Genomic DNA, 115,343 nt, shown 5'->3' on the forward strand with positions numbered 1-115,343 from the left:
GCTTTGCCACAGATACCATCGAAGGCTTCAACGCCTCCATGGACAAGCTCAAGCTGGTCGGTACAGTGATCGATAACTGGGCGGTTTCGACCTATGATAACGATACCGTCCTCAGCTACAACGTTACTGGCGAGCACAAGGGTGAGAAGATCATTCTCTCCGGCGTTCACCTGACCGGCAGCGATTGGTTCACGGCGTAATTTCTCTCGAAGAGAATTTCATCGGTTACCGTTTAAATGGATCATGGCCCGGACATATCCGGGCCATGATTTTTTACATATGCGGCGGTTCGGAAATTATGCCGGCTGTCGCAATCTTGCAAAATCAGGCGGCCTCGGCCTGGTTGCCCATTTTTCGCGCCGCGATGATGACGAGCACACCTGCCAGCGCAAGGCAGAAGGCAAGGAAGAACATCGGCGCAATCGTGCTGCCGGTCTGGTCCTTGATCCACGGCACCACATTCTGCGCCACGAAACCACCGAGATTGCCGACGGAATTGATGGCGGCGATGCCGGCAGCGGCACCAGCTCCCTTGAGGAAGCGGCCGGGCAGGCTCCAGAACACCGGCTGGCCGGCAAAAATGCCCGCAGCGGCGATGCAAAGGAAGGCGAACTGCAATACCGGATCGCTGAGCAGCGCCGACATCAGCAGGCAAAACGCGCCGACGAAGGCAGGGCCGACGATATAAGGCGTTTTGTTTTTTGCCTTGTCAGCCGCCAGGGGCACGACGAAGAGAGCGACGGCCACGATCACCCAGGGGATGATGTTGATGAAGCCGTTGGCGGTGTTGGAAACGCCGAAGCTCTTTACGATCGTCGGCAGCCAGTAGCTGAGACCATAGGCCGCCAGCGGAAAGCCGACATAGCAAAGCGCCATGAACAGCACGCGCGGATTGATCAGCGCCTTGAAGCCGTCCTCCGCATGCTCTTCCATGCCCTTGTTTTCTTCGGCCAGGCGGTTCTTCAACCAGTCCTTCTCGGCCTGCGTCAGGAACTTCGCCTTTTCCGGCGTATCGTCCAGATAGAAGAAGGTAACGATACCGGCGATCACGGCGGGAATACCCGTCGCCAGGAACACCCATTCCCAGCCGGCATAACCGAGGAAACCATCGAGATCGAGCAGCATGCCGCCAAGCGGTGCGCCGATGGCATTGGCAAGCGCACTGAAGATCATGAACAGGCCGATCATGCGGCCGCGATAATCGCGCGGGAACCACAGCGTCATCAGGAACAGCACGCCCGGGAAGAAACCGGCCTCGCAAAGCCCGAGCAGGAAGCGCAGGATGTAGAACATCGTCGCATTCTGCGTGTAGGCAAGCGCGATGGTGACGGCACCCCAGGACACCAGAATGCGGGCGAACCATTTGCTGGCGCCGAAACGGTTGAGAAACAGATTGCTCGGAACCTCAAAGAGGAAATAGCCGATGAAGAACAGCGAAGCGCCAAGTCCATAGGCATATTCGCTGAGGCTCAGCGCATCGACCATCTGCAGCTTGGCATAGCTGACATTCTGCCGGTCGATATAGGCGATGAGATAGAGAAGGCCAAGAAACGGCATCAGCCGCCAGGTGATCTTCGAGATTAGGGATTTTTCCGATACCATGTGCTTTTCCCTCCCTTCGATTGCTCGTCGAAATGCAAATGATAAGGGGACCCATCTATATGTGCGACGCAAAATACGCAAGTTGCATTGCATCATAACCAATACCGAAAGGGCTGCGAAACGGGCCCTGATTGCATGATGCGGCGCACATCAAAGCCGCCGGGCACCGTTTTACGGTCTGCGTGCATTCATATTGCCGCCAAACCGGCAATCTGCTATGAAGACCGCCATGGGATCTAAATTCGGATGTCTCGCGCAGAATGTTTATGTGCTGCAGGACCACAAGCGTCTGCCGGCACGGTTTTTTGCGCGCATTTCCGGGGCGCTCAATAGCCGACTTAGGCTCGCCTGACAGCACCCGCTGTCCACCGCCTTACTGAACCCTGATTTTACCTTTCCATGACAAGGCATAGAGCCATGAGCGCACCCCGCACCTTATACGACAAGATCTGGGACGACCACGTCGTCAATCGTGACCCGGACGGAACCTGTCTTCTCTATATCGACCGTCACCTGGTCCATGAGGTGACGAGCCCGCAGGCCTTTGAAGGCCTGCGCATCGCCGGCCGTCCGGTCCATTCGCCCACCCGCACGCTTGCCGTCGTCGATCATAACGTGCCAACCACAGCCGACCGACTGGAAGGCATCAAGAACGAGGAAAGCCGTATCCAGGTGGAAGCGCTTGCGCAGAACGCCAAGGATTTCGGTGTCGAATATTATTCCGAGCGCGACAAGCGCCAGGGCATCGTCCACATCGTTGGCCCGGAACAGGGCTTTACCCTGCCGGGCATGACGATTGTTTGCGGCGACAGCCACACCTCCACCCATGGTGCTTTCGGCGCGCTGGCGCACGGCATCGGTACGTCGGAAGTGGAGCATGTGCTGGCGACCCAGACGCTGATCCAGAAAAAGGCCAAGAACATGCTGGTGCGTGTCGATGGCAAGGTTCCGGAAGGCGTCACCGCCAAGGACATCATCCTCGCCATTATCGGTGAGATCGGCACAGCGGGCGGCACCGGCCATGTGATTGAATTTGCCGGTGAGGCAATCCGCTCGCTCTCCATGGAAGGCCGCATGACGGTTTGCAACATGACCATCGAGGGTGGCGCCCGTGCAGGTCTGATCGCGCCTGATGAGACCACCTTCGACTACATCAAAGATAAGCCGCGCGCGCCAAAGGGCGAGACGTTGGAACAGGCCATCGGCTACTGGAAAACGCTGAAATCCGATGAAGGCGCCCATTACGACAAGATCGTGGTGCTGGACGCCGCCAACCTGCCGCCGATCGTCTCCTGGGGCTCATCGCCTGAGGACGTGACGTCCGTCGAGGGCATCGTTCCCAATCCAGATGATATCGAGGAAGAAAACAAGCGTACTTCCAAGTGGCGTGCGCTGGATTACATGGGCTTGAAACCCGGTACGCGCATCACCGATATCGCCATCGACCGCGTCTTCATCGGCTCCTGCACCAATGGCCGTATCGAGGATTTGCGCGCAGCGGCAAAGATCGTCGACGGCCGCAAGGTCGCGCCCACCGTCTCGGCCATGATCGTGCCCGGCTCCGGTCTCGTGAAGGAACAGGCGGAAAAGGAAGGTCTGGACAAGATTTTCCTCGAAGCCGGTTTCGAATGGCGCGAACCGGGCTGCTCCATGTGCCTTGCCATGAATGACGACCGCCTGAAGCCCGGCGAACGTTGCGCCTCCACCTCGAACCGCAACTTCGAGGGCCGCCAAGGCTACAAGAGCCGCACCCACCTCGTCTCCCCCGCCATGGCAGCGGCGGCAGCCATCGCCGGTCATTTCGTCGATGTGCGCGAGTGGCGGTAATTATCGATAACGTCTGAAACAAAAAACCCCGGATCACAATCCGGGGTTTTTTGTTAGCATCTCATTCCGCAATGATCTTCACCCGCTGGCCGGGTTGAAGCGTCGCGGTGGCGCTCATCGCATTCATCATGCGGAACATGTCGAGCTTGCGGTCGGTCCCCATCATCCGTGCGGCAATCGTTGCCACGGTTTCGCCGGGCTTGACCGTCACCACACGCACGCGCAGAGGTTTTAACGATGCAATCTCCTGCGGCGTCATCTTGCGGAAACTCGTGCGCAACACGTTGGCGATGGAATCGAGCTGCGTGTTACCCTTCGGCACGGCCGTCAGGAAGCGGAATATCTGCTGACCGACACGGATGACGGTAACGTCAAAGTCCCATTTGTCCGCCGTCGCCCGGGCTGTCGCGGCCTCCAGACCGTTGATCTGCGTTTCCTTCACGGTTTCCGGCATCAGGCCGGCAACCCAGCCGCTGGTCAGGTAATTGGCAAGAGTGGTCTGTTTCGGATCGGCCACGCCGTCGAAACGGATCGCCACATCGCCCGGCCCCGTCGCAAGAACGGCCTCCACCTTGTTGTCGATGACGAAACCTTCCGGCACGTCGAAACGGATACCGAGCGTTCCGTGCAGGAAGGTCTGGCCCCGGACATAGCCCTCCTGCGGGCTGTCGCCGTAAAGCAGGCCGTCTATTCCATCCAGAAACCAGTCGCGCCCACGATCCCCGACCTGACCGTCCTGGCCGAAGGCGCGGGCATGCCGGCGTGCAAGCTCGATGCGCTGCGGCGTGTTGGGGTGGCTGGAAAGAAAGTCGAGGCTCTGGTCGTTTTCGGGATCAGCCGAGGAGAAACGCGCATAGGCCGCCATCGAATCCAGAAACCGCGGCGATGCGAAGGGGTCGTAGCCGGCCTCACCCAACATGCGCACGCCAATCACGTCCGCCTGCAATTCCTGCTGACGCGAAAAAGCCGCAAGCCGCAGCTTGCCGCGAGCAAGCGCCTGCTTGCCGGCGAGATCGCTCGACAGAACCTCGGCGACCACGCGGCTTGCAATCACCTCCGCCTCTTCCCGACGCTGGCGCTCGATGCCGTGGTTTGCGGTAACGTGGCCCATCTCATGCGAAAGCACGGCGGCCACTTCCGAGGCATCGTTTGCGAGAGCCAGAAGCCCGCGCGTCACGTAAAGATACCCACCCGGCAGCGCAAAGGCGTTGATAGCAGGCGAGTTGAGGATGGTGATGCGATAGGATTGCTGCGGATTTTCCGAAACGGCCGTCAGCGCGCCGGCGATGCGGGCGACAAGCCGCTCCGTCTTGGCATCACGATATTCGCCACCATAACTCGCCACGATACGCGGATGTTCGCGCGCGCCCATCTGCGCACGGGGATCATTCTTCTGCACCTCTTCCACAGTCTGCGGATTGTCCGAAGGCCGCAAGGTGGACTGGTAGGCCGGGCTGAAGAGAGACTGACACGATGACAGGAATACGGCAGACGCCGTCAGCACGGAACACACGGCAGCCATCCTGCCCGAACGGCGAAGGCCTGAACGGGAGAAAAGCCTCCACTGCGCAGTCATGCTATTTCTCATTCTCTATGCCTGCCCATAACGTTCCTGATCATCCGTTAATTGCAGACCAGAATAACAGATTCGCCCCAGCGAGCCATGAATGTCGAAACGGTAAAAACGATCCATCAAGTCCGGAATATTCCTGAAGAACGCAATAATTCTCGTCTTTTCTCGGGCAACGACTTGAAACTGGCAAGTGCAAATTAACGCCATTGAAGTTATCTAAAGCGATTGCCAGCGGCACGCGTCGAAAATAAGGCGATCAGCCGTTCAGAAAACTGTCGACCGCCTTCACATTTTGTGTGGCGAAGAAATCTGCGGTCGCGCCACTATAGACGACCCGGCCGCGATCAAGAAAAACCACCCGCTGCGCCAGCTTTTTTATGTCGTCTGGATGGTGCGTGACAATAATCACCGTATTTTTTGTTTCGGCATGCAAGTCGAGAAGCAGGGAGGTCATGCCCGCCCGCAGCCCCGGATCGAGCGCCGCGAAAGGCTCGTCCAGCAGCATGACCGGTTTTTTCCGAACCAGCGCACGCGCCAGCGCCGCCCTTTGCCTTTCTCCGCCGGAAAGCGTGCCCGGCAAACGTTTGTCAAAACCCGCAAGACCAACGCGTGTGAGCGCCATGTCGATCCTCTGCCTGTCTTCCGCCCGCAGCTTCAGCCCGGGGCTGATGCCGAGCGCGACATTGGTGAAGATATCGAGATGGGCGAAAAGATTATTATCCTGGAAGATCGAGGAGACCGGTCGCTCGGAAGGATCGAGCGCCTTCATGTCCCGCCCGCCGATCAGGACGCGCCCGGAATCGGGCAATTCAAAACCGGCGATGAGATTGAGGAGCGTCGACTTGCCAGAACCGGATGCACCGACGACGGCAGTCATCTGGCCTTGCGGGAATATACAATCGAGATCGAAATCCTGCGTTCCGAGCTGCAGTCTAACCTTGTCCAGCCCCACGGCAAATTCATCGCCCGTCATATACTCGCCCTTGCTGATTGGGATTGCCGTGAAACGCCGCCCGCGGCAAGCAGCAGGCAGACGACGCCAAGGATGAACGCGTATCCGGCGGCATCGTTGGTGCGGTAGCTGCCCATATTGCTATAGACCAGCCATGGCAAGGTGACGAAATTTTCCGATCCGAACAGGGCGACCGCCCCAAGATCACCAAGCGACAGCGCCATGGCGAAGGAAAACGCCATAACCAAAGGCCGCCAGAGTACCGGCAGATCAGCGAATCGCAGCCGTGTCAGGCCCTGAAGCCCGAGACTGGCGGAGAGCCGGCCGGTGCGCAGAAAATGGCTGGTAAAGGCTGGCTCCAATACCCGCATGGCAAGCGGCAGCGCCATCAGCATATTGATGATCGCCACGAGAACCGGCGCATAAAAGCTGACATCACCGAGAGGCCGCAACAACAGAAACCATCCGCTTCCGAGCACAACAGGCGGCACCAGCAGCACAAGCGAAGACCCAGCGCCGAGCGTGGCCGACAGAAAGCGCAGGGGCTGAGCCACATGCCGTCTTGAACCCACGGCTTGGCGCGCATTGATGATTGCAAAGCAGCAGAGCACAACGAGAGTTGCGGAGAGTGCGGCGATGGCTAGGCTGGTGGCGGCCGCCCGCAGAAAAATCGGCGCCGACAGAAGGCGCGGCAGATCGGCGCTCAAGCCTGAGACGGTTATGGCCACAAGCGGCAGGCCAATCAGCAGAACCGCAAGAATGATTGCCGCCCCATCCCAAAGACGCGCACCAATCCCTTTGCCATCGAAGCGGCGAAGGGGCCGCCCAAGCGAGGCGATCTCTGCCTCGGGCGATGGCAAAAAGGCAAGAAGGCCGAGCAGAACTGCCGTGATTGCAATCTGCAAAACCGAAAGCGCGATTGCCCGTTGCGGATCGAAATCAAACCGCAGCGCCTGGTAGATTGCGACCTCAAGTGTCGTCGCCGCCGGTCCACCTCCCAGCAGAAGCACTAGCGTGAAGCTGGTGGCGCACAGCATGAAGACAAGCCCGGCAATACCGGGAACAAGCCGCGAGACGGCCGGCCACTCGATGAAGCGGAAAACCGAAACCGGCCCCATGCCAAGACTTGCCGCCATCCGCCAATATTCGCCCGGAATCCGCTCCAGCCCGGCCAGCATCAGCCGCACTGCAAGCGGCAGATTGAAAAACACATGGGCGATGAGAATCCCGGAAAGGCCGTAAATACTGAAGGGCTGCTCCGCACCGGCAAAAACAAGGGCAGTATTCAAAACACCCTGCCTGCCCCAGATCGTGATGATGCCGAAGGCGCCGACGATCACCGGCAGCCCCATCGGCACAGCCATCAACCTGATAATCCAAATCCGCCCCGGAAAATGCTGTCTGCGGGAGAGCGCAAGCGCCACCGGCAGGCCGAGAACAATGGAAAGAACAGTGGACAACGTTGCCTGATAGAGCGTGAAGCGCAGGATGCGCAGCGTGTAGGCATCCACGATTCCGGCGGCGGATGTGCCGGCATCGAAAGACAGGAGTGCTGAGACAGCAAGCGCCATGAACAGGAAAACGGCGGCAAACGCCGCCGTTCCGCCAATGATCGACCATCTGTAGTCGCGACGCAGCATCATGCGCGGGCGTGCCTCTTGCTCAGTTCATGCTCATGGCCGCAAGCCATTCGTCGATCCAGGCCTTGCGGTTCTTCGCCACCTCTTCCGGGTCCATCTGGAAGGTCTTCTGCGGCACGACGAGTTTGGAAAATGCCTCGGGCAGGGGCCTGGACGTTGCCGCGACCGGCATCATCCAGTTGTTTTCCGGAATGGCATCCTGAAATCCTGATGTGAGCGTGAAAGCGAGGAACTGCTTCGCCAGTTCCTTGTGCGGCGCGTTTTTGAGAAGGGCGGAAACCTCGATCTGGATGTAGTGCCCCTCGGAAAAAGCCGCGGCCTGATAGCGATCCGTCTTTTCCGAGACCATGTGATAGGCAGGCGACGTGGTGTAGGAGAGCACCATCGGCACCTCACCCTTGGTGAAAAGGCCATAGGATTCCGACCAGCCCGGCGTGACGGTGAGAATGCGCTTCCGGAGCTTCGCCCAGGCTTCCGGTGCCTTGTCGCCGTAAACGGACTTCACCCAGAGCAGCAGGCCAAGCCCCGGCGTGGAGGTGCGCGGGTCCTGAATGGCGATTTTCTGTGAAGGATCGCCTTCCACCAGATCCTTCAGGCTCGTCGGCGGATTTTTTATCGTCTGCGTGTCATAGACAACGGCGAAATGACCGTAGTCGTAAGGGACGAAAATGTCGTCCTTGTAACCGCCCGGCACCTTGGCCGCCGATGCATCGATACCGCTGATATCGAAGAGGCCGGTCTGTTTCGCTTCCGCGACCAGATTGGTGTCGAGACCAACCACGACATCCGCCTTCGACGCCGCCCCTTCAAGCTTCAGGCGGTTGAGCAGCGCCACGCCATCCGCCACACCGACGAAATTGACCGTGCAATTGCACACTTTCTCGAAGGCCTCTTTCACCTTGGGGCCGGGACCCCATTCGGAAACGAAGCTTTCATAGGTGTAGACGGTCAGTTCCTGTCTGTCCTGAGCAGTGGCAAGACCGGGCAGAAACAACGAAACGGCAACGAGGGAATTCAGGAAAAGACGACGGCGCACGGGTATCTCCTCAAAAAACGAAAAGGGAAATAGCCGCTTGCCTTAAGCCGTCTAATCCCTCCGCCGGTATGAACCGGATCAGGTTCTTCGGGTTGGCAAGCCTCTCAGCCTTTTGCACGCAAGCACAAAAGACACCCCGTTAGATCAAGATGATGATGTAGTCCCGCTGTCTCTGATTGGCAAGATGGCTGCCGTCAGGCCTGCTGCACCATGTGCACCAGTTCCCAGACATGGCCGTCGGGATCCTGAAAACTACCGGCATACATGAAACCGTGATCCTGAACCGGTTTCCAGCTGCTGCCACCCGAGGCGAGCGCCGTTTCGATCATCCGGTCGATTTCCTCACGGCTTCCCGCTGTGAGACAGGTCAGGACCTCGGTGCTGCGTGTGGCGTCGGCGATATCGCCATTGATGAAATCGCGAAAACGCTCCTCCTGAAGAAGCATCACGAAGATGTTCTCCTCAACGATCATGCAGAGCGTGCGGTCATCCGAATATTCCTGATTGAAGGTGAAACCGAGAGCCGTGAAGAAGCTTCTCGATGTCTCGATATTCTTGACCGGCAGATTGACGAAGATCATGCGCATTTTCTGAACTCCTCCGAATCCGCACAGGAAACGGCAATTCCGCCTCCCTGTCAAAGGCGGCTGAGACCTTAGTCAAGAAATCGCGACCCACTCACCCTTCAATTTCCTCGCGCAGCATCTCCAGCTCCAGCCATTCCTCTTCCATGGCTTCGAGCTTTTCGCGCAGCTTCGTCATTTCCTGCGCCAGCGTATTGAAGGTAGCCGGGTCCTTGGTGAACAGATTGGGGTCGGCCATGCGCTGCTCACGCTTGGCGATTTCGCCCTGCGCCTTCTCCATTTCCTTTGGAAGGTTTTCGAGCGCAAATTTTTGCTTGAAGGAAAGCTTGCCCTTGGCCTTTGAGGGGTCCTGCGACGCGGAGGCGGAAGGGGCGGTCTTTGCCTTTTCCTGCTTCTCCGCCTTGCGCTTTTCTTCCGCAGCACCCTTGCGTTGCGCCATCATGTCCGAATAGCCGCCGGCATATTCGATCCAGCGTCCATCCGGCTGGTCCGGATTGGCGGGCGCGATTGTGGAGGTGACGGTACGGTCGAGGAAATCGCGGTCGTGGCTGACGAGAATGACCGTGCCGGAAAAGCCCGCAACGATTTCCTGCAACAGATCGAGCGTTTCGATATCGAGATCGTTGGTCGGCTCGTCAAGGATCAGCAGGTTGGTAGGCCGCGCCAGAATGCGCGCAAGAATAAGACGGGCGCGCTCACCACCGGAGAGGTTGCGGATGGGCGTGCGGGCCTGTTCCGGCTGGAACAGGAAGTCCTTCATGTAACCCGTCACATGTTTCAACTCGCCATTGACCAGCAAATTGTCGCCGCGACCGTCGGTGAGGTAATGAGCGAGCGTATCGTTTGGATTGAGATCTTCACGCTTCTGGTCAAGTGTCGCGATTTCCAGATTGGTGCCGAGCTTTACCGTGCCGCTATCGGGCTGAAGCTGGCCGGTCAGCATCTTCAAAAGCGTTGTCTTGCCGGCACCGTTCGGCCCGACGAGACCGATGCAATCACCGCGATGCACCCGCAGCGAAAACGGCGCGATGATCACGCGCTCGCCGTAAGACTTGGTGATTGCGTCTGCCTCGATGACCAGTTTGCCGGATTCCCGCACCTCCGCAGCCGTCGCCTGCACGCTGCCCTGCGGTCCCTTGTGGCCGCGATAGTCCGCACGCATTGCCTGAAGCTCGCCCACACGGCGCATGTTGCGCTTGCGTCTCGCGGTCACGCCGTAACGCATCCAGTGTTCTTCACGCTCGATGGCCTTGCCGAGCTTGTGCTGCTCCAGCTCTTCCTCTTCCAGCACCTTGTCGCGCCATTCCTCGAAATGCGCAAAACCGCGATTGAGACGACGGGACTGGCCGCGATCCAGCCACACGGTCGAGGTCGAAACCTTCTCCAGAAAACGCCTGTCGTGCGAGATCAGCACCAGCGCGCTACGCGTCTGCTGCAACTCGCCTTCAAGCCATTCGATGGTGGGCAAGTCCAGATGGTTGGTCGGCTCGTCCAGCATCAGAATATCGGGTTCAGGCGCCATGACGCGGGCAAGGGCCGCACGCCGCGCTTCGCCGCCGGACAGGCTATCCGGATGTTCCTGTCCCGTCAGGCCCAGATGCTCGAGAATATAGGTAACGCGATAGGGATCGTCGCCAGGTCCCAGCCCCGCCTCGGCATAGGCCTGCACGGTGTCGTAACCGGCAAAATCCGGCGCCTGTTCCAGATAACGGATGGTGGCGGAGGGGTGACGGAAAACCTCGCCCGACTGCGCCTCGACCAGACCGGCGGCGATCTTCATCAGGGTCGACTTGCCCGAACCGTTGCGTCCGACAAGGCAGATGCGGTCGCCCGGCTCCACCTGAAGATTGGCGCCGTCGAGCAGCGGGGTCACGCCGAAGGTCAGCTTGATGTCATCGAGTTTCAAAATTGGGGGTGCCAAGGCGTCAGGCTCCGGTCAGATCATAAGGGCGGGCGAGCACGATGGCTTTTCCGCTTTTCAGCGAGAAATGCACAGGGCCGCCATTCGCGACATTGGAAATAGTGCGGGAAGAGCCGAAAGCAAGCGGGAAATCCTTGAGAGGATAACGCACATTGCCGATATCAAGCCCCACAAGGTCGGTAAACCCGGCAACGGAAAACAGCGTACCGGGTGGCAGATCAAGGTCGAACGACCCCGCCAGCAGCGGGCGGGCCTCCTCTTCGCCGGAGGTCAGCGTAACGTTGAGACCACGCTCAGTCAGCGCCACCGCGTAAAGAAGGTGCTGAAGTGCGTGGTCGCTTCTCGCTCCACCAAGCGCACCGGCAAGCACCAGAGAACGCGCGCCGCGGGCAAGGGCCTCCGAGACCGCAATTTCGCCATCGGTCACAGCCTTTGCAGCGGGATAGGGCTGTCGCACCACATCGGGCCAGGCGTCCAGCAGGTCCTTGTCGGTGGAATCGAAATCCCCCACCCAGAGCTCGGGTGTGAGCCCAAGCGGTGCGGCATGGCGCATGCCGCCATCGGCCGCAATCACACGGCTACCCTCAACCGCCGCTTTCAGGCGGTCGGTAACGGTGACATCGCCGCCAAGCAGAATGGTGAAGCGTTCTCTATCCATGCCCTGCCTTATCGCACCTCAGTCAAAAATGGAAAGGCAGAAACCCGATGAAATCAGCCGATATTGATTTTCGTCGGCTTCGGGATTATGAAACGCCTCAGTGGTGATTTGCCGACCGGCTTGCAGCCACTTTAAAGAAGTCGCTAAAGGGTCGAGGAAAAGGCTAATTTCCTGGGACCGGCTGCGATTTCGTTGCCGGTTTTTTTGTTTTCGCAACGTTCTTTACGTCATCCGAAAAGAGAGTTCGACATGCCGATCAAGATTCCCGATACGCTTCCCGCCTTCGACACCCTCGTTCATGAGGGCGTGCGGGTCATGACAGAAACGGCGGCCATCCGGCAGGATATCCGCCCGCTCCAGATCGGGCTCCTCAATCTCATGCCGAACAAGATCAAGACGGAAGTGCAGATGGCGCGCCTCGTCGGCGCATCGCCGCTGCAGGTGGAGTTTTCGCTGATACGCATTGGCGGCCATCGTGCCAAGAATACGCCGGAAGAGCACCTTCTGTCCTTCTACGAGACATGGGAGGAAGTGCGCCACCGCAAGTTCGACGGTTTCATCATCACCGGCGCGCCCATCGAGATGCTTGACTATGAAGACGTGACCTACTGGAACGAGATGCAAAAGATTTTCGACTGGACGCAAACCAACGTCCATTCGACGCTGAACGTCTGCTGGGGCGCGATGGCCGCCATCTACCATTTCCATGGTGTGCCGAAATACGAACTGAAGGAAAAGGCTTTCGGTGTCTATCGTCACCGCAATCTCTGCCCCTCATCGATATATCTCAACGGTTTTTCCGACGACTTTCAGGTTCCGGTCTCACGCTGGACGGAAGTGCGCCGCGCCGACATCGAAAAACACCCGGAGCTCGAAATCCTGATGGAGTCAGAGGAAATGGGCGTATGTCTGGTGCATGAAAAAGAGGGCAACCGGCTCTATATGTTCAACCACGTCGAATATGATTCAACCTCGCTTTCGGATGAATATTTCCGCGACGTGAACTCGGGCGTTCCAATCAAGCTGCCGCATGATTATTTTCCGCACAATGATCCGGAGCTTGCCCCGCTCAACCGCTGGCGCAGCCATGCCCATCTGTTTTTCGGCAACTGGATCAACGAGATATATCAGACGACGCCTTATGATCTCGAAGCGATCGGTAAACTAGCGGCGTAAATTGCGGGATTGCGAATTGCCGGAAAATGACGCAACGTCCGCCGGCAATTCAAAAATATCGGGAGAATGACGCAATGAGCGACGCGGCGGCACGGGAGAATTTCGGTTTCACGGCAACCGGCGAAAAGGTTGAGCGCGTCACCATCTCGAAGGGCGGGCTGACGGCCAAGGTTATCACCTGGGGCGCCGTCATTCAGGACCTGCGCCTCGATGGGCACCAGCCGCCGCTCGTTCTCGGCTTCGATACATTCGAAGACTACAAATATTCATCCTATTTCGGCGCCACACCCGGCCGCAACGCCAACCGTATCGGTGACGGAAAATTCTCGATCGACGGGCACGAATACCAGCTGGAACTGAACGAAAAAGGCGTCAGCCACCTGCACGGCGGCAGCGACGGCATGGGCAAACGTAACTGGATGCTGATGGAACACGGCGAAAGCCATGCGGTTCTGCAGATCATCGATCCCGACGGCCGCGCCGGTTATCCCGGCAATTGCACGGTGACCGCGACCTATACGATCCGCGACGGCGGCGTGCTTTCGGTGATCTATGAAACGGTGACCGACCAACCGACCATCGCCAATATCTGCCAGCATTCCTATTTCAACCTCGACGGTGCTGATACCGCACTTGGACATGAGATCAGCATCGCCGCTGACTTTTATCTGCCAACCAACGACAAACAGATCCCGACAGGCGAAATCCGCTCTGTCGAAGGCACCGTCTTCGACCTGCGCCACCCGACGCCGATGCGGCGAACGGAGGATGGCGAGCAGGTGCTCTACGACCATAATTTCTGCCTTTCGCCCGAGCGCCGCGCCAAGCGCAAGGTTGCCCGCGCCTATTCGCCCGCCTCCGACATTGCCCTTGAGGTTCACACCACCGAGCCCGGTGTGCAATTCTATTCAGCCTTCAAGCTCAATGTTCCCGTTCCGGGCCTCGATGGCCGCCATTATGGCCCCTTTGCCGGTTTTTGTCTGGAAACGCAGATATGGCCGGATGCCGTCAATCATCCCGATTTCCCATACGCGGTCCTGCGTCCCGGCGAGACCCTGCGTCAGGAAACCGACTATATTTTCAAGAAGGGTTGAGGCGGCGCGCTGGGCTCAGTCCAGCACACACCCGACATAGCCGCCCGATGCCCGGGCACGCCGTTCGATAAGGCCGGCAAGCCGTTGCAAACCACGCCCCGGCTTGCTGGCAACGCGATCGATGGGATTGGGCAGGGAAACGGCAAGCAGTGCCGCCTGGCGGGAGCTGAGCTTTGCCGCCGGTACCTTGAAATGGTGCTGTGCTGCGGCCTCGATGCCGTAAATGCCGGGTCCCCATTCGGCAACGTTGAGATAAATCTCCATCATCCGTTTTTTGGACCAGACGAAATCGGCAGCAATCGCCAGCGGCAACTCCAGTCCCTTGCGCAAGAACGAGCGGCCGTTCCAGAGGAACAGGTTCTTGGCCGTCTGCATGGGAATGGTGCTGGCGCCACGGGTGGAGGCCCCCTCGAGCGCATTGTTGACAACGGACTGCATCTGGTTCCAGTCAACGCCGCCGTGGAAACAGAATTGCCCGTCCTCGGACATCATCACGGATTGCACAAGGCGCGGCGAAATATCCTCGAGCGGCACCCAGCGCCGGTCATAACCCTGCAGTGTCACCAGATCGGCAAGCATCAGCGTCGAGACCGGCCGCATGAAAGGCAGGGCATAAACCGGGATCAGCAGATAGGGCAGGATCAGCAACGCCAGCAAGGTCATGATGATACGCTTTGCCAACGTGCGAAAATCCACCTTCGGACTGCTCCGGTCTTCCGCCAGCACGGCGTAATCTGCGTCGCTTTCAGGCGTACTGCTCAATATTCGTCAAAGCCCCGCACCAATCGAAGCCTTTCATATTCCATTGCCGCCTTCAAGGCGAGTCCGGTCAAACAGTTGACCTCAGGAATCACGAAAAGGTTGCCTGGTCCCGCGCGCCATGCCAAAGAGCGCGGCATGGACGCTCAGATGACGAATTTCGAAACGAAGCTGCGCGATAACGCGGCACAGACCGAATCCCTGCTTGGTCGCCTGCTTTCCGCAGAGGCGCGTGCGGATGAGATTACGCGCCCGCAAAACCTGCTCGACGCCATGCGTCATGGTGTGCTGAACGGCGGCAAACGCCTGCGGCCCTTCCTGGTCATAGAAAGTACGGCCTTGCTCGGCGGAAATGCCGAAGCAGCCCATCATGTCGGTGCCGCGCTGGAATGCCTGCATTGTTACTCGCTGGTGCACGACGATCTGCCAGCGATGGATGACGACGACCTGCGCCGCGGCCAGCCGACAGTGCACCGCAAATTCGACGAGGCAACCGCCATTCTCGCAGGCGACAGCCTGCTGACCCTCGCCTTCGACATTGTCGCATCGGACGAAAATCCTCTTCAGGCAGACCGCAAGGCGGCTCTCGTTCTCTCCCTTGCCCGCGCCGCAGGCATCGGCGGCATGGCGGGCGGTCAGGCGCTCGATCTGGCTGCGGAAAAGAACGCACCTGATGAGACCGGCATTATTACATTGCAGGCTATGAAAACCGGTGCGCTGCTGCGCTTCGCCTGTGAAGCAGGCGCGATCATTGCCGGCAGCGATGTTTCCGAGAGGCAAAGACTGCGCCTCTTCGGTGAAAAGATCGGCCTTGCCTTCCAGCTTGCCGACGATCTCCTGGACCTGACGGCCGATGCCGCCACCATGGGCAAGGCAACCGGCAAGGATGCCGCACGCGGCAAGGGAACGCTGGTGGCACTACGCGGTGAAGACTGGGCGCGCGGCAAGCTTCAGGAACAGGTGGCGGAAGCCTCCGAACTTCTGGCCCCCTACGGCGAAAAGGCCGCGATACTCATCGCGGCCGCCAGATTCATCGCCGAACGGAAAAGCTGAGCCGGTTTCCCGGCTCACCGTTTTTCAGCCAATCAGCCCTTGAGCGGCGAAATCAGCACTTCGACGCGACGGTTCTGGGCGCGGCCATCCGGCGTTGCGTTCGAAGCGATCGGCTGCGAGGGGCCGAAGCCGAGTGTCGAAATACGGCGCTGGTCGACGCCGCGTGCGCCGAGATAGTTTGCAACAGACGCCGCACGACGCTCGGAAAGCGCCTGGTTGTGCTGCTGGCTGCCGGTGGAGTCGGTATGGCCGTTGATGTCGATGAGCGTGCGGTTGAACTTGTTCAGCACGATGCCGACGGAATCCAGCGTCTGATAGAACGGCGGGATGACCTGATCCTGATCCGTCGCGAAGGTGATGTTCGACGGCATGTTGAGAACGATGCTGTCGCCACGGCGGCTAACGGAAACGCCCGTACCCTGAAGCTGGGCGCGAAGCTCAGCCTCCTGGCCATCCATATAGTTGCCAATTGCGCCACCGGCGAGTGCACCGATGCCGGCGCCGATGAGGGCTGCGTTACGGCGACCGACCGGCGAACCGCCGACAGCCAGACCACCGAGAGCACCAACGACAGCGCCGATACCAGCGCCGCCCGCCGTGTTCGACATCTTCTGCTCACCCGTATAGGGATCGGTGGTGGTGCAGGCGGAAAGATAGGTCCCGCAAAGGGCAACGATCGCGATTTTTTTGATCATGTGTTTTGATGCTCCGAAGGGTTCAGGCGGTATGACAGTGGAATTTCGGCATTTTCACGGTAGTTTTACTCCGCCGCATCTTTCCGGCCAAAACGCTTTTCGATGTAATCGATCACAAGCGCTTCAAAATCCGCGGCGATGTTGGGACCGCGCAGGGTGAGCGCCTTCTCGCCATCGATGAAGATCGGTGCGGCGGGGCTTTCGCCGGTTCCGGGCAGTGAAATGCCGATATCGGCATGTTTGCTTTCGCCGGGGCCATTAACGATGCAGCCCATGACGGCAACATTGAGTGCTTCCACACCGGGATATTTTTCACGCCAGATCGGCATGTTCTTGCGAATGTCATTCTGGATATTCTGGGCAAGTTCCTGAAAGACGGTAGAGGTGGTGCGCCCGCAGCCGGGACATGCCGCGACAACTGGAATGAACTGTCGGAAACCCATGACCTGCAGCAATTCCTGCGCCACCTGCACCTCGCGGGTGCGGTCGCCGTTCGGCTCCGGTGTCAGCGACACGCGGATCGTGTCGCCAATACCGTGCTGCAGCACATAACCCATGGCGGCAGACGAGGCGACGATGCCCTTGGAACCCATGCCCGCTTCGGTAAGACCGAGATGCAGTGCGTGGTTGGAGCGTTCCGACAGCATCGAATAAACGGCGATCAGGTCCTGTACCTGGCTGACCTTGGCAGACAGGATGATGCGGTTGCGCGGCAGGCCGATTTCTTCGGCAAGCTCTGCGGAAATCAGTGCCGACTGGACGATGGCTTCGCGGGTGACCTGACGGGCAGAGAGCGGAAAACCCTGCTCCTTGTTCTTGTCCATCAGCGTCGTCAGCAATTCCTGATCGAGCGACCCCCAGTTCACGCCGATGCGAACCGGCTTGTCATAACGGATCGCCATTTCGACGATTTCGCCGAACTGCTTGTCCTTCTTGTCTTTGAAGCCGACATTGCCGGGATTGATGCGGTATTTCGCCAGTGCTTCCGCACAGGCCGGATGATCGGCCAGAAGCTTGTGGCCGATATAGTGGAAATCGCCAATCAGCGGCACGTCCATGCCAAGGCGCAGCAGCCGCTCGCGGATTTTCGGCACAGCGGCAGCACTCTCATCGCGATCGACGGTGATGCGCACCATTTCAGAACCGGCCTGGAAAAGTGCCGCCACCTGCTGCACGGTGGCGTCGATATCCGCCGTGTCGGTATTGGTCATGGATTGTACGACGACAGGCGCACCGCCACCCACGATGACGCCCCCTACGTCGACGGCAACGGATGCACGGCGGGGCTTTGGATCGTAATCGGCGTGTGACGTCATGGCGGTCTCTGGAGCTTGCGGCAAGGTCTGGCAATTGAGGTGAAACAAGGGGGCCTTGTTGTCAACACCCAACGCATAAGAGCTTCTACTTTACCGCAATCATGGCAAAATTCGAGACGCCTATTCCTTGCCCGCACCATCCGCATGCCGGGCGAGCCGCGAAAGCAGCAAAACCACCACATGCAACAACGGCAGAGCGAGAAATACGCTGGCAAGGCCGGTATGTTCGGCAATGAAGCCGATAGCCGAGGGTGCTACCAGAATCCCGGAATAACCCATGGTGGTGACGACCGACAGGCCGATGCCGGGTGCCAGTCCCGGCATGTTCCCCGCCGCCGAAAAGGCGATCGGCACCATGTTGGAAATACCGATGCCGGCAATCGCGAAGCCGATGATCACGAACGTGGAATTTCCCGCAAGACCCGCAATCAGCAGACCCGCAATCGACATGACCGAGCAGAACCGCAGGGTGTTGACTGCGCCGAACCGGTCGCGCACCAGATCGCCGGCAAAACGCATGGCCGCCATGGTCATGGAAAAGGCCGCGAAAGCGAAACCGGACTGGGACACGGAAGCGCCGAGTTCATTGCGCAGATAAAGGGCACCCCAATCGAGGATCGCGCCTTCCGGAATCATCGAAAACAGCGCCATCAGACCGATAATCCACGGCAAGGGCGTCAGCGGCAAGCCACCTTTCGGACGCTCCTCCTCGGCATGCGGGCGATCCGCAAGAACGCGCGGCCACGCGACGACGAGCAAGACAAGGGCGATGAACGTCAACGCGATCGCATGCCCCTGCACGCCAATGGCCGTGATGAGATATCCGCCAAGACCGGCGCCGATCAGGCCGCCCAGGCTCCAGAAAGCATGGCACGACGACATGATGGCGCGGCGCATGTCACGCTCGACCGCCACCGCATTGGCGTTCATGGCGACATCCATCGCCCCCGTCAGCCCGCCGAACAGGAAAACCGCAATCACACCTGCCCAGATCGTGTCTGCCCAGGAGATGAAAAGCAGTGTCGGCAAGAAAATAGCCGCACTCGCAAGGCTAACCGTTCGCGATCCGAAACGGGCGATCTGGGAACCGGCGATCGGCATGAAAACCAGCGAGCCGACGCCGAAAACCAGAATGATCAGGCCAAGCGCACTTTCACTGAGGGATAAGCGCGCCGCAAATTCCGGTATTTTGGGCGCCCACGATCCCATCATGAAACCGTTCATCAAAAACAGCAGGGATACACCGAGCCTGTGCCGCGTCAGATAGGACGAGCGCTTGACCGTCGGCGAAAATGTCGTGGGGCCGTTCATCGGTAATATCCTTCAGACTTGACCGTGAGAGAGTTGGACGGCGTCATCGTCGCCGAAATGAACTTGTACGCCTTTAGCCGACAGCGCCTCGACCAATGTGCGGTCGGCGTCATGTTCCAGCACCAGGGAAAGAGGCGGAGAAAAGTCGTGCACGTGAAACGCCGCCTTGTGGCCCAGCTTTTCCGTGGTGATGGCGGCAACAATCCGCTGGCTGGCGCTGCAGGCAAGCCGCTTGAACACGGCATCCTCGAAAATATCCGCCGACAGGCCGGTCTCAGCCGCAACACCGCAAACGCCGAGAATACACAGCTCGGGCCGCATCAGCTCAAGTTGTCGCAACGCCATGGCGTCGATGGCCGCACCGACGGCCGGATCAACCTTTCCGCCGATCATGATCAAATCGATATCGGCCCGCCCCGTGAGTTCAGCGGCAATAGCAGGCGTATTCGTTACCACCGTCAATTTGAGACCGGCGGGGATAACCCTTGCAATGGCCAGATTGGTGGAGCCGGCATCGATGAAGACGACCATGCCCGGCTCAAGAAGCGGCATTGCTGCGCGCGCCAACGAAGCCTTGCGATCGGCATCCTCGGCGATCCGTGTCTTCAGCGGCACCGTCTTGCTATCGGAAAGCAACGCCCCGCCATAAACGCGCAGACACTCCCCACGCGCCGCCATATCCCGCAGATCCCGGCGGACCGTATCTTCCGAAACGCCGAAATTTTGGGCCAGATCCTGCGCAAGCACTCGGCCGCTTTGCCGCAGCTGTGCAAGGATGAGCGCCTGCCGCTCGCTGACAAAATGATCGCTCATCGGGACTCATGCATAAACGGGAACAAACGTGCACGAACATGCATATTTGAGTTTTAGCGAAGGTGCAACAGCAAAACGCCCGCCGGGAGGGCGGGCGTTTATAACGAAAGACAAAATATCGCGGCTAGCGATGCCGTATGAGCATCATTCCGCGTAGGCGATCAGCAGATCCTTTGCGTCGATCTGGTCACCCGGGCGCACGAGAACCTCGGCGACCTTGCCATCGCGTTCGGCGTGAAGCGCGGTTTCCATCTTCATGGCCTCGATGGACAAGAGCACGTCGCCGGCCTTGATCTCCTGACCCTGATTGATGAAGACGCGGCTGATGACACCCGGCATCGGCGCACCAATATGTGTGCCATTGCCGAGTTCCGCCTTGCGACGCACCGCAGAGCCGGAGGCGCCATGAGCGCGATCCGGCACCTTGATGCGGCGCGGCTGTCCGTTGATCTCGAAGAACACCGTCACCATGCCCTTATCGTCAGTGCCGGAAGAGGCCTGATTGACGATGACCAGCGTTTTGCCGCGCTCGATATCGGCAAACAGCTCTTCACCGTCCTCCATGCCGTAGAAATACGCATGGGTGGGAAGCACGGAAACCGGACCGTAAGTCTCGGAGGTCAGCGCGAAATCGGTGAACACCTTCGGATACATCAGATAGGATGCGAATTCGAAGTCGTTCACGGAACGCTCGAGTTTGGTCTCGATCGCCTTTCTTTCCGCATCGAGATCGGCATCCGGCAGCAATGAGCCGGGACGAACCGTATAGGGCGCGTCACCCTTCAGCGCCTTTTTCTGCAAGGCTTCCGGCCAGCCGCCCGGCGACTGCCCAAGATCGCCCTTCAGCATCGAAACCACCGAGTCCGGGAAGGACACTTCGCGATCAGGATTTTCCACGTCGGCGACCGTTAGATCCTGGCTCACCATCATCAGCGCCATATCGCCGACAACCTTGGAGGACGGCGTGACCTTGACGATATCGCCGAACATCCGGTTGGCGTCGGCATAGGCCTGCGCGACCTCGTGCCAGCGGCTCTCAAGACCGAGCGAGCGCGCCTGCTCCTTGAGATTGGTGAATTGCCCACCGGGCATTTCATGCAGATAGACTTCCGAGGCAGGGCCCTTCAGATCGCTTTCGAAAGCCGCATACTGGTTGCGCGCCGACTCCCAGTAGAACGAGATGCGGCGGATCCATTCGGTATCGAGGCCGGTATCGCGTTCCGATCCGGCCAGCGCTTCCACGATGGAACCGAGGCAGGGCTGGGACGTGTTGCCCGAAAGCGCATCCATGGCAGCATCCACCGCATCCACGCCCGCATCGACGGCGGCAAGCACGGTCGCAGCCGCAATGCCGGATGTGTCATGCGTGTGGAAATGGATAGGCAGGCTGGTCGCCTCCCTCAGCGCCTTGAACAGCACCTTGGCAGCGGCAGGCTTCAGAAGTCCCGCCATATCCTTGACGGCGATGATGTGCGCGCCTGCACGCTCCAGCTCGGCGGCGAGGTTGGTATAATATTTCAGGTCGTATTTTGGACGCGCCGAATTGAGGATATCGCCCGTGTAGCAGATGGCCGCTTCGCAGAGCTTGTTCTCTTCGGCGATCGCATCCATCGATACGCGCATATTCTCCACCCAGTTCAGGCAGTCGAACACGCGGAACAGGTCGATACCGCCCTTTGCAGCCTGACGGACGAAATATTTAACGACATTGTCGGGATAGTTCTTGTACCCGACGCCGTTCGCACCGCGCAGCAGCATTTGCAGCAGCAGGTTCGGCGCACCCTCGCGGATCAGCGCCAGGCGCTCCCACGGGTCTTCCGTCAGGAAGCGCATGGAAACGTCGAAAGTGGCGCCGCCCCAGCACTCCAGAGACAGAAGCTGTGGCAAGGCCTTGGCATAGACGCTTGCGACGCCGGCAATGTCATGGGTACGCATGCGCGTGGCCAGCAGCGACTGATGGCCGTCACGCATCGTCGTGTCCGTTACCAGCACCCGCTTTTCGTTGCGCATCCAGTCGGCAAAGCCCTTCGGCCCCAGCCGGTCGAGCAATTGCTTGGTGCCATCAGGCGTCGGCGCATCGATGTAGGGAACCACCGGCTGTGCCGCATTTGCCGGCGGCTTGACGCGGCCCTTGGTTTCCGGATGCCCGTTCACCGTCACATCGGCAAGATAGGTGAGCAGCTTCGTAGCGCGGTCCTGACGCTTGACCTGTGCAAATAGCTCCGGCGTCGAATCGATGAAGCGGGTCGTATAGGTGTTGTTGCGGAAACTCGCGTGGCCAATGATAGCCTCGAGGAAGGTCAGGTTGGTCGCAACACCGCGAATTCGGAATTCGCGCAGCGCGCGGTCCATGCGGCTGATCGCTTCATCCGGCTGCGGCGCCCAGGCCGTTACCTTCACCAAAAGCGGATCGTAATAACGGGTGATGATCGCCCCCGAATAGGACGTCCCGCCATCCAGACGAATACCGAACCCGGAAGCCGAGCGGTACGCCGTTATACGGCCGTAGTCGGGAATGAAATTGTGCTCCGGGTCTTCCGTGGTGATACGGCACTGCAGCGCATGGCCGTTGAGGCGGATATCTTCCTGTTTCGGCACACCCGATTCCGGCGTGCCGATGGCGGCCCCTTCCAGAATATGGATTTGCGCCTTGACGATATCGATGCCGGTCACGACTTCGGTAACGGTATGCTCCACCTGAATGCGCGGATTGACCTCGATAAAGTAGAATTTGCCGGTATCGACATCCATCAGATATTCGACCGTGCCGGCGCCGATATAATTGGTCGCAGCCGCGATCTTCAAGGAATAGGCGGCCAGTTCCTGACGCTGCGCTTCGCTGAGATAGGGTGCCGGCGCGCGCTCGACCACTTTTTGATTGCGGCGCTGGATCGAACAATCGCGCTCGAACAGATGCACGACATTGCCGTGGGTATCACCGAGAACCTGGCTCTCGACGTGGCGGGCGCGCTCGAGCAGCTTTTCGAGATAGACCTCGTCCTTGCCGAAAGCGGCCTTCGCCTCGCGCTTGGCCTCGGTGACCTCGCGTGCCAGATCCTCCTTTTTGCGGATGGCGCGCATGCCGCGACCGCCGCCGCCCCAGGAGGCCTTCAGCATCACGGGATAACCGATCTCTTCGGCCAGCCGCTCCACCTCGGCCATATCGTCCGGCAGCGGCTTGGTTGCCGGAACAACGGGAACACTGACCGAGATCGCCAGATTGCGGGCGGCAACCTTGTTGCCGAGCTGGCGCATCGTATCTGCCGTCGGTCCGATGAAGGTGATGCCAGCCTTGTTACAGGCCTCAACGAATTCGGGGCTTTCGGACAAAAGGCCGTAACCGGGATGGATCGCGTCCGCGCCGGAAAGTCGGGCCACGCGGATGACCTCCTCAATCGAAAGATAGCTCTCGATCGGTCCCATATCCTTGGCGAGATGCGGACCCCTGCCGACCTGATAACTTTCATCCGCCTTGAAGCGGTGCAAAGACAGCTTGTCCTCTTCCGCCCAAATGGCGACGGTTTTTATCCCCAGCTCGTTCGCTGCCCGGAAAACTCGGATCGCAATTTCGGATCGGTTGGCAACAAGTATTTTCGATATTTTCAAGACGGTCTCCCCACACGCCAAAACAGAATTTCTGCTGCACTGCGGAATTAAGCAGCAAAACCCGGTCTTGAAAAGGGTAATTCGGGAGAGAAGCGTACTGTCGTAACTAGCTCAGCAAGCCGTTGCGAAAGGCGAGTGCTACAGTGTGCTGCCTGTTCTTGGCGCTGAACCGGCGCTGGATTCCATTGATATACCAGTCGACCGTATGGTTGGAGATCGATAGCTGGCGTCCAATTTCCGTTGAGGTCATGCCATCAGCCATCAGCGTCAGCACTTCCATTTCCCGCCTTGTAAGTTCAAGAGCGGAAACATTCGGCGCGTTGTTGAGGTTATGGACCTGACCTGAAAGATCGAGCAGACGCCAGAACACCGCGCGCGTGGCCGCATCCAGCAGCTCAACGTGCAACGAGGGCAATTGCCGGTCCTCGCCGCCAAGGAACACCGCGCCGATGAATCCCGCGCGCCCGTGCACCGGAAAGGCATACCCACCCTGCAGACCGTAACGGCCGGCATCGTGAAAAAACACATTCGCCCTTTTTCGATGCATCGCGCGGGGCAGGCCCTCAAGCGCCTCTTTCCACTGAAACGGCTTGTGCACCATGCCGATCACCTTACGGACGGGATCGACGAGATTATATTTCTTGGCGCGGTAGACCTCGATCCACCCTTCCGGGAGATGTTGTGCGAGAATCTGGCCGGTGGAAGCGAGCTCCCCGGTCATCCGCCGGCTGACGAGGAAATATTCGAAACCATATTCGCGAATAAGCGTTACAAATTCGGAGCGAACACGATCAGCGTTTCCCGCCTGGTAGCACGCAGAGATAAAGTGAAGAATATCATGCATAAAGACACATGCCCGGAGCTTGGCTGGAAGGGATGACATGAAGGACAAGGTCCCGCGAGGACGTCATGTTACTCGGGCGCCGGTCGGTTCAGACTGAACATATCGTCGTTAGCAATCCCTGAAACGAATATGCAAAATCTTGTGACGGCATCCCATAGAAACATCGGGTTCAGTTTTTTTTCGGTTCGCACGCGTGCTCGGTTTGTTAAGCCGCCATTCAGACTGAAAGAGCGATAATTACACAAATTTCGCCGTCTCATGCAACCTTGCTAAAACAGCATTGTATTGAGACCGAACAATCAACCGCTCGAAACAGACGCTGGACTGGATTGAAAATTTGACCTTGTTTCAGGTTTACACACGCGCCCTGCGCTATCTGACCGTACATAAATGGCGGGTGTTGATCGTTGTCATCGCCAACATCATTCTTGCAGCGATCACCATTGCCGAACCCGTGCTGTTTGGACGGATCATCGACGCCATCTCTTCCGGCTCCGATGTCACGTCCATCCTCATCCTGTGGGCGGGTTTCGGCGTCTTCAACACCGTGGCTTATGTCGCTGTTGCCCGCGAGGCCGACCGGCTGGCCCATGGCCGCCGCGCGACCCTGCTGACGGAAGCCTTCGGGCGGATCATCTCCATGCCGCTCTCCTGGCACCATCTGCGCGGCACTTCGAACGCGCTGCATACGCTTCTGCGCGCCAGTGAGACGCTGTTCGGCCTGTGGCTCGAATTCATGCGCACGCATCTGGCGACTTTCGTCGCGCTCGTGCTGCTTATTCCGACAGCCATGGCCATGGACCTGCGCCTCAGCTTCGTCCTGATCGGTCTTGGCATCGTCTACTGGTTCATCGGCAAGTGGGTGATGGGCCGCACCAAGGACGGCCAGGCTTCGGTCGAGGAGCATTATCACAGCGTTTTTGCCCATGTCAGCGATTCCATCAGCAACGTGTCCGTCCTGCACAGCTACAACCGCATCGAAGCTGAAACGAAGGCGCTGAAATCCTTCACCGAAAAACTGCTGAGCGCCCAATATCCGGTGCTCGACTGGTGGGCTTTCGCAAGTGCCTTGAACCGCACCGCCTCCACCGTTTCGATGATGATCATCCTCGTCATCGGCACCGTGCTGGTGAAGAACGGCGAATTGCGCGTCGGTGACGTCATTGCCTTCATCGGTTTCGCCAATCTTCTTATCGGCCGTCTCGATCAGATGCGTCAGTTCGTGACCCAGATTTTCGAGGCGCGCGCAAAGCTCGAGGATTTCTTCGTGCTGGAGGATTCCGTCAAGGAAAGGGAAGAACCGGGCGACGCCCGCGAATTGTCCAATGTCTCCGGCACCGTGGAGTTCCGCAACGTCAATTTCGGTTTCGCCAACACCAAGCAGGGCGTCCACGACATCTCGTTTACGGCCAAGGCCGGCCAGACGATTGCCATCGTCGGACCGACGGGCGCGGGCAAGACCACGCTCATCAATCTTCTGCAGCGTGTCTATGATCCGGATTCAGGCCAGATTCTGATCGATGGAACCGACATCTCGACGGTGACGAAGAACTCGCTCAGAAACTCCATCGCCACGGTGTTCCAGGATGCCGGCCTTCTGAACCGCTCCATCCGCGAAAACATCCGCCTTGGTCGCGAATCTGCAACCGACGCGGAGGTCGTGGAAGCAGCAGCAGCTGCTGCTGCGACGGATTTCATCGACAGCCGTATCACCGGCTACCTGACCCAGGTGGGTGAACGCGGCAACCGTCTGTCCGGTGGCGAGCGCCAGCGTATCGCCATTGCGCGTGCTATCCTGAAGAACGCTCCCATCCTGGTCCTTGACGAGGCAACCAGCGCGCTGGACGTGGAAACGGAAGCACGGGTTAAGGCCGCCGTGGACGCGCTGAGAATGAACCGCACGACCTTCATCATCGCCCACCGCCTTTCCACGGTTCGCGATGCCGATCAGGTGCTGTTCCTCGATCAGGGCCGTATCATTGAAAAGGGCACGTTCGACGAGCTCAGCCAGCGTGGCGGACGCTTCACCTCGCTGCTGCGCACCAGCGGCCTGCTGACGGAAGACGAGGGCCAGCCCCGGCCGAAAGCCATCGCCTCCTGACACTCTGGCTTACGGAATATAATAAGGGCGGGTACCGTGGTGTCCGCCCTTTTTCTTTGTCCGTTTTCCAAGGTCTGCAAAGCAGCGGACATTTGCCTTGAAAATGCAGGCAAGCGCCCGGGCCTTAGCCTGGCCATCAGCATTCAGCGATCCAACAGCGCAGAAACATGGCTCTGTAAAACTGCTCTGCCTACGTGCCACGTCGAGAGGAGCACGGCTTACATTCTCGGTGGCCCCCGCAAGAGCGTCGCGAGGCTGCGTCATTTCTCTCATTGAGATGATGCTGGAGATACCCGCCAGGACAAAGTCGTCACCGCGCCTCCGTACAGACAAACAATACCAGGGCAGCCACAATAAAAGTTCAGGCCCCTGCGTCGCCGCAGGAGCCTGGCTTTAAAAGCAAACGTAGAGCCGGTCGTCTCAGTCGAACGGTATCACCCGATCGTCAGCCGACAGGGGTTTGCCGTCGACGGACACGGAGACCTCCGCCGTGCCGGCCTTACGGCTGACGACGATGTCCTTTGCTTTTCCGTCCAGCGTGATCTTCATCGAGAAGCCGCTCCAGTCTTCCGGCAGCGAAGGCGCGATGTGAAGCTTGCCTTCGGTTCGGGTGATACCGAGAATGCCCTCGATCGCGGCGCGATAGAGCCAGCCGGCGGAACCCGTGTACCAGCTCCAGCCGCCGCGACCCGCATAAGCGCCCTCACCATAGACATCGGCGGTCACCACATAGGGTTCGACTCGATAGGTTTCGGACGATGCCGCGTCGAGCGCATGGTTGACCGGGTTGAGCAGCTTGAAGCAGTTCCACGCCTCCTGCGCACGCCCCTGCTTGGCAAGGGCAAGCACTACCCAGGTCGCCGCGTGGGTATATTGTCCGCCGTTTTCGCGCACACCCGGCGGATATCCCTTGATATAACCCGGATCATGCGGCGCCCGCGAGAATGGCGGGGTGAACAGACGGATGATACCGGCCTTTTCATCGACCAGATGCTCAATAACGGCGTCCATCGCCTGCCGTGACCGGCCTTCCTCACCCTCGCCGGAAAGAACGCTCCAGCTCTGGCCAAGTGAATCGATCTGGCATTCCTCGCTGGTGGCGGAACCGAGCGGCGTGCCGTCGTCGAAATAACCGCGACGGTAGTAGCTGCCGTCCCAACCCGCAGTTTCGAGAGCATTGCGAAGCTTTTCGCGATGCGCCGACCACCTGCCGACACGGTCTGCATCACCGCGCTTTTCGGCGATCGCGATGAAGTCGCGAAGCGCACCGGCCAGGAACCAGCCAAGCCAGACACTGGTGCCCTTGCCGCCGATGCCGACACGGTTCATGCCGTCGTTCCAGTCACCGCCGAGGATCAGCGGCAGACCGTTTTCGCCGGTGCGATGGATGGCGAGATCAAGCGCCAGCGCCGCGTGTTCGTAGAGGCTAGCGGATCTGTCGCTCGTCTCCGGCTGGAAGAAGGCATCGTGCTGCCCCGGCATCAATGCCGGTCCCTTGATGAAGGGGATGCTTTCATCAAGGATGGCCGCATCGCCCGTAGCCGAGACATACTGGTTGATCGCATAAGCGAGCCAGACCACGTCATCAGAGATCGTCGTGCGGACACCGGCACCGGTCAAAGGCAGCCACCAATGCTGGACGTCGCCTTCCGCAAACTGGCGGCCTGCCGCACGCAGGATCTGCTTGCGAGCGAGATCCGGCTGGTAGAGCAGGAATGCCAGCGTGTCCTGAAGCTGGTCACGGAAGCCGAAGGCGCCGCTCGACTGATAGAAGGCCGTGCGCGCCAGGATGCGGCACGCCAGCGCCTGATAGGGCAACCAGCTATTGACCATGTGGTTGAAGCCGGCATCGGGCGTGGTAACCTGCAACTGGCCGGTAAAGCCAGTCCAGAACGCCTTGCTGCCCTCCAGCACCGACTGGAAATCCGCCGCACGGACTTGCTCGACCAGCGTTGCCGCCTCCTCCGCATTGTCGGCATCGCCGAGAATGAAGGTCATATGCCGTTCTTCACCGGGCTTCAGGTGGATTTCCTGCATCAGTGCAGCACAGGGGTCGCCGTCCACCTCGGTGCTGCCACTGAGTGCCGCACCGGACACAATGCCCTGCGGAGCCTGTGCAGAACCGAAGCGGCCGATGAATTCACGGCGGCTGGTGGTAAAGCCGCTTGCCTCGCTGTCGAGCGTCAGGAAGGCAGTGCGGGTGCTATAGTCGATGCTGTAAGGGTTCGAAGCAAAAATCGCATTGCTGCTGGCATCGTGCCTGCTCAGGATGAACGGCGCAGATTTCTGGCCATTATTGCCCAGCACCCATTCCACATAAGCATAGACTTTCAGGCGGCGGCTTTTCGAACCCTTGTTGCGTACGATGAGCTGCGAGAACTTGACCGGCTTTTCACGGTCTACCGTCTGCGTCACCTCGACTTCAAGCTTATCCGTCTTGCCGGTCATTACGGAGTAACCGAGACCGTGACGGGTTTCGAACAGGGCTTCAGGATCACGCGACAGGGCAGCACAGGGCGTATAGAGCTTTCCTGTTTCCACATCGGCAACATAGAAGGCCTCGCCCGGCCGGTTAATGACCGGATCGTTGCTCCAGGGTGTCAGCTGATAGTCACGGGAATTGCGGCTCCAGGTGAAACCAGCGCCTTCCGCCGACACATGGAAGCCGAAACTTTCGTTCGAGATGACGTTGATCCAAGGATGCGGCGTGGATTGCCCACCATGCAGGCGCACGACATATTCCTCTCCGCTTTTGGCGAAACCACCAAAACCGTTCCAGAAATCGAGATCGCCCGCATCCTCGACAGCCTCAGCGACGGGGAACGCCGGCACCGGCAGGCGAGCCTGCGCGGCCTCAGTCGCGCCGTCAGGACCGCGATGCGCCGCAAAAAGCGACACGGCGCGGTTGATCTGGTCGACAATCTTGCCATTCCGCACATGCAGCACGACGCGGGAGGCCGCCAGAAGCGCACTCCAGGTCTCTTCGTCCATCAAGTCGCGGCGAACGGAGAACACATGCGGCCTACCACCATCAGCGGGATTGATGCGACGCTGCGCCTCGGAAATATGATCCAGCGCATGCTGCATATCCTGTGCGTAGGATGCGGCCCGTTCGTTGACGATGACGAGATCGAAGATCACACCGCGCGAACGCAGATATTCGTGGGCGCTGAGCGCCTCACGGGCAATATCCATGTCCATATCGTCGTTGATACGCAGGCTGAAGATCGGGAAATCGCCCGAAATTGCAAGCGGCCAAAGCGCCCGCTGCGAAGCGAGACCCGTTTTCAGCGTTTCCGAATCCGCGCGCAGATGCATGTCCGGATAGGTCAGATAACGGCCGAGATGCTGGAAAGCGGCGGCCTGCTGAGAAGTGACACCCACATGGCGCATCTGCACCTGCGTGCGCGTCCATGCATGCACGAGTTCATGGGCAAATGCGTCCGGATGGCGATAACGGTCGATCGCCTTGTCGACTTCCTCGCGGCTCGGCGCGGCAATCGTCCAGAAAATCACGCTCACCTTCTTGCCCGCCGGTACGCGCACAGTTCGGCGCAACGACAGGATAGGATCGAGCGTAAAGCCGTCGGTGTTGGAAAGCGTGGCACCGGTATCGAATGCAGCCGCTTCACCGAGCGATCGGCCGCGGCCGATGAACTTGGCACGGTCCGTCTCGAACTCCGTCGGGCGCGATGGGCCGGCGTTATCCGCAGCAAGATGCGCGATGATCGTGCCGGGCTCGTTCGGGCTGCGGCGGTTACGCCAGGCGCGGATGACATCGCCGCGCCGGCCGATCTCCGTCTGCACGAACATGCGCGAGAACAGCGGATGGGCGTTGTCGTCGTCTTCCGACGCGATGACCGGCTCCATATAGGAGGTCACTTCAATGTAACGATCCTCGGAACCGACATTGAGCAGCGTGACGCGGCGGCCATCGGCATCGTGCTCGGTGGCGACGATGCATTCAACGACGCTCTGCAGATCGCCGACATTCTTGTGGAATTCGGCCTTGTCGTCGGTGAAGATCGTCTTGGTCTTTTCGCCTTCGATGACACGCGGCTCAGCCGTCGCACTCCACCATTGTCCATTGGTGGTATCGCGCAGGAAGATGAAGGTTCCCCAACGATCTTCGGTCGGATCGGCCTTCCAGCGGGAAATCGCCTGACCGTTCCATTTCGAATATCCCGCACCCGTTGAGGTGAGCATCGTCGAATAATGGCCGTTCGACAGGAAAACCACTTCGCGGTCGCGAACGGCCGGGTCGGCAATGGAGCGCACTTCCGCACGCAGCAGGTCGGCCTGTTCCTTGCCGGGGGTTTCCGGCTCGTATTTGGCGCTCATGACAGGCACTTCGCGCGGTGCCTTTTCCTGCAACAGGAGTTCGGCCGCCTCGATTACCGGGTCGGAATGGAAGAGTTCGCGCAACACGCCGTCAAAGGCGACGTTGGCGACAGCCGCGATCGACATGCCGTGGTGGTGGGCATAATAGTTGTAGACCACCGCGCAGACCTTGCCGTCAGGCACACGTGTCGGCGTGAAATCCACGGCATCATGGAAGCCGTACTGTCCAAGCGCGCCAAGCTTGCGCAGCTTGTCGAGGTTTTCCAGCGCACCGTCAGGATCGTACTGGCTGGCGAGGATCGACGCATAGGGCGCGATGACAGCATTCTGGCCGAGACCGCGCTTTAGGCCAAGCGTCGGCACGCCGAAGTTGGTGTACTGGTAGTTCATATTGTGATCGCGGGCGTTGAACGCCGCTTCGGAAATACCCCATGGCGTGCCGAGACGGCGGCCGTGGTTCATCTGTTCCTTGACGATCAGATTGTTGGTCTGGTTGAGAATGCCACCCTGACGCTCCTGCATGACGAGCGGAGGCATCAGATATTCGAACATCGAACCCGACCAGGAGACCAACGCGCCCTGCGCACCGATCGGCACGACCTGGCGGCCGAGACGGTACCAGTGCTCGGTCGGCAGATCGCCCTTGGCGATGGCAAACAGGCTGGTCAGGCGGCATTCGGACGCCAGAAGGTCGTAGCAGGCCTCGTCCAGTTCCTTGCTTTCGACGCGGTAGCCGATCGACAGAAGACGGCGATCCTTGCGATAAAGGAACGTGAAATCCATCGAGAAAGCGAGGTTGCGGCTGCGGTCGCGCAGCGATGCAAGACGCTGGCGCAGCGGTTCCATATTGGTCAGGTCGATGGCGCTGTCTGAAATATGCGCCTCGCAGCAATCCACGAGCAATTGTGCCCAGCGGGTCACTTCCGCGCTCTGCGCAGACTTCACTTCGTGATCGACATTGGTAGCGAGCTTCTGGATGTCGCGCGCGAGTACCGCAAGATTGATGACGCGGATCGATGCGAATTCATGCTCGCGCTTGACCGAGGCAAGAGCGTTCGAAAAACCAATGATGCGCTCTTCGAGGCGGCGATGCAGCGGACGCAGGTTCTTGCGGTCGTCAGGCAGCGCTTTCAGCGTTTCGCGCAGAATACCGGCGAGATCACCGATACCGTCGAGATTACCCTGAAGATGCGCGGAAGGCGCTTCCGCCCACTGGCGGCAGGCAGACGAAACCGCAATCAGGTGACCGGCGAGATTGCCGCTGTCCACCGCCGAAACGTAACGGGGCCCAAGCGTCTGCAGCGTGTCCGTATGGTACCAGTTGTAGAGATGGCCGCGATGTTTCTCCATCTTCTCGACGGTCTGGATCGTGTTCTCGATCCGCTCCAGCGTATCGGCAAAGCTGATCCAGCCAAACTGGCGCGCCGAAATGATGGAAAGCAGGTAAACGCCGATATTGGTAGGCGATGTACGCGAGGCAACGATCGGCTCCGGCGTTTCCTGGAAGTTGTCCGGCGGCAGGTGGTTTTCCTGCGGCGTCACGAAGGCTTCGTAATAACGCCATGTGCGACGCGCGATCTTGCGAAGCTCGAAAGAGACGTGTTCCGAAACGAACAGCCGGTCTTCGGTTTCCGCCGACTGGCTGACATACCAGGCAACGGCGGGAGACAGAACCCAGAGCAGTGTGAAGGGAATGCCGATCAGGAAGGCATTGTCACCGGGCAGCGCCGCAAACAACAGGCCGAGCATGGCCACAACAGGCGCATGCCACATCTGGCGGAAATAATAGGTGATGCCGCCCTGGGCGCTAGACTGCATGCTGGCGGCGGTGCGCCATTCCAGCATCAGCTTGTGGCTGACGAGCAGACGGTACAGCGAACGGACAATCGCATCCGTCATCATGCAGGCAGAATCGGCAATGAAGACGATACGCAGCGCAACCTGCGCATTGGTGGCGCGGATTTCCGACCAGATGGTGTGGAAATGCGCCTGCGGCACGATGTCAGTGGAGCGCGGCACGAGGCCGGAAAGCAACGAGAGCGTCGGAGCGACGAACAGCGAGAAGATCAGCAGGATCTGCCAGATCAGCGCACCGAGCGGGTCCATGAAATACCAGCCGAGGATCGAGGCGAAGAACCAGGCAATCGGCGTCAGCGAGCGGCGCAGGTTATCGACCATCTTCCACCGGCCGATCGCGGTAACACCACGCGCGCGGTCGAGAATATAGGGAAGCAGCTGCCAGTCGCCACGCGCCCAGCGATGCTGGCGCGAGACTTCCACCTCGTAGCGGGTCGGGAAATCCTCGACCAGTTCCACATCGGTCACCAGCGCGCAGCGCGCAAAGGATCCTTCGAGCAAATCATGGCTGAGGATGGAGTTTTCCTCGATCCGGCCCTTAAGCGCCGCCTCGAAGGCATCCACGTCGTAAAGACCCTTGCCGGTAAAGGTGCCTTCGGAGGTCAGGTCCTGATAAACGTCGGAAACGGTGAAGACGTAAGGGTCGATACCGCGATTGATCGAGAAGACACGCTGGAAGACGGAGGCATCCTTGCCCGTCGTCAGCGAAGGCGTAACGCGCGGCTGCAACAGGCCATAACCTTCAACCACACGTCCCGAGACCGGATCGATGACGGGGCGGTTGATCGGGTGATGCATCTTGCCGACGAGTTTGGTCACCGCATCGCGCATCAGGCGCGTATCGGCATCAAGCGTCATGACGTATTTGACATCGGCCGGCACGATATTGGCGCCACCGAGGAATGTCGTGTCCTTGTCGCCGCGCAGCAGCATGTTCAGTTCATGCAGCTTGCCACGCTTGCGCTCCCAGCCCATCCAGCAGCCTTCGGACGGGTTGTAGATGCGGCGGCGGTGCAGCAGGTAAAAACGCGTCTTGCCATCGAAGGCATAACGGCTGTTCAGCGCCGCCAGTTCGCGCTTGGCATATTCGAGAATCTCGAGATCGTCGCCGGATTGCTCATATTGGGCATCGCGCCAGTCGCTGACCAGCGCGAAATAAATCTCGCCATGCGGGTTGGCGAGATAATGCACCTCGATATTGCGCATCATCTCGTCGACGCTGTCGCGGCTGGTCAACATGCAGGGCACGGCAACAAGCGTGCGGGCATCCTGCGGAATACCGTTCTTGAACTCGTATCCAACCAACCGGAACGGCTTTACGAAGAAAGTGACGAGCGTGTTGAACAGACCGGTCGCGCCTTCCGAAGCAGGCAATGCAAACATCAAGAGGAATGCGGCCACCACATACCAGGGCATGCCCGCTTCGGCCAGGAACCAGCCGACGGCAAGCATGACGAGCGCGGTGATGAGAAACACTGGCGCCGCAATTGCGAGCCAGTTGAACTTGCGCATTGACCGGACGATATGCTGCGAGACCAGCGGTCGATAAGCCAGCACCTTTTCAAGCTCGAACCGGCGCTGGCCGACGAGTACGGAGCCGACATTGACGCGATGGTTTTCAGAAACCTCGGCAGGCTCGCCGGATCTCGCCATTTCCACGGCGGCACGCGCGACCTCTACCTCTGTCTTGGGAGAGCGACGCGCCAGAAGCTCGATCGTGTTGCGATAGGTGTTGCGCGAACCGAAATCGAGAATCTCGTAGTCGGTTTCCTCGCGCAGGACCTTATCGATATGGCTGACTTCCTCGAACCACACCGACCATTCGGTATCGTCGATTTCCCTGAGGCTCTTGACGATATTGCCCATCGTCACATTGCCTGAGGCCAGCCGGTTGTGTTCCGACATCATGACATTTTCAGCATCGGTGCCCGCAGCATGCAGGCGTTCTTCAAGCCAGGCTACCGCAAAACCCGAAGTCTGCGAGCCGTTTCTAAGGCGATAGAGGAACTGCGTCGCAAATGTCGGGTCATCGACCAGCGAATCGACCTGCTTGAGAAGTGCTGCGGAGGCTTCCGCATCGTTCAGGCGAATGATTTCGTCGACGACTTCATTCGCCTTCTGGCGCATGCGGCGCGAGCGTTCCACGCGAATGGAGATGCGGCGAAGATTTTCGATGAGGACGAAACGGATGATTGAGGGCAGCGCCCACAATTCGCCGATCTGCAGCGTCTTCGACGTCTGGTAGCCATCCACCAGCGCCGTCATGTTCTCGCGCGAAACCGTGCTGTGGGTATGGGCGACATAAAGCCAGCCGAGCGCCATGACCCGCGGGATCGTCACGCCGCCCACCGTCATTGTCGGCAGCTGGCGATAGAACTTGCGCGGAAAATCGCGGCGGACTTCCTGGATCGCCTCTTCGATGACGTAGTGGTTGTCGAGCAGCCATTCCGCCGCCGGCGTTATCGTCGCGCCATTTTCCGCGTCAACGGCCGTTGTGCGGTAGACACGCAGGATTTCCTTCTCGTTCTCACGGTGGCGCTCGAAGAAGTCGAACTCCATGAAGCCGGGAAGGGTATCGGCACCGTCGCGCGAAAGCGCGGCACCGGCATCATGCAGTTCCTCGACCGTCATATAGGACGCGCGGATCGAATCATTGTGATCGATCTGCTTCGTCTCGGAATCACGGGCGGCGGCGGTCGGGGTAATATGAAATGACATCGGCTCGTATTCTGAACTTTATGGAGAATTGTTCGACTTGACCGGCGTTTCGTCCGTGGCGGGAATACGCACGAAATCGGGCCACGCTATATTTATGACTTATCCTGAACCTTCGGTGAACCGGATCAGACGTTGTGTGCAACGCATCGTCAAACGGCGAATATCCGCAAGCACGGCGTTTTGCTGCGCGATCCCTCCAACCATGCAAAGCCGGGGATCGCTGCGGAGAATGGATTTTCGACGACAGGAAAATTTCGCCCTATGGCCCGGCAATGCCGTTCCAACCGGATTTCGCACCTTCCCCCACGGCGAAAATTGTTCGCGCAACGTCAGATAGTCCCCCTTTGACACCTGAAGGGCAACGCCAGGCCGAGAAGGCCTGCGCCACATCCGAAACGCTAATGCCCCAGGACGTCTATAGTTCCATGCCACCTGTCGCGATACGATGCAAGCGATGAATTTCAAGGCATTCCGGCTCCGGGAACGCCCCTTACATGCCCGCGTATATGCTGCTATGAAATTTGCAAAAAGCGCTGGAAAAAAGCGGCGTAACCAGGGACTTCGAAAATGACCAGACAGACCGCAAACATTGCCTCCTTCGCCAACCATATGCCGGATGTGGTGGCAATCCGCCGCCACCTGCACCAGCATCCCGAAATCGGTCTTTCCGAATTCCAGACCTCGGATTTCATTGCCGGGCAGCTGGTGGAAATGGGTTACGAAGTAACGCGCGGACTTGCCGGAACCGGTATCGTCGCCACACTCCGCAATGGCGACAGTACCCGCACGCTCGGCATTCGCGCCGATATCGATGCCCTGCCGATCCGTGAGGAAACCGGAGCGGAATATACAAGCGCCAATGATGGCGTCATGCATGCCTGCGGCCATGACGGACACACGGCCATGCTCCTGGGAGCCGCGAAGATCATCGCCGAACGCAGGAATTTCGATGGGACCCTGCATCTGATCTTCCAGCCGGCGGAGGAGAATTTCGGCGGCGCCCGCATCATGATCGAGGACGGACTGTTCGACCGCTTCCCATGCGATGCGGTTTTTGCCCTCCATAACGATCCCGGCGTGCCCTTCGGGCAATTCGTCCTGCGTGACGGCCCGATCCTTGCCGCCGTCGATGAATGCAGGATCACCGTCAACGGATATGGCGGCCACGGCGCCGAACCGCAGGATGCGGCCGACCCCATCGTTGCGGGCGCTAGTATCATCATGGCCTTGCAGACGGTGGTGTCCCGCAACATCCATCCGCAACTGTCGGCGGTCGTCACTGTTGGCGCATTCCATGCTGGTGTTGCGAGCAACGTCATTCCCGAGAAGGCGGAAATGCTGCTCACCATCCGTTCCTTCGACGCGGGTGTGCGCGACGAACTGGAAAAGCGCATCCGGGCGATAGCCGAAGGCCAGGCGGCCAGCTATGGCATGAGTGTCACGCTCGATTACGAGCGCGGATACAATGCGACCGTCAACCACAAGGCGGAAACGGACTATGTCGCCGGTCTCGCCCGTCGTTTTGCCGGGGCGGAAAAAGTGGTTGAAATGCAGCGCCCGTCCATGGGCGCGGAAGACTTCGCCTACATGCTTGAAAAACGGCCCGGCTGCTACTTCTTCCTCGGCACCGCGCGCACCGAAAACGACCCGCCGCTGCACCACCCGAAATTCGACTTCAACGACGATATCCTGCCAATCGGAACCGCTTTCTGGGTTGATCTGGCGGAGGATTATCTCAAGGCGTGAATGAATATAAAAAGGCCGGTCGGAGGAGCGACCGGCCTTTTTTTCTCAAGTTTCCTGATGAGAAAATCTGGGAGGATCAGGGAACGAGACCGAGTATGACCGCCGCGACAAAAGCCACGCATACGCCGACAAGAGCCGCGTGAACCGAATCTCTCCAGTTTCGCTGCGACTGGGGCTGCGAGACAAAGTCTTTTGCTTTTCCGGCCTTGGAATAAGACATTGTACAACTCCCTTCCTTGCTCGGCCCGTCAAAGCGGGCACTGCTTATTTCCCCTAAAGGATAGCTTTATTCCCCACTGTTTCAGTAGAGATAAAATTCCATAAGTTCGGCGCATTGGGAAAAATACGGATCGCGACTTGCCGCCGGACAAGCATCAATCTACCCATTGCGCAGGATCAACGTCGCAGACGGCATTTCCGTTCAAAATCATTGGCAGGCTCGGATAAGGACCATGACGGATATCGACGCCATCATCATAGGAGCCGGGGTGATCGGACTGGCGACGGCCCGCGAGCTGGCGATGCGTGGTCTTTCCGTCATCATCCTCGAAGGCGAAAAGGAATTCGGTTCCGCCACCTCTTCGCGCAACAGCGAGGTTATTCACGCCGGGCTTTACTATCCGGCGGGCAGCCTCAAGGCACGCCTTTGCGTTGAAGGCAGAGAGCGGCTTTATGCGTTCTGCCAGAGCCATGGCGTTTCGCACCGCCGCTGCGGTAAACTCATCGTGGCAGCGAACGCGGACGAGACGGCTCTGTTGGCGGCCCTCAAGGAAAAGGGTAACGCCAATGGCTGCGACGACCTCGAACTGATCGATGCCACGCAGGCGCTGTCGCTCGAGCCTGCGCTCACCTGCGTAGCGGCCCTGCTTTCACCTTCGACCGGCATCATTGATAGCCATGGTTATATGCTGGCACTGCTCGGCGACGCGCAAGACCATGGTGCAGCCCTCGCCCTGAATGCACCGTTCGAAAGGGCCGAAGCGGCCGGCAACGGTTTCCGGGTTTACGTGGGTGGGAAAGAGCCTCTCAGCCTGACATGCCGGATACTCGTCAATTCCGCCGGCCTTCTGGCACCGCTGGCGGCAAAACAGATCGAGCGATTGCCGAAGCACACGATCCCGGAGGCGCGTTTCGCCAAGGGCAGCTATTTTTCGCTGACCGGCAAGTCGCCTTTTTCACGGCTCATCTACCCCGCTCCGCACACCCACGGCCTTGGCGTGCACCTGACGCTGGATCTCGCCGGTCAGGCCCGTTTCGGGCCGGATGTGGAGTGGGTCGACACCATTGATTATGCCGTCGATCCCCGCCGCATGGAGGGTTTTGGCGACGCGATCCGCCGCTATTGGCCCGGCCTACCAGAACACGCGCTGATCCCGGCCTATTCGGGCATCAGGCCGAAGATTTCAGGACCCGACGAACCGGCCATGGATTTTCGCATCGACGGCTCGGAAACCCACGGCCTTGCCGGTCTCGTCAATCTTTTCGGCATCGAAAGCCCCGGCCTCACCGCCTCACTGGCGATAGCCAACGAGGTCGCGACGCGGCTCGAGGCCTGATCCCACCCTGATCTCAGCCGAAACGGGACAGTGCGCTCGCCATGATCTCCGGATCGACATTGCCGCCGGAGGCAACCGCAATCACCGTTTCGCTCTCCAGCTCGTTGCCATGAAACAGCGCCGCCGCCAAGGCCACCGCGCCGCCTGGCTCGACAACAACCTTCAGCCTGTTGAAGGCGAGAACCATGGCCCGCAGTGCTTCCTCTTCGGTCACGGCAATGCCTTTTCCGCAAAGCCCAACCATAATCGGGAAGGTGATGTTACCGGGCTGAGGCGTGACGATTGCATCGCAGATCGAACCGGAAGTCGTTGCATTCCGCTCGATCCTGCCCGCTGCAAGTGAGCGCGCCACATCGTCAAACCGCTCGGGTTCTGACGTCCTGACCTTGTAGTTCGGCGCTTTCGCCGCAAGGGCAAGGGAGATGCCGGATGTGAGGCCGCCGCCGCCGCAGGGCACGAGAACCTCGGCCGCATCGATACCGAGTTCCAAGCCCTGTTCGGCGATTTCCAGCCCGACAGTCCCCTGCCCTGCAATCACCAGCGGTTCGTCGTACGGCCTGATCAGGGTCAGTCCGCGCTCGCTCGACAGGCGATCGCCAATGGCGTCGCGATCGTCATTAGCCCGGTCATAGAGCACCACCTCAGCACCATAGTCGCGGGTATTGTCGATTTTGATCTTTGGCGCATCGGACGGCATGATGATGACGGCAGGCACGCCGTGCAGACGAGCAGCAAGCGCGACGCCCTGCGCATGGTTGCCCGAGGAAAAGGCGATCACGCCACGGGCGCGCACATCGGCTGGCAGGCCTGATACCGCCGACCAGCCACCGCGAAATTTGAAGGAACCCGTTCTTTGCAGGCACTCGGCCTTCACGAACAGCTTCCGCCCGGCAATCTCATCCAGAAAATGCGACGACAGAAGCGGTGTACGCACCGCATGTTCGCCGATGCGCTCGCGCGCTGCCTCGATCATCGAAATATCTGTCATGCCCTGCCCCTGTAATGCGGATGTTGGGTGTACATTAGGAGGTCGCAATCAATAGCGAAACCGCCTGGACAAGAAAAATCCCCGGTCTTGGCCGGGGATTTTTCGTCATGCTCTTGTCCGTGAAATGTCAATGGTTGTGCCGGGGCATCTTCTCGGCAATCCGGCGGAAATCCGCGGCCCCTTCCAGAACCGCACCATCCGAAAGCTGGGTCACCGATTGACGATAGATGCGCTGCCAGGGCGTGGCATCCGCAGGCACCGCAGGAATGCCATCGGCCTTTCGGGCAGCAAGCTCTGCATCCGGTACCAGTGCGTCGCACTTGCCTTGATTGAAGTCGATGCGGATCACATCACCGGTGCGAAGCCATGCCAGTCCTCCACCGGCGGCACTTTCTGGCGAGGCATTGAGGATCGACGGGCTGTCCGCGGTTCCCGATTGCCGGCCATCGCCGATTGTCGGCAGGCTGGTGATGCCTTTTTTCAACAGTGCGTCCGGCGGCTGCATGTTGACGACCTCAGCCGAACCCGGCCAGCCGAGCGGTCCGGCCCCGCGAATGACGAGAATGGTGCGCTCATCGATATCGAGAGACGGATCGTTGATACGGGCGTGATAATCTTCCGAACCATCGAAAACCACACTTTTGCCCTCGAAAATCCCCTCACGACCCGGCTCGCTCAGATAACGCTGCCGGAATTCAGCCGAGATCACGCTGGTCTTCATGATGGCGAAATCGAACAGATTGCCCTTGAGGACGAGGAAACCGGCCCGTTCCTTGAGCGGCTTATCGTAAGGAAGGATCACATCGCGGTCGGTCGATTCCCGCCCGTCCAGATTTTTCGCCATGGTTTTGCCGGTCACGGTCGGACAGCTCCCATCAAGCTTGCCTGCCTTCAGAAGCTCCCACATGATGGCGGGCGTACCGCCGGCACGGTGATATTTCTCACCCAGCCATTTGCCGGCGGGCTGGACATTGGCGAGGAGCGGAATGTCATAACCGTGAACCTGCCAGTCTTCCTCGCGAAGCTCGACGCCCGCATGTTTCGCCATCGCCGCCAGATGCGGCTGGGCATTGGTGGAGCCGCCGATTGCCGAATTGACGCGGATCGCGTTCAGGAAAGCCTCGCGCGTCATGATGTCGGAAGGCTTGATATTCTCGACAACCAGTTCGACGGCGCGGCGGCCGGTGCGATAGGCCATCTGGCCGCGTTCGCGGTAAGCGGCCGGGATTGCGCCGCAGCCGGTGAGCGACATGCCGAGCGCTTCCGCAATGGCATTCATGGTAGAGGCCGTGCCCATGGTGTTGCAGTGGCCGACCGACGGAGCGGATTCCAGCGCCGCCTGCAGGAATTCCTCGCGGGTGATTTCGCCGGCGCCGTATTTGCGGCGCATGCGCCAGATGACCGTGCCGGAACCAACCAGATCGCCGTCATGGTATCCGTCGAGCATTGGTCCGCCCGATAAGACGATGGCTGGAATATCAACCGTGCTTGCCGCCATCAGCGCCGAAGGCGTGGTCTTGTCGCAGCCCGTGGTCAACACGACGCCATCGAGCGGATAACCGTAAAGCACTTCCACCAGGCTGAGATAGGCAAGATTGCGGTCAAGCGCCGCTGTCGGTCGCTTGCAGTTTTCGAACATCGGATGGGTCGGAAACTCGATGGGGATGCCGCCCGCATCACGGATACCATCGCGCACCCGCTTGACCAGTTCGACATGGACGCGGTTGCAGGGCGTCAGGTCGCTGCCGCTCTGGGCAATGCCGATGACCGGCTTGCCGGAACGCAGCTCTTCCGGCGTCACGCCATAATTCATGAAGCGCTCCAGATAGAGCGCCGTCATGTCGAGATGGTCAGGGTTGTCGAACCAGTCCTGGGATCGCAGCCGCCGCACGGGTGTCTTGTCGTCGCTCATGAGACCGCCTCAGCCCTGTTCCCGGTTGTTGAGTTTTTCGAGGTAAAGCAGGATACCGCTATGGTCGATATCGGCTCCACCATCACTGACGAAATCATCGAACTCCCGCGTCACCTGCTGGGTCAAAGGCAACGTCAGAGACAAATCCTTCGCCGTCGCCAGCACCCCGTTCAGATCCTTGAGCTGGAACTTTGAGGGTCCGCCTGGCGCGAAATTGCGCTTCACCATGCGTTCGCCGTGCAATTCCAGTATCCGGCTTTCGGCAAAACCGCCACGTATGGCGTTGCGGAACCCTTCGCGGGATGCCCCGCCCGCTTCCACAAGCATCATCGCCTCGGCAACCGCGCCGATGGTGATGGCAACGATCTGCTGGTTGGCGAGTTTGCAAAGCTGGCCCGCACCGGAGGGGCCGACATAGGTGAGCCTGCCCATCGGCGCGAAGAAATCCGAAAGATCGGAGATCAGCGCCTCATCGCCACCGGCCATGATCGCGAGCGTACCCGCCGTTGCGCCCGGCACACCGCCGGAGACCGGCGCATCGACATGATGAATGCCCATTGCCCGCAGCCTGGAGGAGTGTTCGCGCGCAATAGGCGGCGCAATCGAGCTGCTGTCGATGACAACAGCGCCTTTTTCCAGCGCGTCGGCCACACCCGCCTCGAACAGCACCTCGCCCACGGCTTTGCCGTCGCTCAGCATGGTGATGACGATATCGGCACCCCTGGCGGCTTCGGCCGGCGATGCCGCGAGAACCGCGCCATCGGCTACCAGCGCCTCAGCCTTTTCGACGCTGCGGTTCCACACCGCAACCGAAAAGCCCGCGCCCAGCAGACGCCGCGCCATCGGCCCGCCCATCAGGCCTGTGCCGATAAAGGCAACCGACTGCTTCTTCTCCTCCCCGCCGACACTCATTTCAGTGAACCTCCCAGTTCGTCCTCGATATGAACCTGAATGATCTCTTCGAAGGAGCTTTCAGCCGTAAAGCCAAGTTCACGGGCGCGCTTTGCTTCGAAACCGGGCGCCCAGCCTTCGCACATGCGCATGATCATCTCGTTCGGCTCGCGGCGAATGAGGGCAACGGCCTTTTCGCCCGCAACCTTACGCAGCGCTTCGATCTGTTCGCCAACGGTGGCGCTGAGGCCAGGCATGGACAGGTTGCGGCGCGGACCGACCTTTTCCACGTCGATCGTCGCGCCATGAAGAAGGAAACCGACAGCGGAACGCGGCGAGGCGTGCCAGTGGCGAATGCTTTCCGGCACCGGCAGAACCGCTTCCTGACCAACCAGCGGCTCGCGCAGGATATTGGAGAAGAAGCCGGAAGCAGCCGCATTCGGCTTGCCGGGACGAATGCAGATGGTCGGCAGGCGAATGCCGATGCCGTCGAAGAAACCGCGACGGCTATAGTCGGAGAGCAGCAGCTCGCAGATCGCTTTCTGCGTGCCGTAGCTGGTCAGCGGCGTGGTGTGGAACTCATCCGGGATCGGATAGGGGAGTGGCGCACCGAAGACGGCGATCGACGAGGTGAAGACCACGCGTGGCTTGTACCCGTCCTTGCCGTTGGCAATGCGGATGGCGTCGAAGAGATAACGCGTGCCATCGAGATTGATGCGGTAACCCTTGTCGAAATCAAGTTCGGCTTCACCGGATACGATGGCAGCAAGATGAAAGATCACATCGGGGCGGGCTTCGACTAGCTTTTCGGCTTCGCCCGGCGCGGACAGATCGGCTGCGAGCGCATCAACCGCACCCGAGAAGCCGGCGGGCGCTTCCGGCTGAAAAACGTCGATAAGCGTGAATCTGTCAATCGACTTGCCGCCAAGCGATCCATCCTTGACGAGACGCTGCGTCAGCTTACGGCCAACCATGCCTGCAGCACCGATGATTGCGATATGCATATCTTCCTCCTCTTTGGCCCGGTCATTCTCCCGAGACCGAAAAAACATCATCGGCTCGTGAACCGATAAATTAGCTTGTAAGGTTGTCTGATAACCTTATATGGTTTGATTGAAAATAGTATTTTTTCACAAACCGGCAAAAGCAAGGGCGAAAGACCTTTGCCTGGATATTTTAGGGCGGATTGGACGGAGAGGGTGGAATGACGATCGTGAGCGAACACGATATCGAGGAATTGCGGTTCTCGCTAAAGAACAGGCTGGGCGAGGCATTGCTGCTGACATCGCAGGAAGACATGCTGCGCTATTGCCGCGACTGGCACGGCGACGTCACCAGTTCGGCGGTAGCCGTCATCCGCCCCCGCTCAACCAAGGAAGTCTCCGATACGGTTCGCGCCTGCGCCGAACTCGATCTCGCCATCATCCCTCAGGGCGGTAATACCGGACTGGTGCTCGGCGGCATTCCCGATGAGCCAAAGCGTCAGGTCGTGCTGAGCCTTGAGCGCATGAATGCCATCCGCACCATAGACAGCGACGATTTTTCGGCTGTCGTCGAAGCCGGCTGCATTCTGTCGGAATTCAAGGATGCAGTTCAGGACAAGGGAATGTTCTTTCCGCTGTCGCTCGGCGCGCAGGGCAGCTGCCGCATCGGCGGCAACGTCTCCACCAATGCTGGCGGCATCAACGTTCTGCGCTACGGCATGACCCGCGAACTGGTGCTGGGTCTCGAAGTGGTATTGCCTGATGGCACCATCTGGAATGGCCTGTCGACGCTGCGTAAGGACAATCGCGGCATTGACCTGAAGCAGCTTTTCATCGGCGCGGAAGGAACACTCGGCATCATCACGGCCGTGTCCGTAAAGCTCTACCCCAATCCAGAACATGTCGAGACGGCACTGCTCGGCCTCAATTCGCTGGATGACGCCATCAAGCTTTATCGCCGCGCCCGCCGCGAATGCTGCGACCTGATGTCCGCCTTCGAATTCATGCCGCCCGTCGCCTTCACGCTCGCTATCGAAGCAATCCCCGACCTTAAAATGCCGATCGCCGGAGATTATCCGGCCTATGTGCTGATGGAAATTTCCGGCTCGGGGCTAGTAGACACTGCCGACCTGATGGGACGGTTCCTCGAGGGCGTCATGGAAGACGGTCTGGTGCTGGACGGCGTCATCGCCTCCTCGCGAGCACAGGCGCAATCGCTGTGGCTCTTCCGCGAGGGCATGAACGAGGGTCAGGCGCTGCGCGGCAGCCATATGCGCACCGATATCTCCGTGCCGCTGTCCAAACTTGCGGCGTTCGTGGCCGAAGCAGAGGCTGAACTGGCGGAAAAACTGCCGGAATGCCTGGCGGTTTCCTATGGCCATGTCGGAGACGGTAACGTCCATCTCAACGTGCTGCCGCCAAACGGAGCAACGCCGCAGGAGCGCGAAGCCTTCATCTACAAATCGAAAACCCTCGTCAACGACGTCCTCGACCGTTACGTCGGCAGCATCAGCGCCGAGCATGGCATCGGCCGCCTGAAACGCTCCGATTTCGAAAGCCGGCTATCTGATGTGCAGCGCCGGATGATCACGGGTTTGAAAAATGCCTTTGACCCCGATTTGCGGATGAATCCCGGTTGCCAGATAACCCTGCAACCGGATAGCTAGTCGAGAAACAGCAAAGGCGGCGGAATACGCCGCCTCTGAAAACCCCGCTGATGGCGAAGGAGGAAGTCGCCTGCCGCGGGAAAAAACGGACCAATCGTTTCTGTGGAACGGGAGCAATCATGACGCTGGAGTTCAATCAGATACATCGCAACGATCATCTGCCCGGCCGGATCGCCGCGGAGATCGCCCGCGAGATCAATGATTCGAAACTCGGGCCGGGCGACAGGCTGCCGACGGAACATGTTCTGGCGAAAACCTTCGGCGTCAGCCGCTCGGTCATTCGTGAAGCGATCGCGCAATTGCGCAACGAAGGTTTTGTCGAAACACGGCAAGGCGTGGGCGCTTTCGTTACCGATCCCCGGCAGAGACTGTCCATTCGCATCGAGCGGTCCCGTCTGAACGATCCGGAAAATTTCCGCGATCTCTTCCAGCTTCGCATGCCGATGGAAATCGAGGCGGCGGGTCTGGCAGCACTCCACCGCAACCCGCAGCAGCTGGCGCGGCTGGCGGCGGCACTGGAAAAGATGCGAACGACCGACGACTGGTCGACGGAGGGCGTTGCGGCCGATCTCGACTTTCACCGTATTCTGGCGGAAGCGACGCAGAACGAATATTTCCTGATGTTCCTCGGCTTCATCGCAGAACGCATCAGCTCGGCTATCAACATCGCCTTCTCCCGTGCTATTTTCGGGGAAATCCTCGAGGTGACGATCGCCGAACATGTGGCAATCTTCGAAGCCGTCGAACGCGCCGATGCGACTGCGGCCAAGGATGCGATGCGCAAACATCTGCTCGGGGCAGCAAGCCGGGTCAATCTGGAACTGGATATCTTCTGAGCCGCAAACAGAAGCTTGAACAGCAAAGCTATAGGACAGGTTTCGCTGCTTTCCGGCAATCCAGAGGCGAAAGACGATAATTTTGTCTGTGGTGCCGCTAGACTCGCTGTAAAAGTCATACTAAGAAGAATGAGATTAGGTTGTCAGACATCCAGACAATATGACCGCAGGAGGCGGCTGTCGGAGGGCTGAAGGGGAGGATATATATGACCGGCTCAAGGTCCATCGACGCTACCGCTATTTTGCCTGAAGACTTTGAAAACGCCCTGCTCGTCGGCCGTGTATGGTCGAAAAGCGAAGGCGGCCCCTGCCCCGTTCTGCTCAAGGGCGGCGTGCTTTACGACCTCACCTCTCTTTCGCCGACCATGTCGGAACTTCTGGAAAAGACGGATCTGGTGGAGCTGCTTGCAGACACCGGCACATTCGTGGCGCTTGGCGCGCTCGATGCCTTTCTGGATGGCTCCGCTGGTGAACTTCTCGCCCCCAACGATATTCAGGCCGTCAAGGCTGCGGGCGTGACCTTCGCCGACAGCATGCTGGAACGCGTGATCGAGGAGCAGGCCAAGGGCGATCCACTTCGCGCGCAGGAAATACGCGGACGGCTGGCGCCGGTTCTCGGCGATAATCTCAAGGGACTTGAGGCCGGTTCGGAAAAAGCAGCCGAAGTGAAGAAACTGCTGCAGGAAATGGGCCTGTGGTCGCAATATCTGGAAGTTGGCATCGGCCCGGATGCGGAGATATTCTCCAAGGCGCAGGCCATGGCCTCCGTCGGCTGCGGCGCGCTGATCGGCGTTCACCCGAAATCGCAGTGGAACAACCCGGAGCCGGAAGTGGTGCTGGCCATTGCCTCCAACGGCCGTATCGTTGGCGCAACGCTCGGCAACGACGTCAACCTGCGTGACTTCGAGGGCCGCTCCGCCCTCCTGCTCAGCAAGGCAAAAGACAACAACGCATCCTCCGCAATCGGTCCCTTCATCCGCCTGTTTGATGGACGCTTCACCATTGAAGACGTGAAGAAGGCGCAGATATCGCTTCTGGTCGAAGGCGAGGACGGCTTCACCATGACGGGTGCAAGCGCAATGCAGGCGATCAGCCGCACGCCGGAAAACCTCGCTTCCCAGCTCTTGAACCGCAACCATCAGTATCCTGACGGCGCCGTCTTTTTCCTTGGTACGATGTTCGCGCCGGTAAAGGACCGCCATGGCCCGGGTCTCGGCTTCACCCACTCCAAGGGCGACCGTGTCGAAATCTCCACGCCCAAGCTCGGCAAGCTGATCAACTGGGTCACGACGACAGACGAATGCCCGGAATGGACATTCGGCACCGCGGCCCTGATGCGCAACCTGGCGAAACGCGGGCTGCTCTAGGCAATCCAGCAAAACTGCATCGCGGTTTTGCGCCCAGAATTGCGAAAACCCATAGGTGGAGCATTGAGCGCGATCCTTCGCCGAAAATGCTCCAGATATTTCTTCGGGAGGGGAAAATGCAAAAGACCATCAATCTCTTTTACCGGATTCTCGAAATCATTCTCGTCCTGCTGCTCGCCGGCATGTCGATCATGGTCTTCGTCAACGTCGTCATGCGTTACACGATGAATTCCGGCATCAATATCTCGGAAGAATTGTCGCGATACTTCTTCGTATGGCTGACCTTCATCGGCGCCGTACTGACCTTCCGTGAAAACAGCCATATGGGCATCGAAACTCTCGTGATGTTCCTGTCGCGCCGCGCCCGTGTCGTCTGCATGATCGTGTCGAACATCATCATTCTGGGCTGTTCCGCCATCTTCTTCTGGGGAACATGGAAGCAGTCCGCCATCAACGCCAGCATGCATGCGCCTGTCACCAAGCTGTCGATGATCTGGGTCTACGGCGTCGGCATGTTCACCGGCGGCCTGATGTTCATCATCGCTCTGGAACGCCTCTACCGTTATGTGACGGGCCGCGTGACAGAGGATGAAATCGCCCAGTTCGCCGGCGAGAACCTCACGATCGAACAGCTTTCGGAGCGCTGATACCATGACACTTTTCGTTTTTGTCGGCTCTCTTCTCGGAGCCATGGCGATTGGCGTTCCCGTCGCTTTCTCGCTGATGTTCTGTGGCGTCGTGCTCATGTGGTACATGGGCATGTTCAACACCGCGATCATCGCCCAGAACATGATTTCGGGCGCGGATACCTTCACACTGCTCGCCATCCCCTTCTTCATCCTGGCCGGCGAACTGATGAACTCCGGTGGTCTTTCCCGCCGCATCATCGACTTTGCGATTGCGCTTGTGGGCCATATCAGGGGCGGTCTCGGCATCGTGGCGATTGTCGCGGCCATCATCATGGCCAGCATCTCCGGTTCGGCAGCTGCCGACACCGCAGCCCTTGCCGCAATCCTCATCCCGATGATGGCGAAAGCCGGTTACAACATTCCGCGCTCCGGCGGCCTCATCGCTGCAGGCGGCATCATTGCCCCGGTCATTCCGCCCTCCATGGCCTTCATCGTCTTCGGCGTCGCCGCCAACGTTTCGATCACCCAGCTTTTCCTTGCCGGCATCGTACCCGGCATTCTGATGGGCATTTCGCTGATCATCGCCTGGCTGATCGTGGTCCGAAAGGATAACATCAAGCCCCTGCCCAAAACCTCGGGCAAGGAACGTCTGGTTGCCACGGTCCGCGCCGGCTGGGCGCTTGGCATGCCGGTCATCATTCTGGGCGGCATCAAGGCAGGCATCATGACGCCGACGGAAGCCGCCGTTGTCGCTGCCGTCTACGCCCTATTTGTCGGCATGGTGATCTACCGCGAACTGAAGCCGGCGGATCTGTTCCACGTTCTTCTGCGCGCCGCCAAGAGCACATCGATCATCATGTTCCTTGTCTGCGCAGCCCTCGTCTCCGCATGGCTCATCACGGCTGCGAACATTCCAAACGAGGTCGCTGGTTATATCGAACCGCTGATCGATCGTCCGATGCTTCTGATGGTTGCCATGATGGTGCTGGTCTTCATCGTCGGAACCGCGCTCGACCTGACGCCGACCATCCTGATCCTGACGCCCGTTCTGATGCCCATCGTCAAGCAGGCAGGCATCGACCCGGTCTATTTCGGCGTCCTCTTCATCATCAACAACGCCATCGGCCTGATTACCCCGCCGGTCGGCGTCGTGCTGAACGTCGTCTCAGGCGTCGGACGCATCCCGCTCGGCAAGGTCACGATCGGCGTCTGGCCTTTCCTCGTCGCAGAAACCATCGTTCTGGCGTTGCTCGTGGTTTTCCCGGACATCGTGATGGTTCCGCTGCAATACCTTCGTTAATCGCCACTTCTCAACCAAAATCCAAGGGAGGATATTATGAGAAAGCTTCTTCTGATCACCACGGCCATCGCTTTCGCGGTGGGCGCCGCAGCCCCGGCAATGGCTGAATTCAACAGCCGCAACATCCGCGTTTCGAACGGCATCAACCAGGACCACCCGGTCGGCAACGGCATCAAGGCAATGCAGGCCTGCCTCGACGACAAGTCGGGCGGCAAGCTGAAGCTGACGGCATTCTGGGGCGGCGCTCTCGGCGGTGACCTTCAGGCGACGCAGGCCCTGCGCTCCGGCGTTCAGGAAGCGGTTGTTACGTCCTCGTCACCGCTCGTCGGCCTGATCCCGTCGCTCGGCGTCTTCGACCTGCCGTTCCTGTTTTCCAACGCCAAGGAAGCCGATGCCGTGATGGACGGCGCCTTCGGCGACATGATGAACAAGAAGCTCGAAGAACAGGGCCTCGTAAACCTGGCCTACTGGGAAAACGGTTTCCGCAACCTCTCGAACTCCAAGCACGCCGTGAACAAGTGGGAAGATTTTTCCGGCCTGAAGGTTCGCGTGATGCAGAACAACATCTTCCTCGACACCTTCCAGAACCTCGGCGCCAATGCAACGCCGATGGCTTTCGGTGAAGTATTCTCGGCACTTGAAACCAACGCGATCGACGCACAGGAAAACCCCTATGTGACGATCGACACCTCCAAGTTCTACGAGGTGCAGAAGTACATCACCGAGACGAACCACGCCTACACGCCGTTCCTCTTCCTCTTCTCCAAGCCGATCTTCGACAGCTACACGCCCGAAGAACAGACGGCCCTGCGCGAATGCGCAGTCGTCGGCCGCGACGAAGAGCGCAAGGTCATCCGCGAACTGAACCAGAAGTCGCTGGAAAAGATCAAGGCTGCAGGACTTGAAGTGAACTCGCTGTCTGCGGAAGAGCAGGCACGTATCCGCGAAAAGTCGATGGTCGTCTACGAAAAGCACAAGGCTGAAATCGGTGCCGACGTCGTTGACGCCGTTCTGGCGGACCTGAAGAAGATCCGCGGCCAGTAATCCTGTCTGGATAAAATTAAAACACCCGGAGGTCAGCCTCCGGGTGTTTTTGTTTATGCGAATACAGAAAAGAAAAAGGCTGCCCAAGCAGCCTCTTCCAGAAAATCAGGACGCCGTGCGGTTTTGCCGGTTGGCGATGAGATCTTCGACTACCGCGGGATCGGCAAGCGTCGAGGTATCCCCAAGCGCGCCGAAATCATCCTCGGCGATCTTGCGCAGAATACGCCGCATGATCTTACCCGAACGGGTCTTCGGCAGGCCCGGCGCGAACTGGATCTTGTCTGGCGTCGCAACCGGCCCGATCTCGTTTCGGACGTGCTTTACCAACTCCTCGCGCAGCGCATAGTCGCCGCTCTGGCCCGCCATCAACGTGACATAACAATAAATGCCCTGCCCCTTGATGGCATGCGGGTAACCCACGACCGCCGCTTCCGACACCTGATGATGCGAAACAAGTGCCGACTCGACTTCGGCGGTGCCGAGGCGGTGGCCGGAGACGTTAAGCACGTCATCGACGCGGCCAGTGATCCAGTAATAACCGTCCTCATCGCGCCGGCAGCCGTCACCGGTGAAGTACTTGCCCTTATAGGTCGAGAAGTAGGTGTCGACGAAGCGCTGGTGATCCCCGTAAACAGATCGCGACTGGCCCGGCCAGCTGTCGATGATGCAGAGATTGCCGTCGGCCGGCCCCTCCAGCACGTTGCCTTCGGCATCGACCAGCTGCGGCTGCACGCCGAAGAACGGCCTTGTCGCCGAACCCGGCTTCAGGTCCGTCGCACCCGGCAGCGGCGAGATGAGAATGCCGCCCGTTTCCGTCTGCCACCAGGTATCAACGATGGGGCTCTTGTCCTCGCCGACCACATGGTAATACCACTCCCACGCTTCAGGATTGATCGGCTCGCCCACCGTGCCGAGAAGCCGCAGGCTTTCGCGCGACGAACGCGTGACGAACTGGTCGCCCGCCCCCATCAGGGATCGGAGCGCCGTCGGTGCGGTGTAGAAGATGTTGACCTTGTGCTTGTCGATGACTTCCCAGAACCGTCCCTGATCCGGGAAGTTGGGAACGCCTTCGAACATCAGCGTCGTCGCACAGTTCGCCAGCGGCCCATAGACGATGTAGGAATGGCCGGTGACCCAGCCGACATCGGCGGTACACCAGAAGACCTCCCCGTCCTTGTAGTCGAAGACATATTCATGCGTCATCGACGTGTAGACGAGATAGCCGCCCGTGGTGTGCAACACGCCCTTCGGCTTGCCGGTGGAGCCTGACGTGTAGAGGATGAACAGCGGATCTTCCGCCCGCATCTTCACCGGCGGGCAATCCGGTTTCACCGTGGCGATTTCCTGATGGTACCAGATGTCGCGGCCAGGCGCCCAGCCGGTCTTGCCGCCGGTGCGGCGCACGACCAGAACCTTGTTGACGATGACATATTGCTTGGCGGCAATATCGATCGCCTTGTCGGTGTTTTCCTTGAGCGGGATCGGCTTGCCGCCACGCACGCCTTCATCGCAGGTGATGACGAAGGTGGACTGGCAATCGACGATGCGGCCAGCCAGAGCTTCCGGCGAGAAGCCGCCGAACACGACCGAATGAATGGCGCCGATGCGGGCGCAGGCAAGCATTGCATAGGCCGCCTCGGGTATCATCGGCATATAGATGGTGACCCGATCGCCCTTCTTGACACCATGCTTCTTCAGCACGTTCGCCAGGCGGCAGACATAGTCATAGAGTTGATTGTAGGTGATCTTCTTGTCGATATAGGGATTGTCACCTTCCCAGATGATCGCCGTGCGTTCGCCATGCGTCTTCAGGTGCCGGTCGATACAGTTGTAGGAGACGTTCGTCAGGCCGTCCTCGAACCACTTGATCGGCACTCTTCCCTTGAAGGACGTGTTCTTGACCTTGGTATAGGGCTTGAACCAGTCGATCCGCCGGCCGTGCTTGTCCCAGAACTTCTCGGGATCCTCGACGCTCTCCTGATACCATTTCTGGTAACGCTCATTGTCGATGAGCGTGCGGGCTTTCGCCGATTTGAGCACCGGGTAGATTTTGGCAGACATGAACTCCTCCTGGAACCAGATATGGCTTGATATGCGCGACCTTGAGACTCCCACCTCAGGCATGTGTTGAATTCATAGCAGTTCAAATGCACACGGCAATTAGACAAAGGCATTTGTTTCGCAAAGAATTGCAATTATGATGCAATCCGGTTATAGAGCGCCAATATCCCGGAAATCAGTGGTTGATACCACGCCCGCGACCCCGGCGCGGACGGACAGAAGGACTGTATCTATGGCTCAACAATTGCTCATGCCAAAAGCTACGGCTGTATGGCTGGTAGACAACACCGCGCTGTCGTTCGATCAGATCGCCACGTTCTGCAAACTGCATCCGCTCGAAGTCAAGGCAATCGCCGACGGTGAAGCCGCGCAGGGCATCAAGGGCCTCGACCCGATCGCGACCGGACAGCTTTCCCGCGACGAGATCGCCCGCGCTGAAGGCAACCCCAACCACAAGCTCAAGCTTTCCGAGCCAAAGGTTCGTGTGCCGGAATCCAAGCGCCGTGGCCCGCGCTACACGCCGGTTTCCAAGCGTCAGGATCGTCCGAACGCCATTCTCTGGCTGGTCCGCAATCATCCTGAGCTGAAGGATGCGCAGATTTCGCGCCTCGTTGGCACCACCAAATCCACCATCGAGCAGATCCGCGACCGCACCCACTGGAACTCGGCAAACCTCACCCCGATGGACCCGGTAACGCTTGGCCTTTGCAGCCAGATCGATCTCGATCTCGAAGTTGAACGCGCATCGCGCGGCCGACCGCTGCCTACAGCGGAAGAGCTTGGCAACACGCTGCAGCCGGCAACGGCGACGGAAGGTCTGGATTACAACTTCCAGCGCGACGAAGAAGAAAAGCAGATCGACGCGGACGCCGTCTTCAAGAAGCTCAGCTCGCTGAAATCGGCTCCGAAGGACGAAGACGAGGACGATCACTACTGATCGAAAGTCTTTCCGTTTATGAAACCCGGCCATCGTGCCGGGTTTTTTGTTTTCAGAGCTTCAGGGCCTTTCCAGTAAACCGGCTATGCGCTTTTACCGGAAATGCTCTAGCGGGCACCGAAGATTGCCGAGCCGACACGCACGCTGGTGGCGCCGAATTCTATCGCCGTCTCGAAGTCCCCCGACATGCCCATGGAAAGCTTCTCGAGGCCGCATTGGCTGGCAAGCTTCGCCAGAAGCGCAAAATGCGGGCCGGGATTTTCATCCGCAGGCGGAATGCACATCAGGCCCTCGACCGACAATTTCAGCTCGTCCCGGCAAAAAGCCACGAAGGCGACGGTCTCGCGTGGATCGATGCCCGCCTTCTGTGGCTCCAGCCCTGTATTGACCTGCACATAAAAACGAAGGCTGCGGCCCTGTCTGCCGCATTCCTCGGAAAGCGCACGGGCGATCTTTTCCCGATCAACGCTCTGTACGACGTCGAACAGCGCAACGGCATCCGCCGCCTTGTTGGATTGCAGCGGCCCGATCAGGTGCAGCTCTATACCCGATGTCTTTTCTTTAAGCGCAGGCCACTTGCCCTGCGCTTCCTGTACGCGGTTCTCGCCGAACACGCGCTGGCCGCTATCGATCACCGGCTGGATCTCTTGCGCATCGAACGTCTTCGAGACGGCGACGAGAGAAACATCCGTCGCCTTGCGGCCGGACTTTTCCGCTGTCTCCGCTATGCGTTGCCTGACATCCTCAAGACGTGCTTCGATTTCCATCACAGGACCTCTATTTGAAACATTCTGAACGCTAACTAGACGCCGATTGCCTTGATGCCAAGCGGGTTTAGCACCATTTGAGGCACGCTGGCCAAGATTGAACGCCCGGAGGCCCCGCCAAACTTGACGCCCCGGTCGTTTCATGGTGAAGGTCAGCGCAAATTTTTCCCCTCGATACCCGGAATTCTAAACAATGGCCATCGAACGTTACAATCCTCGCGACGCCGAGCCGCGCTGGCAGCAGAAATGGAACGAAGACAAGGTTTTCGTGACCGACAACAGCGATCCGCGTGAGAAGTATTACGTTCTAGAGATGTTTCCCTACCCGTCGGGACGCATTCACATGGGCCACGTCCGCAACTACGCGATGGGCGATGTCGTTGCGCGCTACAAGCGCGCGCGCGGCTTCAACGTTCTGCACCCCATGGGCTGGGACGCCTTCGGCATGCCTGCCGAAAACGCGGCTATGCAGAACAAGGTTCACCCGAAGGACTGGACCTATCAGAACATCGCCACCATGCGTGGCCAGCTGAAATCCATGGGCCTGTCGCTGGACTGGACCCGCGAATTTGCGACCTGCGATGTGGAATATTACCACCGCCAGCAGGCGCTGTTCGTCGATTTCATGGAAAAGGGTCTGGTCTACCGCAAGCAGTCGAAGGTCAACTGGGATCCGGTCGACCATACCGTTCTGGCCAATGAGCAGGTCATCGACGGCCGCGGCTGGCGTTCCGGCGCGCTGGTCGAACAGCGCGAATTGACGCAATGGTTCTTCCGCATCACCGATTTCAGCCAGGATCTGCTGGACGAGCTGGACACGCTGGATCAGTGGCCGGAAAAAGTACGCCTGATGCAGAAGAACTGGATCGGCCGCTCCGAAGGCCTGTCGCTGCGCTGGCAGACCGTTGCTGGCACAGTGCCGGAAGGCTTTTCCGACATCACCGTTTATACCACGCGTCCCGACACCCTGTTTGGCGCATCCTTCCTGGCAATCGCCGCCGACCATCCGCTGGCGAGAGAGCTGTCGGAGAAGAACCCTGACATTGCCGAGTTCTGCGACGAATGCCGCCGCCATGGCACGTCTCTCGCAGCGCTGGAAACAGCGGAAAAGAAGGGTATCGATACCGGCGTCAAGGTCGTGCATCCGCTGGACCCGACGTGGGAACTGCCGGTCTATGTCGCCAACTTCGTGCTGATGGACTACGGCACCGGCGCGATATTCGGCTGCCCTTCGGGTGACCAGCGCGATCTGGATTTCGCCCGTAAATACGATCTGCCGGTGGTGGCCGTCGTTGCGCCGGAAGGCCCCGATGCTGCCAGCTTCACCATTGACGACATCGCCTTCACCGATGATGGCGTGATGATCAACTCCGGCTTCCTGAACGGCATGAACACGACTGACGCCTTTGAGGCGGTCGTGCAGAAGCTCTCTGCCCAGACGCTGGGCGACACGCCACAGGCCGAGCGCAAGGTCAATTTCCGCCTGCGCGACTGGGGCATTTCCCGCCAGCGTTACTGGGGTTGCCCGATACCCGTCATCCATTGCGAAGTCTGCGGCGTAGTTCCGGTTCCGAAGAAGGACCTGCCGGTCAAGCTGCCCGACGACGTGACTTTCGACGTGCCCGGCAACCCACTGGATCGCCACCCCACATGGCGTCACGTTGCCTGCCCGCAATGCGGCCATGACGCACGCCGTGAAACCGACACGATGGACACATTCGTCGATTCCAGCTGGTACTACACGCGCTTCACCGCGCCTTGGGAAGATGAGCCGACGGATCCGAAGGCCGCAAACCACTGGCTGCCGGTGGACCAGTATATCGGCGGCATCGAGCATGCTATTCTGCACTTGCTCTATTCGCGCTTCTTCACCCGCGCCATGCGCGAGACCGGCCATGTCGGCGTCAAGGAGCCCTTCAAGGGCCTGTTCACGCAGGGCATGGTTGTGCACGAGACCTACAGCCACGGTGAAGGCCTGACCCGTGAATGGGTAGCGCCCGCCGACCTGCGCATCGAAGAGACTGATGGTGCCCGCCGGGCATTCCTCTTGTCCTCCGGTGCGGAAGTGAAGATCGGCTCGATCGAGAAGATGTCGAAGTCGAAGAAGAACGTGGTCGACCCGGATGACATCATCGCATCCTACGGTGCGGATACCGCTCGCTTCTTCGTCCTGTCGGATTCCCCGCCCGACCGCGACGTCATCTGGTCCGAAGCCGGTGTGGAAGGCTCAAACCGCTTCGTACAGCGCGTCTGGCGCATCATCGGCGAAGTCGCGACCGAACTGAAGAGCGTCACGCCGAAGCCCGCGAGCGAGGGCGAGGGCCTGGCAGTATCCAAGGCAGCCCACAAGACGCTGAAGGCCGTTCAGGAGGATCTGGACAAGCTTGCCTTCAACAAGGCAATCGCCCGCATCTACGAACTGGTCAACGCGCTCGCAGCTCCGCTGGCGGATGTCGCGGCTGGTGGCAAGCCTGATGATGTCAAGGCGGCGGCGCGTGATGCCGTCGAAATCCTCATTCGCATCATCGCCCCCATGACGCCGCATCTGGCCGAAGAATGCTGGTCGGCGCTGGGCAACGAGGGTCTCGTCGCCCAAACACCGTGGCCAACTTTTGTGCCCTCGCTGGTCGAGGAAAACGATGTGGTCATGCCCGTTCAGGTCAACGGCAAGAAGCGCGGCGAATTGACAATCGCGCGCGATGCGGATCAAGATGCGGTCCGAGCGGCTGCCCTTGCGCTGGATGCCGTCAAATCCATTCTTGCCGGTGGCGAGCCCAAAAAAGTCATCGTGGTTCCGCAGAGGATTGTGAACATTGTTGTCTGACGTTTTTTCGAGATGGAGCCGCGTTGCGGCAGCAGTTTCCGTCGTGATGATGGCCGGTCTTCTGGCAGGCTGCCAGGTCCGCCCGCTTTACGGCGAGGCTTCCGGAACCAAGGAGAGACTGGCGGCTGTCAGCATCTCGAATGCCGGCGACCGCATAACGCAGGAAGTGCGCAATCAGCTGATCTTCCTGGTGTCCGGCGGTGCGGGTGAACCGGCTACGGCTCAGTACAACGTCAAGTTATCTGTAAGCTCGAGCGCCACGTCCACGGAAGTCGAGAACTACGATCTGACGACCCGTACCAACAGCAATTATAACGGCCCTTACCCAGGCCGTGTTGTGATGAACGGCAATTACGTCCTGACGCGTATTTCCGATGGCCAGATCCTGCGCTCTGCGCGGCGTAGCGTAACGGCGCAGGTGGATCTGCCACAGCAGGAATTCGCCAAGATCAGGGCGATCCGCGACGCAGAAAACCGTGCGGCCCGGGAACTGGCTGAAATCATCCGTACCGATATCGCTGCCACCCTTGGCCGCTGAGAGCGGCGGCCGTGGCAGAGATAAAATCGCATGAATTTGAGCGCTTCGCCGAAAATCCGGCGGAGCGCTTTCGCGTTTTCGTGCTCTACGGCCCGGATCGCGGCCTCGTGTCGGAGCGGGCCAACCTCATCGCCAAAAAGACCGGCATTGACCCAGATGACGCCTTTGCATCGTTGAAACTGAGCGCATCCGACCTGCAGGGCGATCCCGGCCGCCTTCTCGACGAGGTGAACGCCATCGGCCTTTTCGGTGGCGAAAAACTCGTCTGGATCAAAAGTGCCTCGGCTGAAAAGGCGCTGTTGGATGCTCTCCAGATTCTGGCTGAGACGCCACCCGAAGCGAGCTTCCTCATCATCGAGGCCGGCGACATCAAAAAAGGCACGGGCCTGCGCAAGATCGCAGAACCCGCGCGCTCTATCGCAGCAATCCCGTGTTATGCGGATGACGCCCGTTCGTTGAATGCGTTGATCGATCAGGAACTGTCTGCCGACAATCTGCGCATTGCTCCGGCCGCACGGCAGAGGCTGATCGAGCAGTTGGGCGGCGACCGTATTGCCTCGCGCAACGAGATCCGCAAACTTGCGCTCTATTGCCGTGGCGCAGAGGTGATCGAGGAAGATGATGTGCTGGCAATCATCGGCGATGCCAGCACGGTTTCGGCTGACGACGCCGTCGATGCCATCCTGAAGGGCGACAGAAACGCCTTTTTCCACGCGACCCAGAAGATCGTCTCGTCGAAGACGCCGATCTTTCTCGTGCTTCAGGGATGCCTCAAGCAATTTCAGTTGCTGGATCAGATGCGCGCCGAAATGGACGAAAAAAAGCAGCAGGCCGGGCAGGTCATGCAAACGCTTGGACGCCACATCCATTTTCGCAGGAAACCAGTGATCGAACGGGCGTTGCGAACCTGGCAGCCAGCGGCGATCGCCCGTGAGATGAACCGCCTGCAAGCGGCCATATTGCAAAGCCGCCAGCGCCAAAGCCTGGAAGACAGCGTGGCGCTTTTGACCCTGCTATCAACCACACTGCAATCCGGCCGCGGCGGATAACTCGCTGAGGGTCGGCAAAAAGCCCTCACGCTGGCGCTGCGAGGGCTTTTAAAATCATGACACCAAGGACACCGGTCGTTGAGAACTCAGTCGCCCTTACCCGGCTCGGCAGAGAAATAAAGCTCGAGCTTGCCTGTCACGCCATCCATTTCCTTGGCTTCCGGCAAGGGGTCGCGCTTGATGGTGATATTCGGCCAGATCGCCGCGTATTCCGTATTCAGCTTCAGCCACTTGTCGAGACCCGGCTCAGTGTCGGGCTTGATCGCTTCGGCAGGACATTCCGGTTCGCACACACCACAATCGATGCATTCGTCAGGATTGATAGCGAGGAAATTTTCACCCTCGTAAAAGCAGTCGACAGGGCAGACTTCAACGCAATCGGTATATTTGCAGCGGATGCAATTGTCGGTCACGACATATGTCATGATGAACTCCAGAATATGCAGGCCGGGTCTGTGGGCTTCGGAACACAAGCCGTCGCCCGGAATTCAGACAGGGCAATTTTGCAAGTGAGGTAATGCCTTTGCCTTCAGATAGCAAGGATAAACAATTCTGAAAAACCGCTAAGACTTGAAGGTTTATTCTATTCTTTGTTTCCGTCGCTGTCCGACAGGAACCTGTCGAGCGCCCTGCGCTCTTTTTTGGTGGGGCGACCGCTTCCCGGCTGACGTATCGCCTGCTCAAGGGGGCTCAGCCTGTCGGAAGGCTCACGCGGCGGCGTCAGATCGTCGTAGAGAAGTCTGGCCTCTTCATAGGGCCCGCGCCGCTCGCCCCCGGATTTGACGACAAGCACCTTGTCCATGCGCTCGAAACCGATATCGAGCCTGTCACCAGCCTTTACCAGATGGCTGGGCTGGCGAATGGAGACACCGTTGACCTTGACCTTGCCTGACTGAATGTAGCTCTGGGCAAGTGAACGGGATTTGGCCATGCGGGCAAAGAACAGCCACTTGTCCAGACGCTGACGCGTGCTTTCGAGTGGCTGTTCGTTGCTCCCCATAGCTTACTTCTTCAGCTGCTCCTTGAGAGCAGCAAGCTTGGCGAAGGGCGAATCCGGATCGATCGGCTTTTCCTTACGCGGCGGCTTGGCTTCGAAACGCTGCTGACCCTGCGGTTTCCCGCCACGGTCGTTGCGGTCCGGCCTGTCCTTGCGCTCCCCGCGATCCTGACGATCATTATTGCGGTTGTTGCCACGGTCTGGACGTCCGCCATCACGCTTGCGCTCGCCGTCACCGCCACGATTGGCAGCCTCGCGATTTGCTCCGTCACGATTATCGCGACGGCCTTCGCCACGACGTTCACCCTGTTCGCGTGGCGCCTGATCGCGACCCTCGCCACGGCCTTGACCGCGATTGCCGGGACGACGGTTTTCACCACGCTGGTTTTCGTTGCGACCACCCGGACGCCACAGAAGAACAGGCTTCGGCTCGGCAGCCTCGGCGCTTTCCGTCGGCGCAGCCTCGCTAACAGCAGCCTCTTGGCCCACAGCTTCCGCAACCGGCGCTTCTTCAGCTGTTTCGACAGTCGTCGTCTCGGAAACCTGCTCTTCTGAAGCCGGTTCCTCGTGTTCGGTCTCTGCGCTCTCGTCTTCCGTCACCGCTTCAGAAGCGGCCGGAGCGGCAGCACCGGTCTGGCTGGCGAGGAAGGCCTGCGCCTCTTCCGCCGTTACCTGATCGGCACGATAACCGAGACCCTTGAGGATTTCTTCCATGTCGTCGAGCGTTGCGCCGAGAATGGAAAGCATCGCGGTCGTCGTCGTGAAACGGCGGCCGTCATAAGCGCCCTCCGGACGCGGCTGCTGGCCGGGCTTCCACTGCAGCAGCGGACGGATGAGATCGGCCAGACGCTCGAGAATGTCGATACGCACGGCGCGCTTTCCGAGGAAACGGAAACCGGCGAGCTTGTAGAACATCCGCTCGAAGGTGGGGTCCGTCACGACTGAGGTGCGACCGGCGGCCAGCACCGGAATGAGATCGCCGTAACCCGGCTTACCGAGACCATCGTTCTTCAGCGCCCAGAGCAGCGTGACAAGCTCCGCCGGAGCGGGCTTGAGAAGCGCGGGCAGGAAGACGTGATAGGCACCGAAACGCACGCCGTAGCGGCGCATGGAGGCGCGTGCGTCCTGATCCAGCGACTTCACGTCTTCGGTGACGTCGCGGCGGAACAGGACACCGAGATTTTCAACCAGCTGGAACGCCAGACCCTTCGCCAGACCCTGAAGGTCTTCGGCGCGCGAAATATCGTCCAGCGGCTTCAGCACGGTCGCAATCTGATGATTGACGAAACGTTCGACGCGCGCCAGCGCATGATCGCGGGCATTGCCGCTCAACTGCTCGTCGGCAAAGAGGATCACGCGCGGCTTCATGATATTGTCGCCTGCCGAAAGGCGGGCCACCGGCTCGCCCAACCAGCGAACCAGACCATCGGAGCTCAAAGCGAGATCACCGTTTCCGCTGGCGTGCAGACGCGCGGCACGCGCCTCGTATTCGAGCGCGAGCGCCTTCTGCGCAGCAGCCTGCACGGCCTTCTGATCCGGCCCTTCCATTCCCGGCACCGGCGTGAACCGGAACCCGGCCAACTGGCCGACGTGATGTCCTTCTACGAAGACATCACCATTTACACTGATTTCAGCTTCAAGCATCGCATTCTCTCTCAGGCGCCTCATGAGCACAGATGTCCTGCGATCAACAAAGCGTTTCGTCAACCTTTCATGTAGAGCATCGGACAATCGATCTTCGATTTCCCGCGTCTTTTCTTGCCAGTGTGTCGGATCGGCAAGCCATCCTGGGCGGTTCGATACATAAGTCCATGTTCTGATCTGCGCAATCCTTGCAGACAAGGTATCGATCTCTCCATCGGTACGATCGGCGCGACGCACCTGTTCGCCCATGAAATCTTCGTTCACCGTGCCACGTTTTACCAGATCGAAATAGAGCGTTGAGATCAGATCAGCATGTTGAGCGGGCGCTATGCGGCGATAATCCGGAAGCGCGCAGGCCTCCCAGAGTTTTTCCACCCGCGCCTCCGTCGTCGCCACGTCGATGATTTCAGGGTAGCGCGACAGATATTCGAGCGCCTGCTGGTCGATCGCCGGCAAGGCCCGTGACAGGCCCTGGATCGCCGGGGCGGCATCGAGGCTCAGACGCAGATTGGCGATGGAGGAAAAATCGAAATTTTTCGTCCGCCATTGCAGCACCTTCACCGAGTCGAACTGATGGGTTTCGATACGCTCCACCAACTCGTCGTCAAATGGATCGACGCGCCCCGTCACACCGAACGTGCCATCGCGAAGATGGCGGCCGGCGCGGCCAGCGATCTGGCCGATTTCCCCCGGATTGAGATTGCGGAACTGATAACCGTCGAACTTGCGGTCCTGCGCAAAGGCGACATGATCGACATCGAGGTTGAGGCCCATGCCGATGGCATCAGTCGCCACGAGATATTCGACGTCGCCGGACTGGTAGAGCCCCACCTGGGCGTTGCGCGTACGCGGCGAAAGCGCGCCCATCACAACGGCTGCGCCACCACGCTGGCGGCGCACCAGCTCGGCAATGGCATAGACCTCTTCCGCCGAAAAGGCGACGATTGCCGTGCGTTGCGGCAGGCGGGTTATCTTCTTCTGGCCGGCATAAAAAAGCTGCGACAGGCGCGGACGTTCGACCACGGTAATTCCCGGCAGCAGCTTTTCGAGGATCGGGCGCATCGTGCCCGCACCCAGAAGCAGCGTTTCCTCCCGCCCGCGCAGATGCAGCACGCGGTCGGTAAAGATATGCCCGCGCTCCAGATCACCGGCCAGCTGCACTTCGTCGATGGCGACGAATGCGGCCGTTGTCTCGCGCGGCATGGCCTCCACCGTGCAGACGGAATATTTGGCTTTCGGAGGGGCAATCTTTTCTTCGCCGGTTATCAGCGCCACATTCGGCGCACCCACCTTTTCGACAAGACGGGTATAGACCTCACGCGCCAGAAGGCGCAGCGGAAGGCCGATGACACCGTTGCCATGTGCCACCATCCGCTCGATGGCGTAATGGGTCTTGCCGGTATTGGTGGGGCCGAGAACGGCCGTGACACCGCGGCCGCTCAGGATCATGGGGCGAGAATTCAACGTACTATCCGTGAATCGACTTCATCTGCTTGCTGTGCCGCCCGCCATTCACTGATACGGGCCGCACACGCACCACACATGGCAACGCCCGCCGACAAAGGCAATAGGCCTTGTCCGCAAAGTGGTAAGAGGTCCTTCCCCGGCGGAATTTTCCGTTTTGATTCAAATAGTTGAAATATTAAAAAGAATCCGGCGAAACCGGAATCGATTCGGATACGGAACAGTCTGCGAACGAATCGAATACGAATCGCTGACTCCACCGGATTCAGCTTTTGTTCTCCGCAACATCTGGTTGGCAGATGCCTGCCCTATACCAGATTGTGAATCCGGGTAAGTCCTTGTCCGGATTCAGCTTTGCGGCACCGGCTTCCGGCGGAAAATACCGGAATCGACTGTCAAGCGGCAATCGCTGGAAAGCCGTTCCGGCACAGGCACGAAAGGCAGTATCAGAGCGCCTCGCCGGCAAGCAGGCGCGGCGCGCCCGCATCTGTCGTGCCGGCAGCCTGACCGATGAAATAGGATTTCAGACCCGGCAAACGATCGACCACACCCAGACCGAAATCACGCATGACGCGAATGGGACCGACATCATTGGAGAAAAGCCGGTTCAGCACATCCGTCGTCACACCCATCCGCAACGTGTCGAAACGCCGCCAGGACTGGTAACGGTCGAGAACGTTGAGAGAGCCAATATCAAGGCCGAGACGGTCGGCCTCGACCACGGTTTCGGCCAGTGCCGCAACATCCTTGAAGCCGAGATTGAGGCCCTGACCGGAAATCGGGTGAATTCCATGCGCCGCATCGCCGGCAAGTGCAAAACGTGGCGCGACGAAGGAACGCGCCAGCGTCAAGCCCAGCGGAAAGGCGCGACGGGGACCGACGGGACGGACCGGACCGAGCTTGTGGCCGAACCGGCGTTCAAGTTCCTCCTCGAACACCAGATCGTCGGCAGCAACCAGCCTGTCGGCATCGGCCGTACGTTCGGTCCAGACAAGCGAGGAGCGGTTCCCTTTCAAGGGAAGCACGGCGAAAGGCCCCGACGGCAGAAAATGTTCCTCCGCGCAGCCCTCATGCGACCGCTCGTGTTCAACGGTGGTGACGATCCCGGACTGATCGTAATTCCAGTGCACGGTTTTTATTCCTGCCATATCCCGCAAAGCCGAGCGGACCCCATCGCAGGCTATGAGCAGTCGCGCCTCAAGCGACGAGCCGTCGGAAAGTGAAATAGCCGTCGATTGCGGGCCGGCGGAAAAGCCGGAAACACTGAGACCATGACGGATTTCGACGCCGAGGCGCTCACACAGGCCTCGCAGCGCACCCACCATCGCGACATTCGGGACCATATGAGCGAAGGGCCTGCCCTCGTCCACCGCGCCGTCAAATGTCAAAAACACCGGGCGAACCGGATCGGCGGTCTTCGAATCGGTGACGATCATCTTGTGGATCGGCTGGGCCTCCGGCTCGATCTCGTTCCATACGCCGAAAACGTCGAGCATGCGCGTGGCCGCCGCGATAATGGCGGAGGCGCGGACGTCCTTCTTCCAGACATCCTCGGGAGCGGCTTCAACCACCTGCACATTAAGATGTCCGGCTGCCTGCTTAATTGCGACAGCAACGGAAAGGCCGACATAACCGCCGCCTGCCACCACCACGTCCAGCATCGCGCTTCTCCTCAAATCTTGTGCACGCATCATCGGCGCACTATAGACCATGTGACGTCTTCCTACAGCCGGAGCAGGCCGAAAAAATGTCGCATCCCTCGCAAACGTCAGATCCGATGGCCAATCTGATCTCCACACTCGATCTCGAGAAGCTGGAAGAAAACCTGTTTCGGGGTGAAAGCCCGCAAATCGGCTGGCAGCGCGTTTTCGGCGGCCAGGTGATCGCGCAGGCATTGATCGCCGCTCAACGAACCGTGGATGATGATCGTTTCGTTCATTCACTGCATTCCTATTTCATGCGCCCCGGCGACCCGCTGGTGCCCATCCTCTACCAGGTGGAGCGCATTCGCGACGGTGCGAGCTTCTGCACCCGGCGCGTGGTGGCCATCCAGCATGGCAAGGCGATCTTTTCCATGTCGGCGTCGTTCCAGATCGTCGAGGACGGCTTCGATCATCAGATAAGAATGCCGGATGTGACGCCGCCCGAAAAGCTGATGAGTGAAGATGAGATGCAGGCAGCCTTCCTCGCCAACGCACCCGCTTCGATCCGCAAATACTGGAGCAACAAGCGCCCGATCGAGATCAGGCCGGTTTCGCTGACCCACTATATTTCGAAAGAAAAGCTGGAACCGCAGCAGGATATCTGGGTTCGCGCTGTCGGCGATGTGCCGGATGACCCGCGTTTCCAGTCGGCCATTCTCGCTTATCTCTCGGATATGACATTGCTCGATACGTCGCTCTATGCCCACGGAACGACAATCTTCGATCCGGCCATTCAGGTGGCGAGCCTCGATCACGCCATGTGGTTCCACCGTCCCTGCCGGCTGGACGACTGGCTGCTCTACACGCAGGACAGCCCCAGCGCCTCGGGAGCACGCGGTTTGACCCGTGGCAATATTTTCACCAGACAGGGTGAACTGATCGCCTCCGTCGCACAGGAAGGTTTGATCCGCAAAAGGGCAAATGCTTAAATAATGCGCTTTTTTAAAAAATCGCACATTTAATAGACGAAAATTGCGCCACCCAATGCCCGTTTTTCAGACGCCTGTCATATAATTTTTATATTTCAATAACTTAGAAGCCACATCAAAACTGGCACGCCCTTTGAATGTATGTCCGTAGTCGCTGTTACTGATCTGCCAGCGCGAGGAGAGTCGGCTCCGTGCCGAGGACAAACAAAGGATGGGAAACCAGATGAAAATTGTGATGGCCATTATCAAGCCGTTCAAGCTGGATGAAGTGCGCGAAGCGCTCACCGGCGTCGGCATCCAAGGCCTGACCGTGACCGAGGTAAAGGGTTACGGACGCCAGAAGGGACATACCGAGATTTATCGCGGCACGGAATATGCGGTGAGCTTTCTTCCCAAACTGAAGATCGAGATCGCGGTTGCATCAGACGTCGTCGACAAGGCTGTCGAGGCAATCGCATCGGCTGCAAAAACCGGGCAGATCGGTGACGGCAAGATCTTCGTCTACTCTATCGAACAGGCCGTGCGCATCCGTACCGGCGAAACCAACACAGAAGCGCTTTGAAGCACGGCTGACAGGGAGTTTTCTAGCTATGCAACTCAACAAGTTTTCAACGCTCGGCAAACTGGGCGCCGGTGTGGCGGCCCTGATGGCCCCGGCAATCGCCTTTGCGCAGGATGCCGCGCCGGCAGTAGCAGCGGCGGCCCCCGTTCCGGAAAAAGCCGATACCGCATTCATGTATGTCGCGACGATCCTCGTGCTTTTCATGATCATTCCGGGTCTGGCCCTGTTTTATGGCGGCCTCGTGCGCACCAAGAACATGCTCTCCGTTCTCATGCAGTGCACGGTCATCGGCGCGGTCATGATGCTCGTCTGGGTAATCTACGGTTACTCCTTCGCCTTCGGCGGCGGCACCGGCCCGTATTTCGGCGGTTTCGGCAAGCTGTTCCTGTCCGGCGTTTCGCTTGACAGCACCTCGGCAACCTTCTCCCAGGGCGTCGTGATCTACGAATACACCTTCATCGCCTTCCAGATGACCTTTGCGGCCATCACGCCCGCGCTGATCATCGGTGCATTTGCGGAACGCGTGAAGTTCTCGGCAGTCATCCTGTTCACCATCCTGTGGGCCACCTTCGTCTACTTCCCGATCGCTCACATGGTCTGGGACGCGAATGGCCTGATCTTCGGCATGGGCGCACTCGACTTCGCCGGCGGCACGGTCGTTCACATCAATGCCGGCATCGCTGGCTTGATCGGCGCGATCATGGTTGGCAAGCGTACCGGCTTCGGCAAGGACATGATGGCCCCGCACTCCATGACGCTGACGCTGGTTGGCGCAGCCATGCTGTGGTTCGGCTGGTTCGGCTTCAACGCCGGCTCCAACCTCGAAGCATCTGGCGGTGCGGTTCTTGCAACCATGAACACCTTCCTCGCCACTGCAGCAGCCATCGTTTCCTGGTCGCTGGTTGAAAGCTTCACCCGCGGCAAGGCTTCCATGCTGGGCGCAGCTTCGGGCATGATCGCCGGCCTCGTCGCCGTAACGCCTGCGGCCGGTTCCGTCGGACCCATGGGCGCTATCGTTCTCGGCCTCATCGTCTCGCCGATCTGCTACTTCTTCGTCTCGGTTGTGAAGAACAAGTTCGGCTACGACGACACAGCTGACGTCTTCGGTGTCCACGGCATCGGCGGCATCATCGGCGCCCTCGGCACCGGCATCTTCACGTCGCCGCTGCTTGGCGGCACCGGCAAGGCGGACTTCTCCATCTCCTCGCAGCTCTGGACGCAGTTCGTTGCCGTCGCCATCACCATCGTATGGTGCGCAGTTGTCTCGGCAATCCTCTACAAGATCGTCGACGTGATCGTTGGTCTGCGGGTTCCGGTCGAAGCGGAACGCGAAGGTCTCGACCTTGCGACCCACGGCGAAGCCGCCTACCACTCCTGATCTCCGGGAAAAGGGGTTCTCCATCCCCTCTCCTAAAAGAAGGCCCGCTTCGGCGGGCCTTTTCTTTGCCGCAAATCCGGAAGCGGCTTTTAAAAAACCGCATGGTTAACACGACATTAACCAGCAAGCTGTTAGTTTTCCCTGTCAATCCGGGATCTGGTCAACTGCCGGATCTTGCCGAAACCACAAAAACTACGGGTTCAGGGACATGGGCAGAATGAATTCTCCGACATTCGACGGTCGTCACACGCGTTTCGTGCTGACGGCGTTTTTCGTGCGGCAGGTCATGGCTCTTGCCGGTTTTGCCTTGCTTGCCACGATTGCGCTGGGGATTACCGCACTTGCCACATGGAACGTGGCGGACCCGAGCCTGTCCTATGCGACGGGCAACCAGCCCACCAATCTTCTCGGTTACGGCGGCGCAATCTTCGCCGATATCGTGATGCAGTTCCTCGGCCTTTCCGCAATTATTGCGCTTTTGCCGGTGATTGCCTGGGCGATCGCCCTGATCGCCGGTCGCAAGTTCAATCGGATACCCGCCCGCCTCGTCGCCTGGATCGCCGGCGCCATCGTCTGCGCCGCCTCACTCGGCTGTTTTCCCGCGCCCGTGACATGGCCGCTGCCGAACGGCATCGGTGGCGTCATCGGCGATATGATCCTGCGCTTCCCAGCTCTCTTCATCGGCGCTTACCCCACCGGCACGATTGCGACGGTGCTGGGCGCGATATTCGCTGCTCCCGCCGCCTTGATGATGCTGTTTGCCGCCGGTCTTGTGGGACGCCCGGAAGATGACCTGGAACAGGAGGAACGCGCGCCGGTCGCAAACAAGGCCCGCGCCACCCGTCAGGTCGAGGAGGAAGACGATGAAGAAGGCGAAGGCTTCTTCGCCAATATTCTCGCCTTCGGCGCAATCGCACATTACTGGTACATCTCGCAGGCCCGCCTTCGCCGCCTATTCGGCCTAAAGTCGAAATCCCTGCACGGCGAATTCGAACATCCATACGATTTCAACGAATATGAATTCGGCACGCTGAACGAACCCTCTCGCCTCAAGACGGCGATCAACCGCCTCGACCAACGCGCGGAACCGTCTTTCGAAGAACGCGCCGCATCCCGTCGCCAGATGTCGCCTCCCTCCATCGCGCCCGATCATGATGCGGACGCGGACGACGAACCGTCGTTGGACGCAGACGGCCGGCGATTGCCCAACGGTATTCTCTCGGACGACGACAGCCTGGACGAGAGCGACCCGAAGTTCGTGGCAAGACAGGCACCTGGGCGCGGCCAACCCAGAATAACCGCCCCTTCCGCACGCCCGAAGCCAAGCGAGCGCGTGGCAAGGGAAGCGCAGGCCTCCTTTATTGCCGCAGACGGTTTCCAGCTGCCCACCGTGCATCTTCTGGCGGAACCCAAGAACGTCGTTCGCGACCATACGCTGAACGAGGAAGTGCTGGAGCAGAATGCCCGCCTTCTGGAAGGGGTTCTCGAGGATTTCGGCGTCAAGGGTGAAATCATTCACGTCCGCCCCGGCCCGGTCGTCACGCTCTACGAACTGGAACCAGCACCCGGCATCAAATCTTCGCGCGTCATCGGCCTTGCCGATGACATCGCCCGCTCCATGAGCGCGATCGCCGCGCGCGTTGCCGTCGTGCCTGGCCGCAACGCCATTGGCATCGAGCTTCCGAACCAGACGCGTGAAACCGTGTTCCTGCGTGAACTGGTCGGCAGCCGCGACTTTGAAAACAGCAAGGCCAAGCTCGCCATGGCGCTCGGCAAGACCATCGGCGGCGAACCCGTCATCGCCGATCTTGCCAAGATGCCGCATCTTCTCGTTGCCGGTACCACGGGTTCGGGCAAGTCGGTCGCCATCAACACCATGATCCTGTCGCTGCTTTATCGCATGTCGCCGGAGCAATGCCGCCTGATCATGATCGACCCGAAAATGCTCGAACTATCGATCTATGACGGTATTCCGCATCTGCTCTCCCCCGTCGTTACCGATCCGAAAAAAGCCGTCGTGGCGCTGAAGTGGACGGTGCGCGAGATGGAGGAGCGCTACAAGAAGATGTCGAAGATCGGTGTGCGCAACATCGATGGCTTCAACAGCCGTGTGCAGCAGGCGATCGACAAGGGCGAAATCCTCACCCGCACGGTGCAGACCGGCTTCGACCGCCAGACCGGCGAGGCGATGTACGAGACGGAAGAATTCGACCTGAAGCCCCTGCCCTATATCGTCGTCATTATCGACGAAATGGCGGATCTTATGATGGTGGCAGGCAAGGACATCGAAGGTGCCGTACAGCGCCTCGCTCAGATGGCGCGTGCCGCCGGCATCCATGTCATCATGGCAACCCAGCGTCCGTCCGTCGACGTCATCACCGGCACCATCAAGGCGAACTTCCCGACCCGCATCTCCTTCCAGGTAACGTCGAAGATCGACAGCCGCACCATTCTGGGCGAACAGGGCGCCGAGCAGCTGCTCGGTATGGGTGACATGCTTTATATGGCCGGTGGCGGCCGCATCCAGCGCGTGCACGGTCCCTTCGTCTCCGACAATGAAGTGGAAGAGATCGTCGCCTATCTCAAGACGCAAGGCACGCCGGAATATCTTGAAGCGATCACCGAGGAAGACGATGAGGAAGGCAATGGCGGCGGCCCGGCCGGCGCCGGCAATTTCTCCGATTCGGAAGACCCCTATGATCAGGCCGTGGCTGTCGTGCTGAGGGATGGCAAGGCCTCCACCTCCTACGTCCAGCGGCGTCTCGGCATCGGCTACAACCGCGCCGCCTCGCTAATCGAACGCATGGAGCAGGAAGGCATTATCGGCCCCGCCAATCATGCCGGAAAACGCGAAATACTCGTACCAACGGAAGCAGACATCATCGAGCGGTAATGCACGTCGCCCAAAAGGCTGTAGTGGTTTCGGGATAACGACATGCGTGAGGCGAAGACGGCAACCAAGCGGGGCGAAGAAGCGTTAATACACGCTTTCAACGTCATGAAGCCGCCGCCTTTATGCGGAAAATCGCTGCGATGAAGGAGAACAGAATGAACGACCTCACCACCGGCGAGATTGCTACCGCAAACACACCAGAGAACGGCGTGACGCGACGTGGCGTTCTGACGGCATTTTCCATGGCTGCGGTCATGGCCGGCCTGTCGCCGCTCACCGCATTTGCCCAGGCTGCCGGTAACAGCGCGACCGCGCAGAAAATTGCCAATCACTTCTCGTCGGTCAAAACCATGATGGGAGAGTTTGTCCAGTTTGGCCCACGCGGTGAACAGACCGGCGGCAAATTTTACATCGAACGGCCCGGCAAGCTTCGCTTCAATTATGAAGACCCCTCGCCCATGCGGGTCATCTCCGACGGCAAGAATGTCGTTATCGGCAACATGAAGCTGAAGACATGGGATTTGTATCCACTGTCAAAGACCCCGCTCAGCCTGCTTTTGTCCGACAAGATCGATCTGAGCAACCAGAAGGTCCGGAACGTGAAGGAAGAGTCGGACCTGACCACCATCGTACTGGGTGACAAGAGCGTGTTCGGCGATTCCACCATTACCCTGATGTTTGACCCGAAAACCTTCGATCTGAGGCAATGGACGACGACCGATGCCCAGAACAAGGACACGACCGTCATGATCTTCAACGTGCAGACGGGCGTTAACCTCGACGAACGCGTTTTCAACATCAACTACGAAGAAGTCCGCAAACGCGGCTAAAGGCCGGGGCGGTCCTTGGCGACAGTTCAAAAGGCGGCCCTGCGGTCGCCTTTTTTATTTTGCCGCTAAAATACATTCCCGTTTCCATCGCGATGTTATAAGCCTGCGCCCCGGAAACATGTCTCGAAACAATCGGCTTCGAGGCTATAGAAGCGGAGCACATGCATGTCGTTTTCGATAACCACCTGGAACATCAACTCGGTCAGGCTCAGAATGCCGATCGTGGAGCAGTTTCTGGTGCGTTACAAACCCGACATTCTCTGCCTGCAGGAAACGAAATGCCCGAATGGCGAGTTTCCGATGAAGCCGCTGAAGGCGCTCGGTTACGAGCACGTCATCATCCATGGCCAGAAGGGCTATCACGGTGTGGCGATCGCTTCGAAAATTCCGCTGACAGAAGATCACCGTCAGGACTATTGCGGTATAGGCGATGCACGACACATTTCCGCGATTTTTCAGGTTGGGTCGCGCCGCATACGGCTGCATAATTTTTATGTTCCGGCTGGCGGTGATGAACCCGACCGGTCGATAAACCCGAAATTCGGCCACAAGCTGGATTTCATCGAAGAGATGAAGGCGCTGCGCGCCGACGGCGTGCCCGGCACCTCGTCCATTCTCGTGGGCGATCTCAACATTGCGCCGTTTGAAAATGACGTCTGGTCGCACAAGCAACTGCTGAAGATCGTCAGCCATACGCCGGTGGAAACCGACGGCATGCTAGATATCATGAAGAAGGGCAACTGGCTCGACCTGATGCGGCTGAACGTGCCTGATAGTGAAAAGATTTATACCTGGTGGAGCTACCGCGCCAAGGATTGGGAAGCCGCAGACCGTGGCCGCCGTCTCGACCATATCTGGTCGTCGCAGGATCTCGGCCCCTCGCTTGAAAAGATCGATATCCTGCGCGAAGCACGCGGTTGGAACCGGCCATCCGACCACGTTCCGGTTACGGCCCATTTCCGTTTCTGAAGCGCTGGCTCTTTAAAATCAGGAGAAGCGGTTCTGCAAACGGGCCGCGCCCGCCGCAAGTGCGGCGATATTATCGCGAATACGTGCCGACACGATATCGGCAACCTCGGGAAACTCCTCCACCAGCCGGTGAAAGAGAATGCGCGTTATCCGGATGACCTCGGAATCCTCCGCGGCGATGGCGGTGAATTTCCTCTCACAGAGCGTGAAAAGCGCCAGCTCCGAAAGCAGCGCCCCCTTGCCCGGTGTCGCCTGCAACGCGGGTTTGCCATCCCGCCCGGCCGTGAAAAGCTCGAAATGGCCTGACGTGACCGCAAAGGCGCACTCGGCCGGGGAATGTTCCCGGAACAAAGTCTGACCCGCCGCCACGCGGCGGCGTTCCGCGCCGAAGGCGATCAGCCGCAACTGATCGTCGCTGAAGCCCGCAAACAACGGCACTTGCCCCAGAAGCATGATGTCATCCGTCAAGGCCATGTCGATTGCTACTCCAGAAAACCGCCTGCACCACTATAGCGGTTTTCGGATATCGGCCTTCAAAATACAAGATGTTAGAATATTCTGCGTCCTTTCGGACGCAGAAAGGGCGTTCGTTCAGGGAACGATCTTGTATCCGCCGTTCTCGGTCACCAGAATTTCGGCATTGGAGGGGTCTCGCTCGATCTTCTGGCGCAGACGATACACATGCGTTTCGAGCGTATGCGTCGTCACTCCGGAATTATAACCCCAGACCTCTTCCAGCAAGACGTCGCGGGTAACGACGGCGCTCCCGGCGCGGTACAGATAACGGATGATCGCCGCTTCCTTTTCCGTCAGCCGGATTTTTTTGCCGTCTTCCGTCGTCAGCAGCTTCTGGCTGGGTTTGAACTGATAGGGGCCAACGGTGAAAACCGCATCCTCGCTCTGCTCGTATTGACGCAGCTGCGCCCGGATGCGGGCCAGAAGGACGGCGAAGCGGAATGGCTTCGTCACATAATCATTGGCGCCCGCTTCGAGACCGAGAATAGTGTCGGAATCGGTATCGTGCCCGGTCAGCATGATGATCGGTGCCTTGAAGCCACCCTTGCGCAGCAGCTTCACCGCCTCGCGGCCATCCATGTCAGGAAGGCCGACATCCATGATCAGAAGATCGACCTGGGCAGTCTTTGCGGTCTGCATCGCCTGCGCAGCGTTTGCGCCGCTCAGAAGCGAGAATTCCTCATAGGGAGATAGTTGCTCAGTCAGCGTCTCCCGAAGATCGTCGTCGTCGTCCACCAAAAGGATAGTGCGAGCCGTCATTCGGATTCTCAGCCTTTCTTACTTTAGCGCATCGGCCCAAAAATCACCGTCGATTTTCGGAAAGCGCAATGCGTAGTTTAAAAGAGTTAGAGCATCCCTTGTGCCTCCGAAATAAGGCACGGCGCTCTAATTGTCAGCCAATTCAGCGGTTTGCCGATAAAAGGTCAACCCATTGCCATGATATTACGAAGTGCTATGACTTCACGTTAGATAACCTGCAAAGCAAAATCTCGTGAAAAACATGAGCAGACAGCCCGTAAAGCAACATAAACGCGCATCGACGCTCATGGTTCGGCCGGCGCCTTTGAAAATAAGCCGGGCCATCGTTCAGCTCGGGCATCTCACCTTTCCCGCAGCGATCGGGCGCAATGGCCGTACCGTGCTCAAACGCGAGGGAGATGGAAAGTCACCCATTTCCGTCACGCGCCTGCTGCACGGATTTTATCGCGGCGACCGTAACCCCGCCATCGCCACGACATTGCCGATGCACCGGACGCAGCAATCCATGCTTTGGTGCGACGAGCCACGCAGCGCCAGTTACAACAGGTTGGTCAAGTCCCCTTTCGCACTGAGCCACGAGGAGATGATGCGAAAGGACGGCCTTTATGACGTTTGCCTCGTGCTCGATTGGAACATCACGTCGAGAAGTCGGAACCGCGGTTCGGCAATCTTCATGCACATGATCCGCCCGGGATATGAGCCGACCGCCGGCTGCGTCGCTCTCCATCCCCGCGACATGAGGCGCATTCTGCCCCATATGCGCAAGGGTACGAAAATTCGCATCCTGTAGCTCAGGCACAAAAAAACCCGCCATTCTTGGCGGGTTTTTTTAAAAAAGGAGAAAGCCGGTGATTACGCGGCTTCTTCCTGAGAATCGTCCTCTTCGACGGCCTTGCCGCGCTTCGGACCCTTTGCAAGGTTGACTTCCACCAGGCGAACAGCCTCGGTTTCAGACATCTTGTTGACAGCAGCAATTTCGCGCGCCATGCGATCAAGAGCAGCTTCGTAAAGCTGACGCTCGGAATAGGACTGCTCCGGCTGGTTTTCCGCACGGTAAAGATCGCGCACAACTTCAGCAATCGCGATAAGATCGCCGGAATTGATTTTCGCATCATATTCCTGGGCGCGGCGCGACCACATGGTACGCTTCACACGCGCCTTGCCCTGCACCACTTTCAGCGCCCGCTCGACAAAATCGCCTTCGGAAAGCTTGCGCATGCCGATGCTCACGGCTTTAGCGACGGGAACTTTAAGACGCATCTTGTCTTTTTCGAAATCGATGACAAAAAGCTCAAGCTTCATGCCGGCAACTTCTTGTTCCTCGATGGCAGAAATGGTACCGACACCATGAGCGGGATACACAATCGCTTCACCGGTTTTGAAACCGTGATGTGCTGAAGATTTCTTCTGCTGGGTCGTCATTCGTTCTAAAAACTCCCTGTTACATACCCGGCAACGCCGGGGTTGGGTCGGTCAGGCCCTGATGAGACGGGGGAACCGTCAGGTGACTCCGCACTGGTCCAGCCGTGCACGCAAAAACACACCTTCCCGCATTGCGGGCTTCGATAACGTAAACGCTCGATATGTCACGGAAACCGCGTGCAAAAGAGGTGTTGCTTTCGTGGTGTTTTTGGGCACACAAATGCCACGCTGTGGATCAGTATCGTTGGTGTACCACAAAAATAGGCACAAATCAATAATTTGCTTCGACCGTGGCCGCAACATCACATGGCGGCCAAAGAACCACCTATAAATGGGCTACCGGAATACTGTCAAATGCTTCGTAACCGGTCCCTGCGGTATAAGAAGCAAAAAAATTTCACTTCCCGACTGAAGAAACACGAAAGCCTCTTAAACTCTTCGTAATTACACGCCAATATCCGATTCGAATGAAAAGGCAAAATCCGCAAATTGACGGTGCTTTTTTACGTTAAAGTGTGATTTTTGGAGGAATCCACATCAAATGGGCTACAGAAATAATCCAAAACGCGAAAAACAGATCGAAAAAGCACGCCAGCAGGCAATTGCCGAAAACGCGCCATTTCTTGATCCGGGTATACTCTATGGAAGAGCAAGCGCCGACGACATAGAATATTATTCCGCCGAAATGCTGGCCGCAAGCGCGGCGCACAGTTTCGAGGCTCTTTCGCACTGGACTGGAGACGCGCCCCATATCAGCATCGCCCAGGTGGAGGGCGTCACCCCGCGAGATATTCCGGTAAAGGTTCTGACGATTATCGGCCGCAATATGCCCTTCCTCTACGATTCCGTCATGGGTGAGGTCACAAGCAGCTATCGCGGCCTCTATCTCGCGATCCATCCCATTCTGGTGCCGGATGCAACGGCGCAGGCGGGTTATCGCCTTGCGGAACCCGATGATGATCCCACCGGGAATATCAGCCTTATCCAGCTGCACATCGCCCCACTGACCCAGCAGGCCGCAACGGCGCTGGAAGAAAGATTGCGTTTCGTGCTGGCGCAGGTTCAGTCCGCCTACAGAGACTGGCGGCCCATGCTGTCGAAACTCGACGAAGCCCTAGACGAATTGTCGAAACGCGGCTCCTCGCGGCGCAAGACCGAGCGCGCGGAAGCCGTCGAGTTTCTCAACTGGCTTCGCAACGACAATTTCACCTTCCTCGGCATGCGCGATTACACCTATTCCGGAACGGGAAAGAACGCGAAAATCGAACGCGGTGACGGCGTCGGCCTCGGCAGTTTGAGCGATCCGGATGTGCGCGTGTTGCGCCTTGGCAAGGACGCCGTGACAACGACGCCTGAAATCCTCGCCTTCCTCGACGGCCCGGACTTCCTCATCGTCACAAAGGCGAATGTGAAGTCCATCGTGCATCGCCGCGCTTATATGGATTATATCGGCATAAAGCGCTTCGACGAGGACGGCAATGTCATCGGTGAATTGCGCATCGTCGGCCTTTTCACCGCCACCGCCTATACGCGCTCAGTAAAGCACATCCCGCTGCTACGTGCCAAAATTGCGGATGTCGAGCGGCATTTCGGTTTTGATCCGAACAGCCACTCCGGCCGCATTCTGCAGAACACGCTGGAAGCCTATCCGCGCGACGATCTCTTCCAGATCGAAACGGATCTTCTGATCCGCTTTATCGAGCAGATCATGGAACTGAGCGACCGCCCACGCGTGCGCGTCCTCGCACGTATCGACCGTTTCGACCGCTTCGTCTCAGCCATCATCTTCGTGCCGCGCGAGGAATACAATTCCTATGTGCGCGAGAAGATCGGCGACTATCTGAGCAAGGTCTATGACGGGCATATTTCCGCCTATTACCCGGCCTTCCCCGAAGGCGCTGTCGCCCGCGTCCATTTCATCGTCGGCCGCACGGAAGGCAAGACGCCGCGTATCGCGCAGGACAAGCTGGAGGATGCCGTCAGCGATATCGCAGCACGCTGGATAGACCATTTCGTTGCCCTTTCCGAACCGGGTGCGCCGGTGCTGGAGGTGGATCAGGCCTATCAGGAAGCCTTCACGCCGGAAGAGGCGATTGGCGACATGGCGGATATTCTGGCCACCGTGAAGGGTGAGCCGGTCCGCATCGAATTTTACCAGCAGGAAGGCCAGTCAGCTGAAACGCTGTCGCTGAAGATCTTCCATCGGGATGGCCATCTGCCACTGTCGCGCCGTGTGCCGCTGCTCGAAAACCTCGGTTTCAACGTCATCAGTGAGCGCACCTTCGACATCGGTGTCATCTCGGATGGCGAAAAGCGCGACATCGTGCTGCATGATATGGAACTCGCTGTCGCCAAGGGCGTGACGCTCGATCTGCCGCAATACGGACAGAAACTCGAAGAAGCATTCCTTGCTGCCTTCTCGGGCAAGGTCGATAATGACAACTTCAACCGGCTGATCCTCGCCTGCGGCCTTACCGTGCGCGAAGTGTCCGTCCTGCGCGCTTATGCCCGCTATCTGCGCCAGACCGGAATCGTTTATTCCCAAGAGCATATTTCCGAAACGCTTTTTAAATATCCGGCCATTTCACGGAATATTTTCGCTCTGTTCAAGGCTGGCTTCGATCCGTCCATCGACGAGAAGAAGCGGCTGAAGAAACTGGCAGAGATGCACAAGACGATCGAAGCGGCATTGAGCGGTGTTCCCAATCTCGACGAAGACCGCACCTTGCGGCGTTATGTCAATGCCATCGACGCCACGCTTCGTACCAACTACTTCCAGAAAAACACCGATGGCACGCCGCGTGACCTGTTGGCGTTCAAGTTCGATCCCAAACATCTGGACGGCCTGCCCGATCCGCGTCCCTTCCGCGAAATCTTCGTGTACGGAACCGAAGTAGAAGGCGTGCATCTGCGCTTCGGCAAAGTGGCGCGCGGCGGTCTGCGCTGGTCGGATCGCGGCCAGGATTACCGCACGGAAGTGCTCGGTCTCGTCAAGGCGCAGCAGGTCAAGAACGCGGTGATCGTTCCCGTTGGCGCCAAGGGCGGCTTTTTCCCGAAGAACCTGCCTGTTGGCGGCTCCCGCGACGAGATCTTCAATGCAGGCCGCGAAGCCTACAAGACCTATATCCGCACTCTTCTGTCCATCACCGACAATATCGTCGACGACGCCGTCGTACCGCCGGCCGATACGTTGCGGCTTGATGGTGACGATCCCTATTTCGTCGTCGCCGCCGATAAGGGGACCGCGACATTCTCCGATACGGCAAACGGCCTCGCCCACGACGCCGGCTTCTGGCTGGACGATGCCTTCGCATCGGGTGGTTCCGCCGGTTACGACCACAAGAAGATGGGCATCACCGCGCGCGGTGCCTGGGAAACGGTAAAGCGTCATTTCCGCGAAATGGACACCGACATCCAGACCACGCCCTTCACTGTGGCAGGTGTCGGCGACATGTCCGGCGACGTTTTCGGCAACGGCATGTTGTTGTCGGAAAAGATCAGGTTGATTGCCGCCTTCGATCACCGCGACATCTTCATCGATCCGGATCCTGATACCGAAAAATCCTTCGCTGAGCGCAAGCGACTTTTCGAATTGCCACGCTCAAGCTGGCAGGATTACGACCGTTCGACGCTCTCAAAAGGCGCAATGATCATCTCGCGTTCCGAAAAATCGGTGACGCTGACGCCGGAAGCCGTCGCTGCCATCGGCATCGACAAATCCGTTGCCACACCCTTCGAGATCATGACCGCCATTCTGAAGGCGCCAACCGATCTTCTGTGGTTCGGCGGCATCGGCACCTATATCAAGGCGGCGGTGGAAACCAACGCCGAGGTGGGTGACAGGGCGAATGACCCCATCCGCGTCAACGCCACGGAGCTGCGCGCCAAGGTTATCGGCGAAGGCGCCAATCTCGGCATCACCCAGAAGGGCCGCATCGCCTATGCGCTGGCGGGTGGACTTTGCAATTCCGACGCCATCGACAACTCGGCCGGCGTGAATTCCTCCGACGTCGAGGTCAATATCAAGATCGCCCTCGCCTCCGCGGTCAATAGCGGTCGCCTGACGATGCCGAAGCGCAACCAGCTTCTTGCCTCCATGACGCCGGAAGTGGCGCAGCTGGTGCTGCGCAACAACTACCTGCAATCGCTGGCAATCTCGCTGACGGAACGGCTTGGGCTTGCGAACCGGGAAGAACTCGGCCGCCTGATGAGCGCGCTGGAGGCAACCGGCCAACTGAACCGCAAGGTCGAAACCTTGCCGAGCAATGCCGAGCTCAGCGAAAGATACGCCACCGGCAAGCCGCTGACCCGGCCGGAAATCGGCGTGCTGCTTTCCTACGCCAAGCTGACGCTGTTCGACGCTCTGGTGGCAAGCCCGCTGCCCGACGAACCCTATCTCCAGCATCTACTCGCAGACTATTTCCCGGCCAAGATGCAGAAGAACTATGCAGACGATATCAAGGCGCATCGCCTGCACCGCGAAATCGTTGCGACAGCGCTCGCCAATGCCGTGGTAAACCGCGGCGGCCCTGGCTTCGTGCAGAAACTCGCCGATGCAAGCGGCCTCCTGTCGGCCGATGTCGTCAAGGCAGCGGTGATCGTGGAGGATGGTTTCGGCCTCAAACGTCTGTGGAGCGAGGTCGACGCGCTTGACGGAAAGCTCGGCGGAGAAGTCCAGAACGGACTTTATGCCACGATCACCCGCATCTACTCCGATGCAAGCAGGCTTTATCTGCAAACCGGGAGCGTGGGCGCTGGAACGAGCGACATGGCAACCGAAATCGAGCGTCTGAAAACCGCCATCAAGACGCTGTCGCCGGCAGCGGCGAAATATCGCCGCGAGCTTGGCGTTACGGAAATCGACGGTGTTCCCTCTGGTCTTCTGGAGGAGCTGGATACGCTTTCCCTGCTGGTCTATGTGCCGGAGATCATGCGTATCGCCGAAAGTGCGGGCACGACGCTTGCCCGCGCCGCCGAAAGCTACGCCACGGTCTCCTCGACCTTCCGTGTCGCGCGGCTGCTGGATGCCAGCCAGCGCATTACACCGGCCGATCATTACGAGAGCCTGGCCCTTCTGCGCAGCCAGGACCAGATCGCCTTGTCGAGACGCCGGATCGTCATCTCGGCCCTCACCGAGTATGCGAAGGAAAAGGACGCGGTTCAGGCCTGGTATGCGGCCGACCGCGTGCGCGTCAATCGCATCGTCTCGGAACTCGGTGCACTCAGCGAAAGCGGCGATACCAACCTCGCCCGCCTGACAGTGGCGGCGGGGCTGCTTGGTGATATCGTTCAGACGCGCTGATTGACCATTCGAAAAACGCCATCCGGGTGACTGGCCCGGATGGCCATAAATGAAGCGGTTGCGCCGGCATCACGCATTTTATCCCCCCATATCCGATAGGACGATGAATGACTGTCCCCTCCCCAAATGCGGAAACAGTGGTTGCCAAACGCGGCATCTGGGGCTGGGTCATGTTCGACTGGGCGGCACAGCCCTTTTTCACGGTCGTTACGACCTTCGTTTTCGGACCCTACTTTGTCGCCCGCCTCACCGATGATCCTATTTCGGCGCAGGCGACATGGAGCAACATGGCGACGGTCTCTTCGATCATCATCGCCCTCTTCTCCCCCATTCTCGGCTCCATCGCGGACCAATCCGGCGCAAGAAAGCCGTGGATCGCCTTTTTTGCCGCCATCAAGATCGTCAGTCTTTTATTCCTCTGGTTTGCAGCACCGGGTTCGCCGATCATCCTGCCGATCATCTGCATGATATTCGCATCCATCGCGGCGGAGTTTTCGATCGTCTTCAACGATTCCATGATGCCGCGACTGACCAATCCGCAGAATGTCGGACGCATTTCCAATCTCGCCTGGGGACTCGGTTATCTCGGCGGCATGGTGGTGCTGATCGCCGTGGTGACGCTTCTGGCCGCAAATCCACAGACAGGCCTGACTATCGCCGGTATCAAGCCGCTTTTCGGTCTCGATCCAGCAACCGGCGAGGACGCCAGAATAACCGGCCCGATAGCCGCAATCTGGTATTTGCTCTTCATTCTGCCGATGTTTCTGCTGACCCCGGATGCGGAAAGGGGCCTACCCTTCGGAGCGGCTATCCGCTCCGGTCTTGCGGAGCTCAAGACAACCCTGCGCGAACTTCGAGACAGACCCTTCCTGTTGCGGTTCCTGATTGCACGTATGCTTTATCAGGACGGCGTGAACGGCGTGCTCATTCTGGGTGGCGTATTTGCGGCGGGAATGTTCGGCTGGGCGACGATGGAAATCGGCCTCTTCGGCATCCTGCTCAACGTTGTCGCCATCGTGGGTTGCTTTGCGGCCGGGCGCGTCGATCAGAAACTTGGCTCGCGGATCACCATCCTCATCAGCCTGGTTATGCTGCTCATCGCGACGGTCGGCATCGTCTCGACAGAAAAGGGCTCGACACTGTTTGGCTGGATCCAATTGTCGACAGCGGACAATGGCGGCATCTTCGCAACCGGCGCGGAAAAGGCCTATCTGCTCTATGGCATATTGATTGGCCTCGCCTTCGGTCCCGTTCAGGCCTCGTCGCGTTCCTATCTGGCGCGCAACATCACCATTGCTGAGGCGGGACGCTATTTCGGCATCTATGCGCTATCGGGCCGCGCCACCAGCTTCATGGCGACGCTGTCCTTTTCAATAGCAACCTACCTCAGTGGCTCCGCACATATCGGAATGGCCACCCTCATCGTGTTTCTGGGGTTGGGGTTTGTTCTGTTGCTGCGCGTCCCGGAACGGACGGCAAACTGAAGAACCGGAGAGAGCATTTGAGGGGTCTCACCCGAAATGCTCCAGCCTCCTTCAGAGCTGATCGAGTTTTTGCTGCAATGCGCGCAGCTGCGACTTCAGCTCATCGATTTCGGATGCATTCGGCTTGCGCGTTTCCTTGGGCGCCTGCGGCATTGCAAAAGGTGTGAACCCCTGCATCGCCTGCCGGAACAGTTCCGTATTGCGGCGGATCTGCTCTTCCATCATTTGCAATGGAGCCTGGAAATTCCGGGCAAGCGAACCGTCTCCGAACGCCTTGGCCATATGCTCCTGCATCTGGCTCTGCTGATCGGAGAAGGTTTTCATCGAATGTTCGAGAAATGTCGGAACGACCATCTGCATCTGGTCACCGTAATAGGAGATCAATTGCCGCAGAAACGCCGTTGGTAACAGCGTATTGCCGGTTTTGGCTTCCTGTTCGACAATGATCTGCGTCAGAACCGCATGGGTGATGTCTTCGGATGATTTGGCGTCCTGAACCTTGAAGTCCTCGCCGCGTTTAACCATCTGCGCCAGATCATCCAGCGTCACATAGGTGCTGGTGCCGGTGTTGTAGAGCCGCCGGTTGGCATATTTTTTAATGATTGTTTCGCCGTCGTGTTTTGCCATGCCCGCCTCCTCGCGATGATGGTATTTTCTTGTTTTTTGGTGTTATTGCTCTTCCCGCGCGAAGTGTATGCGCAAAACAAGCCCCATGACAAATGTTTTGTGCATCGCAACAGTTTGTTTTTTGCGCAGCAATTTTCCGCAAGATTCCGGCTTGATTTAGCAACATCTTTTAAAGCAACTTTCGGCATTTGACTTGTATTCAAAGCTTTGCCAGTCTCCGCCCGCAAGTGAGGAGAAACAGATGACGCCTTCAATCGTGATTGCCAGCGCTGCGCGCACTGCCGTCGGTTCTTTCAATGGTGGCTTTGCCAATACGCCCGCCCACGAGCTTGGGGCAACCGTCATCAACGCCGTCCTGGAGCGCGCCGGTGTCGCAGCCCACGAAATTGATGAGGTCATCCTCGGTCAGGTATTGACGGCAGGCGAAGGGCAGAACCCGGCGCGGCAGGCGGCAATGAAAGCCGGCATTCCCCAGGAAGCAACCGCCTTCGGCATCAATCAGCTATGCGGTTCCGGCCTGCGCGCCGTCGCACTCGGCATGCAGCAGATCGTTGCCGGCGACGCGACCATCATCATTGCCGGCGGTCAGGAATCCATGTCCATGGCGCCCCACTGCGCCCATTTGCGCGGCGGCGTGAAGATGGGCGATTTCAAGATGGTCGACACCATGCTGAAAGACGGCCTGACGGATGCCTTTTACGGCTACCACATGGGAATAACCGCCGAGAACATCGCCCGGCAATGGCAGCTTTCCCGTGATGAACAGGACCAGTTCGCTGTCGCATCGCAAAACAAGGCCGAAGCCGCGCAAAGCGCCGGCCGTTTTGCGGATGAGATTGTGGCTTTCACGGTCAAGGGCCGCAAGGCTGATATCATCATCGATGCTGACGAGCACATCCGTACCGGCGTCTCGCTGGAAACCATGGCAAAGCTGCGCCCCGCCTTCGACAAGGAAGGCACGGTAACGGCCGGCAACGCCTCCGGCCTCAATGACGGCGCGGCTGCCGCACTTCTGATGTCGGAGCAGGAAGCGGCAAAGCGCGGTATCAAACCGCTGGCGCGCATCGCCTCCTGGGCGACGGCGGGCGTCGATCCGCAGATCATGGGAACCGGCCCCATCCCCGCCTCACGCAAGGCACTGGCCAAGGCAGGCTGGTCGATCGGCGATATCGGCCTCGTTGAGGCCAACGAAGCCTTTGCCGCCCAGTCCTGCGCTGTCGTGCGTGAGCTTGGTCTTGATCCTGATAGCGTCAACGTCAATGGCGGTGCGATTGCCATCGGCCATCCGATCGGCGCTTCCGGCGCGCGTGTGCTGAACACGCTGATTTTCGAGATGCGCCGCCGCAACGTATCGAAGGGGCTCGCAACGCTCTGCATCGGCGGCGGCATGGGTGTTGCCATGTGCATCGAGGCGCTCTGAAAACCGCCGTGCGGCCTTCCAAAAAGCAATTCCGGTTCAGCGGCCAATAGGGTAGAAGCGGTCTCCCATTGGCCGCATTTCTGTGGCCGTTGAGCACGGCTAAAACAGTTCAGGAAATGGAGGCCATATGAGCCGGGTTGCGTTGATTTCGGGCGGGACAAGCGGCATAGGCGCAGCAATCGCCCGCGCCTTGCAGGCAGCCGGCTACCGGGTGGCCGTCAATTACGCCTTCACGACGGATAGGGCAGAGGCCTTCCAGAAAGAAACCGGCATCCCCGCGTTTCAATGGGACGTGCGAGACTATGATGCCTGCGTAAAAGGCATAGCCCAGGTTGAAGAGGCCTTCGGCCCCGTCGAGGTTCTCGTCAACAATGCCGGCATCACCCGTGATGCGATGTTTCACAAGATGACACCGCAGCAATGGCGCGAGGTGATCGACACCAACCTCACCGGCGTCTTTAACATGACGCATCCCGTCTGGCCGGGTATGCGCGACCGCGGCTTCGGCCGCATCGTCAATATTTCCTCCATCAATGGCCAGAAGGGCCAGGCAGGCCAGGCCAACTATTCCGCCTCAAAGGCTGGCGATATCGGCTTCACCAAGGCGCTCGCCCAGGAAGGCGCAAGCCGCAACATTACCGTCAACGCCATCTGCCCCGGTTACATCGGCACGGAGATGGTGAGGGCTATACCGGAGAAAGTGCTGGCCGAGCGGATCGTGCCGCAAATCCCGGTCGGGCGCCTGGGCGAACCGGAAGAAATCGCGCGATGCGTCCTGTTTCTCGTGTCGGACGAGGCTGGTTTCATAACCGGCTCCACAATGACCGCGAATGGCGGGCAATATTTCGCCTGAGATCCGCACCCCTTTCTAACGGGACGGAAGCGGGTAAACTTTTCGTGATATCCGCCCTGAAAATATCGCCACGCACAAAAACTTGATCGAAAAATACCGCAATATAGGAACTGCTAAACTAATGAAAATACGACAGTTTTTGTATAGTTTAGAATGAATCCAGAGTTCACTTCCGGATATCCTCGGAGGTTTTTCTTGACAGTGGGTGTCCTGTTTTGGTTTAAGAACGAAAACAACGTGTTGCGTCATACAGGCAGTCGATCATGCTGGTTTGCAGCTGCAATTACATCACCGACCACGATATCCGGGACGTCATTAACGAGCTCCTCGATGAGGACTGTTGGCAGCTTATCGTTCCGGCAAAAGTGTATCATGCCATGGAAAAACGTGGCCGCTGCTGCGGCTGTTTCCCGACTGTCGTCGACCTGATCATACAGACAACCGAAGAATATCACGCCCGTCGCCACTCGACGGAAGCCGATGTTTTTGATTTTATGTCCCGCTTGAAGCGATTCCATGAAGAGAACAGGAGAGCGGACATTGAAAGGCGACACAAGAGTCATCGAGCGGCTTAACGAAGCCCTTTTTCTAGAACTCGGTGCGGTAAACCAGTATTGGCTTCACTACCGACTTCTGAATGATTGGGGCTACACCAAGCTTGCAAAGAAGGAGCGTGCGGAATCCATCGAAGAGATGCAGCACGCCGACAAGATCATCGATCGTATCATTTTCCTGGAAGGTCATCCCAACCTCCAGACCCTGGCTCCCCTGCGCATCGGTCAGAACGTCAAGGAAGTGCTCGAAGCCGATCTGGCGGGCGAATATGACGCACGGACGTCCTACAAGAAATCGCGCGACATCTGTTCCGAGGCCGGAGACTATGTCTCCATGAAGCTGTTCGAAGCCCTGCTGATCGACGAGGAAGGTCACATCGACTTCCTTGAAACCCAGCTCGAACTGCTCGGCAAGATCGGTGCGGAAAAATACGGCCAGCTCAACGCCGATTCCGCCAACGAAGCAGAATAAGCTTTTGCAATCGACCAAAGAAAAGGCGGCCAGTGGCCGCCTTTTTTATTATTTGCCGGCAAGGTGCCGGAATTCTGCAACCACTTTCTCGTAGACCGCGCGCTTGAAGGGCACGATGAGCTCCGGTAGGCTTTCCATCGGCTTCCAGTCCCAGGCGTCGAATTCAGCCGTATGCCCTGTTGGAGGTGGGTCGATCTGGATTTCGCTTTCGTCGCCATCGAAACGGAAGGCAAACCAGCGTTGCGCCTGCCCGCGATACTTGCCTCTCAGGCCGATGCCGATCAGTTCGGGCGGCAGATCATAATGGATCCAGTCGCTCGCTTCCGCCAGCAACGTCACCGTTTTCATCCCCGTCTCTTCGTAAAGTTCGCGAATGGCGGCCGTCAAAGGCCGTTCACCGTCATCGATGCCGCCCTGCGGCATCTGCCACAATTGCGGTGAACCGTCATATTCCGAATTGCCTTCCCTGATGCGCCGGCCGGCCCAAACAAGGCCTTCGGCGTTCAGAACCATAATCCCCGCACAGGGACGGTAAGGCAAATCTTCTGCTTTGATTGTCATTGGAAACCCGCACTGTCTGCGCGCCGAAAAGGCGCTAAGGAATGGCCGCGCAGAAGGTTTACTGCCCCGCCTGCTGCGAAACAAGCGCAGAAACGCCAACGATCTCGATACCGCGACCGCCCGCCTCCCGCGACCATTTCGAGATTGCAGCGATGCTTTCGTCAAAAGCCGAGGCAACGCCGATCGCCTGACCGTTACGTCGCGCGATCCGCTCCAATTCGTCCAGTTTGCGCAGGATAGAGGCTTCGGTGACCTCACCGTCGAGCAGAACATCGGCAAAGCCCTGCTGCGCGGAAATGGCTTTGGCAATCCCGCCGCTCAGCGACTGCGCCGAAGAGGCATCGTCCAGAAAAAGCAGCCCGCGCTTGCCGATATCGCGCATGACCGGCTCCAGCGCCGCCTGCTCGGAAAGGAAGCGCCCGCCGAGATAATTCATGATGCCGGTATAATTGGTAATTTTCGCCATGGATCGATGCAGCCGGTCGATATTGACCTTCGCGGGATCGCCCGCCAGCAGCGTGTCCGGGCCGGGATTGGTGCCCGGATACCCGAAGGGCTCCAGCGGTATCTGGAGAAGGATTTCATGCCCCTCACGGCGTGCTTCCTGCATCCAGCGCTGCAGGCTGTTGCCGCTTGCAGCAAAACCGAGCGTTACCTCCGGCGGCAGTTCCCGGATCGCCTTTTGCGAACCCGTCTGGCTGAGGCCAAGACCACCGACCACGATCGCCACCCGGGTGCCACGCGCGCCGGACCACGGCCGTGCATATTGCTCCATCGGCCGCAAACCATCGGCACCGATGACCGGCAATTTGCCGAATGCGGTTTCTTCCAGCAATGCATCATTGGGCCGCGTGGCCATGCGCGGATCCTGACCATAGGTCTGGCCGCTCATCAGCACCGGTCCGTCGCTGTCACGGGGGCGGGGAGAATAGACCGATACCACATTGCCATCCGGCATCGTCGCCCGATTTATATTCGCGCCGGAGCGGCCGCTTTCCGGCTTCAGACCAGCCGTGTCGTTGGGATCCGCCACATCGGCTGCTGCCGTTTTCGGAGCATCTTCGGGGATCCGGGGCTGGATATCCGGCCCGGAGGCCGTCTTCTGCAGATTGCCGGGCGACAGGGCCGTATAGACGGAAAGCCCGCCGATCGTCAGAACAGCAAGCGCGGACAGAACCATAATGACGGAAAAGCGCCGGTTGATACCGGCGCTTTTTTTCTGTCGACCCAGAAGCGGTTTTCGCAGGTCAGAAGGCAATGAACGATCCGTCCAAACGGTTAGGCAATCGAGAAAATGCGCCGGCTGGCCGGCGCATCCATCTTACTGCTTGTTGACCACAGCCTTGTCCGGGTTCGGCGGGAACGACGGATCGGTCTTGGCACCGCGCAACAGGTCCAGCGCATAATTCAGCTGGATATCATCCTTGGCTTCCGGCGGAACGTAAGCGGAAGAACCCGAACCTTCGTCCGTTTCGCTCTGGCCCTTGATATGGCCGGTCAGGCTGGATTCACCTTCGGTGGTGACCCGGCCCTGCAATTCCGGCGGCAGCGGCTGTTCGACCTTGATATCAGGCGTAATGCCCGTGCCCTGGATCGATTTGCCCGACGGCGTGTAATAAAGCGCCGTGGTCAGACGCAGCGCGCCGGCCTCGCCGAGCGGAATGATCGTCTGGACCGAACCCTTGCCGAAGGAGCGCGTGCCGACCACAGTCGCGCGACGCAGATCCTGCAGCGCACCGGCGACGATTTCAGACGCCGAAGCAGAGCCACCGTTGATGAGCACGATAACCGGCTTGCCATCGGTCAGATCGCCAGCCGTTGCATTGAAGCGACGGGTCTCGTCCGGGTTACGGCCACGGGTCGAAACGACTTCGCCACGCTGGAGGAAGGCGTCGGAAACATTGATCGCCTGATCGAGCAGACCACCGGGATTGAGACGCAGATCGAGCACGTAGCCCTTCAGCTTGTCCGCCGGCACATCCGTCTTGATCTTCTTGATCGCCTTTTCGAGATCGTCATACGTCTTCTCGGTAAATGAGATGACGCGGAGATAACCGACATCGCCCTCGACACGGGACTTGACCGCGCGTACGGCAATGACATCACGCATGACGGTGAATTCGAGCGGTTTGTCGGCGCCCTGGCGGATGATCGTCAGCTTGATCGGCGTCTTGACCGCGCCGCGCATCTTCTCGACCGCCTGCTCCAGCTTCAGCCCGCGAACCGGCGTACCGTCGATTTCCGAAATATAGTCGCCGGCAAGAATGCCTGCGCGCGAAGCCGGCGTGTCGTCCATCGGCGAGATGACTTTGACCAGTTCATTTTCCATGGTCACTTCGATGCCGAGACCGCCGAACTCACCCTTGGTCTGGGTGCGCATGTCGTTGGCGTCCTTGGCATTCATGAAGCTCGAATGCGGATCAAGCGAGCTGAGCATGCCGTTGATGGCATTTTCGACCAGCTTCTCGTCATCCGGCGGCGTCACATATTGCGCACGCACACGTTCGAACACGTCGCCAAAGATTGACAGTTCCTTATAGGTCGAAGGCCCGGCCGCCTGTGCCGGCATGCTCGCCGAATAAATCACACTCATCGCCGTGGCGCCCATAAGCCCACCGATAAGGAGAAGCGAAACCTTACGAATCATTGTGCGCCCTTCCGGTATTTTTTGCGGTCCACCAAGGTTGGGAATCAACCGGCACACCATCTTTCCTGAACTCAATGTAGAGCGTTGGCCGGTCGGTTTCCAGCGCCAATGCTGCTGCACTCGCTACTCTTTTTGCACCCATGGAGGCGATTGGCTCTCCGGAGAACACAAACATTCCCTGTCGTGTCCTCACATTGTCCATGCCCGTCATGACCACATGGTATCCGTCACCCGTATTGAGGATGATCATTCGGCCGTAACTGCGAAAATCTCCGGCAAATACAACAAAGCCGTCTGCGGGTGCCGTCACGATGGCCTCAGGTCCGGTCGCGACGACAATTCCCTTGGAAAAGTGGCCCGTACCATCCGCATCGCCGAACCGACGCAACACATCTCCAGCCACCGGCAGGTCCAGCTTTGCCTTCAAACTCGCGAAGGGATATGCGGGCGCAATACGGTTTTTATCGGGCATTCCCGCCTCGGCTGCGGCACGCTCCTTCTCACGTTCCGCTTCGGAAAGACGGGCCACGCGCTGCTCTTCCGCACGCGCCCTTTCCATAGCTTCCCGCACCGAACTGATCTCACTTTCAAGCGAACCGACCAGACCCTCGAGGCTGGTCGCCTTGCTTGCAAGCTCCTCGGATCGCTTGCGTTCCGTCTCCAGCGCCGCGGCCGTCTGCGAATTTCTGCGGTCGTTTTCAGCAAGCAGCAGGTCGAGGCGTTTTTCCTCTTCCAGACTTGCCGTCATCATACCCGTAAGATCGTCCTTTTCGCGAGCGATTGCCTGCCTGACGTCGGTCAATTCTTTGAGAGCAGAAACCAGCTTGTCGGTCTCACCACGAATGCCGGGCACGACGGCGCCGAGAAGAATGGCGCTGCGCACCGAAGCCAGCGCATCATCAGGCGAAACGAGAAGGGCGGGGGGAGGGTTTCTGCCCATACGCTGCAGCGCGGCCAGAACTTCCGCCAGCACGCCGCGCCTCTCGCGCAGGGATGCCTTGACGCCATCTTCGCGGACCGAAAGCTTGGCCAGACGATCCTCGCCATCGCTGATCTTGGTTTCCAGCGCCTTGCGACGTGCAGCCGACGCGATCAGCTCGTCGCGAATACGGGCGCTGTCCTGATTAAGGGAAGCAATGCTTTCCTCGAGATTTCGGGTCTTGTCTTCCGAAAGGCCGATGCTGTCGACCAGCTCTTCCAGATCCTGGCGGTTCTGATCACGGCGCTTTTCCAGCGTCTGAAGCGCCTCCGGCGACGAATCACCCTCACCAGCAGGCGCGGCACCGGCATCATCGCGCGAAAAGGCGCGTTCAACAGGGGAAATCCCCAGGACAAGGACAGCGAAAACCGCGCCCGCAAGGGCAGCGTGGCGTTTTCGTTGAGACCTCTTGTCCATTTGAACTTTCTTTGATGCCGAAGCAGGAGCGCCGATATTAGGGATTTTGCCCCAATCTTCCAAGAGGCCTGAAACAGGCTGGCTGCAAAGCCTTCCACGCCTTTCCGTCTCGCGAAGCTTCATGTTGAAATTGAGACAATTTTCCGCATGAAGATCACGCTCAAACGCGATGATAGGGATGACCGGAGAGGATGGTGACGGCGCGGTAAAGCTGTTCGGCGATCAGAATACGAACGATCTGGTGCGGCCATGTGAGCTTGCCGAGATTAAGAACGGCCGCAGATCTGTCGTAAAGTGCGGGATCGAGGCCGTCGGCGCCACCAATCGCGATCACGAGGTCGCGCTTGCCGCTATCACGCAGATCGCCAAAAAACGTGGCAAAGGCCGGGCTATCCAGCGCCTTGCCGCGCTCGTCCAGCAGCACGAGCACAGTACCATCAGCCAGATGTTTTTCCAGCATCGCCGCTTCTTCGCGCTTGCGCGTCTCCGCGTTCGATGCCCGGCTTTCCGCGACCTCGATCACGCGCGAAAACTCCAGCCCGATCGCCGGGCCGGTCTTGGCAAGGCGTTCGATATAACGGGTCGCAAGATCCCTTTCCGGGCCGGATTTCAGCCGTCCCACCGCAAAAATCGAAATCCGCATCGCAAACCTGCATCCACCGTGACCCAACAGGGTCACGCTCTTAACAGCATAGCCTACGGATTCCTATGCGGCCGGCTTGCTTTCCGACCAGACACATCGACCCGAAATCAAAAATGATATTCGGGAGGCCCGATGTGCGACGTCAAAGGCTCACCGCATCAATGCAGCGTGTCTTCCGGCATTTCCGGCGTCGCCCACATTTTTTCAATGTTGTAGAAGACACGGATTTCCGGACGGAACACATGAACGATGATGTCGCCGGTATCGATCAGCACCCAATCTCCGGTCTCGAGACCTTCGACGCGGGCGCTTCCAAACCCTTCATCCTTCATATCCTTGAGAAGATGCTCGCAGATCGCCGAGACATGCCTGTTCGATCGCCCGGAGACCACCACCATGTAGTCCGCAAGCGCCGATTTTCCGGCAATGTCGAGAGATACGATATCTTCAGCCTTGGAGTCCTCGAGGCTCGCGAGGACGGTTTCGAGGGCGTGGTCGGCAGCATCGGCGCCACTGTCCTGACCCTTCGGGATAGCAACAAATGCTCTTCCCTTGGCGTGTACTGTTGTCAGAGGTTTTCCCTTTCCAAGAATGACAAAACAGGCCCTGGCGACGCGAATCTGTGCGTCACAAGATTAAGGTGGCACCAAAGCATTAACTTTTCAAGATATGGAGCCTTCAACGGCTGTCGCATACATCATTTGTGATTATTGCGGAGCGCCGTCGAACTCAGCGTCGAACGCGGACCGTGGATAAAGACCCAGGCAGGCGCCTTTTTTTTCCACAAAACACCCGCATCATCCTCATCGATCCGCGCCTGGCTATAGGCCTGCGCCATGGTGGAGGAGAGGTAGGAGAGGGTGGAACCCGGCCGGTCGATTACCGCAATCGGAAAGGTCTCGGCGATCCTTCGCCATTGTTGCCAACGATGGAAGCTTTTCAGATTGTCGGCTCCCATGATCCAGATGAAGCGGACATGCGGATTTTTTGCTTTCACCTTGGCAAGCGTATTGGCCGTGTAGCTGATCCCCAGCGATTTTTCAAAAGCCGTCACCTTGATGCGGGGATCGCTGACCAGCCTTTCGCAGGCAGCGATACGATCCTCCAGAGACGCCAGTTCCGAGCGGCTTTTCAGCGGATTGCCTGGCGTGACCATCCACCAGAGCTGGTCTAGACCCAGCCTGCGAAGCGCTATTTCGGCAACAAGGGCATGGCCGGCATGCGGCGGATTGAAAGAGCCGCCGAACAGCCCGACGACCATGCCGCGCTCCGCATGCGGCATGGTGAGATAACGTCTGTCGAGGCGTGTTTCGACCAGCAACTATCAGGTCCGCGTCTGACCGGTGCCATGCACGCGGTATTTGAACGACGTGAGCTGCTCGACACCAACAGGGCCGCGTGCATGCATCTTGCCCGTGGCGATGCCGATTTCCGCACCCATGCCGAATTCACCGCCATCGGCAAATTGCGTGGAAGCGTTATGCAGCAGAATGGCCGAATCGAGTTCGTTGAAGAAACGCTCGACCACCGCTGGGTCCTCGGCGATCACCGCCTCCGTGTGGTTGGACGAATAGGTGTTGATGTGGTCGATCGCGCTGGAAATACCGTCCACGACAGCAACCGAAATGATCGCATCGAGATATTCGGTGCGCCAGTCATCTTCCGTTGCGGCCTTCAAGCCCTCGACAACATTACGCACGGCCTGCGAACCGCGCACTTCACAACCGGCCTCGATCAGGCCCTTGACGAGCGGTTCAAGATGCGTGGCAACAACAGCGACATCCACCAGCAGCGTCTCCGCCGCGCCACAAATACCGGTGCGGCGCATCTTGGCGTTTACGACGATGCGTTTCGCCATGTCGAGATCGGCCGATCCGTCGACATAGATATGGCAAATACCTTCCAGATGCGCAAAGACCGGAACCCGCGCCTCAGACTGCACCCGCGCAACCAGGCTTTTGCCGCCGCGCGGCACAATCACGTCAACCGCGCCATTCAATCCGCCCAGCAAAGCGCCCACGGCTGCGCGGTCGGTGACCGGCACCAGCTGAATGGCATGCTCGGGAAGACCGGCGATCTTCAGGCCCTCGACGAGGCAGGCATGGATAGCACGCGATGAATGTTGCGAATCCGAGCCGCCGCGCAGGATAACCGCGTTGCCCGCCTTGAGGCAGAGCGCGCCCGCATCTGCCGTCACATTCGGGCGGCTTTCGTAAATCACGCCGATGACGCCGAGCGGCGTGCGCACGCGCTCGATCTTCAGACCGTTCGGGCGATCCCAGGCGGCAATGACTTCGCCAACCGGATCAGGCAGCGCGGCAACCGAGCGGATGCCTTCGGCAATGCCGGCGATCCGCGCATCGTCAAGCGTAAGCCTATCGATGAAGGAAGCGGCAAGGCCGCTATTATCCGCTGCAGCCAGATCTTTCCTGTTGGCGGCAAGGATCGTTTCCCTCGACGCCTCGATGGCGGACGCCATGGCGAGAAGCGCACGGTTTTTCTGATCAGTGCCTGCGATGGACAACGGTCGCGAAGCAGCTTTTGCCTGTGCACCGATGGTCATCATCAATGCATCGATATCATGGCTCTGCTTCACGGCCTGTTCAGGCATGGACCTCATCCTTTTCAGTATTTTTAACTTTCACGGTGGCACCCGTCATCACCAGATCGTCGCGATGGATCATCGCCGCACGTCCGACATAACCAAGTATCGCCTCGATCTCGTTGGACTTGTGACCGATGATAAGACGCGCCTCTTCCGCATCGTAGCCTGCAAGGCCGCGCGCGACCTCTCGGCCTTCAACGCCGATAATGGCAATCGCATCGCCGCGTCCAAAATTGCCCTTCACCACCCGCACGCCCGCGGGAAGCAGGCTTTTACCGGCATAGAGCGCTTTTTCCGCACCCGCATCCACATGAATCTCACCTGCCGGCTGCAACTGACCGGCAATCCAGGTCTTTCGCGCCGTCACCGGTGTGCCTGATGGCGCAAACCACGAGGAGCGGGCGCCGTTTTCGATGGCCTTCAACGGATTGAGCGTCTTGCCGGAAGCGATGATCATGCCGCAGCCGGCAGCGGTCGCGATCTTGCCGGCATCGATCTTGGTGCGCATGCCGCCGCGTGAAAGCTCGGAAGCCGCACCGCCTGCCATGGCCTCGATCTCGGGGGTAATATCTGCAATCGTCTCAAGGAACTTCGCATCCGGATCAAGATGTGGCGGAGCGGTGTAAAGCCCGTCAATATCAGACAGCAATACCAGAAGATCGGCACCGGTCATGGTAGCCACGCGGGCGGCCAGACGGTCATTGTCGCCGTATCGGATTTCGGTGGTTGCCACCGTGTCGTTTTCATTGATGATCGGAATGGCACCGATCTTCAGCAGCTGGTTGATGGTGGCGCGCGCATTGAGGTAACGGCGGCGCTCCTCGGTGTCGGACAGCGTCAGCAGAATCTGGCCAGCAACGATCTCATGCCGCGACAGGCTTTCCGACCATGCCCGCGCCAGAGCGATCTGGCCGACGGCCGCCGCTGCCTGACTTTCCTCCAGCTTCAATGCGCCGGAGGGCAGACCGAGCACCGTGCGGCCGAGCGCGATGGCGCCAGAAGACACCACCTGAACATCTGCGCCATTTTTCTTCAGCCCAGCGATGTCCTCGCAAATGGCGTCGAGCCAATCTTTCTTGAGCCCGCTTTTCCGGTCCACCAGAAGTGCCGAACCGATCTTGATGACGATCCGGTGGTGGCTACCCAGCGGTTTGCGGGTGAGGCTCATAGGCGATCGTCCTCTTCCTCGGCCTCGCTGTCCACAGGCATTGAGCGGTCGGGAAGGGCGGTCTCGCCGCCATTGCTCGCCGAGACGATGATATCGCGAAGGGCGCGCAGCGCCTCCGTCATACCGATGTGGGCAGCGGCAGACAGAAGGAGCGGAGGACGGCCGCAGGCCTTTTCCAGTTCCTTTGCCTTCTTTTTCAGTTCTTTTTCGTCCAGCACGTCGATCTGCGACAGCGCAACGATTTCCGGTTTGTCGATCAAGCCGCCGCCATAGGCATCCAGCTCGGCCTTGACCGTCTTATAGGCCTGCCCGACCTTTTCTTCCTGCGCGGAGACGAGATGCAGAAGCACACGGGTGCGCTCCACGTGGCCGAGGAAACGGTCGCCGATGCCCACACCCTCATGCGCGCCTTCGATCAGGCCGGGAATATCGGCCAGCACGAATTCACGGCCGTCAATGGTCGCGACGCCGAGATTCGGATGCAGCGTTGTGAAGGGATAATTGGCAATCTTTGGCCGCGCGCGCGTCACCGTCGCAAGGAATGTCGACTTACCTGCATTCGGCAGACCAACGAGACCGGCGTCAGCGATCAGCTTCAGGCGAAGCCAGAGCGTCTTTTCTTCGCCCGCAAGGCCCGGATTGGCATGGGTCGGCGCCTGATTGGTCGAAGACTTGAAATAGGCATTGCCAAAGCCGCCGTTACCGCCAGCGGCAAGACGAAAACGCTGACCTTCCTTTGTCAGGTCAACGATCAGCGTCTCGTTGTCTTCCTCGAAAATCTGCGTGCCGACAGGCACTTTCAGAACCACGTCGGAACCCTTGGCGCCGGTGCGGGTCTTGCCCATGCCGTGCTGTCCGATTGAGGCCTTGAAATGCTGCTGGAAGCGAAAATCGATCAGCGTGTTGAGACCGTTGACCACCTCGATCCAGACGTCGCCGCCGCGTCCGCCATCGCCGCCATCAGGGCCGCCGAACTCGATGAATTTTTCGCGCCGGAAGGAAACAGCGCCCGCGCCGCCGTCACCGGACTTGATATAGATTTTTGCTTCATCGAGAAATTTCATCGGACTGCCGTTCTGTCGGTTTGCGGGCACATCAACTCAAGGCGTTGTGCCAAACAAAAATATCGTCGTTTCGAATACAAGCGCTTCTCCACAAGGTCAAAGACTATCGTGCGGGAAGCGCCTGCGTGAGACAAGGCCGGTTTGGGGAAACCGGCCTTGTTTTGATTGTCAGCGGTGCTGCGGAATGAAATCCTCAGCCGTGATCGCCGTATCGATATGCGCCACCATTGCAGCACGCGCCGTGGCGTAAATCTGGTGGCAGCCGGTCACCCGGAAGCCCAGTTTTTCCTGCACGCGCAGCGAAGCCGGATTATCCGCAAACACACCGGAATGGAGAACCACACCGGGCATGCGGCGGAAGAACCGCTCGACCACGGCGGCCACCGCCTCGGTCATGTAACCCTTGCCCCAGTAGAACCGGTTCAGCCAGTAGCCGAGATGCCACTCGCCGTGCCGCAATTCGACCGAGACGACGCCGATGAGGGTATCGTCACCGCTTGTGATGGCGAAATCCCAATCGGGCAGGGTGCCTGAAGTGCGCAGGACCAGCCATTCCAGCGCATCCTGTCGATGATAGGGCGCGGGAACACGGGCCAGCATCCTGGTCACGGCAAAATCGCCAAGCGATTCCGCAATGCTGCCGGCATCGGAAAGCCGCTGCGGACGCAGCACCAGACGCGACGTCTCGATGACCGGGCAGGGGCCGGGCGGCGCGACCGTCGCAGTTGCCCGGTGACGGGTAAGCTCGATCGTGCTCATCCCATGTCCCCCCAGCTCTTCAGCGAAACCCAGGTCTTGCGGTCCAGCCTGTACCATTCGACCGGTACCATGCCGCCCAGTGCCAGCGAACCGACCATGCCGGAACCCTGGAACTGGAAACCGCACTTCTGGATAACCCGGCGCGAGGGGATGTTGGTGACCCGGCAGCGGGCATCGATCTGGTCGATTTCACGCGTGCGGAAGGCCATGTCGATCAGCGCATGCGTGGCTTCGGTCATGTAGCCCCGGTTCCAGTAGGGTTCCCCCAGCCAGTAACCGATTTCCAGCGTCTTTTCGTCTTCCTGCGGTTCAAGCGCGCAGCAACCCAGAAACTCGCCATTGTCCATGCGGGTAATCGCATAGACGCACTTGCCGATCTCGCCAGCATTGGTGCGTCGCACGAAGTCCGCGGCGTCTTTGGCCGTGTACGGGTGCGGCATACGCGACACCATGGTCGCGATATTGGCATTGTTGGCAAGATGGGCAAGGGCGTCGATGTCTTCTTCGTGAGGCTTGCGTAAAACCAGCCTCTGCGACAGTAAAACGGGGCAATCGCTCCTCGACCGATCGGGCCTCGGCCGCTCTTCGGGTGACCGTGATTGGTCAACCCTCAACAATTCAGCTTGCATGGTTCAGTCCCTCCTGGGGGTTAAAGAAAAAGGGGAGTTGGGTGGTACCCCATCTCCCCTGTTTTCTTGACTGAACCTGATACGTCTCAGCCGGGTCGATGGGACACCGGCTGCATATGACGCTTACCGGCTTATTCTGCGGCTTCCGCTTTCGGGGCCACGGATACGAATACGCGGCCGTTGGCCTTCGTACGGAAGTTCACGTTACCTGCGGTCAGTGCGAAAATCGTGTGGTCCTTGCCGATGCCAACATTGGCGCCGGGATGCCACTGGGTTCCGCGCTGACGCAGAATAATGTTGCCCGGAATGACAGCTTCGCCGCCGAACTTCTTTACGCCAAGGCGCTTGGATTCGGAATCGCGACCGTTACGCGAGGAACCGCCAGCTTTTTTGTGTGCCATTGGAGTTCTCCTTTAAACCTTGTTTCCCGTGTCGCGCCGACTAGGCAGCAACGATGTCCGTGATGCGGACGACAGTGTGATGCTGACGATGGCCGCGCGAACGCTTGGAGTTCTGACGACGACGCTTCTTGAAGGCGATGACCTTCTTGCCGCGATTGTGCTCGACAACTTCAGCCTTGACGATGGCACCCTTGACAAAGGGAGCACCGAACTGAGCGTCGGCGCCTTCGCCGATCACGAGAACTTCGGTGAATTCTACGGTTGCGCCTGCCTCTGCTTCCAGCTTTTCGATGGTCAGCACGGCATCGGCCGCTACGCGGTACTGCTTACCGCCGGTCTTGATGACTGCGAACATTTGTTATCCTTTCATGTTCGTTCCGGCTCTGCCCGCCAAAGCAAGCTGGCCGTCTTTTTATCAGTCGGAGTAGCGGAAATCCGTCAGGACTGAATGCCCTTTTGAAAGTCTGCCGGTGAAGCCGCCCTTGAGGGGCGGAATAAACAGAAGGCGCAATACGCCATCAATTTGGGTGCGAATTACGCGAGACATCAGTTTATGTCAAGATGACGAATGTTTGAAAAGTAACTCTAACGCCAAGAATTTCATGCTTTTTTGGCAAGCGAAGCAGTCAGGTCTCGAAATTTGCGCAGCAAGTGTTTATATGGGCCTTCAACAAGGAGCAGAAATGGCCCGCATAGACCAGACCGACGATTGGCGGGACCGCCATGCGCCGACACTTTCCGCCTTCGAGTCGCTTGCGATCGAGGCATATGGCCACCTGCCAGAAGAATTCCGTGCATTGACCAAGGATCTCGTCATCGAGATATCTGATTTCCCGACAGACGAAGTGTTCGAGGACATGGCGCTCGAAACACCATTCGACCTGCTGGGATTGTTCGAGGGACGCGGCATCTCCGAACGTTTCACCATGGAAACCGGCGAGATGGTGAACCGCATCACGCTTTATCGCCGCCCCATTCTCGACTACTGGGCCGAGAACGAGGAAACGCTGGGCGACATCATCACCCATGTCCTCATCCACGAGATCGGCCATCACTTCGGCCTGTCGGATGACGACATGGAGCGGATCGAGGAAAGCGCCGACGAGGCCGCGGCGGAGCGCTGAGCCCGCCGGCGGCCACGCCTCTTATTGCTCGCCGAGCTTCATATCCGGGTGGTATTCCTTGCCCTCGACCACCTTGGTCACGGCCTGGCCGCAATGCATGACGCCGCTTGCGGCGTTGAAGGCATAGCTGGGTGAACCGGCAAGTTCCCACCCCTTGTTCAGAGCTTCGGTGACCCGGTGACAGAACTTCGCGTCATCGGGACCTGTAATGAAACGATAGACCTTCACGTCTTTTGCGCCTTTCGTTGTGCGATGATATCGGCCATGGCGACCAGCCTTTCGGCTTGGCTCACATGCAGCCGTTCGATCATCCGCCCGTTCATGTTGATGACGTTCAATTCCACAGATTCGGGTTTTGCGAAAGCGTCAATAATCGCCCTGGCTTCAGCGACAGCGGCCTCATCGGGGCCGAAGTGACGATTGGCGGGCTCGATCTGGGCCGGGTGGATCAGCATCTTGCCATCGAAGCCCATGGCGCGGCCCTGCTCGCATTCGGTGCCAAAAGCCGCGATATCGCGAAAATCATTCGACACGCTATCGATGATATCAAGCCCATAGGCGCGAGCCGCAAGCACCACCTGCATCATCCATGGCACGAGGTAGGTTCGCCCGGGCAGGGAAGGAACCCGTGTCTCCTTGCGCAGATCGTTCAGCCCGAGGACGAAAGCGGCAAGCCGTCCATCCGGCGTATGGGCAGCGTCGGCAATGGACGCTGCATTCAACACACCGAGCGGCGTCTCTATCATCGCCCAGATTTTCAAGCCCTCGGGCGTATCGGCCTCCGCCAGAAGGTCGGCCACATCGTGAATATCGGCGGGCTGCTCGACCTTCGGTAATAATACCGCATCCGGCCGGCAGGAAAGCACGAGCTTTAAATCCTCCATACCATCCGGCGTTGACAGCGGATTGATACGGATAATGATCTCGCGTCCCGCAAAGGGCGCATCCGAAAACAGCCTGCCCAGATTCTCTCGCGCCTTGCCCTTCATGTTGGATGCAACGGAATCCTCCAGATCGAGAATAACCCCATCGCAATCGAGATCGCGGATTTTTTCGAGCGCCCTGACGTTGATGGCCGGAACCGACAGCAGCGAACGGCGCGGTCTCACAGGAATATTTTCGAAAAAATTAGTCATGCCGCACTTGTGTCAAGCTTTTGTGACATCTGCAACACGACAATCCACTGAATCCTCTTGCAAGCCGGAAGAAGAAGGCCCACATTCGTTTGGAAAGAAAGGTTGAATCATGCAAGGCATCCGTTCATTTTTCATTGCCGCATCCGGCATCGCACTTCTGGCTTTGGTGGCTCTTTTTACCGCCTCGCTTACGGTCGCTTTTATCGGCGTGCTCGCCGTTCTCAGCGCTGCCCGTCTGCTTTCGGCGCGTATGAAGCCGGCACCCATTCCGGTCAAGCCCAGCAACCAGCGCGATATGCGCGTCTGGAACGACGGCAAAGGCACGATCATCGATCTCTGAGATCGTTAATCCCGTCAAAATGCGAGAACGCTGCACGCGGCGTACCGAAGAATGCGGGTTTGCGCTTCTAAAGCGATCCGTTTTGCAGTATTTCCCGACAGAAAATATCCGGCGGGCCCCAGTCCACGCCGGATTTTGTTAAAAGGGAAACACGGGAAGCGACAGATGGAAAAATTCACCAAGCTGACGGGCGTTGCTGCGCCCATGCCGGTCGTCAATATCGACACCGATATGATCATTCCCAAAGACTATCTGAAGACCATCAAGCGCACGGGTCTTGGCACAGGCCTTTTTGCCGAGTCGCGTTATCTCGAAGATGGCTCGCCCAATCCCGATTTTGTGCTGAACAAGCCCGCTTACCAGAACGCCCAGATCCTCGTCGCGGGTGACAATTTTGGCTGCGGCTCTTCGCGCGAACATGCACCATGGGCGCTTCTCGATTTCGGCATCCGCTGCGTGATTTCCACCAGCTTTGCCGACATTTTCTACAACAACTGTTTCAAGAACGGCATCCTGCCTGTCGTCGTCAGCCCCGAGAATCTCGAAAAGCTGTTGGACGACGCCTCGCGCGGATCGAACGCCGTTCTGTCCATCGATCTGGAACGTCAGGAAATCAGCGGCCCTGATGGCGGCACGATCACCTTCGAGATCGATGAATTCAAGCGCCATTGCATGCTGAACGGCCTCGACGACATCGGCCTGACACTGGAGCATTCCGGCGCCATCGACACGTTCGAAAAGGCAAATGCCTCGGTCCGTCCCTGGGCCTGACCGCACTTCTATCCTCTTTTAAAAGCCGATCCCGTACAAAACCGTACCGGATCGGCTTTTGCTTTGCTTGAAAAGCCGATGAGGCGGGGATAAGAAGCCCCCGATCCCGTTCGGCTGGCGATGTGACTTGTGAGGCGGCAGGACGGAAACGAGTTTGACGCCGCGCTCGCCGCAATCGAAAACCCTTCATGATGGTTTCCGGCGCGCCGCCCAAGGAGGGTTCTCATGACAGTCCGCACGCTTTTCCTTCTGCCCGGTGACGGTATCGGCCCCGAGGCCATGGCCGAAGTCCGCAAGCTGATCGACTATATGAACAGCGCGAAAAATGCCGGCTTCACCACGCAGGAAGGTCTGGTCGGCGGCTCCGCTTATGATGCCCATGGCGTCGCGATTTCCGACGCAGATATGGAAAAGGCCCTTGCCGCCGATGCGATCCTGTTCGGCGCCGTTGGCGGCCCGAAGTGGGATGGCGTTCCCTACGAACACCGCCCGGAAGCCGGCCTGCTTCGCCTGCGCAAGGATCTCGAACTTTTCGCCAACCTGCGCCCCGCCATCTGCTACCCCGCACTTGCCGAAGCCTCCTCACTGAAGCCGGAGCTGGTCGAGGGTCTCGATATCCTCATCGTCCGTGAGCTGACGGGCGGTGTTTATTTCGGCGAGCCCAAGCAGATCATCGACCTCGGCAACGGCCAGAAGCGCGGTATCGACACACAGATCTACGACACCTTCGAGATCGAGCGCATCGCCAGCGTCGCTTTCGAACTGGCACGCACCCGCGACAACCGCGTCTGCTCCATGGAGAAGCGCAACGTCATGAAGTCTGGCGTTTTGTGGAACCAGGTCGTCACCGAGACCCACGCTGCGAAATACAAGGACGTTCAGCTGGAGCATATGCTGGCCGATGCTGGCGGCATGCAGCTGGTGCGCAAGCCCAAGCAGTTCGACGTGATCGTGACCGACAACCTCTTCGGCGACATGCTTTCCGACGTCGCTGCCATGCTGACGGGCTCGCTCGGCATGCTGCCGTCGGCATCGCTTGGTGCGCCGGATGCCAAGACCGGCAAGCGCAAGGCCATGTACGAGCCGGTGCACGGTTCGGCACCTGACATTGCCGGCAAGGGCATCGCCAACCCCATTGCCATGATCGCGTCCTTCGCCATGTGCCTGCGCTATTCGTTCAATATGGTCGATGAGGCAACGAAGCTCGAAACTGCAATTGCGAACGTGCTCGACAAGGGCATCCGCACCGCCGACATCATGTCCGACGGTTCCCGTCAGGTCAGCACCTCCGAAATGGGTGACGCGGTTCTCGCAGAATTCAAGGCGCTTTCGGCGTAACGCTGACGGCAACCGGTTGGGCAGGCGGCACGGTCGCTTGCCCATCTTCCTTTGGCAAAAGATGTTCATATCTTTTGTCAGTCAGCGTCTTCAAAAAGGCAACGATGGCGTCCACACGCTTGTCGTCCAGCGCCGGTGCGGAAGTCAGCTCTGTCATGGCGATGTTATCAGGCACTTCCGGCGCATCCCAGGTTTTACCCGTTTCAGGGTTGATCTGACGGCTGGGTTTCTTGCTTTTGTATTTCACGTAAAACAGCACCACCGTGCGCAGATCCTTAAACACCCCATTGTGCATGTAGGGACCAGTGACAGCGACGTTGCGAAGGGTAGGCACCTTGAACTTGCCGCGCTGAGCCGGATCGCCGGCCACGGCGGGATTTTGCGCCAATCCGAGATCGACCGCATCCGGCTTGGAGCCGTTGGCTGCCCTGACCGACGTGTTGGCCGGAACACCGATGTTGAAATATTTGTGGTTGGTGAAGAGGCCGTCTTCCAAACCCTTGGCGCCACGGATTTCATGGCAGGTATTGCAATTGGTGAACTGCGTCGAGGAGATCAGAACCCGGCCCAGCTCCTCCTGATCGGTCAGCTTTTCTTCGCCGCGCAGGAAACGGTCATACCTGGAATCGAAGGTGGAGAATTCATCGGAGCGCTCGAAGCTCGCCAGCGCCTTGGTCATCGCAGCAAAGGCGCCTTCGTCACTCTGGAAAACATCGTTGCCGAACTGTGTGCCGAACGCCGCAACATAATCAGGGTTTTCCTTGAGCCGTTTGACGACAGAGGCTTTATCCGGCATGCCCATTTCGATCGGGTTGAGCGGTGGTCCACCCGCCTGGTCTTCCAGCAGGGAGGCACGACCATCCCAGAATTGCCCGCCGACATACTCTCCCGCAGCGTTCTTGCCGAAAGGCGGCGTGAACCGGGCATAGGCTGCAGTCGGCGCATTGCGGTCGCCCAGCGAAATCCCGTCATCGCCGAGAGAGACGTCCCGCCCGACCTTGTCGCTTTCGCGCGCATCGGAAAAACCTGCCGCCTGCATATGGCAGGTGGAACACGCCATCGTGCGGTTCATGGAGAGATTGGCATCATCAAACAGCGCCGCGCCGAGTTTTTCAAGCGTTGCATAATCTTCGCCGCCGTGAGCCTGCATTTGACCAGCACCGATCTCGAGCGGAACCGGTATCATGGCCACGGCGAGGGCGGCAAAAATGAACAGGCGCAGTATTTTCATTGAAATAGCGTTTCGGAAACTCGGGACGACAGTGGCTATATAGCACTTACCTATCGCACCAGACTACAAACTTTCGCAGCCCGCTCCACTTTGACGCAACCCCGCATCCGGTCGCCAAATTGCTTACCCGGCTTTTGCTATCGCGTGGAAGAAAGTGCCTGAAACAAGATCCCGCCTGCCACCGGAGGGGCCGAGCGGACGACCCTGCCCGTCAGCGATCTGAGCGAAAGGCTCATCATGACCCGGATCGATAACACGCGCATAGTGAAACTCATGGCCGCGCAGAACCTCGCCCGTTTTGCCGAGCGGCCCATCTGCCACGATTGCCGCCTGCCGGTAGCCGAGATTCATCTTGCGCGTGGCGAAACTGGTGGCATGTGACAGAAGCCCGGTCATGGCATGGGTGACGCCATCGGCATCTTCCAGCGCGGCGCCCAAAACCATATAGCCGCCGCACTCGCCATGCACCGGCTTCGTCTTGGCAAAACGGACAATGCCCGCTTTGAACCCGGCCGCATCGGCAAGCCTTCCAGCGTAAAGTTCGGGATAACCACCTGGCAGCCAGCAAATGTTGCAGGTCTCATCGGGTGCCTCGTCGGCCAGCGGTGAGAAGGGCACGATCTCTGCCCCCGCTGCATGCCAGTGGTTCTTGAGATGCGGATAAAGAAAGGTGAAAGCCGCGTCGTCTGCAAGCGCGATGCGCTGGCCGGGCGGCGCAATCGCTGCCTCCACCGAGCCGGAGGGTACATCCACAGGCGCAGCGAGCGAAAGCAAGGCATCGAGATCAATGGACCTTTCCATCGCATCCGCCAGCCGTTCTATATGCGCGTCGATTTCCGGATGTTCGCTGGCCTGCACCAGCCCCAGATGCCGTTCCGGCAGGATGAGTGACGGATCACGCAGGACGCATCCTACGACAGGCAGACCGATTTTTTCGATGGCCTCCGTGCACAGCGTCCGGTGTCTTTCGCTGCCGGCGAGGTTCAGCACCACCGCCGCCATGGTGACAACAGGATCATAGTGGACAAAACCATAGGCGACAGCAGCAGCTGTCTGCGATTGACCCGACACATCCAGCACCAGCAGCACGGGAATGCCGAATAGCCGGGCCAGATCCGCCGCAGAACCGGTGCGGTTTTCCGCCACGGGGATACCGTCGAACAGGCCCATGGCGCTTTCGATCAAAACGAGGTCGGCACCGTCAGCCTGCTGCAACAACAGGTGTCGAAGCAATTCCGGCTGCATGGCCCAGCTGTCGAGATTAAGGCCGGATGTGCCGGTGGCGAAGGCATGGAAACCGGGGTCGATATAATCCGGCCCCGTCTTGATGCCGCGCACCTTGATGCCGCGCCGGGCAAACGCCCTCAACAGGCCGATTGTTACGCTGGTCTTGCCGGAACCAGAGCGCGGTGCGCCGATGATGATCGCCCGAGTGGTCATAAGGTCGGCACTCCAAGTCGGTCGCGCATCGAAACGATCTCGCCAATAACGATCAGCGCCGGCGCCTCGAATTTTTCCCGTTTTGCATCGTCAGCTATGCTTTCCAGTGTGCCGATGAAAATACGTTCCTGCGCGGTCGTTGCCGACATGATGACGGCGACCGGCGTTTTGCCCGAACGACCGCCCTGCATCAGAAGACCGGCGATCGAGCCTATATTCTTAAGCCCCATATAAACGACGATGGGTTCCTGTGTCTTCGCCAGTGCCAGCCAATCCAGATCCTCTTCGGTCCCGGCGGCATGGCCGGTGGCAAGCGTGACAGCGCGGCTGATACCGCGCATGGTGGCGGGAATGCGCGCTGAAGCAAGGGCTGCAAGCGACGAGGTCATGCCCGGCAAGATACGAAATGGGATGCCGGCGCGGACAAGCGCCTCCGCCTCTTCGCCGCCACGCCCGAAAATAAACGGATCGCCACCCTTAAGCCGCAACACCTTCTTACCCTGTCGGGCGAGATCAATCAGCGAGGCTGTGATGTCGTCCTGCGTTGCCGACGGCTTGCCGCCGCGCTTGCCGGCAAAGACGATTTCAGCCTGAGGCCCGAGGGAAACGACATCGTCGCTCACCAGCGCGTCGCGCACGATCACATCGGCCTGCGAAAGCGCGAGCGCCACTTCGAGCGTCAGATAACGCACATCGCCCGGACCCGCGCCTGCGAGCCAGACATGCCCGGCCTCAAAGACCGGACCTTTTGCGGCGATGCTGTTCAAAACCTGCGCTATCGACATTCTTCTCGGCTGCTTTTTTAACGATGACGGAAATAGCCGTCCCGGCTATAGGAATTCATATGGAAACGGATGGAAAGACCCTTCGCCGCGGCTGGACCACGGGCACTTGCGCGGCAGCCGCCACGAAGGCGGCCTGCGCTGCCCTTCTGACCGGCGAGTTTCCTTACCCTGTCGAAGTCGAACTTCCAAGCGGCGCGAGGCCGGCATTTTCTCTCGCCACTGAGGAAAAAGGTGAAAACTTCGCAAGAGCCGGCGTCGTCAAGGATGCTGGCGACGATCCCGACGTGACCCATGGTGCGCTGATCGAAAGCACCGTGCGACGGGGAAAGCCCGGCAGCGGCATCACCTTCAAGGCCGGAAAAGGCGTCGGCACCATCACCCGGCCGGGCTTGCCCCTGCCGCCGGGCGAACCCGCGATCAACCCCGTACCGCGCAAAATGATCGAAACCGCCATTCGCGAAGTAGCCGGAGACGATGCCGATTTCGAAGTCGAGATTTCCGTTCGCGACGGCGAGAAAATCGCGGAAAAGACCCTGAATGGCAGGCTCGGTATTGTCGGCGGCATTTCCATCCTTGGCACCACCGGCATCGTCATCCCGTTTTCCTGCTCGGCCTGGATCCACTCCATCTGGCGCGGCATCGATGTGGCGCGCGCCACCGGCTGCACCCACCTGCTCGGCGCGACCGGCAACACCTCCGAAAAGGCGGGGCAGGCAGTTTACGGCCTGCCAGAGACCGCACTGATCGACATGGGTGATTTTATCGGTGGCATGCTGAAATATCTGCGCAGCCATCCCGTGGAACGGGTAACCATTGCCGGCGGCGTCGCCAAGATGACGAAGCTCGCCCAGGGCATGCTGGATGTTCATTCCAAGAAAGGCCTGGCCGATCTTGATGCGCTGGCGGTACTCGCAACCGAGGCTGGCGGAGATGAAAATCTTGCCCTCGCCATCCGTCAGGCCAACATGGTTGCGCACGCCTTTGAGCTGGCCGAACGCGCGGGGATAGACCTCGGTGCGATCGTTGCGGAAAAAGCCTGGGTAACAGCGGCTGCCGCTTTGAAGGTGCCCGGCATCGAACTTGATATTCTGGTGTTCGATCGTCAGGGCACGCTCAAGGGACGCACCGCTTCCACGCCGTCGCATCAGCCCTTCGCATCTTCCTTCGGGGAGCGGAACCGCCGGACATAATCGGTACTATAAAGTGCGCTCTCGCGAAAATCCGTCGAGGCAAGCCCATGCCCGACGAAGATCAGCGCCGTCCGCTCCACCGGTTCGGCCGCCAGTTTTCCTTCGATGTCGAACAGCGTGCCGCGAATGACCCGCTCATCCGGCCAGGAGGCGCGGACAACGATGGCGACCGGGCAATCGGAACCATAAAGCGGCGTCAGTTCTTCCACCACCTTGCCGATGGCATGGATGGCGAGATGGATGGCAAGTGTCGCCCCCGTCGCACCGAAGGCTTTCAGCGTCTCGCCCTCGGGCATTTTCGAAGCGCGGCCCGAAATACGGGTCAGAACAAGGCTTTGCGCCACTTCCGGCACCGTCAATTCCCGCTGCAGGGTGGCAGCGGCAGCAGCGAAAGAGGGCACACCTGGAGTCACGGTATAATCGATACCCAGCCGTTCCAGCCGGCGGATCTGTTCACCCATGGCGCTCCAGACGGACAGATCACCGGAATGCAACCGTGCCACATCCTTGCCGGCCTTTGCCGCCGCAATGAATTCCGCCTCGATCTCGTCCAGAGACAGTGCTGCCGTATCGACAATGCGTGCATCCGTCGGGCAATAATCGATCAGCGCCTTCGGCACCAGCGAACCGGCATAAAGGCAGACCGGGCAGGCAGCGATAAGATCGCGCCCGCGCACCGTGATGAGATCGGCGGCACCCGGACCGGCGCCGATGAAATGAACCGTCATTGTTGTTCTCCATGTTCGATGGCGCGGTCATTTCGCGCGTCGCTGGTCGTGGCGATAGCTACCGTCACATCGCCAACCACGAGACGCGCCGCGACCAGCCGCGCATTTTCTCCGGCGGCAGCAAGTGCCGCCGCTTCACTGACGCTGGGCGTCCCGGCATGATCAAGGCTTGCCTGTGAAAATGTCATTGTTTTCGAAGCAGCCACCTCGAGCTGTTCCTTCGATACGATTTCAAGCGGTAGCGCCAGACGTTTCGCCGCTTCCGCAAGACCAGCTTCCTCGGCTTTGAGAGGCGTCGTCGCCAGACGTTCTGCCGTCATGCCGAATGCGAACTCAGCAGCTCTCACAGCTGCAATAATTGCATCTGATCCCGTGCCCTTGCGGCAGCCTATGCCAGCGACAGTCACCATGGCTTGACCCAGCTCCATTGCGTCACCGGCATCGCCGGACGCCAGCCCGACATGGAGCCGACAGCAACAACGCGCGACACATCCAGACGGATCATAGAACCACCAAGTCGAGCATGGGCATCGAGCAACACCGCCTCCATTTCCAGCGTCACCGCATTGGCAACCAGCCGTCCGCCCGGTTTCAGGGCCTCCATAGCTCCTTCCAGCACACCCGTTTCGCTGCCGCCACCACCGATGAAGATCGCATCCGGTTGAGGCAGGCCTTCAAAAGCCGCAGGTGCTGCACCGATCATGACTTCAAGCCCCGGAACGCCAAATGCCTCGGCATTGCGGGCGATACGCTCCGCCCTGTCGGGATGCTGCTCTATGGCGATGGCACGGAGCGAGGGGTGCGACAGCATCCATTCAATGCCAATCGAACCGGAACCGGCACCGATATCCCACAGCAGCTCGCCCCGGCGCGGAGCCAGCGATGAAAGCGTCACGGCACGGATTTCACGCTTGGTGATCTGCCCGTCATGCTCGAACAGGCTGTCATCCAGCCCCTGCGCAAAAGGCAGGACGCGTGCGCCCTCAGCAGCAACGACATCGATAGCCACGACGTTCAAAGGATCGATGTCGTCAAAGGTAAAATCGGCCGCCCTGATTTGCCGCCGCTTCTCCCGCTTTCCGCCCAAAGCTTCGAGCAGGACAAATTCCGACTGGCCGAAACCGGATTGAGACAACAATTCCGCGATGAGAGCGGGCGCGCGCTCATCCGAAGTAAGCGCGATGATCCTCGCTCCGGGATGCAGATGCGGTCGCAACAGATCAATGGAACGCCCGTGCAACGACACGCAGTCGATCGATTGCAAGGCCCAGCCAAGCCGCGCCGCGGCCAGGGAGAAGGCGGAAGGTGAGGGATAGCAGACTGTCTCCTCCGACGGTATCCGCCGCAGAAGTGTGACGCCGGCGCCATAAAAGAACGGATCGCCTGAGGCGAGCACGCAGACCCGTCTACCGCGCAACGCCACGACATCGCTCATCTCCGCATCGAACGGCACCGGCCAAGGGCGCGCTTCACCACGAATGGCTGCAGCCGCCAGTTCCAGATGGCGTTTGCCGCCGAAAACAATCTCGGCCGCCTCTATTGCCGCAATGGCATTCCGACCGAGCCCATCCAGCCCATCTTCGCCAATGCCGACGATGGAAAGCCACGGCTTGCCTTTCTTTTCAGTGGAAGCCTTCTTTTGAGTGGATGCGTTGCCCGTTCCGGAATATTCAGACGTCATGACACGCTCCATACTCATCCTTGGCGGCACGGCGGATGCTCGCATTCTGGCCGGCAAGCTGGCGGTGGACTCCGGCTACCGAATCCTGCTCTCCATGGCCGGGCGCACGCTTTCGCCAGTGGAACAGCCCGTGCCGATGCGCAGTGGCGGGTTTGGCGGTGCTGCGGGTTTGGCGGATTTCATTCGCGCCGGGAATTTCGATATTCTGGTCGACGCCACCCATCCCTATGCGGCGAGGATTTCCGCCAATGCCGTGGAGGCGGCGAGACTTGCTAAGGTTCCGCTTGTAGCACTTTCGCGTCCCGCCTGGCAGCACCAGCCGGGCGACAGGTGGCAGAGTGTCGATACCGTCGAACAGGCTGTTATCGCGCTCGGCGATGAAGGCAAGCGGGTGTTTCTGGCGCTCGGCCGGCAGGAACTTCTCCCTTTCGAAGCTGCGCCTCAGCATAGCTATCTCATTCGCAGCGTCGATCCGGTGGAGCCGCCGCTGAAGGTGCCGGGTGCTCGCTATATTACAGCGCGCGGCCCCTTTGCGCTGGATGAAGAGATCCGCATGCTGGAGGAAAACCGTATCGGCACTGTGGTTTCCAAGAACTCCGGCGGCAACGCCAGCTACGGCAAGATCGAAGCGGCGAGGCGGCTCGGTCTGCCGGTTATCATGATCGAGAGGCCGCCACAGCTGAACGCCGCAATCCTCAATGGCGCGAACGTGCCGGATATAGCGACTGCGCTCACCGCCATCCGCCATCAGCTCTCTCTTCTCGAAAAACGCGGCGAGTAAACCAGCGGATCTTTGTCCGAACGCTCGATCAGACGGGTTTCCACCGAACCGACGATGATGCAGGTGGCCATATCCGCCATGTCGCTCGATGCTTCCGACAAAGGCACGACCCGGATGCGCTCATCCGCACGGCCTGCCGCACGGCCAAAGATCACCGGCACCGAGCCGGGCAAATGTGCCCGCAAAAGATCGAAGGCGGCGCCAAGCTGGTGCGGGCGCGCCTTGCTGACGGGATTGTAGAAAGCCATCACGAATCCGGCTTCCGCAGCCGCGATCAGCCGCTTTTCGATAATTCCCCAGGGCTTCAAATTGTCCGACAGCGAGATGGCGCAGAAGTCATGCCCGAGCGGCGCGCCGGCTCTTGCGGCAACCGCAAGCATGGCCGTCACGCCCGGCACGACCGAAAAGTCTATTTCGCGCCATTCGCGCGGGCCATTTTCAATCGCCTCGCAAACCGCCGCCGCCATGGCAAAAACGCCGGGATCGCCGCCCGAAACCACGCAGACCTTGCCGCCCCCGGCTGCGAGCCGCAGAGCCTGTTCGGCACGGGAGATTTCCTCGCGATTGTCAGAGGCATGGCGACGTTGGTCGGGTCTGAGCGACAGCCGATCGAGATAGGGAATGTAACCGAAGAAATCCTCCGACGCCTCAACGGCGGCGAGCGCCTCCGGTGTCACCTGCGCAGAACTGCCGGGGCCGAGGCCAACAACGACCAGCCTGCCGGTCATGACGCTTCACCGCCAGCGGGTCTGGTTTTCCAGCCCGGCACCAGAACCAGCGAAAAATAGGGGGCGGGCGATGCGTCACGCTCGATCAGCGGCACCGCATGGCTGTTCGCCATGGTGCCGCGCTCGACATACAGCGCTTCATTGAGCTTGCCGGCCTTTTCCAGCGCCCGGCGGATCTTCGGCAGGTTGCGTCCCACCTTCATGATCACGGCGCCATCCGTGCCGGACAGACGCTCTGTCAGAACATCTTCTGCCAGCGTTCCGGGAAGCACGCTCAAGATATCGTCACCCTGCACCAGCGGTAGACCGGCCATCGACCAGCAGCCGGACATAGCGGTAATGCCGGCGACGACCTCCGCCTCATAGGAAGGCGCAAGCCGCAGATGAAGATGCATATAGGAGCCGTAAAACAGCGGATCGCCTTCCGAAAGCACGGCGACATTCCGCCCGGCATCGAGATGAGCGGCAATATCCATTGCCGACTGATCGAAAAATGCGGCGATCGCACCGCGATAATCCTCGCCGTTTTTATCGCTCTCGACGGTTACCGGATAGACCAGCGGCATTTCCAGTGTGCCCGGACGAATGAAGGCCTCAACGATACCGCGACCGTTGCCGCTACTGCCCCTCTTGCAGAAGAAGGCGAGGACATCGGCATTTTCGATGGCACGCACGGCTTTCAGCGTCAGAAGCTCGGGATCGCCGGGGCCGGTGCCGACGCCCACAAGTTTACCCTTGGAATTTTCGAAAAGAGCCGCGCTCACAGACCTGCCCTCGCAAGGGCGTTCACAGCAGCGGCCGTCATGGCCGATCCACCCATGCGTCCCTTGACGATGGCATAGGGAATGCCGAGCAAACTAGCCTCCAGCGCATCCTTCGATTCCGCCGCACCGACAAAACCGACCGGCATGCCGATGATGGCAGCTGGACGTGGAGCGCCTTTTTCAAGCATCTCCAGAAGATAGAACAGCGCTGTCGGCGCGTTGCCGATAGCAACGAGAGCACCGTCCAGCTTTTCCGCCCAGAGATCGAGTGCCGCGGCGGAACGGGTATTGCCAATCGTTTTCGCAAGCTCAGGGGTGCGCGGATCGCGAAGGGTGCAGATCACGTCATTATTGGCCGGAAGGCGGGCGCGGGTCACGCCGTGGGCGACCATTTCCGCATCGCACAGAACGGGCTTGCCCGCCAGCAAAGCACCACGTGCGGCGACAACGAAATCCGGAGAAAAACGGAAATGGCTGGCCGCTTCCACCAGCCCGCAGGCATGGATCATGCGAATGGCGATATCTGCCTGATCTTCGGTAAAGGCGGACAAATCCGCTTCCTCGCGAATGATGGCAAAGGAGCGCTCGTAAATCGCATTGCCGTCGCGAATATAGTCATGGTCGGTCATCGGTCATCCTGTCGAAGCGCGGCAGCGATTGCCTCCTTACCCAGACGGGCAAGCAGGTCAGCAGCGTTTTCCCCGGGCTTATGTTCTTTTTCGTAAAGACGGGCAAGCCGCGAAAGCGCCGTCCTCTGTTGCTCGAAAGGTAAAATACCGTCCTGCGGGTCGCAGGCGCGGCCCGAAAACGAAAAGGCCAGACCATCGGCGGTGCCGGAAAAGGTCAAAAACGAGGGGGCGGGATGCGCGCAACCTTTGCCGCAGCCGGAAATATGCAGTGTAAAGGAGCCATCGAGCAGGGAAGCTAATTCCCGCGATGCAAAGGCGGCTAGATCATGTGTAGGAAAGAAAGCCGAAGCGCACCCTGGCGTGCCGGGACAGACGGCGATGGAAGATCGCGCATCACCTGCCCCTGTAATGAAACCGGCACTGTCCGCAGTCCGCATCAACGCATCGCAAGCATCCCGCGACCCGAAAAATAGCAGGCTATGATTGAGCGACGACCGCAATGTTTCTATACCAAGTACGCGCGCCTGCGCGCAGAGCCGCGACAGATCGGAAGCACGAACTTGCGCGAAAGCAGGCGTGATACCGGCAGCAAAAGTGCCGTTACCGGCCGGCATGAGTCCCAAGGGCGAAGAAGGCGCAAGCGTCTCGCCTTCACTCTCGCAATCTACCAGGCGGTCTCCGCAAATCGCCTTTACCGTCCGCAAATCCAGATCACGGCCACGGGCAAGCGGTCCTTTGCCGGCCAGATGAACGAGCAGCAACAGGACAACATCCGCCGCCTTGTCGGCTTCAACAAATCCCGCGCGTAGCGCCTTGCTCTCCGGGCCTCCGACAAGCAATTGCCAGAAAACTCGATGATCGAGCCGCACCGCCTTCAGACGGATATCGGCAAGCAAATCTCCCATTAGGAGACGGCCGCCCCCATCGATGATGACGGACATTTTGGCGGCGAGGTTGTCATGCAGCGCCAGCGCGGCAGCCTCTCTGCGAATCTCATCCGCAATAGCACTGCCATCGGCGATTTCCCGATCGTCCCGACCGGAAAGAGGTGAGGTCTCAACTGCAAGTCCGTCGCGAAGCGGCAAAGTGAGCGCTAGAACATCATTCTCCAGGTCGCAGGCGCTCTCCGACGTCAGGCCGCGGAACTGGAGGCTGCCGCGTGCCGTGATGTCGATCACCCCGTTGCCGTGCCGCTCAGCAAGATCGCAAAGCGCGATCATATCGCGAGGCGTAATATCTGCCTCGAATGCGATCCGCGACAGGTAGCCGTCACCGGTCAGCATCGGGGTCGATAAGGCCGGACACGTGCCACGGCGGCCAAACGGCTGGACGGGATCGGAAACGGCCGTCCTCATGCTCCAATCCTTTCAGAACGGGGCAGGATCAGCATTTCAAGTTCCGCATCCACCGCATTGCGGCGGCTGTGCCACAGGCCGCGACGACGGGCGGATAAAAAGCGCGTCGCCATGACCTCCGCCGCTTTCGGATTTTCCCGCAGGATGAAATCGCGAACATCCTCATTGCCGAAATAGGCGTCATAAAGCGCCTCGATCAGCGAGGAGGAAACGGCGTGGGTGGTTTCGGCAAAGCCGATCAGCCGGTCAACCGTCTCGGCAAATTCCGCCGCCCCGCGCGGACCGTGCCGCATCTGCCCGGCAATAAAGCGCGGATTGACGGCACGGGCCCGCACCACCCGTGTCAGCGCCTGCGAAATAGACCGCGCGCGCGGACGCGCGGGATCTGTCGCATCCAGCGCCACGATATCGGCAACGCCGCCAAGGACTGCTTTTGCGGCGGAAAAACCACCAATGAAGGCGACATCTGACGAGCCATCGAGAAGATCGCGGCCCGGATCGTCGCCGGTGTGAATGAGAAGATCGGCCCGGCGCACCAGCTCGACAAAACCGGCATCCTCGAAAATCTCAAGCCCATCCGCACCGCCAAAGGCATGGCTCGCCGCATCCAGATACGCCTGGCCCAGTTCCTCGCGTTCTTCCCATTTTCCGCTGGCGAGTTTCTCCTCTGTGCCTGCACCATAGGTGCCGGGTGCCGAGCCGAAGATGCGTGCCGGTATGTGCCCGAGCACGGCCGCCTCTTCCGCCAGCGGATTGTCACCCGGCGCTTCCTCCCGCCGCGCGACAGCCTTGGCGGCGGCGTCTAGAAGAGCGATCAACGCCGGAAACATGTCGCGGAACAGGCCGGAAATCCGGAATGTCACGTCGACACGCGGCCGCCCGATACTCGCCGGCGGCAAAACCTCGATACCGGTGACGCGACCCGTCGCCAGGTCATGGATTGGTCTCGCCCCCATCAGATGCAGCGCCTGCGCCACATCCTCGCCGCCATTGCGCAGGCTGGCGCTGCCCCAGAGATCGAAAACCAGATGCTTCGGCCAGTCGCCATGGGACTGCAGATGGTGCCGAAGCACCTCTTCACCCGCCATGCGGCCTAGTTCAAAAGCCGTCGGCGTCGGCATGGTGCGAGGATCGGCGGCATAAAGATTGCGGCCCGTCGGCAGCACGTCGAGCCGTCCGCGCCCGGGCGCGCCGGAAGGGCCGGGGACAATATGGCGGCCATCAAGCGCGGCAAGCAGCGCTGCTTTTTCCGCCCTTGCACTTTCCAGCCTCAGAGGATCGATCTCGCCCTCAGGGTAGCGGCCGAAAACATGCTGGCCATCCTTGATGGCAAAGTCCTTGAGGTCGCAGAGGAAGGCGTCGATGCGCGACAGCGCCTCATCGGCATCGTCCTTAGCCCCCACGCCCGCATCCGCCGCGAGCCCGGTTTCCTGCGCCTTTTCAACAATCAGTTTCGCCAGCCGGTCACGACGGCGGCGATCCAGCCCATCCGCCTGCGCATATTCATCGACGAGCTGTTCCAGAGCCGATTGTTCCGGCGAAAGCCCGGCATCTACCAGCACAGGCGGAACATGGCCGATCGTGACGGCAGCGATCCGCCGTTTGGCAACCGCCGCTTCGCCCGGATTGGAAACGATGAACGGATAGACCACCGGCAAAGACCCGGTGACGATTTCAGGAAAACAATCGCGGGAAAGCGCAACTGTCTTGCCGGGCAGCCATTCCAGCGTGCCATGCGCACCGACATGCACAATGGCATGCGCCCCTGCGACACGCTGCATCCAGGCGCCGAAAGCGACCAACGCATGGCGTGGCGGCAGGGCAGGGTCATGGTAATCCACCCGCCGATCCTCATTTCGCCCACGATCCGGTGCCAGGGCCACGAATATCTGGCCGAAACGGGCGACGCGAAAACGGAATGCGCCATCGGCTAGTGCGTCGTCCTGTTCGGCCGAACCCCACGTGCCATCCACGGAGGCGGCAACCCCTTCAGGCAAACCCAAAAGAAAATCACGATAGTCTGAAAGTCCGACAGCCGCTTTCTGCTGCTCGACACGATCCAGCAAAGCCCGTGCCGTTTCGGGAATATCCGAAACCAC

The 115,343-nt window shown here is 59.2% G+C and carries 94 protein-coding genes and 2 riboswitches (2 of these 96 only partly in view); of the genes, 37 read left to right on the forward strand and 57 right to left on the reverse strand.

The window, feature by feature from the left end:
* On the forward strand, nt 1-200 hold the 3' end of the coding sequence (locus CRP02_RS24910; protein WP_097172573.1) for a rhizobiocin. It extends 763 nt beyond the left edge of the window; 200 of the gene's 963 nt are visible here — the last part of the coding sequence; its start codon lies beyond the left edge, outside the window; its stop codon occupies nt 198-200.
* A 124-nt stretch (nt 201-324) separates the two neighbouring features.
* Here the strand turns inward: CRP02_RS24910 and CRP02_RS24915 are convergent, their stop codons facing one another.
* Nucleotides 325-1,602 carry an MFS transporter gene (locus CRP02_RS24915; protein WP_003516599.1) on the reverse strand — a complete coding sequence of 426 codons (1,278 nt, stop codon included), beginning with the start codon at nt 1,600-1,602 and terminating at the stop codon, nt 325-327.
* A 417-nt stretch (nt 1,603-2,019) separates the two neighbouring features.
* On the opposite strand from CRP02_RS24915, the gene leuC reads away from it, so the two are divergent.
* Nucleotides 2,020-3,429: a 3-isopropylmalate dehydratase large subunit gene (leuC, locus tag CRP02_RS24925; protein ID WP_097172574.1), complete on the forward strand. Its 1,410-nt coding sequence runs from the start codon at nt 2,020-2,022 to the stop codon at nt 3,427-3,429.
* Between the two features lie 61 nt (nt 3,430-3,490).
* Here the strand turns inward: leuC and CRP02_RS24930 are convergent, their stop codons facing one another.
* The 7 genes from CRP02_RS24930 to CRP02_RS24965 form a co-directional block, all read right to left on the reverse strand.
* Nucleotides 3,491-4,951, reverse strand: a complete 1,461-nt coding sequence (locus CRP02_RS24930; protein WP_025594597.1) for a M48 family metalloprotease — start codon at nt 4,949-4,951, stop codon at nt 3,491-3,493.
* A 307-nt stretch (nt 4,952-5,258) separates the two neighbouring features.
* Nucleotides 5,259-5,975 carry an ATP-binding cassette domain-containing protein gene (locus tag CRP02_RS24940; RefSeq protein ID WP_097172576.1) on the reverse strand — a complete coding sequence of 239 codons (717 nt, stop codon included), beginning with the start codon at nt 5,973-5,975 and terminating at the stop codon, nt 5,259-5,261.
* Complete coding sequence (thiP, locus tag CRP02_RS24945) at nt 5,972-7,597, reverse strand: thiamine/thiamine pyrophosphate ABC transporter permease ThiP (RefSeq protein WP_097172577.1); 1,626 nt, start codon at nt 7,595-7,597, stop codon at nt 5,972-5,974. Before thiP ends, CRP02_RS24940 begins: the two co-directional genes overlap by 4 nt.
* Before the next feature lie 19 nt (nt 7,598-7,616).
* Nucleotides 7,617-8,630 (reverse strand): thiamine ABC transporter substrate binding subunit, encoded by a 1,014-nt coding sequence (gene thiB, locus CRP02_RS24950; protein ID WP_097172578.1) that lies wholly within the window; start codon nt 8,628-8,630, stop codon nt 7,617-7,619.
* Between the two features lie 38 nt (nt 8,631-8,668).
* Nucleotides 8,669-8,779: riboswitch (TPP riboswitch) on the reverse strand.
* Between the two features lie 45 nt (nt 8,780-8,824).
* The gene (locus CRP02_RS24955; RefSeq protein WP_097172579.1) at nt 8,825-9,217 is read right to left on the reverse strand and encodes a VOC family protein; all 393 of its coding nucleotides are present in this window, start codon (nt 9,215-9,217) and stop codon (nt 8,825-8,827) included.
* A gap of 91 nt (nt 9,218-9,308) precedes the next feature.
* Entirely contained in the window at nt 9,309-11,135 is a 1,827-nt protein-coding gene (locus CRP02_RS24960; protein ID WP_025594604.1) for an ABC-F family ATP-binding cassette domain-containing protein, read from the reverse strand.
* A gap of 4 nt (nt 11,136-11,139) precedes the next feature.
* Entirely contained in the window at nt 11,140-11,793 is a 654-nt protein-coding gene (locus tag CRP02_RS24965) for a thiamine diphosphokinase (RefSeq protein ID WP_097172580.1), read from the reverse strand.
* Between the two features lie 90 nt (nt 11,794-11,883).
* Nucleotides 11,884-11,960, forward strand: a riboswitch (SAM riboswitch).
* 82 nt (nt 11,961-12,042) lie between these two features.
* Here CRP02_RS24965 and metA point away from each other — a divergent pair.
* A complete protein-coding gene (metA, locus tag CRP02_RS24970; RefSeq protein ID WP_003516567.1) occupies nt 12,043-12,969 on the forward strand; it encodes a homoserine O-acetyltransferase MetA in 927 nt (308 codons plus the stop codon).
* A 74-nt stretch (nt 12,970-13,043) separates the two neighbouring features.
* Nucleotides 13,044-14,063: an aldose epimerase family protein gene (locus CRP02_RS24975; RefSeq protein WP_097172581.1), complete on the forward strand. Its 1,020-nt coding sequence runs from the start codon at nt 13,044-13,046 to the stop codon at nt 14,061-14,063.
* A 15-nt stretch (nt 14,064-14,078) separates the two neighbouring features.
* Here CRP02_RS24975 and mtgA read toward each other — a convergent pair whose 3' ends face one another.
* Complete coding sequence (gene mtgA / locus CRP02_RS24980; RefSeq protein WP_003516563.1) at nt 14,079-14,825, reverse strand: monofunctional biosynthetic peptidoglycan transglycosylase; 747 nt, start codon at nt 14,823-14,825, stop codon at nt 14,079-14,081.
* 135 nt (nt 14,826-14,960) lie between these two features.
* On the opposite strand from mtgA, the gene CRP02_RS24985 reads away from it, so the two are divergent.
* Nucleotides 14,961-15,875, forward strand: coding sequence for a polyprenyl synthetase family protein (locus CRP02_RS24985; RefSeq protein WP_097172582.1), 915 nt, complete (start codon nt 14,961-14,963; stop codon nt 15,873-15,875).
* A gap of 32 nt (nt 15,876-15,907) precedes the next feature.
* Here the strand turns inward: CRP02_RS24985 and CRP02_RS24990 are convergent, their stop codons facing one another.
* The 6 genes from CRP02_RS24990 to CRP02_RS25015 all read right to left on the reverse strand — a co-directional run bounded on the left by CRP02_RS24990 (nt 15,908) and on the right by CRP02_RS25015 (nt 24,460).
* Entirely contained in the window at nt 15,908-16,570 is a 663-nt protein-coding gene (locus CRP02_RS24990; RefSeq protein WP_045020242.1) for an OmpA family protein, read from the reverse strand.
* Nucleotides 16,571-16,635: 65 nt separating this feature from the next.
* A complete protein-coding gene (gene ispG, locus CRP02_RS24995; protein ID WP_038492469.1) occupies nt 16,636-17,886 on the reverse strand; it encodes a flavodoxin-dependent (E)-4-hydroxy-3-methylbut-2-enyl-diphosphate synthase in 1,251 nt (416 codons plus the stop codon).
* Nucleotides 17,887-18,006: 120 nt separating this feature from the next.
* A complete protein-coding gene (locus tag CRP02_RS25000; RefSeq protein WP_097172583.1) occupies nt 18,007-19,197 on the reverse strand; it encodes an MFS transporter in 1,191 nt (396 codons plus the stop codon).
* 12 nt (nt 19,198-19,209) lie between these two features.
* Complete coding sequence (locus CRP02_RS25005) at nt 19,210-20,010, reverse strand: DeoR/GlpR family DNA-binding transcription regulator (RefSeq protein ID WP_097172584.1); 801 nt, start codon at nt 20,008-20,010, stop codon at nt 19,210-19,212.
* 144 nt (nt 20,011-20,154) lie between these two features.
* Nucleotides 20,155-23,616 carry a pyruvate carboxylase gene (pyc, locus tag CRP02_RS25010; protein ID WP_097172585.1) on the reverse strand — a complete coding sequence of 1,154 codons (3,462 nt, stop codon included), beginning with the start codon at nt 23,614-23,616 and terminating at the stop codon, nt 20,155-20,157.
* Between the two features lie 106 nt (nt 23,617-23,722).
* A complete protein-coding gene (locus CRP02_RS25015; protein ID WP_003516548.1) occupies nt 23,723-24,460 on the reverse strand; it encodes a LuxR family transcriptional regulator in 738 nt (245 codons plus the stop codon).
* A 337-nt stretch (nt 24,461-24,797) separates the two neighbouring features.
* Here CRP02_RS25015 and CRP02_RS25020 point away from each other — a divergent pair, with 337 nt between their 5' ends.
* Nucleotides 24,798-26,561 carry a glucan ABC transporter ATP-binding protein/ permease gene (locus tag CRP02_RS25020; protein WP_097172586.1) on the forward strand — a complete coding sequence of 588 codons (1,764 nt, stop codon included), beginning with the start codon at nt 24,798-24,800 and terminating at the stop codon, nt 26,559-26,561.
* Nucleotides 26,562-26,981: 420 nt separating this feature from the next.
* Here CRP02_RS25020 and CRP02_RS25025 read toward each other — a convergent pair whose 3' ends face one another.
* On the reverse strand, nt 26,982-35,477 hold the full coding sequence (locus tag CRP02_RS25025) for a GH36-type glycosyl hydrolase domain-containing protein (RefSeq protein ID WP_097172587.1): 8,496 nt from the start codon (nt 35,475-35,477) through the stop codon (nt 26,982-26,984).
* Between the two features lie 567 nt (nt 35,478-36,044).
* Between CRP02_RS25025 and CRP02_RS25030 the strand changes: the two genes are divergently transcribed.
* Nucleotides 36,045-37,223, forward strand: a complete 1,179-nt coding sequence (locus CRP02_RS25030) for a M20 aminoacylase family protein (RefSeq protein ID WP_179784125.1) — start codon at nt 36,045-36,047, stop codon at nt 37,221-37,223.
* Nucleotides 37,224-37,675: 452 nt separating this feature from the next.
* Nucleotides 37,676-38,779, forward strand: coding sequence for an NAD(P)/FAD-dependent oxidoreductase (locus tag CRP02_RS25040; RefSeq protein ID WP_097172588.1), 1,104 nt, complete (start codon nt 37,676-37,678; stop codon nt 38,777-38,779).
* Between the two features lie 13 nt (nt 38,780-38,792).
* Here CRP02_RS25040 and CRP02_RS25045 read toward each other — a convergent pair whose 3' ends face one another.
* The 4 genes from CRP02_RS25045 to denD all read right to left on the reverse strand — a co-directional run bounded on the left by CRP02_RS25045 (nt 38,793) and on the right by denD (nt 43,574).
* Complete coding sequence (locus tag CRP02_RS25045) at nt 38,793-39,767, reverse strand: threonine/serine dehydratase (RefSeq protein WP_097172589.1); 975 nt, start codon at nt 39,765-39,767, stop codon at nt 38,793-38,795.
* 127 nt (nt 39,768-39,894) lie between these two features.
* On the reverse strand, nt 39,895-41,679 hold the full coding sequence (locus CRP02_RS25050; RefSeq protein ID WP_097172590.1) for an IlvD/Edd family dehydratase: 1,785 nt from the start codon (nt 41,677-41,679) through the stop codon (nt 39,895-39,897).
* Between the two features lie 9 nt (nt 41,680-41,688).
* On the reverse strand, nt 41,689-42,591 hold the full coding sequence (locus tag CRP02_RS25055; protein WP_097172591.1) for an NAD(P)-dependent oxidoreductase: 903 nt from the start codon (nt 42,589-42,591) through the stop codon (nt 41,689-41,691).
* Entirely contained in the window at nt 42,588-43,574 is a 987-nt protein-coding gene (denD, locus tag CRP02_RS25060) for a D-erythronate dehydrogenase (protein WP_097172592.1), read from the reverse strand. The genes CRP02_RS25055 and denD overlap by 4 nt, the downstream gene beginning before the upstream one ends.
* Before the next feature lie 200 nt (nt 43,575-43,774).
* On the opposite strand from denD, the gene CRP02_RS25065 reads away from it, so the two are divergent.
* From CRP02_RS25065 to CRP02_RS25090, 6 genes are all read left to right on the forward strand, one after another.
* Entirely contained in the window at nt 43,775-45,220 is a 1,446-nt protein-coding gene (locus CRP02_RS25065; RefSeq protein ID WP_097172593.1) for an FAD-binding oxidoreductase, read from the forward strand.
* A gap of 119 nt (nt 45,221-45,339) precedes the next feature.
* A complete protein-coding gene (locus tag CRP02_RS25070) occupies nt 45,340-46,056 on the forward strand; it encodes a FadR/GntR family transcriptional regulator (RefSeq protein ID WP_097100985.1) in 717 nt (238 codons plus the stop codon).
* A gap of 206 nt (nt 46,057-46,262) precedes the next feature.
* Nucleotides 46,263-47,423, forward strand: a complete 1,161-nt coding sequence (locus CRP02_RS25075) for a fumarylacetoacetate hydrolase family protein (protein ID WP_097172594.1) — start codon at nt 46,263-46,265, stop codon at nt 47,421-47,423.
* A 116-nt stretch (nt 47,424-47,539) separates the two neighbouring features.
* Nucleotides 47,540-48,070 carry a TRAP transporter small permease gene (locus tag CRP02_RS25080; RefSeq protein ID WP_097172595.1) on the forward strand — a complete coding sequence of 177 codons (531 nt, stop codon included), beginning with the start codon at nt 47,540-47,542 and terminating at the stop codon, nt 48,068-48,070.
* A gap of 4 nt (nt 48,071-48,074) precedes the next feature.
* On the forward strand, nt 48,075-49,352 hold the full coding sequence (locus CRP02_RS25085; protein WP_097100988.1) for a TRAP transporter large permease: 1,278 nt from the start codon (nt 48,075-48,077) through the stop codon (nt 49,350-49,352).
* Between the two features lie 36 nt (nt 49,353-49,388).
* A complete protein-coding gene (locus CRP02_RS25090; protein WP_097172596.1) occupies nt 49,389-50,396 on the forward strand; it encodes a TRAP transporter substrate-binding protein in 1,008 nt (335 codons plus the stop codon).
* A 105-nt stretch (nt 50,397-50,501) separates the two neighbouring features.
* On the opposite strand, the gene acs is transcribed toward CRP02_RS25090, so the two are convergent.
* Nucleotides 50,502-52,457 carry an acetate--CoA ligase gene (acs, locus tag CRP02_RS25095; RefSeq protein WP_003516521.1) on the reverse strand — a complete coding sequence of 652 codons (1,956 nt, stop codon included), beginning with the start codon at nt 52,455-52,457 and terminating at the stop codon, nt 50,502-50,504.
* A 232-nt stretch (nt 52,458-52,689) separates the two neighbouring features.
* On the opposite strand from acs, the gene CRP02_RS25100 reads away from it, so the two are divergent.
* Nucleotides 52,690-53,394, forward strand: a complete 705-nt coding sequence (locus tag CRP02_RS25100; RefSeq protein ID WP_003516519.1) for a DUF1013 domain-containing protein — start codon at nt 52,690-52,692, stop codon at nt 53,392-53,394.
* 107 nt (nt 53,395-53,501) lie between these two features.
* Here CRP02_RS25100 and CRP02_RS25105 read toward each other — a convergent pair whose 3' ends face one another.
* Nucleotides 53,502-54,161, reverse strand: coding sequence for a YggS family pyridoxal phosphate-dependent enzyme (locus tag CRP02_RS25105; protein WP_097172597.1), 660 nt, complete (start codon nt 54,159-54,161; stop codon nt 53,502-53,504).
* Between the two features lie 193 nt (nt 54,162-54,354).
* Here CRP02_RS25105 and leuS point away from each other — a divergent pair, with 193 nt between their 5' ends.
* Genes leuS through holA form a run of 3 tightly spaced genes read left to right on the forward strand, consistent with a single transcriptional unit; the run spans nt 54,355 to nt 58,572 of the window.
* Nucleotides 54,355-56,985 (forward strand): leucine--tRNA ligase, encoded by a 2,631-nt coding sequence (gene leuS, locus CRP02_RS25110; RefSeq protein WP_097172598.1) that lies wholly within the window; start codon nt 54,355-54,357, stop codon nt 56,983-56,985.
* 46 nt (nt 56,986-57,031) lie between these two features.
* Nucleotides 57,032-57,523 (forward strand): LPS assembly lipoprotein LptE, encoded by a 492-nt coding sequence (gene lptE / locus CRP02_RS25115; RefSeq protein WP_003516512.1) that lies wholly within the window; start codon nt 57,032-57,034, stop codon nt 57,521-57,523.
* Nucleotides 57,524-57,534: 11 nt separating this feature from the next.
* Entirely contained in the window at nt 57,535-58,572 is a 1,038-nt protein-coding gene (holA, locus tag CRP02_RS25120; protein ID WP_097100990.1) for a DNA polymerase III subunit delta, read from the forward strand.
* A gap of 86 nt (nt 58,573-58,658) precedes the next feature.
* Here holA and fdxA read toward each other — a convergent pair whose 3' ends face one another.
* The 4 genes from fdxA to CRP02_RS25145 form a co-directional block, all read right to left on the reverse strand.
* Nucleotides 58,659-58,997 (reverse strand): ferredoxin FdxA, encoded by a 339-nt coding sequence (gene fdxA, locus CRP02_RS25125; RefSeq protein ID WP_003516508.1) that lies wholly within the window; start codon nt 58,995-58,997, stop codon nt 58,659-58,661.
* A gap of 158 nt (nt 58,998-59,155) precedes the next feature.
* The gene (locus CRP02_RS25130) at nt 59,156-59,572 is read right to left on the reverse strand and encodes an RNA-binding S4 domain-containing protein (protein WP_013636959.1); all 417 of its coding nucleotides are present in this window, start codon (nt 59,570-59,572) and stop codon (nt 59,156-59,158) included.
* Nucleotides 59,573-59,575: 3 nt separating this feature from the next.
* Nucleotides 59,576-62,662, reverse strand: a complete 3,087-nt coding sequence (locus CRP02_RS25135) for a helicase-related protein (protein ID WP_097100992.1) — start codon at nt 62,660-62,662, stop codon at nt 59,576-59,578.
* Between the two features lie 461 nt (nt 62,663-63,123).
* Nucleotides 63,124-64,476, reverse strand: a complete 1,353-nt coding sequence (locus tag CRP02_RS25145; RefSeq protein WP_414896242.1) for a ubiquinone biosynthesis hydroxylase — start codon at nt 64,474-64,476, stop codon at nt 63,124-63,126.
* Here CRP02_RS25145 and tesB point away from each other — a divergent pair.
* The 6 genes from tesB to CRP02_RS25175 all read left to right on the forward strand — a co-directional run bounded on the left by tesB (nt 64,425) and on the right by CRP02_RS25175 (nt 71,941).
* Entirely contained in the window at nt 64,425-65,309 is an 885-nt protein-coding gene (tesB, locus tag CRP02_RS25150) for an acyl-CoA thioesterase II (protein ID WP_065662955.1), read from the forward strand. The two genes, CRP02_RS25145 and tesB, sit on opposite strands and share 52 nt — an antisense overlap.
* 211 nt (nt 65,310-65,520) lie before the next feature.
* Nucleotides 65,521-65,871 (forward strand): P-II family nitrogen regulator, encoded by a 351-nt coding sequence (locus CRP02_RS25155; RefSeq protein WP_019565993.1) that lies wholly within the window; start codon nt 65,521-65,523, stop codon nt 65,869-65,871.
* Nucleotides 65,872-65,899: 28 nt separating this feature from the next.
* Nucleotides 65,900-67,249 carry an ammonium transporter gene (locus CRP02_RS25160; protein WP_003516494.1) on the forward strand — a complete coding sequence of 450 codons (1,350 nt, stop codon included), beginning with the start codon at nt 65,900-65,902 and terminating at the stop codon, nt 67,247-67,249.
* A gap of 217 nt (nt 67,250-67,466) precedes the next feature.
* On the forward strand, nt 67,467-70,142 hold the full coding sequence (locus CRP02_RS25165; protein WP_179784126.1) for a DNA translocase FtsK: 2,676 nt from the start codon (nt 67,467-67,469) through the stop codon (nt 70,140-70,142).
* A 155-nt stretch (nt 70,143-70,297) separates the two neighbouring features.
* Entirely contained in the window at nt 70,298-70,972 is a 675-nt protein-coding gene (locus tag CRP02_RS25170; protein ID WP_097172923.1) for an outer membrane lipoprotein carrier protein LolA, read from the forward strand.
* A gap of 165 nt (nt 70,973-71,137) precedes the next feature.
* Nucleotides 71,138-71,941 (forward strand): exodeoxyribonuclease III, encoded by an 804-nt coding sequence (locus tag CRP02_RS25175; RefSeq protein WP_097172600.1) that lies wholly within the window; start codon nt 71,138-71,140, stop codon nt 71,939-71,941.
* Nucleotides 71,942-71,959: 18 nt separating this feature from the next.
* On the opposite strand, the gene CRP02_RS25180 is transcribed toward CRP02_RS25175, so the two are convergent.
* Together CRP02_RS25180 and CRP02_RS25185 are read right to left on the reverse strand one after the other, a co-directional pair.
* Entirely contained in the window at nt 71,960-72,415 is a 456-nt protein-coding gene (locus CRP02_RS25180; RefSeq protein WP_003516486.1) for a cyclic nucleotide-binding domain-containing protein, read from the reverse strand.
* 117 nt (nt 72,416-72,532) lie between these two features.
* Nucleotides 72,533-73,216 (reverse strand): response regulator transcription factor, encoded by a 684-nt coding sequence (locus CRP02_RS25185; RefSeq protein WP_003492637.1) that lies wholly within the window; start codon nt 73,214-73,216, stop codon nt 72,533-72,535.
* Nucleotides 73,217-73,502: 286 nt separating this feature from the next.
* Between CRP02_RS25185 and CRP02_RS25190 the strand changes: the two genes are divergently transcribed.
* Entirely contained in the window at nt 73,503-74,006 is a 504-nt protein-coding gene (locus CRP02_RS25190; protein ID WP_097172924.1) for a L,D-transpeptidase family protein, read from the forward strand.
* 62 nt (nt 74,007-74,068) lie between these two features.
* Here the strand turns inward: CRP02_RS25190 and CRP02_RS25195 are convergent, their stop codons facing one another.
* Nucleotides 74,069-74,638, reverse strand: a complete 570-nt coding sequence (locus tag CRP02_RS25195; protein WP_097172601.1) for a CarD family transcriptional regulator — start codon at nt 74,636-74,638, stop codon at nt 74,069-74,071.
* A 541-nt stretch (nt 74,639-75,179) separates the two neighbouring features.
* Between CRP02_RS25195 and CRP02_RS25200 the strand changes: the two genes are divergently transcribed.
* Nucleotides 75,180-79,940 carry an NAD-glutamate dehydrogenase gene (locus CRP02_RS25200; protein ID WP_097172602.1) on the forward strand — a complete coding sequence of 1,587 codons (4,761 nt, stop codon included), beginning with the start codon at nt 75,180-75,182 and terminating at the stop codon, nt 79,938-79,940.
* Nucleotides 79,941-80,047: 107 nt separating this feature from the next.
* Nucleotides 80,048-81,424, forward strand: coding sequence for an MFS transporter (locus tag CRP02_RS25205; protein ID WP_097172603.1), 1,377 nt, complete (start codon nt 80,048-80,050; stop codon nt 81,422-81,424).
* Nucleotides 81,425-81,475: 51 nt separating this feature from the next.
* On the opposite strand, the gene phaR is transcribed toward CRP02_RS25205, so the two are convergent.
* Nucleotides 81,476-82,051, reverse strand: a complete 576-nt coding sequence (phaR, locus tag CRP02_RS25210) for a polyhydroxyalkanoate synthesis repressor PhaR (RefSeq protein WP_003516476.1) — start codon at nt 82,049-82,051, stop codon at nt 81,476-81,478.
* A gap of 241 nt (nt 82,052-82,292) precedes the next feature.
* Here phaR and CRP02_RS25215 point away from each other — a divergent pair, with 241 nt between their 5' ends.
* The 4 genes from CRP02_RS25215 to bfr all read left to right on the forward strand — a co-directional run bounded on the left by CRP02_RS25215 (nt 82,293) and on the right by bfr (nt 85,350).
* Complete coding sequence (locus CRP02_RS25215; protein WP_097172604.1) at nt 82,293-83,471, forward strand: acetyl-CoA C-acetyltransferase; 1,179 nt, start codon at nt 82,293-82,295, stop codon at nt 83,469-83,471.
* A gap of 127 nt (nt 83,472-83,598) precedes the next feature.
* On the forward strand, nt 83,599-84,324 hold the full coding sequence (phbB, locus tag CRP02_RS25220; protein WP_097172605.1) for an acetoacetyl-CoA reductase: 726 nt from the start codon (nt 83,599-83,601) through the stop codon (nt 84,322-84,324).
* Between the two features lie 263 nt (nt 84,325-84,587).
* Complete coding sequence (locus tag CRP02_RS25225) at nt 84,588-84,899, forward strand: bacterioferritin-associated ferredoxin (protein WP_013636971.1); 312 nt, start codon at nt 84,588-84,590, stop codon at nt 84,897-84,899.
* Nucleotides 84,865-85,350, forward strand: a complete 486-nt coding sequence (gene bfr / locus CRP02_RS25230) for a bacterioferritin (protein WP_003516472.1) — start codon at nt 84,865-84,867, stop codon at nt 85,348-85,350. Before CRP02_RS25225 ends, bfr begins: the two co-directional genes overlap by 35 nt.
* A gap of 48 nt (nt 85,351-85,398) precedes the next feature.
* Here bfr and CRP02_RS25235 read toward each other — a convergent pair whose 3' ends face one another.
* The 14 genes from CRP02_RS25235 to rplU form a co-directional block, all read right to left on the reverse strand.
* Entirely contained in the window at nt 85,399-85,911 is a 513-nt protein-coding gene (locus tag CRP02_RS25235) for an RNA pyrophosphohydrolase (RefSeq protein WP_013636972.1), read from the reverse strand.
* A gap of 58 nt (nt 85,912-85,969) precedes the next feature.
* A complete protein-coding gene (locus CRP02_RS25240; protein WP_097172606.1) occupies nt 85,970-87,169 on the reverse strand; it encodes a divergent polysaccharide deacetylase family protein in 1,200 nt (399 codons plus the stop codon).
* Between the two features lie 63 nt (nt 87,170-87,232).
* On the reverse strand, nt 87,233-88,558 hold the full coding sequence (locus CRP02_RS25245; protein WP_003516467.1) for a S41 family peptidase: 1,326 nt from the start codon (nt 88,556-88,558) through the stop codon (nt 87,233-87,235).
* Nucleotides 88,548-89,954 (reverse strand): murein hydrolase activator EnvC family protein, encoded by a 1,407-nt coding sequence (locus tag CRP02_RS25250; RefSeq protein WP_097172925.1) that lies wholly within the window; start codon nt 89,952-89,954, stop codon nt 88,548-88,550. Before CRP02_RS25250 ends, CRP02_RS25245 begins: the two co-directional genes overlap by 11 nt.
* 160 nt (nt 89,955-90,114) lie before the next feature.
* The gene (gene rlmH, locus CRP02_RS25255; protein ID WP_097172607.1) at nt 90,115-90,597 is read right to left on the reverse strand and encodes a 23S rRNA (pseudouridine(1915)-N(3))-methyltransferase RlmH; all 483 of its coding nucleotides are present in this window, start codon (nt 90,595-90,597) and stop codon (nt 90,115-90,117) included.
* Between the two features lie 158 nt (nt 90,598-90,755).
* Nucleotides 90,756-91,217 (reverse strand): ribosome silencing factor, encoded by a 462-nt coding sequence (gene rsfS / locus CRP02_RS25260; protein ID WP_097172608.1) that lies wholly within the window; start codon nt 91,215-91,217, stop codon nt 90,756-90,758.
* Between the two features lie 77 nt (nt 91,218-91,294).
* Complete coding sequence (locus tag CRP02_RS25265) at nt 91,295-91,879, reverse strand: nicotinate-nucleotide adenylyltransferase (protein WP_075807713.1); 585 nt, start codon at nt 91,877-91,879, stop codon at nt 91,295-91,297.
* A 42-nt stretch (nt 91,880-91,921) separates the two neighbouring features.
* Complete coding sequence (locus CRP02_RS25270; RefSeq protein ID WP_179784127.1) at nt 91,922-93,208, reverse strand: glutamate-5-semialdehyde dehydrogenase; 1,287 nt, start codon at nt 93,206-93,208, stop codon at nt 91,922-91,924.
* Complete coding sequence (gene proB, locus CRP02_RS25275) at nt 93,201-94,370, reverse strand: glutamate 5-kinase (protein WP_097172609.1); 1,170 nt, start codon at nt 94,368-94,370, stop codon at nt 93,201-93,203. The genes CRP02_RS25270 and proB overlap by 8 nt, the downstream gene beginning before the upstream one ends.
* Nucleotides 94,367-95,434 carry a GTPase ObgE gene (gene obgE, locus CRP02_RS25280; RefSeq protein ID WP_097101001.1) on the reverse strand — a complete coding sequence of 356 codons (1,068 nt, stop codon included), beginning with the start codon at nt 95,432-95,434 and terminating at the stop codon, nt 94,367-94,369. Before obgE ends, proB begins: the two co-directional genes overlap by 4 nt.
* Nucleotides 95,435-95,602: 168 nt before the next feature.
* The gene (locus tag CRP02_RS25285; protein ID WP_097101002.1) at nt 95,603-96,193 is read right to left on the reverse strand and encodes a GNAT family N-acetyltransferase; all 591 of its coding nucleotides are present in this window, start codon (nt 96,191-96,193) and stop codon (nt 95,603-95,605) included.
* Nucleotides 96,190-96,822 carry a GNAT family N-acetyltransferase gene (locus CRP02_RS25290; protein ID WP_003516453.1) on the reverse strand — a complete coding sequence of 211 codons (633 nt, stop codon included), beginning with the start codon at nt 96,820-96,822 and terminating at the stop codon, nt 96,190-96,192. The genes CRP02_RS25285 and CRP02_RS25290 overlap by 4 nt, the downstream gene beginning before the upstream one ends.
* Nucleotides 96,823-96,953: 131 nt before the next feature.
* A complete protein-coding gene (gene rpmA / locus CRP02_RS25295; RefSeq protein WP_003492686.1) occupies nt 96,954-97,223 on the reverse strand; it encodes a 50S ribosomal protein L27 in 270 nt (89 codons plus the stop codon).
* Between the two features lie 40 nt (nt 97,224-97,263).
* Nucleotides 97,264-97,578, reverse strand: a complete 315-nt coding sequence (gene rplU / locus CRP02_RS25300) for a 50S ribosomal protein L21 (RefSeq protein ID WP_003516451.1) — start codon at nt 97,576-97,578, stop codon at nt 97,264-97,266.
* Nucleotides 97,579-97,906: 328 nt separating this feature from the next.
* Here rplU and CRP02_RS25305 point away from each other — a divergent pair, with 328 nt between their 5' ends.
* The gene (locus CRP02_RS25305) at nt 97,907-98,347 is read left to right on the forward strand and encodes a metallopeptidase family protein (protein WP_003516449.1); all 441 of its coding nucleotides are present in this window, start codon (nt 97,907-97,909) and stop codon (nt 98,345-98,347) included.
* A gap of 21 nt (nt 98,348-98,368) precedes the next feature.
* Here the strand turns inward: CRP02_RS25305 and CRP02_RS25310 are convergent, their stop codons facing one another.
* Together CRP02_RS25310 and CRP02_RS25315 are read right to left on the reverse strand one after the other, a co-directional pair.
* Nucleotides 98,369-98,575, reverse strand: a complete 207-nt coding sequence (locus CRP02_RS25310; protein WP_003505258.1) for a DUF1737 domain-containing protein — start codon at nt 98,573-98,575, stop codon at nt 98,369-98,371.
* The gene (locus CRP02_RS25315) at nt 98,572-99,483 is read right to left on the reverse strand and encodes an HpcH/HpaI aldolase/citrate lyase family protein (protein WP_179784128.1); all 912 of its coding nucleotides are present in this window, start codon (nt 99,481-99,483) and stop codon (nt 98,572-98,574) included. Before CRP02_RS25315 ends, CRP02_RS25310 begins: the two co-directional genes overlap by 4 nt.
* A gap of 109 nt (nt 99,484-99,592) precedes the next feature.
* Here CRP02_RS25315 and CRP02_RS25320 point away from each other — a divergent pair, with 109 nt between their 5' ends.
* The 3 genes from CRP02_RS25320 to leuB all read left to right on the forward strand — a co-directional run bounded on the left by CRP02_RS25320 (nt 99,593) and on the right by leuB (nt 101,932).
* Nucleotides 99,593-99,823 carry a hypothetical protein gene (locus tag CRP02_RS25320; protein ID WP_097172610.1) on the forward strand — a complete coding sequence of 77 codons (231 nt, stop codon included), beginning with the start codon at nt 99,593-99,595 and terminating at the stop codon, nt 99,821-99,823.
* Nucleotides 99,824-99,988: 165 nt separating this feature from the next.
* Entirely contained in the window at nt 99,989-100,594 is a 606-nt protein-coding gene (gene leuD / locus CRP02_RS25325; RefSeq protein ID WP_025594665.1) for a 3-isopropylmalate dehydratase small subunit, read from the forward strand.
* Between the two features lie 225 nt (nt 100,595-100,819).
* On the forward strand, nt 100,820-101,932 hold the full coding sequence (leuB, locus tag CRP02_RS25330) for a 3-isopropylmalate dehydrogenase (RefSeq protein ID WP_003516442.1): 1,113 nt from the start codon (nt 100,820-100,822) through the stop codon (nt 101,930-101,932).
* On the opposite strand, the gene CRP02_RS25335 is transcribed toward leuB, so the two are convergent.
* The 3 genes from CRP02_RS25335 to cobA form a co-directional block, all read right to left on the reverse strand.
* Nucleotides 101,913-103,163, reverse strand: coding sequence for a cytochrome-c peroxidase (locus CRP02_RS25335; protein ID WP_097172611.1), 1,251 nt, complete (start codon nt 103,161-103,163; stop codon nt 101,913-101,915). The two genes, leuB and CRP02_RS25335, sit on opposite strands and share 20 nt — an antisense overlap.
* Nucleotides 103,164-103,286: 123 nt before the next feature.
* Nucleotides 103,287-104,603, reverse strand: a complete 1,317-nt coding sequence (locus CRP02_RS25340) for a cobyrinate a,c-diamide synthase (protein WP_097172612.1) — start codon at nt 104,601-104,603, stop codon at nt 103,287-103,289.
* Nucleotides 104,600-105,388, reverse strand: a complete 789-nt coding sequence (gene cobA / locus CRP02_RS25345; RefSeq protein ID WP_019565976.1) for a uroporphyrinogen-III C-methyltransferase — start codon at nt 105,386-105,388, stop codon at nt 104,600-104,602. Before cobA ends, CRP02_RS25340 begins: the two co-directional genes overlap by 4 nt.
* Nucleotides 105,389-105,447: 59 nt before the next feature.
* Between cobA and CRP02_RS25350 the strand changes: the two genes are divergently transcribed.
* Nucleotides 105,448-106,578 (forward strand): cobalt-precorrin-5B (C(1))-methyltransferase, encoded by a 1,131-nt coding sequence (locus CRP02_RS25350; protein WP_013636983.1) that lies wholly within the window; start codon nt 105,448-105,450, stop codon nt 106,576-106,578.
* Here CRP02_RS25350 and cobM read toward each other — a convergent pair.
* From cobM to cbiE, 3 genes are read right to left on the reverse strand one after another with little or no spacing between them, the layout of a single operon-like run.
* Entirely contained in the window at nt 106,533-107,306 is a 774-nt protein-coding gene (gene cobM / locus CRP02_RS25355; RefSeq protein WP_097172613.1) for a precorrin-4 C(11)-methyltransferase, read from the reverse strand. The genes CRP02_RS25350 and cobM overlap by 46 nt on opposite strands.
* Nucleotides 107,303-107,716, reverse strand: coding sequence for a cobalamin biosynthesis protein (locus tag CRP02_RS25360; RefSeq protein WP_179784174.1), 414 nt, complete (start codon nt 107,714-107,716; stop codon nt 107,303-107,305). The genes cobM and CRP02_RS25360 overlap by 4 nt, the downstream gene beginning before the upstream one ends.
* Nucleotides 107,710-108,987, reverse strand: coding sequence for a precorrin-6y C5,15-methyltransferase (decarboxylating) subunit CbiE (gene cbiE / locus CRP02_RS25365; RefSeq protein WP_097172615.1), 1,278 nt, complete (start codon nt 108,985-108,987; stop codon nt 107,710-107,712). Before cbiE ends, CRP02_RS25360 begins: the two co-directional genes overlap by 7 nt.
* Between cbiE and CRP02_RS25370 the strand changes: the two genes are divergently transcribed.
* Nucleotides 108,986-109,768 carry a cobalt-precorrin-6A reductase gene (locus CRP02_RS25370; protein WP_097172616.1) on the forward strand — a complete coding sequence of 261 codons (783 nt, stop codon included), beginning with the start codon at nt 108,986-108,988 and terminating at the stop codon, nt 109,766-109,768. The two genes, cbiE and CRP02_RS25370, sit on opposite strands and share 2 nt — an antisense overlap.
* Here CRP02_RS25370 and CRP02_RS25375 read toward each other — a convergent pair.
* The 5 genes in view from CRP02_RS25375 to cobN are tightly spaced (each overlapping or abutting the next) and all read right to left on the reverse strand, a layout consistent with a single transcriptional unit that may run on beyond the window.
* Entirely contained in the window at nt 109,735-110,496 is a 762-nt protein-coding gene (locus tag CRP02_RS25375) for a precorrin-3B C(17)-methyltransferase (protein WP_097172617.1), read from the reverse strand. The two genes, CRP02_RS25370 and CRP02_RS25375, sit on opposite strands and share 34 nt — an antisense overlap.
* Nucleotides 110,493-111,260, reverse strand: coding sequence for a precorrin-2 C(20)-methyltransferase (locus CRP02_RS25380; RefSeq protein ID WP_097172618.1), 768 nt, complete (start codon nt 111,258-111,260; stop codon nt 110,493-110,495). The genes CRP02_RS25375 and CRP02_RS25380 overlap by 4 nt, the downstream gene beginning before the upstream one ends.
* Complete coding sequence (locus CRP02_RS25385) at nt 111,257-111,889, reverse strand: precorrin-8X methylmutase (protein ID WP_097172619.1); 633 nt, start codon at nt 111,887-111,889, stop codon at nt 111,257-111,259. The genes CRP02_RS25380 and CRP02_RS25385 overlap by 4 nt, the downstream gene beginning before the upstream one ends.
* Nucleotides 111,886-113,244: a precorrin-3B synthase gene (gene cobG / locus CRP02_RS25390; protein WP_097172620.1), complete on the reverse strand. Its 1,359-nt coding sequence runs from the start codon at nt 113,242-113,244 to the stop codon at nt 111,886-111,888. The genes CRP02_RS25385 and cobG overlap by 4 nt, the downstream gene beginning before the upstream one ends.
* Nucleotides 113,241-115,343 carry the 3' portion of a cobaltochelatase subunit CobN gene (gene cobN, locus CRP02_RS25395; RefSeq protein WP_097172621.1) on the reverse strand. 1,248 nt of this gene lie beyond the right edge of the window, so 2,103 of the gene's 3,351 nt are visible here — the last part of the coding sequence; the start codon falls outside the window, past its right edge — the gene reads right to left on this strand; its stop codon occupies nt 113,241-113,243. Before cobN ends, cobG begins: the two co-directional genes overlap by 4 nt.

This window comes from Rhizobium sp. AN5 (assembly GCF_900215255.1).
GTDB classification, from domain to species: Bacteria; Pseudomonadota; Alphaproteobacteria; order Rhizobiales; family Rhizobiaceae; genus Agrobacterium; species Agrobacterium tumefaciens.

What these genes read in the sequence shown, in the direction of transcription:
- CRP02_RS25050 (WP_097172590.1), bottom strand. Translation starts at nt 41,679, where the DNA reads ATGAGCGACGACAAGACACCCGTGCGGCGGCTGCGATCCCAGGACTGG.
- thiP (WP_097172577.1), bottom strand. Translation starts at nt 7,597, where the DNA reads ATGATGCTGCGTCGCGACTACAGATGGTCGATCATTGGCGGAACGGCG.
- CRP02_RS25385 (WP_097172619.1), bottom strand. Translation starts at nt 111,889, where the DNA reads ATGACCGACCATGACTATATTCGCGACGGCAATGCGATTTACGAGCGC.
- CRP02_RS25100 (WP_003516519.1), top strand. Translation starts at nt 52,690, where the DNA reads ATGGCTCAACAATTGCTCATGCCAAAAGCTACGGCTGTATGGCTGGTA.
- CRP02_RS25340 (WP_097172612.1), bottom strand. Translation starts at nt 104,603, where the DNA reads ATGACCACTCGGGCGATCATCATCGGCGCACCGCGCTCTGGTTCCGGC.
- CRP02_RS24915 (WP_003516599.1), bottom strand. Translation starts at nt 1,602, where the DNA reads ATGGTATCGGAAAAATCCCTAATCTCGAAGATCACCTGGCGGCTGATG.
- CRP02_RS25015 (WP_003516548.1), bottom strand. Translation starts at nt 24,460, where the DNA reads ATGCATGATATTCTTCACTTTATCTCTGCGTGCTACCAGGCGGGAAAC.
- CRP02_RS25270 (WP_179784127.1), bottom strand. Translation starts at nt 93,208, where the DNA reads ATGCCTGAACAGGCCGTGAAGCAGAGCCATGATATCGATGCATTGATG.
- CRP02_RS25235 (WP_013636972.1), bottom strand. Translation starts at nt 85,911, where the DNA reads ATGACAATCAAAGCAGAAGATTTGCCTTACCGTCCCTGTGCGGGGATT.
- CRP02_RS25075 (WP_097172594.1), top strand. Translation starts at nt 46,263, where the DNA reads ATGACCGGCTCAAGGTCCATCGACGCTACCGCTATTTTGCCTGAAGAC.
- phaR (WP_003516476.1), bottom strand. Translation starts at nt 82,051, where the DNA reads ATGGCAAAACACGACGGCGAAACAATCATTAAAAAATATGCCAACCGG.
- CRP02_RS25205 (WP_097172603.1), top strand. Translation starts at nt 80,048, where the DNA reads ATGACTGTCCCCTCCCCAAATGCGGAAACAGTGGTTGCCAAACGCGGC.
- proB (WP_097172609.1), bottom strand. Translation starts at nt 94,370, where the DNA reads ATGAGCCTCACCCGCAAACCGCTGGGTAGCCACCACCGGATCGTCATC.
- CRP02_RS24990 (WP_045020242.1), bottom strand. Translation starts at nt 16,570, where the DNA reads ATGATCAAAAAAATCGCGATCGTTGCCCTTTGCGGGACCTATCTTTCC.
- CRP02_RS25080 (WP_097172595.1), top strand. Translation starts at nt 47,540, where the DNA reads ATGCAAAAGACCATCAATCTCTTTTACCGGATTCTCGAAATCATTCTC.
- CRP02_RS25065 (WP_097172593.1), top strand. Translation starts at nt 43,775, where the DNA reads ATGACGATCGTGAGCGAACACGATATCGAGGAATTGCGGTTCTCGCTA.
- CRP02_RS25165 (WP_179784126.1), top strand. Translation starts at nt 67,467, where the DNA reads ATGAATTCTCCGACATTCGACGGTCGTCACACGCGTTTCGTGCTGACG.
- CRP02_RS25070 (WP_097100985.1), top strand. Translation starts at nt 45,340, where the DNA reads ATGACGCTGGAGTTCAATCAGATACATCGCAACGATCATCTGCCCGGC.
- CRP02_RS25155 (WP_019565993.1), top strand. Translation starts at nt 65,521, where the DNA reads ATGGGAAACCAGATGAAAATTGTGATGGCCATTATCAAGCCGTTCAAG.
- CRP02_RS25290 (WP_003516453.1), bottom strand. Translation starts at nt 96,822, where the DNA reads ATGCAAGCTGAATTGTTGAGGGTTGACCAATCACGGTCACCCGAAGAG.
- leuS (WP_097172598.1), top strand. Translation starts at nt 54,355, where the DNA reads ATGGCCATCGAACGTTACAATCCTCGCGACGCCGAGCCGCGCTGGCAG.
- CRP02_RS25305 (WP_003516449.1), top strand. Translation starts at nt 97,907, where the DNA reads ATGGCCCGCATAGACCAGACCGACGATTGGCGGGACCGCCATGCGCCG.
- CRP02_RS25195 (WP_097172601.1), bottom strand. Translation starts at nt 74,638, where the DNA reads ATGACGACCCAGCAGAAGAAATCTTCAGCACATCACGGTTTCAAAACC.
- CRP02_RS25245 (WP_003516467.1), bottom strand. Translation starts at nt 88,558, where the DNA reads ATGATTCGTAAGGTTTCGCTTCTCCTTATCGGTGGGCTTATGGGCGCC.
- CRP02_RS25370 (WP_097172616.1), top strand. Translation starts at nt 108,986, where the DNA reads ATGACACGCTCCATACTCATCCTTGGCGGCACGGCGGATGCTCGCATT.
- cbiE (WP_097172615.1), bottom strand. Translation starts at nt 108,987, where the DNA reads ATGACGTCTGAATATTCCGGAACGGGCAACGCATCCACTCAAAAGAAG.
- CRP02_RS25180 (WP_003516486.1), bottom strand. Translation starts at nt 72,415, where the DNA reads ATGGCCTTGACGGATGACATCATGCTTCTGGGGCAAGTGCCGTTGTTT.
- tesB (WP_065662955.1), top strand. Translation starts at nt 64,425, where the DNA reads ATGTCGCATCCCTCGCAAACGTCAGATCCGATGGCCAATCTGATCTCC.
- acs (WP_003516521.1), bottom strand. Translation starts at nt 52,457, where the DNA reads ATGTCTGCCAAAATCTACCCGGTGCTCAAATCGGCGAAAGCCCGCACG.
- CRP02_RS25225 (WP_013636971.1), top strand. Translation starts at nt 84,588, where the DNA reads ATGCTGGTTTGCAGCTGCAATTACATCACCGACCACGATATCCGGGAC.
- rlmH (WP_097172607.1), bottom strand. Translation starts at nt 90,597, where the DNA reads ATGCGGATTTCGATTTTTGCGGTGGGACGGCTGAAATCCGGCCCGGAA.
- leuD (WP_025594665.1), top strand. Translation starts at nt 99,989, where the DNA reads ATGGAAAAATTCACCAAGCTGACGGGCGTTGCTGCGCCCATGCCGGTC.
- leuB (WP_003516442.1), top strand. Translation starts at nt 100,820, where the DNA reads ATGACAGTCCGCACGCTTTTCCTTCTGCCCGGTGACGGTATCGGCCCC.
- CRP02_RS25055 (WP_097172591.1), bottom strand. Translation starts at nt 42,591, where the DNA reads ATGAGTGTCGGCGGGGAGGAGAAGAAGCAGTCGGTTGCCTTTATCGGC.
- CRP02_RS24975 (WP_097172581.1), top strand. Translation starts at nt 13,044, where the DNA reads ATGAGCGACGCGGCGGCACGGGAGAATTTCGGTTTCACGGCAACCGGC.
- CRP02_RS24965 (WP_097172580.1), bottom strand. Translation starts at nt 11,793, where the DNA reads ATGGATAGAGAACGCTTCACCATTCTGCTTGGCGGCGATGTCACCGTT.
- CRP02_RS25045 (WP_097172589.1), bottom strand. Translation starts at nt 39,767, where the DNA reads ATGACAGATATTTCGATGATCGAGGCAGCGCGCGAGCGCATCGGCGAA.
- CRP02_RS25315 (WP_179784128.1), bottom strand. Translation starts at nt 99,483, where the DNA reads ATGACTAATTTTTTCGAAAATATTCCTGTGAGACCGCGCCGTTCGCTG.
- rpmA (WP_003492686.1), bottom strand. Translation starts at nt 97,223, where the DNA reads ATGGCACACAAAAAAGCTGGCGGTTCCTCGCGTAACGGTCGCGATTCC.
- CRP02_RS25190 (WP_097172924.1), top strand. Translation starts at nt 73,503, where the DNA reads ATGGTTCGGCCGGCGCCTTTGAAAATAAGCCGGGCCATCGTTCAGCTC.
- cobG (WP_097172620.1), bottom strand. Translation starts at nt 113,244, where the DNA reads ATGAGGACGGCCGTTTCCGATCCCGTCCAGCCGTTTGGCCGCCGTGGC.
- CRP02_RS25030 (WP_179784125.1), top strand. Translation starts at nt 36,045, where the DNA reads ATGACCAGACAGACCGCAAACATTGCCTCCTTCGCCAACCATATGCCG.
- cobA (WP_019565976.1), bottom strand. Translation starts at nt 105,388, where the DNA reads ATGTCGATAGCGCAGGTTTTGAACAGCATCGCCGCAAAAGGTCCGGTC.
- CRP02_RS25000 (WP_097172583.1), bottom strand. Translation starts at nt 19,197, where the DNA reads ATGAACGGCCCCACGACATTTTCGCCGACGGTCAAGCGCTCGTCCTAT.
- CRP02_RS25090 (WP_097172596.1), top strand. Translation starts at nt 49,389, where the DNA reads ATGAGAAAGCTTCTTCTGATCACCACGGCCATCGCTTTCGCGGTGGGC.
- CRP02_RS25265 (WP_075807713.1), bottom strand. Translation starts at nt 91,879, where the DNA reads ATGCCGCATGCGGAGCGCGGCATGGTCGTCGGGCTGTTCGGCGGCTCT.
- CRP02_RS25105 (WP_097172597.1), bottom strand. Translation starts at nt 54,161, where the DNA reads ATGGAAATCGAAGCACGTCTTGAGGATGTCAGGCAACGCATAGCGGAG.
- CRP02_RS25130 (WP_013636959.1), bottom strand. Translation starts at nt 59,572, where the DNA reads ATGGGGAGCAACGAACAGCCACTCGAAAGCACGCGTCAGCGTCTGGAC.
- ispG (WP_038492469.1), bottom strand. Translation starts at nt 17,886, where the DNA reads ATGACGTCACACGCCGATTACGATCCAAAGCCCCGCCGTGCATCCGTT.
- fdxA (WP_003516508.1), bottom strand. Translation starts at nt 58,997, where the DNA reads ATGACATATGTCGTGACCGACAATTGCATCCGCTGCAAATATACCGAT.
- CRP02_RS25135 (WP_097100992.1), bottom strand. Translation starts at nt 62,662, where the DNA reads ATGATCCTGAGCGGCCGCGGTGTCACGGCCGTTCTCGGCCCCACCAAT.
- CRP02_RS25085 (WP_097100988.1), top strand. Translation starts at nt 48,075, where the DNA reads ATGACACTTTTCGTTTTTGTCGGCTCTCTTCTCGGAGCCATGGCGATT.
- leuC (WP_097172574.1), top strand. Translation starts at nt 2,020, where the DNA reads ATGAGCGCACCCCGCACCTTATACGACAAGATCTGGGACGACCACGTC.
- CRP02_RS25025 (WP_097172587.1), bottom strand. Translation starts at nt 35,477, where the DNA reads ATGTCATTTCATATTACCCCGACCGCCGCCGCCCGTGATTCCGAGACG.
- CRP02_RS24985 (WP_097172582.1), top strand. Translation starts at nt 14,961, where the DNA reads ATGGACGCTCAGATGACGAATTTCGAAACGAAGCTGCGCGATAACGCG.
- CRP02_RS25040 (WP_097172588.1), top strand. Translation starts at nt 37,676, where the DNA reads ATGACGGATATCGACGCCATCATCATAGGAGCCGGGGTGATCGGACTG.
- CRP02_RS25335 (WP_097172611.1), bottom strand. Translation starts at nt 103,163, where the DNA reads ATGAAAATACTGCGCCTGTTCATTTTTGCCGCCCTCGCCGTGGCCATG.
- CRP02_RS25160 (WP_003516494.1), top strand. Translation starts at nt 65,900, where the DNA reads ATGCAACTCAACAAGTTTTCAACGCTCGGCAAACTGGGCGCCGGTGTG.
- CRP02_RS24940 (WP_097172576.1), bottom strand. Translation starts at nt 5,975, where the DNA reads ATGACGGGCGATGAATTTGCCGTGGGGCTGGACAAGGTTAGACTGCAG.
- CRP02_RS25285 (WP_097101002.1), bottom strand. Translation starts at nt 96,193, where the DNA reads ATGAGCACGATCGAGCTTACCCGTCACCGGGCAACTGCGACGGTCGCG.
- phbB (WP_097172605.1), top strand. Translation starts at nt 83,599, where the DNA reads ATGAGCCGGGTTGCGTTGATTTCGGGCGGGACAAGCGGCATAGGCGCA.
- CRP02_RS25185 (WP_003492637.1), bottom strand. Translation starts at nt 73,216, where the DNA reads ATGACGGCTCGCACTATCCTTTTGGTGGACGACGACGACGATCTTCGG.
- CRP02_RS25175 (WP_097172600.1), top strand. Translation starts at nt 71,138, where the DNA reads ATGTCGTTTTCGATAACCACCTGGAACATCAACTCGGTCAGGCTCAGA.
- CRP02_RS24955 (WP_097172579.1), bottom strand. Translation starts at nt 9,217, where the DNA reads ATGCGCATGATCTTCGTCAATCTGCCGGTCAAGAATATCGAGACATCG.
- CRP02_RS25350 (WP_013636983.1), top strand. Translation starts at nt 105,448, where the DNA reads ATGGAAACGGATGGAAAGACCCTTCGCCGCGGCTGGACCACGGGCACT.
- metA (WP_003516567.1), top strand. Translation starts at nt 12,043, where the DNA reads ATGCCGATCAAGATTCCCGATACGCTTCCCGCCTTCGACACCCTCGTT.
- lptE (WP_003516512.1), top strand. Translation starts at nt 57,032, where the DNA reads ATGATGGCCGGTCTTCTGGCAGGCTGCCAGGTCCGCCCGCTTTACGGC.
- cobM (WP_097172613.1), bottom strand. Translation starts at nt 107,306, where the DNA reads ATGACGGTTCATTTCATCGGCGCCGGTCCGGGTGCCGCCGATCTCATC.
- CRP02_RS25320 (WP_097172610.1), top strand. Translation starts at nt 99,593, where the DNA reads ATGCAAGGCATCCGTTCATTTTTCATTGCCGCATCCGGCATCGCACTT.
- CRP02_RS24930 (WP_025594597.1), bottom strand. Translation starts at nt 4,951, where the DNA reads ATGGCTGCCGTGTGTTCCGTGCTGACGGCGTCTGCCGTATTCCTGTCA.
- CRP02_RS25170 (WP_097172923.1), top strand. Translation starts at nt 70,298, where the DNA reads ATGAACGACCTCACCACCGGCGAGATTGCTACCGCAAACACACCAGAG.
- CRP02_RS25200 (WP_097172602.1), top strand. Translation starts at nt 75,180, where the DNA reads ATGGGCTACAGAAATAATCCAAAACGCGAAAAACAGATCGAAAAAGCA.
- CRP02_RS25375 (WP_097172617.1), bottom strand. Translation starts at nt 110,496, where the DNA reads ATGACCGGCAGGCTGGTCGTTGTTGGCCTCGGCCCCGGCAGTTCTGCG.
- rplU (WP_003516451.1), bottom strand. Translation starts at nt 97,578, where the DNA reads ATGTTCGCAGTCATCAAGACCGGCGGTAAGCAGTACCGCGTAGCGGCC.
- denD (WP_097172592.1), bottom strand. Translation starts at nt 43,574, where the DNA reads ATGCATATCGCAATCATCGGTGCTGCAGGCATGGTTGGCCGTAAGCTG.
- CRP02_RS25215 (WP_097172604.1), top strand. Translation starts at nt 82,293, where the DNA reads ATGACGCCTTCAATCGTGATTGCCAGCGCTGCGCGCACTGCCGTCGGT.
- CRP02_RS25005 (WP_097172584.1), bottom strand. Translation starts at nt 20,010, where the DNA reads ATGAGCGATCATTTTGTCAGCGAGCGGCAGGCGCTCATCCTTGCACAG.
- obgE (WP_097101001.1), bottom strand. Translation starts at nt 95,434, where the DNA reads ATGAAATTTCTCGATGAAGCAAAAATCTATATCAAGTCCGGTGACGGC.
- CRP02_RS25360 (WP_179784174.1), bottom strand. Translation starts at nt 107,716, where the DNA reads ATGGTGACTGTCGCTGGCATAGGCTGCCGCAAGGGCACGGGATCAGAT.
- CRP02_RS25250 (WP_097172925.1), bottom strand. Translation starts at nt 89,954, where the DNA reads ATGGACAAGAGGTCTCAACGAAAACGCCACGCTGCCCTTGCGGGCGCG.